General features: G+C 71.4%; 109 protein-coding genes and 4 pseudogenes (2 of these 113 only partly in view). 63 read left to right on the top strand and 50 right to left on the bottom strand.

All coding sequences use genetic code 11. The features are described 5' to 3' along the window. The 5 genes from sigJ to N5I75_RS36485 all read left to right on the top strand — a co-directional run. On the top strand, nucleotides 1-349 hold the 3' end of the coding sequence (gene sigJ, locus N5I75_RS36465) for an RNA polymerase sigma factor SigJ (RefSeq protein WP_476684459.1). Its footprint begins 566 nt before the window's first position; only the last 349 of its 915 coding nucleotides appear in the window; its start codon lies beyond the left edge, outside the window; the stop codon is at nucleotides 347-349. A gap of 118 nt (nucleotides 350-467) precedes the next feature. After that, nucleotides 468-905, top strand: a complete 438-nt coding sequence (locus N5I75_RS36470) for a hypothetical protein (RefSeq protein ID WP_476684460.1) — start codon at nucleotides 468-470, stop codon at nucleotides 903-905. 637 nt (nucleotides 906-1,542) lie between these two features. After that, nucleotides 1,543-2,922 carry an MBL fold metallo-hydrolase gene (locus N5I75_RS36475; RefSeq protein ID WP_476684461.1) on the top strand — a complete coding sequence of 460 codons (1,380 nt, stop codon included), beginning with the start codon at nucleotides 1,543-1,545 and terminating at the stop codon, nucleotides 2,920-2,922. A gap of 40 nt (nucleotides 2,923-2,962) precedes the next feature. Next, nucleotides 2,963-3,325 (top strand): rhodanese-like domain-containing protein, encoded by a 363-nt coding sequence (locus tag N5I75_RS36480; RefSeq protein ID WP_476684462.1) that lies wholly within the window; start codon nucleotides 2,963-2,965, stop codon nucleotides 3,323-3,325. Continuing rightward, on the top strand, nucleotides 3,322-4,074 hold the full coding sequence (locus tag N5I75_RS36485; RefSeq protein WP_476684463.1) for a sulfite exporter TauE/SafE family protein: 753 nt from the start codon (nucleotides 3,322-3,324) through the stop codon (nucleotides 4,072-4,074). Before N5I75_RS36480 ends, N5I75_RS36485 begins: the two co-directional genes overlap by 4 nt. Before the next feature lie 61 nt (nucleotides 4,075-4,135). On the opposite strand, the gene N5I75_RS36490 is transcribed toward N5I75_RS36485, so the two are convergent. Further along, nucleotides 4,136-4,417 (bottom strand): metal-sensitive transcriptional regulator, encoded by a 282-nt coding sequence (locus N5I75_RS36490; protein WP_018845516.1) that lies wholly within the window; start codon nucleotides 4,415-4,417, stop codon nucleotides 4,136-4,138. Between the two features lie 73 nt (nucleotides 4,418-4,490). On the opposite strand from N5I75_RS36490, the pseudogene N5I75_RS36495 reads away from it, so the two are divergent. The 21 genes and pseudogenes from N5I75_RS36495 (at nucleotide 4,491) to N5I75_RS36595 (ending at nucleotide 35,037) form a co-directional block, all read left to right on the top strand. Beyond that, nucleotides 4,491-5,071 (top strand): annotated as a pseudogene (locus tag N5I75_RS36495) (rhodanese-like domain-containing protein). A 353-nt stretch (nucleotides 5,072-5,424) separates the two neighbouring features. Continuing rightward, entirely contained in the window at nucleotides 5,425-7,281 is a 1,857-nt protein-coding gene (locus N5I75_RS36500) for a phage tail sheath C-terminal domain-containing protein (RefSeq protein ID WP_476684464.1), read from the top strand. A gap of 83 nt (nucleotides 7,282-7,364) precedes the next feature. After that, entirely contained in the window at nucleotides 7,365-7,889 is a 525-nt protein-coding gene (locus N5I75_RS36505; RefSeq protein ID WP_476684465.1) for a phage tail protein, read from the top strand. Between the two features lie 19 nt (nucleotides 7,890-7,908). Continuing rightward, nucleotides 7,909-8,679: a T4 family baseplate hub assembly chaperone gene (locus N5I75_RS36510; protein WP_476684466.1), complete on the top strand. Its 771-nt coding sequence runs from the start codon at nucleotides 7,909-7,911 to the stop codon at nucleotides 8,677-8,679. A 403-nt stretch (nucleotides 8,680-9,082) separates the two neighbouring features. Continuing rightward, a complete protein-coding gene (locus N5I75_RS36515; protein WP_476684467.1) occupies nucleotides 9,083-9,454 on the top strand; it encodes a hypothetical protein in 372 nt (123 codons plus the stop codon). Beyond that, the gene (locus N5I75_RS36520) at nucleotides 9,451-10,728 is read left to right on the top strand and encodes a Pvc16 family protein (protein WP_476684469.1); all 1,278 of its coding nucleotides are present in this window, start codon (nucleotides 9,451-9,453) and stop codon (nucleotides 10,726-10,728) included. The genes N5I75_RS36515 and N5I75_RS36520 overlap by 4 nt, the downstream gene beginning before the upstream one ends. 25 nt (nucleotides 10,729-10,753) lie before the next feature. Next, nucleotides 10,754-12,805, top strand: coding sequence for an ATP-binding protein (locus N5I75_RS36525; protein WP_476684470.1), 2,052 nt, complete (start codon nucleotides 10,754-10,756; stop codon nucleotides 12,803-12,805). Next, complete coding sequence (locus tag N5I75_RS36530) at nucleotides 12,796-13,128, top strand: hypothetical protein (RefSeq protein WP_476684471.1); 333 nt, start codon at nucleotides 12,796-12,798, stop codon at nucleotides 13,126-13,128. The genes N5I75_RS36525 and N5I75_RS36530 overlap by 10 nt, the downstream gene beginning before the upstream one ends. Continuing rightward, nucleotides 13,125-19,328, top strand: coding sequence for an eCIS core domain-containing protein (locus N5I75_RS36535; RefSeq protein ID WP_476684472.1), 6,204 nt, complete (start codon nucleotides 13,125-13,127; stop codon nucleotides 19,326-19,328). Before N5I75_RS36530 ends, N5I75_RS36535 begins: the two co-directional genes overlap by 4 nt. A 71-nt stretch (nucleotides 19,329-19,399) precedes the next feature. Next, nucleotides 19,400-19,942 carry a hypothetical protein gene (locus N5I75_RS36540; protein ID WP_476684473.1) on the top strand — a complete coding sequence of 181 codons (543 nt, stop codon included), beginning with the start codon at nucleotides 19,400-19,402 and terminating at the stop codon, nucleotides 19,940-19,942. Beyond that, the gene (locus tag N5I75_RS36545; RefSeq protein WP_476684474.1) at nucleotides 19,939-20,589 is read left to right on the top strand and encodes a hypothetical protein; all 651 of its coding nucleotides are present in this window, start codon (nucleotides 19,939-19,941) and stop codon (nucleotides 20,587-20,589) included. The genes N5I75_RS36540 and N5I75_RS36545 overlap by 4 nt, the downstream gene beginning before the upstream one ends. Further along, nucleotides 20,589-20,993, top strand: a complete 405-nt coding sequence (locus tag N5I75_RS36550; protein ID WP_476684475.1) for a hypothetical protein — start codon at nucleotides 20,589-20,591, stop codon at nucleotides 20,991-20,993. Before N5I75_RS36545 ends, N5I75_RS36550 begins: the two co-directional genes overlap by 1 nt. Beyond that, the gene (locus N5I75_RS36555; protein WP_476684476.1) at nucleotides 20,986-22,122 is read left to right on the top strand and encodes a hypothetical protein; all 1,137 of its coding nucleotides are present in this window, start codon (nucleotides 20,986-20,988) and stop codon (nucleotides 22,120-22,122) included. Before N5I75_RS36550 ends, N5I75_RS36555 begins: the two co-directional genes overlap by 8 nt. 40 nt (nucleotides 22,123-22,162) lie before the next feature. After that, the gene (locus N5I75_RS36560; protein ID WP_476684477.1) at nucleotides 22,163-22,678 is read left to right on the top strand and encodes a phage baseplate assembly protein V; all 516 of its coding nucleotides are present in this window, start codon (nucleotides 22,163-22,165) and stop codon (nucleotides 22,676-22,678) included. Between the two features lie 14 nt (nucleotides 22,679-22,692). Continuing rightward, nucleotides 22,693-23,025 (top strand): hypothetical protein, encoded by a 333-nt coding sequence (locus N5I75_RS36565; protein ID WP_476684478.1) that lies wholly within the window; start codon nucleotides 22,693-22,695, stop codon nucleotides 23,023-23,025. Then, a complete protein-coding gene (locus N5I75_RS36570; protein ID WP_476684479.1) occupies nucleotides 23,022-23,426 on the top strand; it encodes a GPW/gp25 family protein in 405 nt (134 codons plus the stop codon). The genes N5I75_RS36565 and N5I75_RS36570 overlap by 4 nt, the downstream gene beginning before the upstream one ends. After that, nucleotides 23,423-26,605: a putative baseplate assembly protein gene (locus N5I75_RS36575; RefSeq protein ID WP_476684480.1), complete on the top strand. Its 3,183-nt coding sequence runs from the start codon at nucleotides 23,423-23,425 to the stop codon at nucleotides 26,603-26,605. The genes N5I75_RS36570 and N5I75_RS36575 overlap by 4 nt, the downstream gene beginning before the upstream one ends. Further along, nucleotides 26,602-30,318, top strand: coding sequence for a putative baseplate assembly protein (locus N5I75_RS36580; protein WP_476684481.1), 3,717 nt, complete (start codon nucleotides 26,602-26,604; stop codon nucleotides 30,316-30,318). Before N5I75_RS36575 ends, N5I75_RS36580 begins: the two co-directional genes overlap by 4 nt. After that, nucleotides 30,315-32,495: a hypothetical protein gene (locus N5I75_RS36585; protein WP_476684482.1), complete on the top strand. Its 2,181-nt coding sequence runs from the start codon at nucleotides 30,315-30,317 to the stop codon at nucleotides 32,493-32,495. The genes N5I75_RS36580 and N5I75_RS36585 overlap by 4 nt, the downstream gene beginning before the upstream one ends. A 64-nt stretch (nucleotides 32,496-32,559) precedes the next feature. Continuing rightward, on the top strand, nucleotides 32,560-33,999 hold the full coding sequence (locus tag N5I75_RS36590) for a DUF6519 domain-containing protein (protein WP_476684483.1): 1,440 nt from the start codon (nucleotides 32,560-32,562) through the stop codon (nucleotides 33,997-33,999). A gap of 96 nt (nucleotides 34,000-34,095) precedes the next feature. Then, nucleotides 34,096-35,037 carry an ADP-ribosylglycohydrolase family protein gene (locus N5I75_RS36595; protein WP_476684484.1) on the top strand — a complete coding sequence of 314 codons (942 nt, stop codon included), beginning with the start codon at nucleotides 34,096-34,098 and terminating at the stop codon, nucleotides 35,035-35,037. 44 nt (nucleotides 35,038-35,081) lie between these two features. On the opposite strand, the gene N5I75_RS36600 is transcribed toward N5I75_RS36595, so the two are convergent. Next, nucleotides 35,082-35,981: a LysR family transcriptional regulator gene (locus tag N5I75_RS36600; RefSeq protein ID WP_476684485.1), complete on the bottom strand. Its 900-nt coding sequence runs from the start codon at nucleotides 35,979-35,981 to the stop codon at nucleotides 35,082-35,084. Between the two features lie 139 nt (nucleotides 35,982-36,120). Between N5I75_RS36600 and N5I75_RS36605 the strand changes: the two genes are divergently transcribed. After that, on the top strand, nucleotides 36,121-36,945 hold the full coding sequence (locus tag N5I75_RS36605) for an inositol monophosphatase family protein (protein WP_476684487.1): 825 nt from the start codon (nucleotides 36,121-36,123) through the stop codon (nucleotides 36,943-36,945). Nucleotides 36,946-37,075: 130 nt separating this feature from the next. Beyond that, entirely contained in the window at nucleotides 37,076-37,672 is a 597-nt protein-coding gene (locus N5I75_RS36610; RefSeq protein ID WP_476684488.1) for an NADPH-dependent F420 reductase, read from the top strand. Between the two features lie 101 nt (nucleotides 37,673-37,773). Here N5I75_RS36610 and N5I75_RS36615 read toward each other — a convergent pair whose 3' ends face one another. Beyond that, nucleotides 37,774-39,432 (bottom strand): penicillin-binding transpeptidase domain-containing protein, encoded by a 1,659-nt coding sequence (locus N5I75_RS36615; RefSeq protein WP_476684489.1) that lies wholly within the window; start codon nucleotides 39,430-39,432, stop codon nucleotides 37,774-37,776. Between the two features lie 115 nt (nucleotides 39,433-39,547). On the opposite strand from N5I75_RS36615, the gene N5I75_RS36620 reads away from it, so the two are divergent. Further along, nucleotides 39,548-40,477 (top strand): LysR family transcriptional regulator, encoded by a 930-nt coding sequence (locus N5I75_RS36620; RefSeq protein WP_476684491.1) that lies wholly within the window; start codon nucleotides 39,548-39,550, stop codon nucleotides 40,475-40,477. Further along, nucleotides 40,474-41,352, top strand: a complete 879-nt coding sequence (locus tag N5I75_RS36625) for a serine hydrolase (RefSeq protein ID WP_476684493.1) — start codon at nucleotides 40,474-40,476, stop codon at nucleotides 41,350-41,352. The genes N5I75_RS36620 and N5I75_RS36625 overlap by 4 nt, the downstream gene beginning before the upstream one ends. A 19-nt stretch (nucleotides 41,353-41,371) precedes the next feature. Here N5I75_RS36625 and N5I75_RS36630 read toward each other — a convergent pair whose 3' ends face one another. Both N5I75_RS36630 and N5I75_RS36635 read right to left on the bottom strand, forming a co-directional pair. Next, nucleotides 41,372-42,673 carry a YncE family protein gene (locus tag N5I75_RS36630; RefSeq protein WP_476684495.1) on the bottom strand — a complete coding sequence of 434 codons (1,302 nt, stop codon included), beginning with the start codon at nucleotides 42,671-42,673 and terminating at the stop codon, nucleotides 41,372-41,374. A gap of 338 nt (nucleotides 42,674-43,011) precedes the next feature. Beyond that, nucleotides 43,012-43,653 (bottom strand): MBL fold metallo-hydrolase, encoded by a 642-nt coding sequence (locus N5I75_RS36635; protein ID WP_476684914.1) that lies wholly within the window; start codon nucleotides 43,651-43,653, stop codon nucleotides 43,012-43,014. An 83-nt stretch (nucleotides 43,654-43,736) separates the two neighbouring features. Here N5I75_RS36635 and N5I75_RS36640 point away from each other — a divergent pair, with 83 nt between their 5' ends. Beyond that, complete coding sequence (locus tag N5I75_RS36640; RefSeq protein WP_476684496.1) at nucleotides 43,737-44,162, top strand: MarR family winged helix-turn-helix transcriptional regulator; 426 nt, start codon at nucleotides 43,737-43,739, stop codon at nucleotides 44,160-44,162. A 50-nt stretch (nucleotides 44,163-44,212) separates the two neighbouring features. Next, on the top strand, nucleotides 44,213-45,016 hold the full coding sequence (locus N5I75_RS36645) for an SMI1/KNR4 family protein (protein WP_476684497.1): 804 nt from the start codon (nucleotides 44,213-44,215) through the stop codon (nucleotides 45,014-45,016). Between the two features lie 25 nt (nucleotides 45,017-45,041). Here N5I75_RS36645 and N5I75_RS36650 read toward each other — a convergent pair whose 3' ends face one another. The 5 genes and pseudogenes from N5I75_RS36650 to N5I75_RS36670 all read right to left on the bottom strand — a co-directional run bounded on the left by N5I75_RS36650 (nucleotide 45,042) and on the right by N5I75_RS36670 (nucleotide 48,810). Further along, nucleotides 45,042-46,109, bottom strand: a complete 1,068-nt coding sequence (locus N5I75_RS36650) for a hypothetical protein (protein ID WP_476684498.1) — start codon at nucleotides 46,107-46,109, stop codon at nucleotides 45,042-45,044. Then, entirely contained in the window at nucleotides 46,109-47,731 is a 1,623-nt protein-coding gene (locus N5I75_RS36655) for a M48 family metallopeptidase (RefSeq protein WP_476684500.1), read from the bottom strand. The genes N5I75_RS36650 and N5I75_RS36655 overlap by 1 nt, the downstream gene beginning before the upstream one ends. Nucleotides 47,732-47,928: 197 nt before the next feature. After that, nucleotides 47,929-48,081: a hypothetical protein gene (locus N5I75_RS36660; RefSeq protein ID WP_476684501.1), complete on the bottom strand. Its 153-nt coding sequence runs from the start codon at nucleotides 48,079-48,081 to the stop codon at nucleotides 47,929-47,931. A gap of 41 nt (nucleotides 48,082-48,122) precedes the next feature. Continuing rightward, nucleotides 48,123-48,179: pseudogene (locus tag N5I75_RS36665) on the bottom strand (winged helix-turn-helix transcriptional regulator); the annotation flags it as partial. 178 nt (nucleotides 48,180-48,357) lie between these two features. Next, nucleotides 48,358-48,810 (bottom strand): hypothetical protein, encoded by a 453-nt coding sequence (locus N5I75_RS36670; RefSeq protein WP_476684503.1) that lies wholly within the window; start codon nucleotides 48,808-48,810, stop codon nucleotides 48,358-48,360. Nucleotides 48,811-49,237: 427 nt separating this feature from the next. Between N5I75_RS36670 and N5I75_RS36675 the strand changes: the two genes are divergently transcribed. After that, the gene (locus N5I75_RS36675; protein WP_476684504.1) at nucleotides 49,238-49,777 is read left to right on the top strand and encodes a hypothetical protein; all 540 of its coding nucleotides are present in this window, start codon (nucleotides 49,238-49,240) and stop codon (nucleotides 49,775-49,777) included. 4 nt (nucleotides 49,778-49,781) lie between these two features. Here N5I75_RS36675 and N5I75_RS36680 read toward each other — a convergent pair whose 3' ends face one another. Beyond that, the gene (locus N5I75_RS36680; protein WP_476684505.1) at nucleotides 49,782-50,180 is read right to left on the bottom strand and encodes a hypothetical protein; all 399 of its coding nucleotides are present in this window, start codon (nucleotides 50,178-50,180) and stop codon (nucleotides 49,782-49,784) included. Nucleotides 50,181-50,274: 94 nt separating this feature from the next. Between N5I75_RS36680 and N5I75_RS36685 the strand changes: the two genes are divergently transcribed. Beyond that, nucleotides 50,275-50,436, top strand: coding sequence for a DUF7677 family protein (locus tag N5I75_RS36685; protein WP_476684506.1), 162 nt, complete (start codon nucleotides 50,275-50,277; stop codon nucleotides 50,434-50,436). A gap of 51 nt (nucleotides 50,437-50,487) precedes the next feature. Here N5I75_RS36685 and N5I75_RS36690 read toward each other — a convergent pair whose 3' ends face one another. Continuing rightward, complete coding sequence (locus N5I75_RS36690) at nucleotides 50,488-51,600, bottom strand: hypothetical protein (protein ID WP_476684507.1); 1,113 nt, start codon at nucleotides 51,598-51,600, stop codon at nucleotides 50,488-50,490. On the opposite strand from N5I75_RS36690, the gene N5I75_RS36695 reads away from it, so the two are divergent. Continuing rightward, nucleotides 51,593-52,114 carry a hypothetical protein gene (locus tag N5I75_RS36695; protein WP_476684508.1) on the top strand — a complete coding sequence of 174 codons (522 nt, stop codon included), beginning with the start codon at nucleotides 51,593-51,595 and terminating at the stop codon, nucleotides 52,112-52,114. The two genes, N5I75_RS36690 and N5I75_RS36695, sit on opposite strands and share 8 nt — an antisense overlap. Before the next feature lie 83 nt (nucleotides 52,115-52,197). Here the strand turns inward: N5I75_RS36695 and N5I75_RS36700 are convergent, their stop codons facing one another. Next, nucleotides 52,198-52,485, bottom strand: a complete 288-nt coding sequence (locus N5I75_RS36700) for a DUF6355 family natural product biosynthesis protein (protein WP_476684509.1) — start codon at nucleotides 52,483-52,485, stop codon at nucleotides 52,198-52,200. Nucleotides 52,486-52,881: 396 nt separating this feature from the next. Between N5I75_RS36700 and N5I75_RS36705 the strand changes: the two genes are divergently transcribed. Both N5I75_RS36705 and N5I75_RS36710 read left to right on the top strand, forming a co-directional pair. Further along, complete coding sequence (locus tag N5I75_RS36705) at nucleotides 52,882-53,610, top strand: DUF4232 domain-containing protein (protein WP_476684510.1); 729 nt, start codon at nucleotides 52,882-52,884, stop codon at nucleotides 53,608-53,610. Nucleotides 53,611-53,773: 163 nt separating this feature from the next. Continuing rightward, the gene (locus tag N5I75_RS36710; protein ID WP_476684512.1) at nucleotides 53,774-54,658 is read left to right on the top strand and encodes a hypothetical protein; all 885 of its coding nucleotides are present in this window, start codon (nucleotides 53,774-53,776) and stop codon (nucleotides 54,656-54,658) included. Here N5I75_RS36710 and N5I75_RS36715 read toward each other — a convergent pair. Next, complete coding sequence (locus N5I75_RS36715; protein ID WP_476684513.1) at nucleotides 54,571-55,002, bottom strand: MarR family winged helix-turn-helix transcriptional regulator; 432 nt, start codon at nucleotides 55,000-55,002, stop codon at nucleotides 54,571-54,573. The two genes, N5I75_RS36710 and N5I75_RS36715, sit on opposite strands and share 88 nt — an antisense overlap. Nucleotides 55,003-55,171: 169 nt before the next feature. Between N5I75_RS36715 and N5I75_RS36720 the strand changes: the two genes are divergently transcribed. Then, nucleotides 55,172-56,059, top strand: a complete 888-nt coding sequence (locus tag N5I75_RS36720) for an MBL fold metallo-hydrolase (protein WP_476684514.1) — start codon at nucleotides 55,172-55,174, stop codon at nucleotides 56,057-56,059. A gap of 114 nt (nucleotides 56,060-56,173) precedes the next feature. Further along, complete coding sequence (locus tag N5I75_RS36725; RefSeq protein WP_476684515.1) at nucleotides 56,174-56,488, top strand: hypothetical protein; 315 nt, start codon at nucleotides 56,174-56,176, stop codon at nucleotides 56,486-56,488. A gap of 609 nt (nucleotides 56,489-57,097) precedes the next feature. On the opposite strand, the gene N5I75_RS36730 is transcribed toward N5I75_RS36725, so the two are convergent. Further along, complete coding sequence (locus N5I75_RS36730) at nucleotides 57,098-57,814, bottom strand: haloacid dehalogenase type II (RefSeq protein ID WP_476684516.1); 717 nt, start codon at nucleotides 57,812-57,814, stop codon at nucleotides 57,098-57,100. Between the two features lie 384 nt (nucleotides 57,815-58,198). Here N5I75_RS36730 and N5I75_RS36735 point away from each other — a divergent pair, with 384 nt between their 5' ends. Together N5I75_RS36735 and N5I75_RS36740 are read left to right on the top strand one after the other, a co-directional pair. Further along, nucleotides 58,199-59,053, top strand: coding sequence for an N-acetyltransferase family protein (locus N5I75_RS36735; protein ID WP_476684517.1), 855 nt, complete (start codon nucleotides 58,199-58,201; stop codon nucleotides 59,051-59,053). 113 nt (nucleotides 59,054-59,166) lie between these two features. After that, nucleotides 59,167-60,108, top strand: coding sequence for a TIGR01777 family oxidoreductase (locus N5I75_RS36740; RefSeq protein ID WP_476684518.1), 942 nt, complete (start codon nucleotides 59,167-59,169; stop codon nucleotides 60,106-60,108). A 76-nt stretch (nucleotides 60,109-60,184) separates the two neighbouring features. On the opposite strand, the gene N5I75_RS36745 is transcribed toward N5I75_RS36740, so the two are convergent. Beyond that, a complete protein-coding gene (locus N5I75_RS36745; RefSeq protein WP_476684519.1) occupies nucleotides 60,185-60,478 on the bottom strand; it encodes a hypothetical protein in 294 nt (97 codons plus the stop codon). Nucleotides 60,479-60,574: 96 nt separating this feature from the next. After that, the gene (locus N5I75_RS36750; RefSeq protein WP_476684520.1) at nucleotides 60,575-60,868 is read right to left on the bottom strand and encodes a hypothetical protein; all 294 of its coding nucleotides are present in this window, start codon (nucleotides 60,866-60,868) and stop codon (nucleotides 60,575-60,577) included. 161 nt (nucleotides 60,869-61,029) lie between these two features. Here N5I75_RS36750 and N5I75_RS36755 point away from each other — a divergent pair, with 161 nt between their 5' ends. Beyond that, nucleotides 61,030-61,218: a hypothetical protein gene (locus tag N5I75_RS36755; protein ID WP_476684521.1), complete on the top strand. Its 189-nt coding sequence runs from the start codon at nucleotides 61,030-61,032 to the stop codon at nucleotides 61,216-61,218. Nucleotides 61,219-61,281: 63 nt separating this feature from the next. On the opposite strand, the gene N5I75_RS36760 is transcribed toward N5I75_RS36755, so the two are convergent. The 5 genes from N5I75_RS36760 to N5I75_RS36780 form a co-directional block, all read right to left on the bottom strand. Further along, a complete protein-coding gene (locus N5I75_RS36760) occupies nucleotides 61,282-62,166 on the bottom strand; it encodes an STM4011 family radical SAM protein (RefSeq protein WP_476684522.1) in 885 nt (294 codons plus the stop codon). 8 nt (nucleotides 62,167-62,174) lie between these two features. Next, nucleotides 62,175-63,584, bottom strand: a complete 1,410-nt coding sequence (locus N5I75_RS36765) for an STM4012 family radical SAM protein (RefSeq protein ID WP_476684523.1) — start codon at nucleotides 63,582-63,584, stop codon at nucleotides 62,175-62,177. Continuing rightward, nucleotides 63,581-64,387 carry an STM4013/SEN3800 family hydrolase gene (locus N5I75_RS36770; RefSeq protein WP_476684916.1) on the bottom strand — a complete coding sequence of 269 codons (807 nt, stop codon included), beginning with the start codon at nucleotides 64,385-64,387 and terminating at the stop codon, nucleotides 63,581-63,583. Before N5I75_RS36770 ends, N5I75_RS36765 begins: the two co-directional genes overlap by 4 nt. A gap of 115 nt (nucleotides 64,388-64,502) precedes the next feature. Next, entirely contained in the window at nucleotides 64,503-65,750 is a 1,248-nt protein-coding gene (locus N5I75_RS36775; RefSeq protein WP_476684918.1) for an STM4014 family protein, read from the bottom strand. Nucleotides 65,751-65,752: 2 nt separating this feature from the next. Next, nucleotides 65,753-66,712: an STM4015 family protein gene (locus N5I75_RS36780; protein ID WP_476684524.1), complete on the bottom strand. Its 960-nt coding sequence runs from the start codon at nucleotides 66,710-66,712 to the stop codon at nucleotides 65,753-65,755. Between the two features lie 172 nt (nucleotides 66,713-66,884). Between N5I75_RS36780 and N5I75_RS36785 the strand changes: the two genes are divergently transcribed. Then, nucleotides 66,885-67,211, top strand: a complete 327-nt coding sequence (locus N5I75_RS36785; RefSeq protein WP_476684525.1) for a hypothetical protein — start codon at nucleotides 66,885-66,887, stop codon at nucleotides 67,209-67,211. 71 nt (nucleotides 67,212-67,282) lie between these two features. Next, nucleotides 67,283-68,464, top strand: a complete 1,182-nt coding sequence (locus N5I75_RS36790; RefSeq protein WP_476684526.1) for a DUF6745 domain-containing protein — start codon at nucleotides 67,283-67,285, stop codon at nucleotides 68,462-68,464. A gap of 115 nt (nucleotides 68,465-68,579) precedes the next feature. Here the strand turns inward: N5I75_RS36790 and N5I75_RS36795 are convergent, their stop codons facing one another. From N5I75_RS36795 to N5I75_RS36810, 4 genes are all read right to left on the bottom strand, one after another. Further along, on the bottom strand, nucleotides 68,580-69,590 hold the full coding sequence (locus N5I75_RS36795) for a phage baseplate protein (protein WP_476684527.1): 1,011 nt from the start codon (nucleotides 69,588-69,590) through the stop codon (nucleotides 68,580-68,582). A gap of 197 nt (nucleotides 69,591-69,787) precedes the next feature. Then, nucleotides 69,788-70,297, bottom strand: coding sequence for a hypothetical protein (locus tag N5I75_RS36800; protein ID WP_476684529.1), 510 nt, complete (start codon nucleotides 70,295-70,297; stop codon nucleotides 69,788-69,790). A gap of 26 nt (nucleotides 70,298-70,323) precedes the next feature. After that, entirely contained in the window at nucleotides 70,324-70,557 is a 234-nt protein-coding gene (locus tag N5I75_RS36805) for a hypothetical protein (RefSeq protein WP_476684530.1), read from the bottom strand. 119 nt (nucleotides 70,558-70,676) lie between these two features. After that, on the bottom strand, nucleotides 70,677-71,900 hold the full coding sequence (locus tag N5I75_RS36810; protein ID WP_476684531.1) for an RNA-guided endonuclease InsQ/TnpB family protein: 1,224 nt from the start codon (nucleotides 71,898-71,900) through the stop codon (nucleotides 70,677-70,679). 25 nt (nucleotides 71,901-71,925) lie between these two features. Between N5I75_RS36810 and tnpA the strand changes: the two genes are divergently transcribed. Further along, nucleotides 71,926-72,342: an IS200/IS605 family transposase gene (gene tnpA, locus N5I75_RS36815; protein WP_476684532.1), complete on the top strand. Its 417-nt coding sequence runs from the start codon at nucleotides 71,926-71,928 to the stop codon at nucleotides 72,340-72,342. Between the two features lie 11 nt (nucleotides 72,343-72,353). Here tnpA and N5I75_RS36820 read toward each other — a convergent pair whose 3' ends face one another. The 4 genes and pseudogenes from N5I75_RS36820 to N5I75_RS36835 form a co-directional block, all read right to left on the bottom strand. Then, the gene (locus tag N5I75_RS36820) at nucleotides 72,354-73,289 is read right to left on the bottom strand and encodes a DNA polymerase III subunit beta family protein (RefSeq protein WP_476684533.1); all 936 of its coding nucleotides are present in this window, start codon (nucleotides 73,287-73,289) and stop codon (nucleotides 72,354-72,356) included. A 33-nt stretch (nucleotides 73,290-73,322) separates the two neighbouring features. After that, nucleotides 73,323-75,071: a LuxR C-terminal-related transcriptional regulator gene (locus N5I75_RS36825; RefSeq protein WP_476684920.1), complete on the bottom strand. Its 1,749-nt coding sequence runs from the start codon at nucleotides 75,069-75,071 to the stop codon at nucleotides 73,323-73,325. A gap of 684 nt (nucleotides 75,072-75,755) precedes the next feature. Then, nucleotides 75,756-75,911, bottom strand: a pseudogene (locus N5I75_RS36830) (AAA family ATPase); the annotation flags it as partial. 34 nt (nucleotides 75,912-75,945) lie between these two features. After that, nucleotides 75,946-76,260 (bottom strand): annotated as a pseudogene (locus N5I75_RS36835) (AAA family ATPase); the annotation flags it as partial. A gap of 148 nt (nucleotides 76,261-76,408) precedes the next feature. Here N5I75_RS36835 and N5I75_RS36840 point away from each other — a divergent pair. Beyond that, nucleotides 76,409-77,647 carry a GNAT family N-acetyltransferase gene (locus tag N5I75_RS36840; protein ID WP_476684534.1) on the top strand — a complete coding sequence of 413 codons (1,239 nt, stop codon included), beginning with the start codon at nucleotides 76,409-76,411 and terminating at the stop codon, nucleotides 77,645-77,647. Between the two features lie 676 nt (nucleotides 77,648-78,323). Here N5I75_RS36840 and N5I75_RS36845 read toward each other — a convergent pair. Beyond that, nucleotides 78,324-78,896 carry a helix-turn-helix domain-containing protein gene (locus N5I75_RS36845; protein WP_476684535.1) on the bottom strand — a complete coding sequence of 191 codons (573 nt, stop codon included), beginning with the start codon at nucleotides 78,894-78,896 and terminating at the stop codon, nucleotides 78,324-78,326. Between the two features lie 59 nt (nucleotides 78,897-78,955). On the opposite strand from N5I75_RS36845, the gene N5I75_RS36850 reads away from it, so the two are divergent. Together N5I75_RS36850 and N5I75_RS36855 are read left to right on the top strand one after the other, a co-directional pair. Further along, complete coding sequence (locus N5I75_RS36850) at nucleotides 78,956-79,936, top strand: alpha/beta hydrolase family protein (protein ID WP_476684536.1); 981 nt, start codon at nucleotides 78,956-78,958, stop codon at nucleotides 79,934-79,936. A 52-nt stretch (nucleotides 79,937-79,988) separates the two neighbouring features. Then, nucleotides 79,989-80,768, top strand: coding sequence for a phosphotransferase (locus tag N5I75_RS36855; protein WP_476684537.1), 780 nt, complete (start codon nucleotides 79,989-79,991; stop codon nucleotides 80,766-80,768). A 92-nt stretch (nucleotides 80,769-80,860) separates the two neighbouring features. On the opposite strand, the gene N5I75_RS36860 is transcribed toward N5I75_RS36855, so the two are convergent. Together N5I75_RS36860 and N5I75_RS36865 are read right to left on the bottom strand one after the other, a co-directional pair. Next, nucleotides 80,861-81,055 carry a hypothetical protein gene (locus N5I75_RS36860; protein WP_476684539.1) on the bottom strand — a complete coding sequence of 65 codons (195 nt, stop codon included), beginning with the start codon at nucleotides 81,053-81,055 and terminating at the stop codon, nucleotides 80,861-80,863. Nucleotides 81,056-81,356: 301 nt separating this feature from the next. After that, nucleotides 81,357-81,863: an SMI1/KNR4 family protein gene (locus N5I75_RS36865; RefSeq protein ID WP_476684540.1), complete on the bottom strand. Its 507-nt coding sequence runs from the start codon at nucleotides 81,861-81,863 to the stop codon at nucleotides 81,357-81,359. A 314-nt stretch (nucleotides 81,864-82,177) separates the two neighbouring features. Here N5I75_RS36865 and N5I75_RS36870 point away from each other — a divergent pair, with 314 nt between their 5' ends. After that, nucleotides 82,178-82,408, top strand: a complete 231-nt coding sequence (locus N5I75_RS36870; RefSeq protein ID WP_476684541.1) for a hypothetical protein — start codon at nucleotides 82,178-82,180, stop codon at nucleotides 82,406-82,408. 108 nt (nucleotides 82,409-82,516) lie between these two features. Next, nucleotides 82,517-82,954 carry an MmpS family transport accessory protein gene (locus tag N5I75_RS36875; RefSeq protein WP_476684542.1) on the top strand — a complete coding sequence of 146 codons (438 nt, stop codon included), beginning with the start codon at nucleotides 82,517-82,519 and terminating at the stop codon, nucleotides 82,952-82,954. Between the two features lie 106 nt (nucleotides 82,955-83,060). Here N5I75_RS36875 and N5I75_RS36880 read toward each other — a convergent pair whose 3' ends face one another. Beyond that, the gene (locus N5I75_RS36880; RefSeq protein WP_476684543.1) at nucleotides 83,061-83,588 is read right to left on the bottom strand and encodes a DUF6584 family protein; all 528 of its coding nucleotides are present in this window, start codon (nucleotides 83,586-83,588) and stop codon (nucleotides 83,061-83,063) included. Nucleotides 83,589-83,594: 6 nt separating this feature from the next. Between N5I75_RS36880 and N5I75_RS36885 the strand changes: the two genes are divergently transcribed. After that, nucleotides 83,595-84,521, top strand: coding sequence for a DUF998 domain-containing protein (locus N5I75_RS36885; RefSeq protein ID WP_476684544.1), 927 nt, complete (start codon nucleotides 83,595-83,597; stop codon nucleotides 84,519-84,521). Here N5I75_RS36885 and N5I75_RS36890 read toward each other — a convergent pair. After that, nucleotides 84,478-85,044 carry an NADPH-dependent FMN reductase gene (locus N5I75_RS36890; protein WP_476684545.1) on the bottom strand — a complete coding sequence of 189 codons (567 nt, stop codon included), beginning with the start codon at nucleotides 85,042-85,044 and terminating at the stop codon, nucleotides 84,478-84,480. The two genes, N5I75_RS36885 and N5I75_RS36890, sit on opposite strands and share 44 nt — an antisense overlap. 205 nt (nucleotides 85,045-85,249) lie before the next feature. Next, nucleotides 85,250-85,906, bottom strand: a complete 657-nt coding sequence (locus N5I75_RS36895; protein ID WP_476684547.1) for a CatB-related O-acetyltransferase — start codon at nucleotides 85,904-85,906, stop codon at nucleotides 85,250-85,252. A 209-nt stretch (nucleotides 85,907-86,115) separates the two neighbouring features. On the opposite strand from N5I75_RS36895, the gene N5I75_RS36900 reads away from it, so the two are divergent. Continuing rightward, nucleotides 86,116-86,727: a TetR/AcrR family transcriptional regulator gene (locus N5I75_RS36900; protein WP_476684549.1), complete on the top strand. Its 612-nt coding sequence runs from the start codon at nucleotides 86,116-86,118 to the stop codon at nucleotides 86,725-86,727. A 66-nt stretch (nucleotides 86,728-86,793) separates the two neighbouring features. Here N5I75_RS36900 and N5I75_RS36905 read toward each other — a convergent pair whose 3' ends face one another. Beyond that, complete coding sequence (locus tag N5I75_RS36905; protein WP_476684551.1) at nucleotides 86,794-87,684, bottom strand: helix-turn-helix transcriptional regulator; 891 nt, start codon at nucleotides 87,682-87,684, stop codon at nucleotides 86,794-86,796. A gap of 161 nt (nucleotides 87,685-87,845) precedes the next feature. On the opposite strand from N5I75_RS36905, the gene N5I75_RS36910 reads away from it, so the two are divergent. Next, nucleotides 87,846-88,625 carry an NAD(P)H-dependent oxidoreductase gene (locus tag N5I75_RS36910; protein WP_476684552.1) on the top strand — a complete coding sequence of 260 codons (780 nt, stop codon included), beginning with the start codon at nucleotides 87,846-87,848 and terminating at the stop codon, nucleotides 88,623-88,625. Nucleotides 88,626-88,723: 98 nt separating this feature from the next. Here N5I75_RS36910 and N5I75_RS36915 read toward each other — a convergent pair whose 3' ends face one another. Further along, nucleotides 88,724-89,281 carry a cupin domain-containing protein gene (locus N5I75_RS36915; protein WP_476684922.1) on the bottom strand — a complete coding sequence of 186 codons (558 nt, stop codon included), beginning with the start codon at nucleotides 89,279-89,281 and terminating at the stop codon, nucleotides 88,724-88,726. 349 nt (nucleotides 89,282-89,630) lie between these two features. On the opposite strand from N5I75_RS36915, the gene N5I75_RS36920 reads away from it, so the two are divergent. Further along, on the top strand, nucleotides 89,631-90,131 hold the full coding sequence (locus N5I75_RS36920) for a MarR family winged helix-turn-helix transcriptional regulator (protein WP_476684553.1): 501 nt from the start codon (nucleotides 89,631-89,633) through the stop codon (nucleotides 90,129-90,131). A 68-nt stretch (nucleotides 90,132-90,199) separates the two neighbouring features. Here N5I75_RS36920 and N5I75_RS36925 read toward each other — a convergent pair whose 3' ends face one another. The 3 genes from N5I75_RS36925 to N5I75_RS36935 form a co-directional block, all read right to left on the bottom strand. Continuing rightward, entirely contained in the window at nucleotides 90,200-91,801 is a 1,602-nt protein-coding gene (locus N5I75_RS36925; RefSeq protein ID WP_476684554.1) for a Na+/H+ antiporter, read from the bottom strand. Between the two features lie 100 nt (nucleotides 91,802-91,901). Next, on the bottom strand, nucleotides 91,902-92,681 hold the full coding sequence (locus N5I75_RS36930) for an SDR family NAD(P)-dependent oxidoreductase (protein WP_476684556.1): 780 nt from the start codon (nucleotides 92,679-92,681) through the stop codon (nucleotides 91,902-91,904). Nucleotides 92,682-92,712: 31 nt separating this feature from the next. Next, nucleotides 92,713-92,952, bottom strand: coding sequence for a hypothetical protein (locus tag N5I75_RS36935; RefSeq protein ID WP_476684558.1), 240 nt, complete (start codon nucleotides 92,950-92,952; stop codon nucleotides 92,713-92,715). Nucleotides 92,953-93,205: 253 nt separating this feature from the next. Between N5I75_RS36935 and N5I75_RS36940 the strand changes: the two genes are divergently transcribed. Then, nucleotides 93,206-93,523, top strand: coding sequence for a hypothetical protein (locus N5I75_RS36940; protein ID WP_476684560.1), 318 nt, complete (start codon nucleotides 93,206-93,208; stop codon nucleotides 93,521-93,523). Nucleotides 93,524-93,544: 21 nt separating this feature from the next. Here N5I75_RS36940 and N5I75_RS36945 read toward each other — a convergent pair whose 3' ends face one another. The 4 genes from N5I75_RS36945 to N5I75_RS36960 all read right to left on the bottom strand — a co-directional run bounded on the left by N5I75_RS36945 (nucleotide 93,545) and on the right by N5I75_RS36960 (nucleotide 97,010). Further along, entirely contained in the window at nucleotides 93,545-94,294 is a 750-nt protein-coding gene (locus tag N5I75_RS36945) for a glucose 1-dehydrogenase (protein ID WP_476684561.1), read from the bottom strand. A 197-nt stretch (nucleotides 94,295-94,491) separates the two neighbouring features. After that, on the bottom strand, nucleotides 94,492-95,514 hold the full coding sequence (locus N5I75_RS36950; RefSeq protein WP_476684563.1) for an LLM class flavin-dependent oxidoreductase: 1,023 nt from the start codon (nucleotides 95,512-95,514) through the stop codon (nucleotides 94,492-94,494). An 86-nt stretch (nucleotides 95,515-95,600) separates the two neighbouring features. Further along, a complete protein-coding gene (locus N5I75_RS36955; RefSeq protein ID WP_476684564.1) occupies nucleotides 95,601-96,065 on the bottom strand; it encodes a MarR family winged helix-turn-helix transcriptional regulator in 465 nt (154 codons plus the stop codon). A 9-nt stretch (nucleotides 96,066-96,074) separates the two neighbouring features. Next, nucleotides 96,075-97,010, bottom strand: a complete 936-nt coding sequence (locus N5I75_RS36960) for a TIGR03620 family F420-dependent LLM class oxidoreductase (RefSeq protein ID WP_476684565.1) — start codon at nucleotides 97,008-97,010, stop codon at nucleotides 96,075-96,077. Nucleotides 97,011-97,351: 341 nt separating this feature from the next. Between N5I75_RS36960 and N5I75_RS36965 the strand changes: the two genes are divergently transcribed. Continuing rightward, on the top strand, nucleotides 97,352-98,326 hold the full coding sequence (locus N5I75_RS36965; RefSeq protein WP_476684567.1) for an aldo/keto reductase: 975 nt from the start codon (nucleotides 97,352-97,354) through the stop codon (nucleotides 98,324-98,326). A gap of 98 nt (nucleotides 98,327-98,424) precedes the next feature. On the opposite strand, the gene N5I75_RS36970 is transcribed toward N5I75_RS36965, so the two are convergent. After that, on the bottom strand, nucleotides 98,425-99,123 hold the full coding sequence (locus N5I75_RS36970) for a L,D-transpeptidase family protein (protein WP_476684569.1): 699 nt from the start codon (nucleotides 99,121-99,123) through the stop codon (nucleotides 98,425-98,427). A gap of 239 nt (nucleotides 99,124-99,362) precedes the next feature. Between N5I75_RS36970 and N5I75_RS36975 the strand changes: the two genes are divergently transcribed. From N5I75_RS36975 to N5I75_RS36990, 4 genes are all read left to right on the top strand, one after another. Further along, entirely contained in the window at nucleotides 99,363-101,087 is a 1,725-nt protein-coding gene (locus tag N5I75_RS36975) for a PucR family transcriptional regulator (protein WP_476684571.1), read from the top strand. Nucleotides 101,088-101,284: 197 nt separating this feature from the next. After that, entirely contained in the window at nucleotides 101,285-102,622 is a 1,338-nt protein-coding gene (locus N5I75_RS36980; RefSeq protein ID WP_476684924.1) for a type III PLP-dependent enzyme domain-containing protein, read from the top strand. Between the two features lie 97 nt (nucleotides 102,623-102,719). Next, the gene (locus N5I75_RS36985; RefSeq protein WP_476684572.1) at nucleotides 102,720-104,189 is read left to right on the top strand and encodes a Na+/H+ antiporter NhaC family protein; all 1,470 of its coding nucleotides are present in this window, start codon (nucleotides 102,720-102,722) and stop codon (nucleotides 104,187-104,189) included. An 81-nt stretch (nucleotides 104,190-104,270) separates the two neighbouring features. Continuing rightward, nucleotides 104,271-105,878, top strand: coding sequence for an N-acyl-D-amino-acid deacylase family protein (locus tag N5I75_RS36990; RefSeq protein ID WP_476684573.1), 1,608 nt, complete (start codon nucleotides 104,271-104,273; stop codon nucleotides 105,876-105,878). 57 nt (nucleotides 105,879-105,935) lie between these two features. On the opposite strand, the gene N5I75_RS36995 is transcribed toward N5I75_RS36990, so the two are convergent. The 4 genes from N5I75_RS36995 to N5I75_RS37010 form a co-directional block, all read right to left on the bottom strand. Continuing rightward, nucleotides 105,936-106,199, bottom strand: coding sequence for an HU family DNA-binding protein (locus N5I75_RS36995; RefSeq protein ID WP_476684574.1), 264 nt, complete (start codon nucleotides 106,197-106,199; stop codon nucleotides 105,936-105,938). An 87-nt stretch (nucleotides 106,200-106,286) separates the two neighbouring features. Further along, entirely contained in the window at nucleotides 106,287-107,474 is a 1,188-nt protein-coding gene (locus N5I75_RS37000) for an acetate/propionate family kinase (protein ID WP_476684575.1), read from the bottom strand. Nucleotides 107,475-107,537: 63 nt separating this feature from the next. Next, the gene (locus N5I75_RS37005; protein ID WP_476684577.1) at nucleotides 107,538-107,969 is read right to left on the bottom strand and encodes a DUF2267 domain-containing protein; all 432 of its coding nucleotides are present in this window, start codon (nucleotides 107,967-107,969) and stop codon (nucleotides 107,538-107,540) included. A gap of 64 nt (nucleotides 107,970-108,033) precedes the next feature. Next, entirely contained in the window at nucleotides 108,034-108,234 is a 201-nt protein-coding gene (locus N5I75_RS37010; protein WP_476684578.1) for a hypothetical protein, read from the bottom strand. Nucleotides 108,235-108,416: 182 nt separating this feature from the next. Here N5I75_RS37010 and N5I75_RS37015 point away from each other — a divergent pair, with 182 nt between their 5' ends. The 3 genes from N5I75_RS37015 to N5I75_RS37025 form a co-directional block, all read left to right on the top strand. After that, nucleotides 108,417-109,622, top strand: coding sequence for a damage-control phosphatase ARMT1 family protein (locus tag N5I75_RS37015; protein ID WP_476684579.1), 1,206 nt, complete (start codon nucleotides 108,417-108,419; stop codon nucleotides 109,620-109,622). A 70-nt stretch (nucleotides 109,623-109,692) separates the two neighbouring features. Continuing rightward, nucleotides 109,693-110,490, top strand: a complete 798-nt coding sequence (locus N5I75_RS37020; protein ID WP_476684580.1) for an alpha/beta fold hydrolase — start codon at nucleotides 109,693-109,695, stop codon at nucleotides 110,488-110,490. Nucleotides 110,491-110,575: 85 nt separating this feature from the next. After that, a protein-coding gene (locus N5I75_RS37025; protein ID WP_476684581.1) for a dihydrofolate reductase family protein crosses the window boundary here: on the top strand, nucleotides 110,576-111,066 show its 5' portion. It continues 130 nt past the right edge of the window; 491 of the gene's 621 nt are visible here — the first part of the coding sequence; its start codon is at nucleotides 110,576-110,578; the stop codon falls past the right edge of the window.

Raw genomic sequence — 111,066 nt, forward strand, 5'->3', positions numbered from 1 at the left:
CCGACGGGTCGTGACCGCCTTCCGTGAGGCGTGCGAGACGGGTGACCTCGGCGCGCTCGTCGATCTGCTCGACCCCGGTGTCGCGTCCCGCAGCGACGGCGGCGGCAAGGTGCGGGCGGCGCTGCGTCCCGTACTCGGACAGGACAAGGTGGCCCGCCTGGTCCTCGGACTTTTGCGCCAGGAACCGGAGGTCGAGCTCGTCGAGGACGATGTCAACGGCGCCCCGGGCCTGGCCGTCCGCATCGCCGGCGTGACCGTCGCCGTCCTGTCCATGGGCATCCGCGAAGGTCTGATCACCGACCTGTGGCTGGTGGTCAACCCGGACAAGCTGCGTGCGTGGACCGGCTAGCGGTTCGGACACACCGTACAACTCTGCCCTTCTTCCGTACTCGCGCGCGACCAACGAGGGAATCCCGTGGTTGCACCGCACTCGCGCACTCGCGCATCCGAAGGAAGAAGGGAAGACGATGTCGCACATTGTCAAGATCAGCGCGCAGGTCACCACGGGAGACGACCCCAACGCCGGGACCTACGGCAGGGTCTACCTCGGTATCGCCGGACGTGAGTTCGTCCTCGCCCGCCCCGACATCGACGACACGCAACCGCGCTCGGACGACACCTACATCCTGGGCGACGGGGCCAACGTCGAAGACGCGGAGTACAACGACCCGCACAAGCCGCAACTGCACACGGAGAACCTCGCCGCCCATCCGACGTACATCCGCCTCGAACCGGAGGGCCAGTACCCCGGCTGGCAGGTGGAGCGCGTCACGGTCGTGGTCAATCCGGACGGGCCCGACCGCGTCACCTTCGACAACATGGATCTGCTCGGCAGCCCGAAGATCTGGCTCGGCCAGCCGTACGGGAAGACGCTGTATCTGAGGCGGCAGAGCAGCGAAAGCTGACCTCGCCTCGCACGCGCGGCCGTCCCCCGCCCGCGCCCAGCGCCCTCATGGCATGGACCTGGCGGCGCTTCGGCCTATGTGGGCCCGTCCACGGATGGCGCCGAGGCGTAGCGACGTTCTGCAAGTCAGGTCCGCGCCGCCCGGCCCTGCTGGCAGGTCAGGTATGTCCCGGGCGAACAGCTGCGCGGCCGCGAGGAGCGGGATCGGATCCTCGTCCGCGATACCGGGCACCGCCCGCACCCGCCGCTCCAGGCGCCGGAGCGTCTCGCGATCCGCGTCACTCGGCCCACGCTCGGGGTCGCGGGCCCATGCCGCGTTCAGGACGCGCCGCGCCTCACGCAGCTCCGGCAGCCGGCGTCCCGCGTTCTTGCGGTGCGCACTCGTGCTGACCGGCCACGGCTCGTCCGCGGGCCACCAGAGGGGGCAGCCCCCCGAACTCTCCGCCGGGTCGGGAGTCTTCCAGAAGTGGGTCTCCGCGGTGCTTCAGGGGGAGGGGGGCGGGGCTGTGTCGGGTTCGGTGTGTGTTGTGCGGTGTTGGATTGCGGTCTCGGAATACCCCCTGGGGTATCCCTGTTAGGGTGGGAAACAGATACCCCCCGGGGTACATCGTCACACCGTTGGAAAGGAGTCGTACGTCGTGTTCTTCGTCGACACCCTGGAACTCGAAGGTCTGGGCAACCGCAGCTACCTGGCGGGCGGGACCGGTGCCGCGGTGGTCATCGATCCGCCGCGCGACATCGACCGGGTCATCGCCGCCGCGGCCCGCCGCGGAGTCTGCATCGCATACGTGGCCGAGACCCACGTGCACAACGACTACGTCACCGGCGGCCTGGAGCTGGCCCGTGTCACCGGCGCCGCGTACCTGGTTCCGGCCGGGGCGCACGTGTCGTTCGCCCATACCCCCGTCGCCGACGGCGACACGGTGACGGTCGACGAAGGGCTCGTGCTGCGCGCCGTCGCCACCCCCGGGCACACCCCGCACCACACCTCGTACGCCCTGACCGAGGAAGGACGCGGCGTGGCGGCGTTCACCGGCGGCTGGCTCCTCATCGGCACCGTCGGCCGTCCGGACCTCGTCGAACCGCGGCTGACCGAGCAGCTGGCCCGGGCCCAGCACGCCTCCGCGCACCGTCTCGCCGACGAGCTGGACGACGAGGTGCCGGTGCTGCCCACCCACGGGTTCGGCAGCTTCTGCTCCTCCTCGCAGGCCGACGGGGACGCGACGACCATCGGCAAGGAGCGCAGGACCAACGACGCGCTGACCCTCGACGTGGACACCTTCGTCGAGCGGCTGCTCGCCGGCCTCGACGACGTACCCGCCTACTACGCGCACATGGGTCCGGCCAACGCCGCGGGCCCCGCACCGGTCGACCTCACCCCGCCCGAGCGTGCGGACGCGGAGGAGATCGCCTCCCGGCTGGCCGCGGGGGAGTGGGTGGTGGACCTGCGCAGTCGGATGGCCTTCGCCGACGGACACGTGGCCGGGTCGTTCAACTTCGAGGGCGACGGCAAGCTCGCCACCTACCTGGCCTGGCTGAGCCCGTGGGGCAAGCCCGTCACCTTGCTGGCCGACACCCCGGAGCAGATCGCCGACGCGCAGCGGGAGCTGGCGCGGGTGGGCATCGACCGGCCGGCCGCCGCCTCCACCGGTGACCCGGTCACCTGGGTCCGCGCGGGCGAGGAGCCGGCCTCCTTCCCGCGTGCCCGCTTCGCCGACCTCGCCGCCGCGCGCGGGCGCGGCGAGCAGATGGTGGTGCTTGACGTGCGCCGGAACTCCGAGCGCGCGGGCGGCTTCATCGACGGCTCGGTCCACATACCCGTGCATGAGGTGCACGGCCGCATCGGCGAGGTGCCGGACGGGACCGTGTGGGTGCACTGCGCGGGCGGTATGCGCGCCGCGATCGCCGCCTCCCTGCTCGACGCCGCGGGGCGTGACGTGGTCGCCGTCGACGACGGCTTCGACGCGGCCGGTGAGGCGGGGCTGGCCCTCGCCCGGCCCGCACCGGGCACCGACTGACACACCCTCTCCCGCGTCCTCTGCACGAAAGCTCTTGAACATGTGTGCGCTTCTTCGCCGCGGCCCCGGCCGTCTCACCCCTGAGCAGGCCCAGCGGCAGGTCACCGACGGCGCCGCCGTCCTCCTTGACGTCCGCGAGACACCCGAGTGGGACGCCGGGCACGCGCCCGGCGCGCTGCACCTTCCACTCTCCCGGCTGAGGGCCGGGGCGCCGCTCCCCGCAGCCGCGCAGGACCGGCCGGTGGTCGCGATCTGCCGCTCCGGTCACCGCTCCCAGCAGGCAGCGAAGCTGCTGGCCGGACGCGGCGTCCAGACCACGGACGTGACCGGTGGCATGACCGCATGGGCAGGCGCGGGGCTGCCGGTCATCGGGCCGGGCGGCGGCGACGGTGTCATAGCGTGAGTGCGCTGATCCTCGCCCTGGCAGCGGGGGCCGTGGTCGGACTCGCGCTCGGCGCGCTGGGCGGGGGCGGCAGCGTCCTGGCGGTGCCCGCGCTGATCTACCTGCTCGGGTTCACCCCGGCCGCCGCCACCACCGCGAGCCTGATCATCGTGACCGCCACCTCACTCACCGCCTTGTACGCCCACGCCCGTACCGGCAATGTCCGCTGGAAGGCGGGAGCCCTGTTCGCCGCGGCCGGGCTCGTGCCCGCCGCCTTGGCGGGAGCCGCCGCGTCCCGCGTGCCGCAGCCTGTGCTGACCGCCGCGTTCTCGGTCGTCGCCGCGCTCGCCGCCGTCAGGATGCTCCGCCCCGGCCGCGCCGACTCCGGTCCTGCGGTCGGAGGGGCGGGGCCGGTGAAGGCGGTCGGCACGGGTGCCGGGCTGGGCGCGCTGACCGGGCTGCTCGGCGTCGGTGGGGGGTTCCTCGCCGTCCCCGCGCTGGTCACCGTGCTGGCGTTCGAGATGCGGGCCGCGGTCGGTACCAGCCTCCTGGCTATCTCGGCGAACTCGCTCGCCTCCCTGGCAACCCGCGGCGCCACCACCGCGGGTGTCGACTGGGCGGTGATCGGGCCCTTCACCGGGGCGGCGATCCTCGGCGCGTGGGACGGCCGACGCCTGGCCGCCAAGGTCACCGGCGGGCTGTTGCAGCGGACCTTCGCGGTCGTGCTGCTTGCGGTGTCGGCGTTCATGCTGGTCGACGCCATTGTCTGACGTGGCGGGCGAGTGGGCCCCGGCGCGGATCGGGGGTCGCGCCAAGGCCGACTCCCCAGCGTCAGGCCAAGGACAGGAACAGCTTCTCCAACCGGGCGCGCATCTGCTCCCGGTCACCGGAAGCGGCCATGTCCGCGTCGGTCAGGCAGTGCTGCAGACCCGTCGCGATGATCGCGAAACCCGCCTTGTCCAGAGCGCGGGACGCCGCCGCGAGTTGCGTGACGACGTCCTCGCAGTCCCGCCCCTCCTCGATCATCTTGATCACACCGGCGATCTGGCCCTGCGCCCGGCGCAACCGGTTGACCACCGTCTTCAGTTCCTCAGCCGCCATCGCCAGTTCCACGACCCACACACTCCTTCGCTATACCCCAGCGGGTATCTTACCGAAGGGGGCAACTCTGATTGAGCAAGGAAAAATCCCTGTGACACCCAGCACCGCCACCAGCACGCTCACCGCCGAGCAGGCCCACGCCCGCCTGCACGAACTGACCGTCGTCGACGTGCGCACTCCTGGCGAGTACGCCTCCGGCCACCTCCCCGGCGCCCACAACATCCCCTTGACCACCTCGACACCGCCCTCCCGGCGCTGCGGACCGCCGCGGACCGAGGCGACCTCCTCGTCGTGTGCGCCTCCGGGGCCCGCTCCGCGACCGCCTGCCGGCGCCTGGCCGAGCAGGGCATCGCCGCGGCCACCCTTACCGGCGGAACCACGGCCTGGACGCAACTGGGCCACGCCACCGATCGCCCCGCCGACACCTCGGCCCCCTGGGCCATGGACCGACAGGTCCGCCTCGCCGCCGGCTCCCTCGTCCTGACCGGCCTCATCGCCGGCCGACGCCGGGCCGCGGCCCGCTGGCTCTCCGCAGGCGTCGCGGGCGGCCTGGTCCTCTCGGCCCTCACCAATACCTGCGCGATGGCCAACGCCCTGGCCAAGCTCCCCCACAACCGCCCCAAGCCCACCGACCTGGACGCCACCCTCGCCGCCCTGAACGGCTGACAGCGAAGTGCCGCCCGGTCACCGCCGCCGTGGCCGGGCGCACCGCTCTCGCGACGAATGGGATTTTCGCATTTATGCGAGTGGGTCCATTCCGCTGAAGTCGTTCCGGAATGAAGGATCGATTCCGCTATTGCCCGCTGATGCGCGTGATTTGAGTCAAGTGTCAGCTGAGGCGCAGGTGGCCACGTATTGATCCAGCCATCTTGTGTTTCGCTGGAGCATGATTCACTCATTCCGGAGAATATGTCTGTGGCTTTGTGTGCCTGATGTTCCAGGAGATCAAAAAGCCGCAGGCGCATGATGCCGTGCGGCCCATGGCATGTCTCCTGCCGTTGATCGGGAATGGAGGGGGAATGCCGACGCTTCCGACTTATCCGGGCGTGTACGTCGAAGAGCTTCCCAGCAGTGTCCGTACCATCACCGCCGTCACGACCTCGGTGTGCGCCTTCGTCGGCAGGACCCGGCGCGGCCCGCTGAACAGCGCCGTCACGATCACGAGCTTCGCCGACTACGAGCGCCGCTTCGGCGGGCTCGACCCCGACAGCGCTGTCGGCCACGCTGTGCAGCAGTTCTTCCTCAACGGGGGCTCCGTCGCCGTCGTCGTACGGGTCGACTCGGGCAGCGGGAAGGCGGCCGCGGCGACGCTGTCCTCGGCCGAGATCACTCCCGCGGGCGACGTACTGGAGATCACCGCGAAGGAGCCCGGCGCCTGGGCCTCGGGGTTGCGTGTCGCCGTCGACCACGACACCCCCGCGCCCGGAAACACGTACAACCTACAAGTGTTCGACGCCACCGGAAGTGTCCGCGAGACATTCAACGGAATCGGTACAGGTCAGGGCCGGCCCGACTCCGCGGATTCCAAGGTCAATTCCGGCTCCGCGGTGATCCGGGTGAAAGTGCTGAACGGTGACGGGCGGCCCGATCCGGTGGGCACGGTCTCCAAGAAGTTCGACAGCGTGCCGACCGCCGAAGTCCTTTCGAAAGCCGTCGATGTGAAGATCGGCGAAAAGGCGCACACATTCAAGATCTACGACGCGGAAAAGGACGGGGCGACTCCGCCGCCCACCATGACCGCGCTGGCGCTGCTCCTGGAACGCAAGCTGAGGTCCCTGCCCGACCTGCCGGGCAAGCGGGTCTTCGCCGGTGCCCGGGCCACCTCCTTCGACCAGCGGCTGCAAGTCGTCGCGGGCTCCGAGGACCCGGCCGACACCGTCCGCTTCACCGGGGAGAACGCCAACGACCTCGGGCTCGAAGGGTCGGTGAACCCGCCCGTCTTCCTGCTCGGCGGCGGCGTCGACGGCGGCGCTCCCGGCCCCTCCGACCTCATCGGCAGCGAGGCGGGCAAGACCGGCATCCACGCACTGCGCGCGGTCCAGGACGTCAACCTCCTCTCCCTGCCCGAACTCGCCGCGCACGACAACCTCGACGACACGCTCGCCGTGATCTCGGCCGCCGAGGCGCTGTGCCGCGAGAAGCGCATGTTCCTGCTCGTCGACGCCCCCGCCTCCTGGACGGACATCGACTCCGCCCGCGCGGGCCGCGCCGCCTTCGACGTCGTCCGCAGCGACCACGCGGCCTTGTACTTCCCGCAGTTGGAGGCGGTCGACCCGCTCACCGGACGGCTGCGCGGCTTCCCGCCCTCCGGCGCGATCGCCGGAATCATGGCGCGCACCGACAGCGAGCGCGGCGTGTGGAAGGCACCGGCCGGCACCGAGGCGCTCCTGAACGGGGTGCGTGCCCTCACCGTCCCGATGACCGACCGGGAGAACGGCCTGCTCAACCCTGTCGCCGTCAACTGCCTGCGGACGTTCCCCGTGGTGGGGCCGGTCGTCTGGGGTGCCCGCACCCTGGACGGCGCCGACGCGCTGGGTTCGCAGTGGAAGTACGTCCCCGTGCGCCGGCTCGCGCTGATGCTGGAGGAGAGCCTGTACCGGGGCACCCAGTGGGTGGTCTTCGAGCCCAACGACGAGCGGCTGTGGGCGCAGATCCGGCTGAACGTCGGCGCGTTCCTGCACACGCTGTTCCGGCAGGGCGCCTTCCAGGGCACCTCCGCCCGGGAGGCGTACTTCGTCAAGGCGGACAAGGACACCACCACCCAGGACGACATCAACCGGGGCGTGGTCAACATCGTGGTCGGCTTCGCGCCGCTCAAGCCCGCGGAGTTCGTGATCGTGAAGATCGAGCAGATGGCCGGACAGATCCAGACCTAGACCGAGCCCGGCACAGACGGAGACCGAGCCCGGCACCCTCCAGTGGTTCCCCGGCGCACAGGCACGAGAGGCATAGGAGCTCCATGGCCGAGTTCACGGTCAACGCGCAGCGGTTCGACCCGTACAAGAACTTCAAGTTCCTCGTCCTGTGGGACGGGCGCGTCGTCGCGGGCGTCAGCAAGATCAGCCCGCTCAAGCGCACCACCGAGGTCGTCAAGCACCGGCACGGCGGCGACCCCAGCTCGCCGCGCAAGTCGCCCGGCCGCACCGAGTTCGAGGCGGTCACGCTGGAGCGCGGGGTCACCCACGACCCCGAGTTCGACCGCTGGGCCAACAAGGTGTGGCAGGTCGGCGCGGGGATCGGCGCCGAGGTGTCCCTGCGCGACTTCCGCAAGGACATCGTCGTGCAGGTCCTGAACGAGGCGGGCCAGGTCGCCGTGGCGCACAAGCTGTACCGGGCCTGGCCGAGCGAGTACCAGGTCCTCGGCGAACTGGACGCGAACGCCAACGCGGTCGCCATCCAGAGCCTGAAGCTGGAGTGCGAGGGCTGGGAACGGGACTACGAGGTGCCGGAACCGGAAGAGCCCGTCTTCACCCAGCCGGCGTGAGGAACACGGGGCAGCCGGCATGGAGCGCACGGGACCAGCGGCCCTTCTCGCCGCGTGGGAGGAGGGCCTCACGGCCGGGCACGGCGGCCGGGCCCTGCTGCTGCACGGCGTCGCACGGCCCGGCTCGGGCACCGAGGAACTGCTCTCGGCGCCGGTGGGGCAGCGCGACGCCGACCTGTTCGCCCTGCGCAGGTCCCTCTTCGGCGACCGCCTCGCGGTACGTGTCGAGTGCGGGGAGTGCGCGGAGGAGATGGAGTTCGACTTCGACCCCGCCACCCTCACCGGACCGGCCCCACACCCATGGGAGTCGGCGGGTCGGGAAGGACAGCTGCGCATAGAGCAGGACGGCTGGGCCGTCACCTTCCGGCTGCCCACCGCAGGTGACCTCGCCGCGGTGGAGGCCGCGAACCCGCACCACCCCGACCACGCCCGCTCCCTCCTGATCGCCCGGTGCGTCCTCACCGCCGAACGGGACGGAGCGCCGGTCACGGCCGACGACCTGCCCGCACTGCTGCCCGAACAAGTCCGGCACCGCGTGGCCGAGGCTGCCGCACAGGCCGACCCCGGCGCCGACGTGCTGCTCAACGTCGCCTGCCCCGAATGCGGCCGCACCACTAGGGCCCAGCTGGACATCGCCTCCTACCTGTGGACCGAACTGGACGCCTGGGCCCGCGACACCCTCCTCGACGTCCATCTGCTCGCCACCGCGTACGGCTGGAGCGAGCCGGAGATCCTGGCGCTTAGCCCGCTGCGGCGCCGCTACTACCTGGAGCTGTGCGCTGATGGCTGACTACTTCGACCGGCTCCTCGCACGCGGCGGCCCGCCGCCCCGCGCCACCGGTGACGGCGCGCCGGACGTGGTGCGGGTGCGCCCCCGCCTGCCCGGACCCTTCGAACGCATCGAGTCATTGGGGTCCCGAGCGCCCCTTCCCTCCGACGACGACACCGCTTTGGAGCCGCGTCCACGGGTCCCGGCCGCCCCCGACTCGCCGGAGCGACACCGGCCGCAGGACCCGACGCCCGTACGGTCTTCGGCTCGTCCGGCGACCGGGACGCCGGTCCGCGCGGTACCGCCGGACACCCGTGCCGCCCCGCCGGCCGCCCAGGCGCCTCTGCTCGTGCCGCCGCCCTTGCCGCCCGTGGCATCCGCACGCCCCGCCCGGCCGGAACCCGCCCGCCTGCGCGGACCGGCCGTGAGCCGTCGAACGAACCCGGGGCGGGAGCCGTCCCGCGAGCGCGGTGAGGGCGGCGCCGTGGATCCGCGCCCGATGGTGGCGCAGGCCCGGCCCGCCACCCCGCAAGCCCGCCCCACCCCCCTCACCGTCGCGGGCGGCGGACGTGCCGCGCGACGCTCCGCGCAGGAAAGCCGGCCCCCGGAGCGGACCGTGCACGTCACCATCGGCCGCCTGGAGGTCAGAGCCGCCGGGCGGGCTCCGCGCGACTCCGGGCGCGACCGCGCGACCGGACGCGGACCGACCTCGCGGCCCACGCCCGTCATGAGCCTCGACACCTACCTGTCCCGGTCGGACGGGCCGTCGAACGGCCGCGCAGGGGAGGGACGTTGAGCAACTTCCTGGCCGTGGCGACGGTGACCAGGGCGCTGTGCCTGCTCGTCGGCGAGTCGCTGACCCCCGACATCGAGTTCGCCGTCCAGATCGAACCCCGCAAACCCCTGACCGAGCCGCCCGCCGCCCCCACCATCACCGTCTTCCTCTACCAGGTCACCCCCGACCCGGCGCTGCGCAACCTCGACGCACCCACCCGCGGCCCGGACGGCACCCTGCTCACGAAGCCCGCCGCCGCGCTCGACCTGCACTACCTCATCAGCTTCTACGGGGAGGAGCAGGAGCTCGTCGCCCAGCGCCTGCTCGGCTGCGTCGTACGCCAGCTGCACGAGACCCCGGTCCTGCCCAGGGAGCTGATCCAACAGGCCGCCGCGCTGCCGCACTTGGCCGGCACCGACCTGGCGGCCTCACCGCAGCGGGTCCGGTTCACACCGACGCAGATGGACGTCGACGACATGTCCAAACTGTGGTCGACGATGTTCCAGACGCCCTACGCGCTCTCCGTCGTCTACCAGGCCGCGGCCGTCTTCGTCGAGAGCAGCCGGGACCCCGCCGCCGGAAAGCCGGTCCTGCGCCGCACGGTGCGCGCCGTCCCCTCCCGCGGGCCCCTCATCGACCAGGTGCTGTCCCGCCCGGCGGGCTCGGACGAACAGACCCCGCCCGCGGAAGGGCCCGTGCCCGGCGGCCACGAACTGGTCGTCACCGGCACCGGATTGCGCGCCGACCGGGTGACCGCCCGCTTCGGCCGCCACGACACACCCGTCCCCGCCGACCGGGTCCGCGCGGACCGGGTGGTCCTGACCGTCCCCGCGGACCTGGAGCCCGGCGTCCACCCCCTCCAGCTCCTGCACGGCCTCGACCTCGGCGATCCGGCGACCCCGCACCACGGCATCGAGTCCAACGTACGGACGTTCGCCCGCAGACCGGGCCTCACCGCACCCGTCGACGTGACGGAACGCACCGACGACGACGGAGTGGTCGCCGCCCGGCTCGCGCTCGCCCTCGACATGCCGGTCCGCGACGACCAGCGGGTCCTGATCCTCCTCGACGAGATGACGCCACCGGCGGACCGCACCGGGCACAGCTACCAGTTCCGGGCGCCGTTCCCGCCGGACGACCGGCCCGACCCCCGCACCGTCCACGTACGGATCAAGGGGGTACGCCCGGCCGCCTACCTGGTCCGCGTGCAGGTCGACGGCGTGCCGAGCGCGTTGGAGCAGTCCCCGCAAGGAACGTTCACGGGTCCCGTGGTGGACCTCACGGCGGCGGACTGACGGGGCGGGGAGAGGGGGAACGACCATGGGGGCACGGGCCGACGCGCACGACGCGGACCACCGGGCGCTGTCCGCCGCGGTGACGGCCGTACTGGCACGCCTCGACACGCATGCGTCGGGCGGCGGTCCGGACGTGCCCGCGCGGTCGGATGGCGGCCCGGCCGCTCCCGCGCGGTCGGACGGCGGTCCGGGCCCTTCCGCGCCGTCGGCGGATGCTGCGGCGGACAGCCCGAGCGCGCTCGACACCCTCTGCTCCTGCTTCGCTCTCACCCCGTTCGAACGCGACGTCCTCGTGCTCGCCGCGGCCGCCGAGGTCGACCCCAGCACCGCCGCCCGCTGCGCGGCGGCCTGCGGCGATCCCGCCCGCCCCTACCCGACCTTCTCCCTGGCGCTCGCCGCGCTCGACGCCCCGCACTGGAGCGCGCTCACCCCGGTGAGCCCCCTGCGCCGCTGGCAGCTGGTCGAACCCGCCGACGACGCCTCGCTCACCACCGCGCGCCTACGGATCGACGAACGCATCCTGCACTTCCTCGTCGGCGTCCCCTACCTGGACACCCGGCTGCACGGACTGCTCGGCCGTCGCGTCCCGGCGCCGGACGAGGGCGGGCTCGTACAACTGCCCGTCGCGCATCGCATGGCCGCCGAGTCGGTGGCCCGGACGTGGTCGCGGGCCGCGTTCGACGGGCTTCCGCACGTCGAACTGGTCGGCGCCGACCGGGTGACACGCCGCGAGGTCGCCGCACGCGCGGCCCGCGACTGCGGGCTCGCCCTCTACGCGGCGACCGCCGAGGACCTGCCAGCCGAACCCGCGGAACGGGACCGGCTCGCCCGGCTCTGGCAGCGCGAGGCCATCCTCCTCCCGGCCGGACTCCTCGTGGAGAGCGGCGGCGAGCGCGCGGGCGGCCAGGAACGCACGACCGCCACCGCCGAGGCGTTCTTCGCCGAACTGGCCGTACCGCTCGCGATCTCCAGCACCGAACCGCAGCCCGCGCACGTGGCGGCGGCCGGCCGTGACCGCGTCACCGTCGAACCCCTCGGCCCGGAGGAGCAGTTACGGCTCTGGTCCGACGCGCTCGACGGAGTGGCGGACCTGGGCGAGCGGGACCTGCGTGATCTGGTCGCCCAGTTCTCGCTGCCCGCCCACGTCATCCGGGGCGCGGGTCTCTCCGTACGCCGGGCCGTCGAGAACAACGAGGAGTCCGGCACCGGCGGGGGCGGCGCCGCCCGGCTGGCGTGGCTGGCCGGGCTCACCGAGGCCCGTATCGCCCTCGACGAACTCGGCCGCCGGATCGAACCCCGTGCCGACTGGACGGACCTGGTCCTGGCCGAGCGGCAGCGCGAGACCTTGCGGGAGGTCGTCGCCCACGTACGGCAGCGCGCCACCGTCTACCAGGAGTGGGGCTTCGAGTCGCTGCTGCGGCGCGGACTCGGGGTGACCGCCCTGTTCGCGGGCGGCTCCGGGACGGGCAAGACGCTCGCCGCCGAGGTGATCGCGAACGAACTGGGCGTCGACCTGTTCGTCATCGACCTCTCCCAGGTGGTCAGCAAGTACATCGGCGAGACCGAGAAGAACCTGCGCCGGGTTTTCGACGCGGCCGAACGGGGCGGCGCCCTCCTGCTGTTCGACGAGGCCGACGCGCTGTTCGGCAAACGCAGCGAGATCAAGGACAGCCACGACCGCTACGCCAACCTCGAGGTCAGCTACCTGCTGATGCGGATGGAGGCCTACCGGGGGCTCGCCGTACTCACGACGAACATGAAGAAGGCGCTGGACACGGCTTTCCTGCGGCGCATCCGCTTCGTGGTCGACTTCCCGTTCCCCGCCGTGCCCGAACGTGCCGAGATCTGGCGCCGCGTCCTTCCCGAACGCACCCCGCGCAAGGGCATCGACGTCGACCGGCTCGCCCAGCTCACCGTCACCGGCGGCTCCATCCGCAACATCGCGCTCGCCGGGGCGTTCCTCGCCGCCGACGAGGGCTGCCCGCTGCAGATGCGGCACATGCTGGCCGCCACGCGCACCGAGTACCTCAAGCTGGAGCGCTCGCTGACTCCGTCGGAGGTCAGCGGATGGATCTGACGAACCCGACGAACGCGCGGGCTGGACGCATCGACGTGGAGATCGGCGAGCTGGTCCTCGACGGTTTCGCGCACGTCGACCGCGACCGGATGGCGGAGGCGTTCCGGCGGGAGCTGTCGCGACTCGTCCAGGAGCACGGCGTGCCCGTCGCCGAGGCCGTCGGCCACGACGAGGATGCCGCGCTCGCCCTCGACGTGGTGTCCGGGCTGCCTCCGCTGCCCTCCACGGTCTCCCCGGCACGCCTGGGCGTCGCGCTCGCCCGCTCGGTGCACGCCGGACTCACGACGGGACGCGGCCGGCGTCCGGAGCCGGGGCGCCCATGAGCGGCACCCACACCCACGCCCCGGACTCCGCCGCGCGCGACGCCGGACAGCGCCGACAGGCCAAGTCCCGTACGAGCAGGGCGCGCAGCCGCGTTCCGGAGCCGAAAGAGATCATCACGGCGGCGGGTCATCCACTGGACCCCGGGGTGCGCAGGGAGCTCGAAGCGCGCCTGGGCCATGACTTCAGCCAGGTCCGTGTCCACACCGACCGGGACTCCGCCGCCCTCGCCGAACTGGTGGGCGCGGACGCGGTGACGGTCGGGCAGGACATCTTCTTCGCACCCGGCATGTTCCGTCCCGGAACGGAGGACGGGCGGCGCCTCCTCTCCCACGAACTCCTCCACACCGTGCAGTCCCCGCACCAGCCGGGTGCCCTGCGGGCGGGACGGGACCTGGGCGCCGTCAGTTCGCCCCGCGACGCCGCCGAACAGGAGGCGGAGCGCGGGGCCCGCTCCGACGAACCGCACCCCGAGGTGACCCGGGACGCCACCCCCGGCTGGCTGCGCTACGCGACGGTCAGGGCCGACCGGTTCCGCACCGAGCAGCTCGACCCGGCCACGCTCGTCGACCGGCTGACGGCCGGCATCCTGCGCTCGCTGCGCGGCGACCCCGCCGACGCCGCGGGACGGGTGCAGCTGCAACTGTCCAGCTTGGCCGACGAGTTGCGCGACGCGGTGGTCGACCGTCTCGAGCGTCGGCTGCCGTCCGCCGACTATCACCGGGTGCTCGCGCTTGTCGAGGAGAGAGAGTACGGGCCGGCCGGGACGGACACCGGGCGTACTCCGGAGCCTGTGCCGGATCCGGACCCGGAACCGGGCCCGGATGCCGATGCGGGTGCGCGTACGCATACGGAGGAGCCGGGGCCTGCGGAGACGGAGGGCGAGAAGGGGAAGCCCGGGGATGGGGAGAGGCCGGCGCCGGGCGAGGGGCAGAAGGAGGACGGCGAGGGGCAGAAGGAGGACGGCCAGGAGCAGAAGGAGGACGGCCAGGAGCAGAAGGGCGGCGACAGAGAGGACCGCAAGGACGGGGATCCGGCGCGGCCGGGCGAGGAGAAGGGCGCTGACGAGCGGGAGAAGCCCAGGCCGTCCGCCCAGCAGGCACCCACAGGGAAAGGCGCGCAGGGCGTGGCCGGACCCACCGGGACGCCGGCCCCCGCCGCGGGACCCGTCGCCGAGTCGCTGTTGCCCGCCCCGCAGCATCAACCGGCACAGGGCGCCAAGCCGCAGGAACCCGACCGGCGCCGGGACGCCGAACCGGGCCCCGCGCGGCCGGAGCAGGTGGACCGGCTCGCGGAGGCCGAGGACAGCCCTCTCAAACGGCACGGCCTCCTCGACGACGACAAAGCCGACCCCCGCGAGGAGGAACAGCCGCTCGACCTCGAACCCGGCGCGGGCGACGAGGTCGAGCCGCTGAAGGACGACGAGGAGGCCGCTCCCGAACCCCCCGCGCAGCCGGAGCTGAAGCCGGAGGACTTCCTGCCCGGCAGCGATCCGGACGTCTCCGCGGTCCCCACGGCCGACCGCCTCCGGCTCCCGTCCAGCGGAGCGCCCCCCGCTCCCGAGGAGGCGCCGAGCTTCACCGAGCCGCCGCCGACGAAGGCGGAGCAGGTCGAGGAGGAGCGCAGAGACGCACCCCAGGACGAGACGCAGGACGAGACGAAGGACGAGACGAAGGACGAGACGGACGAGGCCGCGCCGCAACCCCCGGCGCCGCGCTCCGAACCGCCCGCCGCGCGGACGGGCGCCGAGGCCGGGCCCCGTACGCCCACCCCTTCGGAACGGGCGCCGGGCCCGACGCCCGTACGGACGACGACCGACGCGGAAGCGGACGACCGGACCGCGCGGGACCTGCAGCCGCAGCCGCCCGTCGAGGACGAGGCGAGTCCGGACCGGGACACGGCGGCGGGCCGCCAGGAACGCGGAGCCGACGCGGGTGACGCGTCCGGGGAGGGTACGGAGCGGCCCGCGGCCCGCACCACCGCTCCGTTAACGGGCGGTCCCGGGCCGCTGGAGCCTGGAACTGACGAGGACCGGGCGGCGGGTGGCTCACCTGCGGCCCTGGACGCCCCAGGGGCGCAACCTCCGCAGCCCGGCGCCTCGTTGGAGCCCGGCGGTGGTGGCTGTGCCGGACAGCAGCAGCCGACCACCGAGGGCGAGAAGGCGGAGGGTGGCGGGGGCGGCTGCGCGGCGGGCCAGGGCGGCGGCGAGACCAAGCAGGAGGAGAAGCCCGCGCCGCCGGACGTCTCGGGCCAGGATCCGCAGAGCGCGCTCGCCACGGCCGGGACGCTGCCGCCCGACCAGATGCGGTCGACGCTGGACGGTGTCGACGGCGCCGTGGACCGTTCGGTGGGGGAGCGGCACGCCGAGCTCGAGGCCGACGCTCCCTCCGCGCAGCGGCCCTCGGGCGCCCCGCGGACCCTTTCCGGTACGCCGCAGGAGGCCGCGCCCGCCGAACAGGTCCGGGAGCGGGTGGAGCGCGAGGGCGCCGAGGGCGGCAAGGAACAGCAGAAGGCGGAGGGCGAGAAGGCCAGGGGGCAGAACCCGGCCGCCGACGTCAGCCGCCCGAACGTGGCGGACGACGCCGCCAACAAGGTCACCGCCGACGACGTACGGAACATGCAGAACGCGGTCGGCGAGGTACCGACGGCCGATCCCGCCCTGAATGCCAGGGTCGAGGCGCCCAAGGTGGAGCTCTCCGGCGAGAGCGATCCGCAGCGGACCGACAAGCAGGCCGACAACCTGCGGAAGACGTCGGGCCGGATCCTCGCGGTCGGCCGCGAGGACACCGCCAAGCCGATGGGCGAGGACCAGATCTACCCGGACGTCCCCGCGGAGACGCTGACCGGGAACGTGCCCGGCCGAGGCGGTGCCGGGGGCCGTCGACGCGGCCGTTCCGGTCCGGCCGGGGGCGGTGCCGACGCCGGTGTCGCGATCGTGGCGCAGCAGGAGCGCGGCCCGCAGATCCAGGCGTCGGTCGGCCAGGCGCAGGGCCGGATGGCCGGCGAGGAGACGGATCAGCGGCAGGCCGAGGCCGAGGAGCGCCGGCGGAGCCAGGAGGAGCAGGACAAGGCCGTCGCCGAGAACGCCGAGGCGCAGAGCGGTGAACGCGGCGAGGCGGCCAGGCAGGTCCGGGCGGAGCGGACCCGGTGGCGTACCGAGCAGGACGAGACGTCGCAACGAGCGGACACCGACGCCGCCCGCGAACACACGGACAAGAACAAGGAGATCGACACCAAGCGCACCGACACCGACAAGGAGGTCGGCAAGCGCCAGGACGACGACAACAAGCAGATCCAGGACAAGCGGCGGGAGGCCGAGGAGAAGGCCCGCAAGGAGAAGGAGAACAAGGAGAAGGAGTCCGACAGCTGGTGGGGCTGGGTAAAGTCGAAGGTCAAGGCGGCGTTCGACGCGCTGCTCAGCGTGATCACCGGGATCTTCGACTTCTTCCGCGGGATCATCAACGGGATCATCGACAAGTTCCGTGAGTTCGCGAACTGGGCCATCGACCAGGCCAGGAAGTTCGCCGTCGAGCTGATCAAGAAGCTGGCGGACGCGCTCATCGCGATCGGTGACGTACTGCTCGCGGCGTTCCCGGAGTTGCGGGACAAGTTCCGCAAGAAGATCCAGCAGTGGCGTGACAAGGCGATCGCCAAGGTCAACGAGTGGGCGGACAGGCTCAAGGCGGCGGTCAACAAGCTCCTCGACCTGCTCGCGGCCGGGCTCAACAAGCTGCTCGACATGTTGGAGGCGGGGCTCAAGGCCGCCGTCAATGTGGTGCGGGACGCGGTCGTCGCGGCGATCGACTTCGCGCAGAAGGCGATCGCGGCGCTCGGGCAGTTCGCGGCGCTGGTCGCGGACATCGCGCCCGATCCGGGCGGGTGGCTGCAGAAGCTGGGCGGTTCGGCGAAGGAAGGCGTCCAGAACCATCTCTGGAGCGCCGTCAAGGTCGCGGTCAAGCAGTGGTTCAACGAGAAGGTCGAGTCCGTGCTCGGGCTCGGGCGGATGGTGCTCGACGTCCTGGTCAAGGGCTGTGTCTCGATGGCGCAGATCGGGCGGATGGCGTGGCAGGCGCTGGTGCAGTCCCTGCCGATGATCATCATCTCGATCGTCGTCGAGAAGGTCATCTCGATGATCGTTCCGGCGGCCGGGGCGATTCTGACGATCATTCAGGGCCTGATGGCGGTCTGGGGGACCATCAGCAAGATCATCGCGGCGTTCGGCAAGTTCTTCACCTACCTCAAGGCGGTGAAGGCGGGACCGGCGGCGTGTCTCTTCGCGGAGGCTGTGGCGGCGGGTGTGGTCGCCCTCCTGGAGTACATCACCAACTTCCTGCTTTCCCGGCTGAAGATGGCGGCCAAGGGGGTCGGCGGCCGGCTCAAGGCGATGGCCCAGAAGATCATGGCGGGTCTGAGGAAGGCGTCGAAGGGGCCGCGGGCGGCGGCGGGCGCGGCGGTCAACAGAGCCCGCGACGCCCTCCGCCGGGCCCGCGACGCCTTCACCTCCCCTCGCCGCCGCACCCCGCGCCCCGCGCCCGGCCCACGCCGCGCCTCGCCGCCCCGCCGCACCGGTCAGCCTCGCCGCCCCGCCGCCAAGCGCCCCGCCTCCGCGGCGGGCCGCGCCCTCGACTCCACTCGGAACGCCGCGAAGAACGCCCTGAAAAAGGTCCGCGACGCAACCGGCCGCCTGGGCCGAAAGCTGAGGAACAGCAAGGTCGGCCGCGCCTTGACCAACAGCGCGCGCAAGGTCCGCGACGCGGTCAAGAGGCAGCGGGACCGGCTGAAGGAGCGGTGGAACAGGCGCAAGCAGCGGCGGGACGAGCGGCGCAAGCGGGAGAACTCGCCGGAGGCGAAGGAGAAGCGCCTGGCCCTGATCGTGGCGCGGCTGCGCCCCCGGGTGCAGCGGCTCCTTGCCAAGGGAGCCGGGCATCGCGTCCATGCCGCGGTGCTGCGGGCCCTCCGTCTCTGGTACCGGCTCACCGGTCTCGACGTCAGGGGCAAAGCCGCCTTTGCCGACGTCGCCTCGCTCAACCCCGAGAAGCTCGTCATCAACGGGGCGGAGCTGGCGCCCGAGGAGGTTCTGAGGTTCATCAGGGACGTCGAGCAGGACATCAGGAAGCAGGCCGAGGCCCAGAACAAGACAGCGGGGCCCACGCCCGCCGACGAGAACGAACTCCCCGTCGCCGAGGACGAGCCCGTGCTGGCATCGGCGCAGCGCCGCTCGGCCCGCTTCAGCAAGGGATACCAGCCCTCGGTGGTGAACTATCAAGGGGCCGGTGGAGGGCAGGTCACCGTCACCCTTATGAGCCCTTATCCGAGGAACGCCGCCATGCTGTGGGCGCAGAAGATGAACACCGGCGAGATAGCCAAGGAGGAGCGCGGACGGTACAGCGACTCCGAGAAGCGGATCTTCGGGTCCAGGAAGTTCGGTGAAATCTCGAGAGCGCTCGCTGCCTTCCAGCGGTCCCGCGCCGTCGACTTCGGCGCGGACCCAGGAGAAGTCGCCCTGCTCGGCACCTTGGCACACGACATCGAGCCGCGCCGCAACCCCGGTACGGCCGTCTTCTCCATCCTGCACTCGGACTTCTATGAGAGAGCCGGACAGGATCCCACGGCGGGCGGCCAGGCCAAGCGTTTCATCCGAGCCTTCCATAAACAGACCATGACTCCCGAAGGGTCGGCAGGCGGAGCCACGGAACTCAGGAAGTATCTCAACAAGAAGCCGGACGCTCTCGATGACGCGATCGGGAGAAGGGTCGCCAAGTTGCGGGCCGGTGGCGTACCGGACGAACTTCTGAACGGAAATCTCAGGGACCTGCCGCAGTGGCAGCGCCAAGTGGAACTGGTGCGGCGCAGCGAGAAGGCAGTGGCTGCCGCCCAAACCGCCGTGAACAAGGCCGAAGCAGCCGGTGATCCGGCCGGATTGAAGGACGCGAAGAACAGGATGGCCGACGCCCGGCAGAAGCTGGGTGCGCGGAACACCCCGCAGTACAGGTCGTTGCAGAGGCTGCAGAAGCAGCAGGACGCACTCGCTCTGGCCAACCGTGAAATCGCTTTGATCAGGAGCTGGTTCAATTCCATGGGTGCGATCGACCTCGATTCCCGCGGCAATGCGGACAAGACCAGGCAGCTGCTCTATCGGCGTATAATCAGCCGCCTTCAAGCCGAATTCACGTGGTGGGTTCCGAGCAAGGGGCTGATGTAGTGAGGGCTGTGAAAAGGGCGGGCGGGTACCGGTCCCGGCGCTATGTATTTCGGGAGTTCGATGCTCTCGAAATGGTCGATGCGCTGCTTTCGGGCAACGCATGGCAGAAGATCGCGCAGCGTCCGGCCGACCCGCGACAGGGAATTCCCCGGCTGGTCAAGTGGGAGCTGCTGCCCGGCCTGCGGGCGTCGTACTACGAGGAGGAGGCGCTGAGAGCGTCCTACGTCATCCTCACCAGCACGCTGGGCGCGCCCTCGGTGCACAGCGCCGCTGCCGGTTTCGAGGTGCACCCGCAGGTGTACGACTTCGCAGACCTGATCGCGGAGCTCGACACCGCCTCCACGGCCGAGCGGCGAGCCGTCACGGTGGCGAGGGCGGGACTCGGGGCCCCGCTCGCCCGTGACGATGTCTTCTTCGAGCGCATCTCAGAATGCGCGGCCGATGCCGAGGCCCGAGTGCGGCACGGGGCGTTGTGGGCCGTCTCCCTCACCGAATGGCCCGAATTCCGTGATCTTCTGCGGTCCGTCGCACGCGCGGACTCGGACCCGGAGCTGCGTGAACTGGCCCAGGAGACGCTCACCGACTTCGAAGAGCTGGACCGGGAGGACCGGTGACCCGCTACCCCGACCTCCCCAAACCCATCCGCTCCGGACTCGTCCTCATCGACCCCCTCCGCGGCACCCCCCAGCGCGTCATCGTCCTGCAGTTCAACCCCGACTCCCTGGAGCGGTCGCTCGCTCCGCAGGGGGCCGGGGGTGAGGGGGCCGGGGATCGGACCGAGGCGTTGCGGATCAAGGGGCCCGCGGTCGAGTCCTGGAAGTTCACCGCGGAGATCGACGCGACCGACCAGATGGAGGTCGCCGCCCCCGACGGCATCCAGCCGGAGCTATCAGCCCTGGAGATGCTGGTGCATCCGCCGAGCGCGCAGGTCCGGCAGAACCAGGCCCTCGCCGCCCTCGGCACGCTGGAGATCACGCCGATCGAGAGCCCGCTGACCTTGTTCACCTGGGGCAGCAAACGCGTCCTGCCCGTACGCCTGACCGAACTCACCGTCACAGAGGAGGCGTTCGACGTGCAGCTGAACCCCTTGCGCGCGACCGTCGGCATCGGACTGCGGGTGCTCAACGTCAACGACCTGCCGACCGGACACCGCGGCGCCGAGCTGTACCTCGCGCACCTCGCGCAGAAAGAGCGGCTGGCCGGACGCGCGGCACCGGGGCGCACCACCGCCCTGGGACTCGGAAACGGAGGAGCGTTCTGATGAGTGTTCCTATCGCCGGTACCGCGAACGGCGAACCCCGCGACCCGTCGGCCGCCCTGGCCGTCGCCGCCACCACTACCTACCCCCGCACCAGCCGTTACTACCAAGCCCCCGTCGCCGTGCACACCGAGCCCGACGGCCGCGAGATCCCGTACCTGCGACGCCGGTTGCTGCCCGACCCCGCCACCCTCGGCACCCTCGCCGAGCACACCGTCAGCACCGGCGACCGGCTCGACCTCCTCGCGCACCGCTACCTCGGCAGCGCCGACCAGTGGTGGCAGATCGCGGACGCCAACCCGGCCCTCGACCCCGCCGAGCTGACCGCCACCCCCGGCCGGCGCATCCGGATCGCCCTCCCCGCCGGTGTGCCAGGGGCGGCCGGGGACGGGGGCCTCCATGGTTGACGTCAGCACCGGGCCCATCCGGCTCACCCTCCTCATGGGGCCGCAGATCCCGGTCCCGGTCCCCGCACCCGTCACCGACGCGCTGCTCTCCGCCCAGGTCACCGTGGCCTCGGGCCAGCGCAGCGGCTTCCAGCTCTCTTTCGACCTGTCGAAGAACGGGCTGATCAACACCACCCTGCTGCCCGCCGGGTTCTTCGACCCCAAGATCAGGGTGGTCCTCGCCGTGACCGTCCAGGGGGCCGTGACCGTCCTCATGGACGGGGTGCTGATCCGCCAGGAGGTCGGCGTCAGCAACCAGCCCGGCCAGTCCACCCTCACCGTCACCGGCGAGGACCTGACCGTCCTGATGGACCTGGAGGAGCGGGCCGCGGTGCCGTACCCCGCGATGGGGCCCGCCGCCCGCGTCGCCGCGATCATCTCCCAGTACGCGCAGTACGGCATCACCCCGCTCGTCGTCCCCGAACTGGTGCCCCAGACCCCGCTGCCCACCCAGCGCATCGACTTCCAGAAGGGCACCGACCTGGCGTACGTCACCGACCTCGCCAAGGCCAACGGCTACGTCTTCTACCTCGCCCCCGGGCCCCTGCCCGGCATGAGCCGCGCCTACTGGGGGCCCGAGGTGCGGCTCGGCGTCCCGCAGCACGCGCTCAACGTCAACATGGACGCGCTCTCCAACGTCGACCAGCTCACCTTCGCCTTCGACGGCACCGCCCGCGAGGAGCCCCAGGCCCGCGTCCAGATCCCCGCCACCCGGGTCTCCGCCATCCTGCCCGTCCCCGAAGTGAGCGTGCTGCGCCCGCCGTTGGCCCTCAAGCCGGCGCCCGCGCTGAAGAAGAAGGTCATCGCCGACACCGCCAAGAAGGACGCCGCGCAGGCGCTCGCGGAGACGCTCGCCAAGGCCGCCGAGTCGGCCGACGCCGTCACCGGATCGGGCCAGCTCGACGTCGTCCGCTACGGACATGTGCTCAGGCCCCGCGAACTCGTCGGCGTGCGCGGGGCGGGGATCACGTACGACGGCCTGTACTTCGTCAAGAGCGTCACCCACAACCTGCAACGCGGCGCCTACACCCAGAACTTCACCCTCGCCCGCGAGGGACTCATCCCGCTCACCCCCGCCGTCGTCCCCTGACATCACCGCCCCTCGATACGACCGTCCAGGAGCCTCCCGTATGGCCGCTGAACCAGCCCGTCGCTACCTCGGCAAGTACCGGGGCACTGTCGAGAGCACCGCCGACCCCCAGGGCATCGGCCGCATCACGGCGAAGGTGCCCGACATCCTCGGCGACGAACCGTCGACCTGGGCCATGCCCAGCTTCCCGGTGGCGGGACCCGGCATGGGCCACTACGCCGTACCGCCGTCCGGCGCCGGGGTCTGGATCGAGTTCGAGCAGGGCGACATCAACTACCCGGTGTGGACCGGCTGTTGGTTCGGCACCGCCGCCGAGGTCCCGCAAGCCGCCGACGCGGGCGCGACCGGCCGCCGCAACGCCGTCCTGCAGACCGGCCTCCAGTGCCGGATCGTGCTCTCCGACGACCCCGAGACCGGGCTGACGCTCAAGGCTCCCAACGGGGCCTCGATCGTCGTCAACGACTCCGGGATCCACATCGACAACGGCAACGGGGCGAAGGTCTCGCTGTCCGGCAACACCGTGACCATCAACGACGACGCGTTCAGCGTCACCTGACGGGGGACCGAACCATGCCCGGAAACGTGCTGCACGCGAACGCGACCGTCACCTGTCCGCACGGCGCGCCCGCCACCGTCCAGCCCGCGCAGTCCCGCGTCGTGGTGGACGGCCGCTTCGCCTCCACCGCCGCCGACCTGTACACGGTCACGGGGTGCCCCTTCACCGTCGGCAACAAGCCGCAGCCGTGCACCACGATCCGCTGGCAGGGCCCGTCGTCCCGGGTCCGCGCGGGCGGCTCGCCGGTCCTGCTCCAGTCCTCCACCGGGACCGGGCACAGCGCGGAGCAGGCGCCGCAGGGCGACGCGACGGTCTCCGTGGTGCAGCAGCGGGCGGTGGGCCGGTGAACCTCTCGCGCGCGCGGCGCACCGACATCGCCTTCCCGTTACGGATCGACCGCAGAGGACGTACCGCCGAGGCGGGCTACGACGACCACGTCCGCGACATGATCGAGCAGCTCCTCTTCACCAGCCCCGGCGAGCGGGTGATGCGCCCCGACTTCGGCTGCGGCCTGCTCGACCTGGTCTTCGCGCCCAACAGCCCCGAACTCGCCGCCACCCTCCACCTCTCCGTGCAGGCCGCGCTCCAGCGCTGGCTCGGCGACGTGATCACGGTCGAGTCCCTCGACGTGGAGAGCGAGGACAACGTGGTGCGGGTGCGCCTCGTCTACGAGGTCCTGCGGACCGGCACCCGCCGCGACGACGACTTCGTGGGGCCCGAGGGGCCTGAGAGGAGGGGAGCCGCGTGAACCAGGCGGAGAACGGCCCCGGCGGCGCGACCGAGTGCCGGGGCACACAGCGGCGCAGGGCGGACGTCTGCGCCGCCCGGCTGAACGGCCTCGACGGCGTCGAGGTCAGCGACGACGGGCGCACCCTCACCGTCACCTTCCTCGGCAGGGCGCCGCGCCACGTCGGCCCGGAGAACGTCCGTATCGACGGCGGGCGCCGGGTCACCGGCATCCGCGCCGTCGACGTGAGCGTGGAGCGCGCGGAGGACCCGGAGTACGACGACCTGATGCACGTCGGACTCGACCGGGCGGGCGACACGTCCACGTACCGGCTGAGCGTCGTGGAGAGCGACGCCTACGGACGGCCCGGGACCCGGCCTTACCACGGCTTCGATCCCCGCTACGGCAGCGCCGACTTCCGGTTCGGGCCGTCCTGCCCGACCGCCCTCGACTGCTTGCCCGCGCCCCGCGACTGTCCGCCCGCGCACGCCGACCGACCGGTCATCGACTACACCGCCCGCGACTACGACAGCCTGCGCCGCCTGCTGCTCGACCGCATGAGCCTGACCACGCCCGGTTGGACCGAACGGCACGTCCCCGATCTGGGCGTCACCCTCGTCGAACTGCTCGCCCACACCGCCGACCGGCTCGGCTACCAGCAGGACGCGGTGGCCACCGAGGCGTACCTCGACACGGCCAGGCGCCGGGTGTCGGTACGACGCCACGTGCGGCTCGTCGACTACGCGATGCACGACGGGTGCAACGCCCGCGCGTTCGTGACCCTGGAGACCGAGCGCGAGGTCGAACTGCGCGCGGGCACCTACCGGTTCGCCGCCGTGGACGTCAGCGGACTCGACCCCAGGGAGCGGCCCGACCTCGGCACGGTCGTCGCCGACGAGGACCTGGACGCGCTCGCGGCCCGCGCCGACGTCCTGGAGGTCTTCGAGCCGCTGGACAGGCGCGACCTCACCGTACGGCCGCAGCACAACGCGATCCGGTTCTGGGCGTGGGGCGACGAGGAGTGCTCCCTGCCCGCCGGCGCGACCTCGGCGACCCTGCGCGACGCCTGGACGGACGAGGACTCCCACAAAGGCGCCGAGCGTTCGAGGCAGTTGGACCTCGATCCCGGTGACCTGCTGCTCATCGAGGAAGTCCTCGGGCCGCGTACCGGCGCGCCCGCCGACGCCGACCCCGCGCACCGGCAGGCCGTCCGCCTCACCTCCGTCACCCCCCTCGTCGACGAGCTGTACGACCAGCCGGTCGTCGAGGTCGCCTGGGACACCGCCGACGCGCTGACCTTCCCCGTGTGTCTGTCCGCGCGCGGCGGCCCCGACTGCCGGCTGATCGACGACATCAGTCTCGTACGGGGAAACGTGGTGCCGGCCGATCACGGCCGCTCCCTGACGTTCTGCGCCGCCGCCCCCGAACGCTTCCGGGTGCCGCCCGAGCCGGTGACCCGGCCGCCGTGCGGGCCGCCGGACTCGGGCTGCGGCGACCGGGACGGGGGCAGCGCCACCGCCCAGGACCTGCACCGGCTCCTCGCCCTCGCCGAGGCGGGGCACCAGCTGACGCCCGACCGGGTCAGGGAACTGCACGGCCTGGTCGGCGAGGAGGCGGTCACCCGGGCCGGGATCGAGACGCATCTGCACCTCGCCGCGGGGTCCGACCCCGAGGAGCGGGTCGCACCGCCCACTGCGGACGCGCAGGCCGACGCCCTTCGGACGCTGCTCGCCCAGGTGACGTATCCGGGCGTGCCGGTCCGGTTCCGGCCGGTGCTGCGCGGAACGCCGGTCACCCAGGCGGTGCCGTACCCCGATCCCCGGCTGATCGCGGCGGCGCAGGCGCGACTCCTCGTCCTGATCCCCGAGCGGGTCCGGGCGCGTCTTGAGGAGCTGTGGCGCCGGGCGCGCGAGCACCATGAGCCGTCGCGCGCCGAGATCGCCGAACTCACCGTCCTGTTCGGTGCCCGGGTCCTGGACGAGGTGCGGCTGACCGACCATCCCGTCCGCGCCCTGCGCGACCTGCTCTCCCGCAGCGACCGGCTGCTCGCGGGCAAGCTCCGGCGGCTCGCCGTACTCGTCGCCCGCGCCGGGGCAGGCACCGTCCTCGACGCCAGGACGGTCTGGGAGATCCGCCACAGCTGGGGCCGCCTCTACGCCCACGGCCTAGACCCGGCCGGGCGCTCACTGACCGGGCCCGCCGCCGCTCTGACCGCGCCCGACCCCCGTACGGCACTCCCGGCCGTGACCGCGGCCGTCGGGGACGAGGTGTGGACCCCGCGCCGCGACCTGCTGTCCGCCGGGCGGCGGGAGCGGCACTTCGTGGGTGAGCTGGAGGACGACGGCCGGCTCGCCCTGCGCTTCGGCGACGGCCGCCACGGGGCGCCGCCCCCGCCCGGTGCGGACCTCGACGTCTCCTACCGGGTCGGCAACGGCCCCGACGGCAACGTCGGCGCGGAATCCATCAACCACCTCGTCTTCTGCGCGGGGCACTGCGAGCGCCCCGAAGGGCTGGTCCGGGTCCGCAACCCGCTGCCCGCCGTCGGCGGCACGGCCCCCGAATCCCTGGCGGACGTGCGGCAGTTCGCCCCGCTCGCGCTGCGCCGCACCCGGCTGCGCGCGGTGACCGCCGACGACTACGCGGAGCTGGCCACGGCGGTGCCGGGGGTGCAACGGGCCGCCGCCGACCTGCGCTGGACCGGCAGCGCCGTGGAGGTCCACGTCGCCGTCGACCCGCTCGGCGACGCGGACCCACGCCTTCTGGACGCCGTCGCCGACACCCTGGAGCGCTACCGGCGCATCGGGCACGACGTGGTCGTCCACCCGGCCCGCACGGTCCCGCTCGACATCGAGCTGACGGTGTGCGTCGCCCCGGGACGGCAGCGCGGCCACGTCCTCGCCGCACTGCGCCGCGACCTCGGCACCGCCCGTCTCGCCGACGGCCGGACCGGCCTCTTCCACCCGGACGCCCTGACCTTCGGCGACCCCGTGCGCGTCAGCCGTCTGGTGGCCGCCGCCGCGGCGGTGCCCGGCGTGCTCAGCGCCCAGGTGACGCGGCTGCGCCGGCTGTTCCGCGACGACGACGGAGAACTGGAGGCCGGGGTGCTGCCCCTCGGCCCCCTGGAGATCGCCCAGTGCGACAACGACCCCGACCGGCCGGAGAACGGCCGGCTCGCCCTCGTGATCGGAGGCGGCCGATGACCGGCACCTGCCACTGCGGCTGCACGGACGGCCGGACCGGCCCGGAGACGGGCCCGCCGCCCGGCGCAGACACCCTGGCCCTGCGGACCGCCACCCACGCCGACTTCCTGTCCGCCATGCTCGCCCGCCTCTCCGGCCCGGCCTACCCGGCGCTGCGCGGACTCACCGCCCGGACACCCGACGACCCGGCCGTCGCGCTCCTCGACGCCTGGGCCGTCCTCGGCGACCTGCTGACCTTCTACTCCGAGCGGATCGCCGACGAGGGGTACCTGCGCACCGCCACCGAGGAACACTCCCTGGCCCTGCTCGGCAGGCTCGTCGGCCACAAGCCCCGCCCCGGCGTCGCGGCTGACACCTATCTGGCGTACGGCCTCGACCGCGATCCCCGCCCGGGCGAGGACCCGACGGTGACGATCGCGCGCGGCGCGCGCAGCCAGAGCGTCCCCGGGCCGGGGGAGGAGGCGCAGCCCTTCGAGACGTCGGAGCCGCTCGCCGCCCGCTGGTCGTGGAACGAGCTGCGGGTCCTGCGGCGCCGCCCCTACCGGATCACGGCGCGCTCCCTCCAGGAGCGGCAGCAGCTGATCGTCGCGGGGACCGCCACCAACCTGAAGGCCGGTGACCAGCTTCTCCTGGTGTTCAGCGCGGAGAAGAGCGCGGACCGCTCGCAGCGCACCCTGCTCACGGTGTCCGACGCCCGGATCGACCGCGACGACGCCGTGACGGTCGTCGGCCTGCCGGGACCCGCCCTGCCGTCCCTGGCGGATCTGGTCGCCGAGGCGCGGGAGTGGGTCACCGACGCGGAGAGCGGACCCAACAGCCCCTGGCCCGCCGGGAGCCGGCTCGTCGTGGACTTCGACGACCAGGTGCTCACCCCGCTCCGCGCAGACCTGGACGAGCTGACGACACCGACCGCGTTCGCCGCACGCCTGGACACCACCGTCGAACGCGCCCACGAAGCCGAGCAGTTGGCCGCGGACCACCGGGAGGTGGCCGACTGGTTCGCGCGCCTGGCGGAAGGGCTCGACCGGCTGAGCGGACAGGCGCGGGCCCTCGAACCGCCGCAGCCCGACGAGACCCCGGGTGCCCCCGCCCCGGCCCACCCCGCGCTCGCGGCCCTCGGCGCGCTGCTGCCCGCCCTGCGCACCGCCCCCGTACGGCCGCCGCTCACCGCACGTCATCTGGCCCGCGACCCCGCGCAGATCTTCGCGCCCGGCGCCGACCTCACCCCCCACCTCCTCGCCGGGCTCGACCCGCGACTGCGCGAGGGCCTCTTCGACGCCTGGCGGCGGACCGACGCGACGGCGCCCTCGGCGCTGCGCGAGCTGCGGGCGATGCGGGTGACCGCGACCCCGTTCGGCGCGACCGCGCCCCTGAAACCCGTCTACCAGGGCAATCAGGTCGTCCGCTACGAGGACTGGCCGCTGACCGGGTCGAAGTTCATCGGCATGAAGGTCGGCTTCGACGAGGAAAGGGGCGCGGTGCCGGACCGCGTCGACTTCACCTATGTGGAGGGCGGCGGTTCCGTGCAGGCGGGGTACGCGCTGCCGTTCACCGGCACGGTCGACTTCGGACCCGGCAGGATCAGGCTGACGACGACACGGTCGGAGCCGGAGCCCGGTCCCGGGGCCGCCGAGCCTGCCGAACCCGGTGTCAAGGCGGAGCTCCAGGCCGAGTTGCCCGTACGCACTCTCTTCGTCTCCGAGAAAGAGGGCATGGAGCAGGACTTCGTCCATGTCACCATCGGGAACGGCACCACCCTGGACCACCGGCTCGCCCCCGGGGAGCAGGCGCCGCCCGAGGACCACGGCGGCCTGCGGGTGACCGTGGGCCGGTCCGCACCGGGGCCCGACCCGGCCGTGGAGATCACCCTCACCTCCCAGCTCGCACAGACCTCCCGCAACGTCATCGCGCTGGACGCCGTGTACGAGGGCATCGCCCCCGGCGGCTGGGTGGCGATCCACCGGCCCCGCAAGGGCGCCGCGGGGCAGATCCCCGGGGACCCGAAGCTCTCGCTCGTCATCACCCGGGTCACCGGTGTGCGGGTGCTGTCGCGCGCGGACTTCGGCATCACCGGCAAGGTCACCGAACTCACCCTGGAGGACCGCTGGCTGGACGAGCACGACGTCCTGCTCTCGCACATCAGGGACACCACCGTGTACGCGCGCGGCGAGCCCCTCACCGTCGCCGACGAAGAGGTCACCGACGACGTGCGCGGCAACCGGATCGAGCTGGCCGACCTGTACGACGGGCTCGACCTCGGCCGCTGGATCGTCGTCACCGGCGAACGCACCGACATCCCCGACACCAGCGGGGTCCAGGGCACGGAGCTGACGATGATCGCCGGGGTGGAGCAGTCCGTGGACCCGCAGCTCCCCGGCGACACCGTGCACACCACGCTCACCCTGAGCGCCGCCCTGGCCCACAGCTACCGGCGCGACACCGTCAAGATCCTCGGCAACGTCGTGCACGCCACCCACGGCGCCACCCGCGACGAACCGATCGGCAGCGGCGACGCCTCGCGCACGGGCCAGACCTTCGCCCTGTGGCAGTCCCCGCTCACCTGGCTCGCCGCCGACACCCCGCTCGGGGCGAGCAGCACCCTGGAGGTGCGGGTCGACGGCGTGCTCTGGCACGAGACCGACAGCCTCGCGGGCCGCGCCCCGGACGAGCGGGTGTACGTCACCGGTGCCACCGAGGACGGCCGGACCACCGTCACCTTCGGCGACGGCGTGCACGGCGCGCGGCTGCCCACCGGGCACGAGAACGTCCGGGCCCGCTACCGGGTCGGCGTCGGCCGCGCCGCCAACGTCAAGGCGGGCCGCATCACCCAGCTCACCACCCGCCCGCTCGGCGTCAGTTCGGTCGTCAACCCGCTGCCCGCGACCGGCGGCGCCGACCCGGACGGCCCGGGAGCGGCCCGCCGCACCATCCCCCTCGCCGTCACCGCCCTGGACCGGCTCGTCTCGGTGCCCGACTTCGAGGACTTCGCCCGCGCCCGCGCCGGGATCGGCCGCGCGAGCGCGCGCCAACTCTCCGACGGCGCACGGCAGATCGTGCACGTGACGGTGGCGGGCGTCGACGACATCCCGCTCGCCGAGGACTCCGACGTCGTCCGCACCCTGCACTCCTCGCTCACCGCCCTGGGCGACCCGGCGCTGCCGGTCGTCGTCGCCGTCCGGGAACCGGTCCTCCTTGTCGTCGTCGCCGGGATCAAGGTCCACCCCGACCACCGGTGGGATCTGGTGGAGCCGCAGGTGCGGCGCGCACTGCTCGCCCGCCTCGGCCACGCCGGACGCGAGCTCGGCCAGAGCGCCCATCTGTCCGAGGTCCTTGCCGCCGCCCAGGCCGTACCGGGCGTCGACCACGTGGACGTGGACGCGTTCACCGGCGTGCCCGGCAGCATCACCCCGGCCGGACTGGAAGCGCTCAGCGAGCGGCTGACCGCGCCCCAGGCCGTGGTGGAGGCCCGCCTCGCCCGCTACGAGGAGGAACTCCACCGGGTGGCGCAGGACGGGGAGACCCTCACCCACGTCGCCGCCCGGCACGGCATCTCCGTCGCCGAACTGCTGCGGCTCAACCCCGACATCACCGACACCGCGCCGCTCGCGAAGGGCCGCTCGGTGTTCGTCTTCCGCGGAGTCCGACCGGCGCAGCTCGCGCTGCTGTCCCCGGACGTACCGGACACGCTGATCCTCAAGGAGGTCCGCGCATGACCAGGGAGCCCGACGGGCTGTACGGGCTGCTGCCGCAGTGGCACCGGCTGCGCGACACCGAGACCGGCGAGACGCTGCGGGCCCTGCTCGCCGTCATCACCGAACAGGCCGATCTGGTCCGCGCCGGCATCGAGGCCACGTACGAGGACTGGTTCATCGAGACCTGCGCCGACTGGGCCGTGCCCTACCTCGGCGACCTCGTCGGCTTCAAGCTCCCGCCCGGCTACGAGGAAGCGCTCGCCCTGCGGCCCGGCGGCCCGCTCGCCGAACGCCTCGCCCCGCGCCGCGATGTGGCCGCCACCGTCGCCAACCGCCGCCGCAAGGGCACCCTCGCGCTGCTGGAGGAGCTGTCCGCGTCGGTCGCCGACTGGCCCGCCCGCGCCGTGGAGTTCTCCCGCCTCCTCTCCTCCGCCCAGCCGGTCCGCCTGTACGGGGCGGGCGAGGAGGCGGCCGACGCGCGCAGGCTGACCCGCGGCCGCCTCGCCGACGTGCGCGACGGCGCCGGGCTCGACCTGCTCGGCGGCCCCTTCGACCCGGCCGCGCACACCGTCGACGTACGCCGCGCCGGATCGGCGCGACGCCAGGGCGGCTACACGCCCGCCGGCGTCGGGTTGTTCGTATGGCGGCTCAAGCCGTACTCGGTCACCCGGGCGCCCGCCTACTGCATTGACCGCGCCAGGAACCTGTACACCTTCTCCCTCCTCGGCAACGACACCCCGCTGGTGGCCCGCCCGGAGCCCGAACCCTCGCCGTCCCACCTCGCCGGAGCCGACCACGTCCCCGGCTACCTGCGGCGCCGGGCGCTCGCCGACGGGCTCACCGACCACTACGGTCCCGGCAAAAGCTTCACCATCTGGCGCGACGGACACGAGGAGCCCGTCGCCCCCGCCGACATCGTCGTGGCCGACCTGACCGGCTGGACCTACCGGCCCAAGCGGGGCCAGGTCGCGGTGGACCCGGTGCTCGGCCGGATCGCGTTCGGCGCCCGCTCCGCCCCGCGCCGCGGCGTCTGGGTCACCTACCACTACGCGTTCGCCGACGACACCGGGGGAGGGGAGTACCCGCGCGAACGGACCACGCCGCGCGGCGCCCCCGTCTACCGGGTCGGCCCCGGCCAGCCCGACGAGCGGATCACCGACGCCTACGAGCGCTGGCGCGGGGACGGCGGCGCCGAAGCCGTCATCGAGATCACCCACAGCGGCACCTACCAGGAACAGCTCGACTTCGACCTGCGCCCCGGCGACCGCCTGGAGCTGCGCGCGGCCGAGGGCACCAGGCCCGTCATCCGCCTCCTGGACTGGTACAGCAACCGCCCCGACGCCCTCAACATCCGCGGCAACGAAGGAGACGGACCCCCGCCGCGCATGACCCTCGACGGACTCCTGATCACCGGGCGCGGCGTCAACGTCACCGGGCCCGTCGGCACTGTCGTCATCCGGCACTGCACCCTGGTCCCCGGCTGGTCGCTCGAGCCCCACTGCGAGCCGCACTCCCCGCAGGAGCCCAGCCTCGTCCTGGAGTGCACCACCGCCTGCGTCCAGATCGAACGGTCCATCCTCGGCACGATCCTGGTCTCCGGCGACGAGGTCGGTACGGACCCGGTCCACATCCACCTCGCCGACAGCGTCCTGGACGCCACGGGCCCGGACCGCGAGGCGCTGTCCGCGCCCGAATGCCGGCACGCGCACGCGGTGCTGCACGCCCACCGCACGACCGTCCTCGGCGAAGTGCACGTCCACGCCGTCGAGAGCGCCGAGGACAGCATCTTCACCGGCCGTCTGCACGTGGCCCGCCGCGGCCTCGGCTGCCTGCGCTTCTGCTACGTCCCGCCCGGCTCCCGCACCCCGCGCCGCTACCACTGCCAGCCCGACGAGGTCCGCGCCGCCGAGCGCGAGCGCGCCGAACGCGACGGCGGCGACCCCGCAGACCTCCCCGGCCGCCAGGACGCCGAGGCCCAGCGCGTACGGCCACTGTTCACCAGCGAGCGGTACGGCACGCCCGACTACGCCCGGCTCGCCGCGCGCTGCGCGCCGGAGATCACCCGAGGCGCCGAGGACGGCAGCGAACTCGGCGTCTGGCACGACCTGTTCCAGCCCCAGCGCGAGGACGGTCTGCGCGCGCGGCTCGACGAGTTCACACCGGCGGGCACCGACGCCGGAATCATCCACGTCACCTGAGCGCCCCGCTCCGGCACCCGACTCCCTTTACTTCTCGCGCGACCTCCCAGGGGGGACCAGATCCATGCACGCAGACCTCTCCCGCGTCACCTTCCGGCCGGGCAAGCACTACTCGGCGGTCCTGGCGCAGCAGGGCCGCGTCCAGCTCGACGCCGACGTCAACGAACAGACGGCGATCGCCCTGTACCGCGAACGCACCGCCGTCGCCGACCTGGTCGGGCCGCACGGCGGCCCGGCCGCCGCCCTCGGCTTCGCCATCGCCTACAAGGCGGGCAACCGGGTGCCGGACGACCTGACCATCGGCGCCGGACGCTACTACGTGGACGGCATCCTGCTGGACGCCACCCGCCCGCAGCCCGGGGTCCCCGCCGAGAGCGGGGAAGGGGAGCAGGGCGAGCAGGCACCGGGCGCGGACGACGACACGCTCTGGCACTACTGGACCCAGCCCGACGGCTACCGCGACCCCGAACGCGAGACGGACCGGCTGCCCGACAAGTTCCCCTACCTGGTCTACCTCAAGGTGTGGGAACGGTCCGTCACGGCGGTGGAGGACCCCGAGATCCGCGAGGTCGCCCTCGGCGCGGCCATGCCCGACACCGCCGCCCGCCGCAAGGTGGTCTGGCAGGTCCTCGCGGTGCCCGCGGCGGAGCTCGACATCCCCGCGCGCAAGGGGACGGCGGCCGAGGCCCGCGAGGCGTTCGACACGTGGGCGCGAGCGCGCGGTACTTCGGGCGCCCGGCTGGCCGCCCGCTCCGAGCGCCCCGCCCGCGCCGACGAGGACCCCTGCGTCACCCACCCCGAGGCCCGCTACCGGGGCCCGGAGAACCAGCTGTACCGGGTCGAGATCCACCAGGGCGGCGCCGCCGAGCGGGCCACCTTCAAATGGTCCCGCGAGAACGGCTCCGTCACCCTGCCGGTGGCATCCCTCGACGGCGCCTGGGCCACCCTCGCGACCCTCGGCGCCGACGACAAGCTCGACCTCGGCGCGGGCGACTGGGTCGAGGTGTCCGACGCCGCCCACGAGAGCCGCGACGAACGGACACCGCTGCTCCGCGTGGAGGAGGTCGACCTGCCGGGGCGCCGGGTGCGCCTGTCCGGTGAACCCGCGCCCGGCACCGGCCGGGTCGCCGCCCGGCGGCCGTTCCTGCGCCGCTGGGACCACCGCGGCTCCACCGGCCGCGGCGCCCCGCGCCTCACCGACGGCGCCCTCGCCCTCAAGGGCCGCGAGGGCACCTGGATCGACGTGGAGGACGGCGTCCAGGTCTACTTCGCGGCCGACGGCACCTACCGCCCCGGCGACCACTGGCTCGTCCCCGCGCGCACGGCGACCGGAACCGTGGAGTGGCCGCGCGACACCGCCCGGCGGCCCCTGCTGCAACCGCCCGCCGGGATCGAGGTGCACTACGCCCCGCTCGCCCTGGTCCGCGGCAAGGCCCAGGACGGGGTGACCGACCTCCGCCACGTCTTCGGCCCCCTGGCCGCCCCGGTCGAGTCGAGGACGTAGCGGTGCTGGCTGGCGTTCTCGTCGGGATCGGGACCCTCGGCCGCACCGTATGCGATGGGGCCGCACTCGCCGGTGGCTCGCGGATAGCCTGCACCGATGGAGCAGCAGCAGCGGGTCGCCGGCGCGGTCGTCGGCTCAGCGGTCGGTGACGCTTTGGGCGCCCCCTTCGAGTTCGGTCCGCAAGGGGTGTTCTCCGCGCGGTTTCCCGCGCCCGGTGCGGGCGGCGAGATGTGCGGAGGCGGTGGCTGGGAGCCGGGCGAGGCCACGGACGACACGCAGATGGCCGTGCTGGTCGCCCAGTCCCTGCTGGAGCGGCGCGGACTGGATCTGCCGGACATCTTCGCCCGCTTCCAGCGCTGGGCGGCGTCCGAACCGAAGGACATCGGCCTGCAGACCGAGGACGTCCTGACCAATGGCATGCCCTGGGATCTCGCCGCCGCGATCCACTTCCAGGTCAACCAACGCGCGGCGGGCAACGGCTCGTTGATGCGGGCCACGACCTCCGCGCTCTACTTCGCCGCCGCGGGCCGCGAGGCCACGACGGACGCGGCCCGCCGCATCGCCGCTCTCACCCACGGCGACCGGGCGGCTTGGGAAGGCACCGCGCTCTTCCACGAACTGATCCGCGTCACGCTCGACGGCACCGACCCGCTTTCGGCGCTCCCGGACATCCTGACGCTCGTCCATCCAGACCACCGCGCCCGCTACGCCACCGTCCTCGCCCCCGACTGGCACCCCGACCGGGCGACCGAGTTCAACGGCGCCGTCTGGCCCTGCCTCGGCTCCGCCGTCTGGGCCCTGCGCACCACGACCGGCTTCGAGGACGCGCTGCGCGCGGCGATCGACTGCGGCGGCGACACGGACACCGTCGCCGCGGTCACCGGAGGCCTCGCCGGGGCCTGGTACGGGCTGGACGCCGTCCCCGACCGCTGGACCCAGCCACTGCACGTCCCCCTCCCGGGGTTCGACGGGCAGGTGCTGCACCTGGCCGACCTGCTCGACCTCGCACACCGCCTCCGGGAGGAGGGAAGCCGATGAGGCGGGCACGGCGCCCCGGGTCGGCCGGCGCCCAGTCGGCACGGTCACTCCGGCGGTGCCAACGCGGTCCGCGCCAGATCGCGCAGCCACATGTGCGCAGGGTCGGTGTCATAACGCTGATGCCATGACAGATAGACAGCTGCCGCCGGCACTTCGAAGGGCAGGGGAAGCAGGGCCAGACCGAGGGCGTCGGCCGTCGCACGCGTCGTCGACTCGGGCGCTGTGACGAGCAGGTCGGAGCCGCGCACGAACGCGAACGCGGTCGCTTCGGTGGGCACCGTCGCCACCACCCGCCGCGTCAGACCGAGCCGCCCGAGAGCGTCGTCGAGGGCGTTCGTGAGCCTCCCGCGCCGCGAGACGGTGAGGTGCTCGGCCGCGGCGTACCGCGCGGCGGTGACGGCCTCGCCCCGGGTGAGCGGGTGCCCTTCCCGTACGACGATGACGTGCCGGGTCTCGGCGACCCGTTCGGCGCGGATGTCGGGCGCGGAAGGGGGGTTCGCGTTCGCCTCCAGGTCGACCTCGCCGCGCCGCAGACCGGGGGTGTCGACGCTCGACTCCGCGACGAACCGCAGCCGCACACCCGGCGCCTGTTCGCGGACGGCAGCGAGAAGCGCGGGGCCGCCGAGAGCGACCAGCGCGTCGTGCCAGCGGAGTGTGAAGGTGCGCTCCAGCGTCGTGAGGTCGAGCGCGCGGCTCGGCGCCAGGACGCCCTGCACCTGCCGCAGCAGTTCGTGCACCTGCTCCCGGACGGCGACCGCGTACGGCGTCGGGGTCATCGTGCGTCCGGTGCGCACCAGGATCTGATCCCCGGTCGTGCGCCGGATCCGGCCGAGGCTCCGGCTCATCGCGGGGGCGGTGACGTGCAGACGTGCGGCGGCTCCGGCGACGCTGCCTTCCTCCAGGAGCGCGTCGAGTGCGGCGAGGAGGTTCAGATCCAGTTGCATGGGAGTCATGTTAGGCGTGCTTTACATGCACTTGTGGTTAATCCGGGGCCCTTCTACCTTCGAGATGCGGGCACGACGCAGACACGGTCCTCGTCGCCCCGTCCGCCTCATCACCCTTTCTCTGACACGGGAGTTCGCCATGCCCACCTCCACATCGACGCAGCCCACCGCCGCCCCCGCGTCCGACGCCGACCTGCTGGCGCGGACCACGACCGCCGTACGCGCGGCGGCCTCGGTGCTGCGGGACCGGTTCGGCGACATCGTCCGCTACGAGACCCGCGAAGAACTGATGCGCGCGCTCGCCGCCAACGACGACGCGGCGCTCGACGTCCTGCGCCCCCGCCTCGCCCACCTGCGCCCACAAGCCTGCTTCGTGGAGGACGAACTCGCGGGCGGTGCCCTGCCTCCCGGCGAATGGTGGGTCCTGGATCCGGCGGAGGGCAACGTCAACCACCTGCACGCCCTGCCGGAGTGGGCGGTCACCGCCACCCTCGTACGGGACAACGAGCCGGTGTTCACCGCGGTTCACCTGCCGCTGACCGGCGAGACCTACACCGCTCACGCCGGTCACGGCGCCCACCTCGACGACCGCCCGCTGCACGTGTCCGGGACCACGGACCTCGGCCTGAGCCTCGTCGCCACGAGCCAGGCCAGGCCGGACGAGGACGAGGCGGTCGTGCGGCGCGTCGGCTCCTCGATCACCGCGATGCTCCTCGACGCGCTCGTCGTGCGGACCTCCGTGCCCGCCACCCTGCACCTGCTGCACGTGGCCGTCGGCCGCCTCGACGCCTTCTGGCAGTTCGCCGGGGCCCGCGCGGACCTGCTCCCCGGGGCCCTGCTCGTCACCGAGGCCGGCGGCCGAATCTCCGACGCCGAGGGGCGCCCCTGGACCCCGAAGAGCGACAGCTTCCTGGCCGCCGCACCCGGCGTGCACGCCCAGGCCGTCACCACGCTCACCCGCTGACCCCGGTCCACCGCCGCACACGTACCACCCGCGCACACGTACCACCCGTGCACACACACCACCCCCGCACACATAACACCCGTGCACCGACACCCCCCCCGCGAACACGCAACCAAAGGACTCACGCACCATGACCCAGATCGCCGTGCTCGGAAACGGCCGCGTCGGCGGCAGCCTCGCCCAAGCCCTCACCCGCGCCGGACACGAGGTGACCGTGGCGGACCGCTCACCGGGCTCCGCCTCCGCCGCCGCCCGGACAGCGCAGGTCGTCGTCAACGCCACTCCGGGCGCCGGATCGCTGGAGCGGCTCACCGCACTGCGCCAGGAGCTGCGGGGCAAGATCCTCGTGGACGTCTCCAACGCCACCGTCGACGGACCGGACGGACTCCCGGCCGACCTGCTCCACCCCGGCTCGAGCCTCGCGGAGCAACTGCAGGAAGCGCTCCCCGACACTCACCTCGTCAAGACACTCAACACGATGCTCTACACGGTGATGACCGATCCCGCCGCGCTCACCCAGCCTCCGACAGCCTTCCTCTCCGGCGCGGACCCGGAGGCGAAACAGGTCGTACGAGGGTTGCTCGCCGACCTGGGCTGGCAGCAGGAGTGGATCACGGACCTCGGCGGCATCGAGACCGCGCGGGCCACCGAGGCGGCCATCCTGTTCGTGCCCCACGTGATCCGGTCCAGCGGATTCGCCCCCTTCGCGCTCTCGATCGCCCGCTGAACGGGGTAGCGGTTCGCCGGTGGAGTCAGGACGGACCGGTGGTGTGGGGACGGGCCGTCGGTGTCAGGACGGGCCGTCGGTGTCGGGGCGGGTCGTCGGTGTCAGGACGGATCGTCGGGCACGGCGGACAGGAGCCGGTGCAGGATCGGGCCGGCCGAACCGCCGCCCGTGACGCCCTGTTCGACCACACAGGCCACGGCGATGTTCCCGCGCCGCGCCACTAGCCAGCCGTTGTTCGGCTCGCCCTCGGCGACCTCCGCGGTGCCGGTCTTCGCCCCGATCCCGCCGGGCAGGTCAGCCAGGACGTGCGCCGTCCCGTCGGTGACCGTGGCCCTCATCATCGTACGGAGCCGGCTGACGACCGAGGCGGGGAGCGGCGTGGTGGAGGTGGTGTCCTCGGTGCCCGGGACGATCGTCGGCTGGTGGAAGGTGCCGGACGCCGCCGTGGCGGTGACGGATGCCATGATCAGCGGGTTGGCCTGGATGCGGCCCTGGCCGATCATGGCGGCGGCCTTCTCCGTCGCGTCCTTCGGCACCGGCACCGAGCCGTCGTAGGAGGGGATGCCGACGTGCCACTCCTGGCCGACACCGAAGTACTCGCGTGCCACGTCACCGGTCTCGGCGTCGCCGAGCTTGCCGCGCAGGCTGATGAACGCGGTGTTGCAGGACTCCGTGAAGTCCTTCTGGAAGGTGGCGCCGGGGTGTTCGGAGGTCTCCACGTTGTGGAACTCCTTGCCCACCGTGAGGTACTTGGGGCAGTCCACGACGGTGTCGGGGGTGACGGCGTTCTTCAGGAGCAGCGCGCTGCTGGTGACGATCTTCCAGGTGGAGCCGGGCGCGTACGTGCCGGAGACGGCCCGGTTGAAGCCGGTGGCGGGGGAGTTCGCCATCGCGAGGATCTCGCCGTTGTCGACGCGCAGTGCGACCAGTGAGGCGTTCTTGCCGTCGGCCTCGGCCGCGAGGGCCCGGTCGGCGGCCGACTGCCAGGCGGCGTCCAGTGTGGTCCGCACCGGGGCGTCGCCCGTCTCCGCGCCCTTGCCGTTGTCCTGCCCCTTGTCCGCCGGTTGCGGTTGCCCGAAGGTGGTCTCCGTGCCTTCGACTTCTCCGGTGACGCGGTCGATGAGCCGGACCGCGCCGCGCGGCTTGCCGTCGCCGCCCGCGAACTGGGCGAGGAGCGGCTGAAGCGAGGGGAAGGCGCCACCGGCGAGTGCTTTGCCGTGCCGGTCCTCGACCTCCGGCAGGCTGGTGTCCTCGCGCTCCAGACGGAACTTCGCCTTCTCGCTCAGGTGCGGATGGACGAGGCCGAGCGACCAGTCGACCTTCCAGGCACCGTCCCCCTGCTCCTTCAGCGGGATGTGGGAGGTGTACGTCCACGTGCCGAGCCCGGTGACGGGCATCTTCGCCGTGAACGGCACGCGCACCGTGTCGTCGTCGGCGCGCTCGGCGGCGGACGCGGTCAGGCGCGGCTTCTCGATGTCGAGTCCGGCGGTGAAGTTGTGCAGCACTTCTTCGGCCCGGGCCGGGTCCGTGGTGCGGCGGGCGGCTCCGTCGTAGCGGCCGCCGGACCAGTCGGCGAGGAAGGCCCGCGCCTGTGCGGCGGCGGCCGGGTCGGGCGCGTCGGAGCCCCGGTCGAAGGGGCCGAACCCGGTGGCGTACGCGCCGCCCGCGACGACGGCGCAGACCACGGCGGCGGTGACGGCCTTGGCCGCGGAGCGCTGGGGGCGGGTGGCTCTGCGACGGGCAGGGGAGAGGTGTGTCATGCCGGGAGGACAGCAAACGAGGCCGTCCCATGTCCAAGTCCGATATGGATCAGTCATCGATCAAAATTCGATATGATCGCTGGTCGTGGACCTGATCCGGCATCTCGAATGCTTCGTGGCTGTTGCAGAAGAGTCACACTTCGGCCGTGCGGCGGCCGTCCTCGGCATGGCCCAGCCACCCCTGTCCCAGCGCATCCAGCGCCTGGAACGCGAGCTGGAGGTGCGGCTCTTCGACCGCACCAGCCGCCAGGTCACCCTCACCAAAGCCGGGACGCTGCTGCTGCCCGAGGCGCGTGAACTGCTCGCCCGCGCAGCGACACTGCGGGCCGCCGCGCGCCGCATCCGCGACGGGGAGAGCGGCCTGCTGCGCGCCGCGCTGCCGCCCGACATCGCGGGCGCCACCGTCGCCGCCCTGCTCACGGAGTTCGGCCGGCGGTGCTCCGAGGCGGACCTCGAGTTGCACGAACTGTCGACCGCCGAGCAGCTCGACCGGCTCGGAGCACGCGAACTCGACGTCGGCCTCGTGCACCACCCCTGCGACGTGACCGGCCTCGAACTCGGCCCGGTGCTCCGCCGCGACCTGGGCGTCCTGCTGCCGCCCGGCGCACCCGCCGCCGAGTACGGCGAAGTGCCCCTCGCCGCGCTCACCGGCCACGACCTGGTCCTCTTCCCCCGGGACGGAGCCCCCGCGCTCTACGACGACCTGCTGACCACCTGCGCCCGCGGCGGCTACACCCCGCCCGCGATCCGGCACGGCCGGGGAGCCAGCTTCGTCCGCGGCCTCGTCCAGTCCGCGGCGGCCGTCGCGTTCGCTCCGCGCGACACCCAGGGCGACAGCACGGGACCCGAACCCGTCTGGCGCCCCCTCGCCGGGGCGCCGCTGGCCTGGCGGCACTCCGTGGCCTGGCCGCGCGGCCACGGCGACGCCACCGTCCGCGCCTTCGCCGACGCGGCCGAGCACGCGCTGCGCACCACGGCCCATGCCCGCCCCGACACCCCCACACGCCCGACGCATCTGCGCCCCGCAGCGGAGTACTGGCTATGACCGACACGACCACCGCCCTCCGCACCGCCTTCGCCGACGCCGGGGTCACCGGGTGGCTGCACGCCCTCGACATCGACTCCGGTGCCGAACTCGACTATCACGGCGACCAGTTGCTGCCTACCGCGAGCGTCCACAAGCTGCCCCTGCTGGTCGCGCTGCACGAACGCGCCGCCGCCGGCGACCTCGACCTGACCGAGCAGATCGACTGCCCGCCCGCCGGGCGCTCCGCGGGACCCACCGGCCTGGCGGCCATGCTGGATGCCGCCCGGCTTTCGCTGCGCGACCTCGCCTACCTCATGATGGCCGTCAGCGACAACGCCGCCGCCGACCTCCTCCTGGCCCGCGTCGGCCTGGACGCCGTCAACCGTACGACGGCCCGCCTCGGCCTCACCCACACCCTCGCCGTGCACACCTTCGGCACGGCGATGACCAGGGTCAAGGAGGACGCGGGCCCCGGCGGCGCCCAGGCACTGGCCGACCCGCACGTCATCGCCCGGCTCCGCGCGCTCGACCCCGCGCAGTCCAACCGCAGCACCCCGCGCGACCTGACCCGGCTCCTCGCCGCCATCTGGCACGACACCGCCTGCACACCCGAACACGGCGCCGCCATCCGCCGTGTGATGGGCCTTCAGATCTGGCCGCACCGGCTCGCCTCCGGTTTCCCCTTCGACGACGTGCACGTGGCGGGCAAGACCGGGTCGCTGCCGACCCTGCGCGGTGAGATCGGCGTCGTCGAGTACCCCGACGGCGGCCGCTACGCCGTGGCCGTCTTCACCCGCACCGTACGCACCGCGGCGATCCTCCCCGCCGCCGACGCGGTCATCGGCACAGCCGCCCGGATCGCGGTCGACACACTGCGCGCGGGCAGGGTGTGAGCCGCGCGCAGTGCCGGAGTCAGTCGGCGACCGACGGGCTGGTCCAGTCGGCGGGGACATGGGCGAGCCGCACCCGCTGGGGATGGTCGCCGACCGGTACGGAGGCGACCTTGCGGCCGGTCGCGAAGTCGATGGCGCTGACCTGGTCGGCGCCGCTCTCGGAGATCACGCAGTCGCGGCCGTCACCGCTGACGGTCGCCCAGTAGGGCTTGGACGCGGTGACGAGCGGACCTTCCTGGAGGGTGGCGCGGTCCACGACGGTCGCGTAGTCGTCCATGGTTCCGGCGACGCACACCTTGCCGCCGTCCGGACTCAGCGACAGGCCGTGGTGGCGCGAGTCGTTGACGAAGGTGGTGCGGTCGTCGCTGGTGGCGGGGTTCTTCGGCAGAGTCTTGACGCGGGTGATCCTGTCGGCGGCGACGTCGTACTCCAGGAAGCCGTTGAAGTAGGAGACCTGGAAGTACATCTTCGAGAAGTCGGGACTGAACACGGCCGGCCGGACGGCGCTGGACAGGTCCTTGCGGCCCGCGGCGTCCAGGCGCGCCCGCATGTCGATCGTCCTGACCACCTTGTACGTGCTCGCGTCGACGACGGTGATGTGCCGGTCGCCCTTGGTCCAGTCGAGGGCGGGGGAGTCGAGGTCGGTCTCCACGTTGCCGATGGACATGTTCCAGATGTACGTGCCGCTGTCGGTGAAGACGTTCTCGTGCGGCTTGTCGCCGGTGGCGAACTTGCCGAGCTGCGCTCCGGTGTTGATGTCCAGGACGTGCACTGTCTTGCCGAGTGACGCCGACACGGCGACCTTGGTCCCGTCCGGGGAGACGGCCATGTGGTCCGAGCGGTACCCCGAGACCGCGAACCGCCACTTGACCTTCCCGGTTCGCAGGTCGATGGAGACCACATCGCCGAAGCTCGGACGGGAGGCGACCAGGGCGCTGCCGTCGGGGGTGGAGTACAGGTCGTCGACGAGCTGGTCGTGGCCCTCGCCCGCGGTCGCCCGGATACCGAGGTAGACGGCCAGGTTCACGGGGTTGAGGTAGATGGCGGCGAGCCGCTGCGCCTTGTCGGGGACGACATTGATCCGGCCCAGCTTGGCGTAGTCACCGCCGGAGTCGATGACGTCGGCGGTGCCGTCCCAGTTGTTGCCGACGAACATCACCTCGCGCAACGCGGGCGCGGCCTCGGCGGAGTGCATCGAGAGGGGCACGACGAGCCCGGCGGCCAGGACGGCGGCCCCGGCGATGTTCCGCAGGCGGCCGCGTCCGGAGCCGGTTCTGTCTCGTACGACGGCTGTTCGGGCGGAGGTGCGCGCAGCGTGCATGCTTGCTTCTCCCAACGGTGAGTGCCCATGGAAGGGCAGGGACGCGAAGGTGCTGAGCAGAGGCCGTGCAAGGTGTGAGCAGGGCGGAGTCTGAACAGGACGAAGTCTGGTGACGGCGATGTCCGGACTTTGGCTACTGGATGGTAGGGAGAGGCGGTGCACAGCGCAAGGCCGGTACGGAGTCGGTGTTCCTGGACGTGGTCCTGGAGATGTCCGGCGCCGTCCACGGCTACTGGGGCGCGAGGATCGCGGACCTGTGCGGCGCAGCAAGCCTGTCGAGCCGTCATTACCACGCGAGTCCCGCATGTCCACTGGGCTGTCAAGGGTGAGGCGGTTCCTCAGCCGATCACCATGGACGCGCCCGTGGCGAGGCGGTGATAAGGGGCGCCGGTGCCGGGGCCGTTGTCGCCCAGGAAGCTCCCGATCATCGCGATGCCGATGTCGTTGAGGGCGCCGTCGTGGACGGCGCAGGCCCGCCGCGGGCCCACCTCCCGCACGTAGTCGACGAGCTGCCCGGTCGTGGACCACGGGCCGTGCACGGGCAGCAGAAGGGTGTCGACGGCGGCGTCCGGGACGGTGAGGGCGTCTCCGGGATGGAACAGGGCGTCGTCGACGAGGAAGCCGACGTTCCCGACGCGGGGGATGTCGGGGTGAAGGGGCGCGTGCCACGTCCCGTGGACCTTCACATCAAAGCTGGCCGCGGTGAAGGCGTCCCCGTCGCCCACGGCGGTGACCCGGGTGCCGAGCCCCTCCAGGAGCCCGGCGACCGACTTGTTGGTCCAGATCCGCAACGCGGGGTTGTTCCGAGCCGCCTCGCGGAGCGTCGCCTCGGAGAAGTGGTCGAAGTGTTCGTGGGTGACAAGGACGGCGTCGGCCCCCTCCAACGCGTCCGGGTCCGTCAGCCCGCCGGGGTCGATGACCAGGCGGCGACCGTCCTGTTCCAGGCGGACGCAGGCGTGACCGAACTTGGTGAGCCGCATGGGCATGTCCTCGACTCCTCGTCGTCGGAATATGTGTAACCTAGTTGTACACCCAAGTTACACACTTCGCCTAGACTGGGCTCATGGACGATGACGCGCTGGCCGAAGACCTGCGGCAGACGATCGGCGAACTGGTCCGCGCCGTGCGGGCAGCCGACACCATGCCCGCCGGGGAGGCCGCCCTGCTCGGTCACCTCGCCCGCGGCGGCCCCCGGACCACGGCCGACCTGGCCCACCTGCGAGGCGTCAGCCACCAGGCGGCCGCCAAGACCGCGAAGGAGCTTCTCGGCGCAGGCCTGGTGCGCGCCGAACCGCACCCGACGGACGGCCGCAAGCAGCTGCTGCACATCACGGACGCCGGACGCGCCCGCCTCCAACAGGAACGCGGAAGGCGCGCGGACTGGCTCGACACCGCCATCCGCGGCGCCCTGGACTCCGACGAGCAGCGACAACTCCGCGAGACGATCCCGCTGTTGGCGCGCCTGACGGCTCACATCAGCGGGCGGTGACGGTCGGCCGCGGCAGGCCGATGTCAGTGCGGTGCGCTTCACTGTCCGTCATGGAGCTGACGCAAACAACCGTCACCGAACTGCTGGCCCGACTCGGACCGGCTGACGGTTATCTGTACCTGCCCGGCGACGCGGACCCGCAGGCGCTGACCGACCTGCTCAGTGGCAGGTACGGGGCCCCGCGCACCCTCGTCCTCGACGGCTTCGCCGATCCGACGGTGGACGAGTCCAGGGGCGCGGCCCTCCTCGTCCCCTTCGAGGACCGGGCCATGACGCTACGAGCATGGGCGTACGGGGATCAGTGGGTCGGCGCGGGGACCGCGCGGGACGCGGAGGGAGCCGAGAGGGCGGTGCTGGTGCGAGCGCGCAGGACGGTGCCCGCATCGCTGGCGGTGGCTCCGGGCGAGGACGTCGACTGGGTCCGGCGGCTCATACACATCACCGGGTGGACGCAGCCCGTCGCCCACCCGGAGACGCAGACGGACTGGGCACAGGTCGAGGGGCGGCTGGGGACCGCGGTGCCGGACGACTACAAGCGCATGGTCGACACGTTCGGCGCGGGCGCCTTCGACGGCTTCCTGGACCTGAACCAGGAGCCGTGGACGCACCTCAGGGAGGACGGGCTGCTGATCTGGGCGGGGACGGAGCACGAGGAGCTGTACTGCTGGCGGGCCGACGGCCCCGACCCGGACCGCTGGCACGTCGTCGTGCGGTCCTTCGACGGTGAGGACCTCGCGTTCGACTGCGGCGCCGCCGAGTTCGTCAGCCGCGTCCTCGTGGACCCGCACCACCCGTACACTCTGACCCGCTATTTCGACACGCACTGGTTCATGAGCTATCGGGCAGGCGACTGACTCCGGCGGCGGCGCCCCGGTCACCTCACCGCGCGGCGGCGCTCCGGTGCGCGACCTGTGCCGCGCAGTAGTCCCGCACCCGCGCGTACCGCCGCGCCGGATCCCCGTAGTACGACCACGGGGTCGTGCCCGCGTACCCGTCCACCGCGCGGAACTGCTCGAGCGCCTCCTCGTACCGGTTCTGCCAGTACAGGAAGTGGCCGAGCATGTGACGGGCCGGCGGGACACCCCGGTCGTGCGGGTTCTTGGCGTGCGCCGCCGCCACGTCCGTGAGCGCCGCGTCCGTCGCCGCGACGATGTGCGGCTGCTGGTAGTACGTGCCCGGGTTCAGCGTCTCGTCGGTGATCTCGTACTCGAAGTAGGCGTCCAGGACGATCGTGGTCAGAAGCTGCCCCGGAGAACCCTTCGCCGCGGCCGCCTTCCCGAACTCCTCCGCCGCCTCGTGCGAACCCCGCCACTTCGCGCACCAGTACTGCAGCGCCGAGTGGTGCGCGCCCACGTGGTACGGGTCCCGCCGCTCCACCTCGGCCCAGATCGCCCCGAACGCCTCGTGGTCGTAGCCGAGCCCCATCGCCAGCGGCAGCTCCGCGACGAACGGGCACGGGTCGTCGCCCGCCGGCGCCTGCGCCGCGGCGAACGCCTCACGCGCCTGCTTGAGGACCTGGTGGAACCCGGCGAACTGCTCCCGGGTCGTGGCCCCCGCGAGGCCGCCGCCGCGGACCTCCCACGCAAGGTCGATCAGCGAGCGGGCGTTCACGAGCGCCGCCCCAGGGTCGTCGCGCCGCGCGGTGCGCCAGGCGAGCAGCCAGCCGTCGTCCTCGACGGCCTCCGCGGCGAGGACGTTGGAGCGGCGGGTGCGCTCCGCCCAGTCACGCCCGGCGTCCTCCAGGTAGGCGGCCCCGGCCTCCCAGTTCCCCGCTCGGACGGCCGTCTTGACCTGCTCGGAGCGCGGGTCGGGCGCCATCGCCAGGTCGCCGACGATCTCCTCGGCCGGCACGAGGCCGAACTGCTCCGCCGCCGACGCGAGTTGCTTGTCGCTGAAGGAGCCGACACGGTTCGGGTGCGTGCCGCGCCGGTTGCGGAAGAGGCCCATCAGATCGACTCCCGTTCCCGCGCGCCGTCGGCCGCACCGGCCAGGGTCGGATGCAGCAACTGCCGCAGCCCGGAGGTGTCCGGCACGTCCGCCACCGCCGCGTCCAGGGCGCGGGCCAGCTGTTCCTCGGAGGCGTCGTGCAGCCGCAGCAGCGCCGAGTCCGTCCAGGACAGCTCGAAGTGCGCCCCGCCGCGGGCGATCAGCTCGGAGACGGTCAGGTCGCGCAGCAGGTCGTGCAGGCGCGGGCGGACGAACTCCCGGGCCGCCCTGCCCTTCGCTGCCGCCGCCTGCGCGGACTTGGGCAGCCGGTCCGCGATCTGCCACAGCGCGCCGCCGTCGATCGCCGCGAGCACCGAGTCGAACGAGCCGTCCGCTCCGGTCGCCTCACGCACCGCCTTGCGCAGTGGCTGCGCGGCCCCACCGGCGTACGTCGTCATCGACTCGTGCACGAGCTGGCCCCAGTCGGCGGTGCGCCGCATCTTGAGCGCCTCCGGCGTGAGCGCCACCTGCTCGATGGCGGCGAACGCGGCGGCGGGGTGGACGAGCAGGCCGAGCGCGGACCCGGCCCCGTCCGCCGCGCGGCCGTCGTCGGGCAGCTCCTCGATGCGGGCCACCCGGTCGGCGATCGGCGGATGCGTGTCGTACGCGGAACGCTCCTCGCGCGGCAACCCGCGCCGCAGCTCGTCCAGTTCGCCCGAGCGCGCCTCGAGAAGGCGGTGCAGGCCGCCGTAGACCTCGCCCTGCGGCGGCAGCAGGCCCGCGTTCGCGCCGAGGCTCGCGTACGACTGCATGTAGAAGTCGAAAGCGGCGTCAAGGACCGGGATCTCGCGCAGTGCGGACGCCGTCGCGGCGCGGCCCGCGATGCGCGCGGCGGCCAGGTCGGCGGCGTACTCCTGGCGGCGCATCGTGCCCCGCATGGAGCGCACGTAGAACTTGCCGTACCAGATGAAGGGCTTGGCGGCGAGGCGGTAACTCAGCCCTGCGGAACCGGTGCTGACCTGCCGTGCCGCCTTGCCCTTGGCGACGCGGCGCGCCTCCTTCTCCTCTCCCTTCGCCCGCTCGTCCTCCACCCTGGCCGCGGAGCGCCGCATCAGTGTGGAGACGGTGCGGGACATCTGCTCGAACCCGCGCCGGTTGATGGCGCCGAGCCGGGTGTCGGAGTTGGAGTAGTGGCCGAACTCATGGGCCAGTACGGAGGTGAGCTGAGCCTCGTCGAGACCGCTCAGCAGCGGCAGGCCGACCAGCAGCACGCGTCGCCCCCGGAGCAGGCCGAGGAGCCGCGACTGCTCGTAGACGGCGGCGTTCACGGCGGGCACCACGTAGATCTCGTCCGGCGCGCGCGTGCCCGTCTGCTCGGCGAGCCGGCGCACGGCCGCCCACAGGCGCGGCTCCTGCCGCTCGTCGACCCGCAGCCCGTCGGCCGGCGGTTCGAACCGCGGGCCGCGCAACGCGAACATGCCCTGCAGAATCGGGATGCCGACGATCAGGCTGAGGAAGAGGAACTTGAGCCCGGCGATGCCGTGCATCCCGTCCTCGATCAGCCACCAGTCCACCAGGCCCAGGGCGCCGAGCAGCACGAGCCCGACCACGTAGAAGCCGAGCAGCAGCACGAGAGCGCGCACGGCGCGCAGAGTAGAGCCCATCGGGCGGTTCCCCCCACGGGAAAAGAGCTGGCTTCACGAAGCGAGCCGCGTTCGGGCAGGCCTCGGGAAGGCAGGAGACAGCACAGATAGATGTGGGGGGAACGGAAGTATGACACAGGGTCAGTGGTACGGCGAGCGGCTTTTTGTAAAGGGGGAGCCGGGTGGGGGCCTCGGCGTCAGTCGCCGCGGGCGCCCTCGCCGGTATGGGTGGCGACGGTGGCGCCGGTGAGGGGGTAGCGGGCACGCATGGCGGGACTGGCGGCGGGACCGGCGGGAAACGCATAGGCATGGCTGTCGTCGAAGCGGCGGCCCGTCCGGGCGTCGACCAAGCCGCCAGCGTGACGATCAAGGGGTGCAGGAAGCGGCCGAGATCGGTCAGGACGTACTCGTGCCGGGCCGGGTTGGTCTGATAGGGCTGACGCTCCAACTGGCTGCCACGACCGGCGCCTTCGGTCGGGTGCGAGGCGCGTTCAGGTGCATTCCATTGCCCGCCGTACCGGCTTCGGGAAGCCGCCGACCTCGTCGTCCTCCTCCATCATCCTGAGGCCCTGCCGCACCGCCCGGGCTTACGTGGACGGGCCGACCCGGGAAACGAAGATCGTCGATCAGTGGAACCAGACGACAAGGCGTACGTTTTCGGCACCGTGGACCTCGCTGAGCAGGCCCATCACACGCCAGACCCGGCCCCAGTCGGTACCGACCCCCGCGACCGAGGCACGGGTCCGTGTGCCGCGGCCGTCTGTCTCCTGCCAGTCGACGGACTCCAGCTCGTCCCACGTCAGCCAGGTGGTGCCGTGCACGTCGTCCGGGCCACCGAAGGCCAGGAAGACGCTGCGCAGGCCGTCCGACGCGTCGTCCGGAAAGCCGCGGTCCTCGGCGAGCGGCCGGAAGTCGAAGGAGTTGCGTATGCCGAAGAGACAGGCCAGCCCGTCGTAGGCGTTTCCGACGTTGAGCGGGAGAAGATCCATCCCGACTTCCCACACGGTGTCCTCGTCCTCCGGACCCCACAGCCGGGCCCCCGGCCGACACTCGATCATCCCGCTGACATCAGTCGACATAGTCACGATGCTGCCCGCTCCTGGCGGCCGCCGCATGTGAATTCGGCTCGGTACGTATTGCGTCGTCTTGAGGGAAGAAGAGCCACAGTTCGGCATGGGGCCGGCCGGCCCAGCAGGGGCCATGGACGACGTTGAGGGAGGGCGGCGACGCATGGAACGAGAAGGCACATCGATCGACGGCATGCTGAAGAGACTTCTGGCCTTTTCGGTGGTGGCCATAGTGGGAGGCATTGTCGCGTGTGCTGCGGGAGCCGTCACTGGGGACACGGTGCCGATCGTGCTCGGAGCGGTTGCGGTAGCGAGCGGAGCAGTCCTGGCGGTCCTCACCTTCCTCGGCCATCGCAGGACGCGAGTCCGCGGCGGCGCCTCCGTGGTGGCGCGGTGATACTCGATGGAGTCGAGGGCGCGGGTGCCGCACGATGGGCGTATGCGTGACCAAGCATTTGCCCACCGGGTGGAGTTCGTACGCCATCCCCACCCCGACTTTCCGCACCTGCTGCTGTGGGGCATCCGCATCGACGGAACGGACCTGCGCGTCCTGGTCGCGCACGCAACGCGCGCACTGTGGAGCCGGGAACTCCATGAGGACGACGACACCCCACAAGAGCGTGAGCAGTTCCTGGTACGACAACACGCCCCCCTGTACCTGGGGGAAGACGCCGAGGCCGTCCAAGCTCGCGCACACTTCCTGGGTGAGGCCGCACCTGAGCTCCGCGACCGCGACACCGGTGCCGTGTGCTTCCTGGGATGTCCGTGCGGGATCCCGGCTTGCTGGCCGCTGCTCGCCACCATGCGGGTCACGGACACGGAGGTGGAGTGGTCCGACTTCCACCAGCCTGAACGGCCGAAATGGGGCAAGCTGCCCCTTGGCCCTTACGTCTTCTCGCGCCCGGCCTACGACATGGCCCTGTCCGCACCGGCCTTGCTCAGCGAGGACCCGCTCGCGTCGCTGCTGGGTGACGAATAGCCGCTCAGAAGGCCCTTGCCTCACGGTCAGGACTGGCCGACGCTCGCCGGTTGACCTGGACAAAGGCGCCGGCCGTGAAGACGACCGTGCTGACGAACGACACTGCGAGCGCGGGGTTGACCCAGGACGGAACGACCTGACTGGCGAACACACGCCCGTCAGTCGTTCGGCACATGACCTGCAGCGGCACATACTGCACCTCGTGCTGCAACACGACTGTCCCGTCTGGCTTGTGTGACGTGTAGCGGCACTGATTCATGGGCGTGGAATCCGCACCGCTCCCGACCTCGCTGACGGCGAGACCGACGAGCAGGAGCCCGAACAGATAGACCGCGACCGTGACAACGGCGGAGAAGATCGCCATGCCTCGTACGAAGGTGGATTCACTGTCGGGCTGCGTCATGACGCCTACCGTAGCTGCGCATGACATGCGAGGAGGCGGCTCCCGAACGGCACCAAGAGAAAGCCCGTCGCAACGATCGTCGCTACCGGGCAGAATGTGGACATGGGACAACTTCCGGTCGACGTGCGGGAGTCACGGCCAGGTACTCAACCACGGGGACGCGCAGTACCGTGCCGCTCAGTGGATCCGCCGCTGTCTTGACCCGAGCTACGAGGTCGAGCCGCCGTTCGAGGCGTGGGAGACCGAGCTGCACTGACCGGTCCGACAGTACGCGCGCGGAGCAGCGACGTGTGGCCCTGGCCGCCGGTCAGAAGATACCGGCGAGGGTGTGGTGTCCGAGGGCGTCGAAAATCTCGCGAAGCCACGGCCTGCGAACAGTCGGCAGCCTGACCAGAGTGTCCCGGAACACGCCCGAGTCGGCCCAGAACAGCCGGTTGGGGTGCGGCGCGGGCGCGTCGAAGTCGTCACGGAGGGCTTGGGCGGCCAGGACACCCGACGCGGGGACGGGAGGGTCCGGCCTGGGAAAGGCCAGCCACAGCCACACCCCGAGCGGCATGGGGACCAGGTACGGACCCGGGTCGGGTGGCGTCCAGCTCTTCCCCGTCTGAGGGTGGGACGGCACCAGCAGGATGGGGACGTCCTTGCTGGGGACCGGAAGTCCCGGCCCGGCCAGGACGGCACGCCGGGCCTCCGGTACCGCGGGCAGCAGGGCGTCGAGAGCCCGTTGGAAGATCTGCCCGGTCAAGCCGTCAGGCACGGTCACCGGTCGGCCCCCGGAGGCCGCGAGGAGGTGGGCAAGCGCCTGTCCGCCCGCCGCTTCCCAACGCGGACTCCAGTTCCACGAGTAGTTCCTCCAGTCAACCGCCGCTCTCCAGGATGTGAGCGGCTCGAACGGGGGTGTGGCCTCGGCTCGCATCAACAGCTCGGACCAGGAAAGCGGGGCGACGGCGGTGCCGTCGACGGGGAGGCGGCGAACGGCGCCCGGAGCGAGCCAAGTCGCCTGCCAGAGTGAGCAGTCGTCGATACGGGTCGCCACGGGCAGCGAACACTTCGCGCAGGCCACGTTGGGGCCGTCCGCACTGTCGAGACCGCAGCAATAACCGCCGGTGCGGTGTCCCGGGATCATCACGGTGCCGTCGGCGTCGCCCGGGGCGATGACGACAGCGCCGGGCGCACCGTCGGACAGGGCGTGCACCGGCGCGTACACACCGCGGGCGACGGCCTCGTCCGGACGGATCTCCTCCCACCTCCGCCAAGGTGGCCCCCAGGGCTCGGGGTTCACGGCGAACGTCCCCGTCTCCATGAGTACCGGTAGCTGAACGCCGTTTCCATACTTCTGATGAGCGTGGACCGGCAGCGCAACCTGAGACAGCGGGTCAGTCAGCCGGGCCCCGCAGCCCGCACACACGAAGATGACCAAGCAACCCCCAAACGCCAGGATCATCGTCACACCGCAACGCCGAACCGACCAACCCGTTTTCCGTCCGAGGAAGGGAAGGTCCTTCGACCCCGATGCCGACCTGCAGCCGGCTCATTTCACCGACGCGCAACGAAGCGAGTGGGAGCGGATCTCGGCACGAGTCTTGAGGGAGGTCGGTCCTGTCGAGTTTGAGGAGTACCCGTACAGCCTCACTCTCGAGACCGTCGGCCCGCCAGGACGCGTGCAGCTCGACTACTGCGGAGACACAGCCCACATCGAGATCGCCTACCGCCACTCGGGTCCGGCAGCGTTGAGCGTGATGGAGCGGGCCTATCGAATAGCTCGCATCGTCGAGGACGAGAGCGGCCTGGTCGGTCACGACTTCGAGGTGGATCAGCCCACGCGAACCGGTGACCCTGTCGTGGCCGCCGCCCGACTGAGTGGTGTCTCCGGCTGGGCACAGCAACACTTGGGCCAGCGGCAGATGCGGACGATCGCGAGCGGGCTCCCCTAGACCGCGTCGGCTACGTGCACGAGTTCGGGGAGCGGCCGGCGTGACCGCTCCCCGAACGAGCTACGGGTGCTGATGCCCCCAGGTCAGCAGGTGCGGCCGGTGTACCAGGCGCCGTCCACCCCGGAAGCGGAGCCGATCCAGGTCACGCCCGGCCCGACGCAGCTCTCGCTGTTGGGCCCCCAGTCGTCGATCTCGATGACGATGTGGGAGCCGTCCGAGGTGCAGTGGTTGTAGTAGGCGTCGGAGTGGGTCTCGTAGAAGCCGCAGGGGTTCGCCGCGGCCGGACCGGCGCTGACGGTGACGGCTCCGGCGGAGGCGAGAACGAGGGCGACGGAGCTGAGAGCACCGGTCGCGAGACGACGAAGACGCAAGACGAACTCCAAACCGTAGAGGACAGTCCGAACCGCTGGTGTGTGCCGGTCCGTTGACGACGACTGAGATTCGCAGTTCGGGGCGCTGCCTCCGGTTCCGCGGGACAGCGTTCACCTGACGGATCGATTCACCTGTGCGCCAATCGGATGATCCTCGCCGGTTTCCGAGACCGGGGGGGACGGGCGAGACATTCGTGCGGAGTGCGGAGTGCGGAGTGCGGAGTGCGGAGTGCGGAGTGCGGAGTGCGGGGTGCGGAGTGTGCAGTTACGAAGACCGGTTCGCCTGTGACTGAACGAAGACCTCGCTATCGGCCGCCTGTGACTCGGTGCGGGGTACAAAGATTGCAGACCGCACGCACTACGTGACCACGCACCACACTGTTCCTGGGGGACATCGTGAAGCACACTCGCACCGCCGCCTTCGCTGCCATCGGCGTCGCCGCCGCGCTCTCGCTCACGGCCTGCGGAAGCGACGACTCGGCGAAGACCTCTTCCGCGAAGGGCTCCTCGTCCTCGTCCTCGTCCTCGTCCGCATCATCGGATTCCTCGTCCTCTTCGGCCGCGACCGATGACGCGAAGTCGTCGCAGAGTGGCAACTCGAGTTCCGGTGAAGCGAAGAACGGCAACGACGTGAAGGCGGACTCCGGAAAGGGCGCCGACAACCAGGGCGCCGACAAGCAAGGCACCGCGAACGGTGCGACGACCGGCACGTCGTCCAAGGTCACCTTCTGCAAGACCAAGGACCTGGCCATCGACGCCGTGAACGCCGCGCCCGACGAGACCGAGGGCCGGATCGACATCACCATGGTCAACCGGGGCTCCACCACCTGCTCGGCGACCGGCTTCGCGGGCGTCGACATCACGGACGTCGACCACACCACGAGCCCGATCGAGCGCGGCCCCGCCCAGCCGCGTGTCACGGTCCTGAAGCCCGGCGAGTCCGCGATCTTCAACCTCGCCTACACCATCGACAACAGCGGCAACAGCCTCGCGTCCCCGACCGAGATCCTGGTGACGCCCCCGAACGAGACCCACACCGTGACCCTGAAGTGGCCCGCCGACGCGGGTGACATCAAGGGTGCCTACACCGACGTACGGGTCTACCCGACCCACACCACCAAGTAGCCGCGACGCAGGTCGGCCCCGCTCGGCGGGGCCCCGGGGTCTGCGCGGACGGCGCGCCTCTCAGGGGGCGCCGCTGCCGGCCGGTCCGGAAGGTCCGGACGGTCGTCGGCAGACGATGTTCTCCCCGTACCACCTGAGTCGGCCACTCGGTTACGTTCGCTTCATGATCCGCACGCTCGACACCGCTGAAGGTGCTTCCAGCCTCGCCGCGTCATTGCTGGCCCCGGCGGGGAAGCGGTGGCCGCGCACGCAAGCCGTGGCTGCACGGGCCTGGGAGCTGACGTGCACGGTCGCTCCACCGGACCGGGAGCTGCTCGTCGCGGCGGCTTGGCTGCAAGGACTCGGCGAAGCACCCGAGTTGCGGTGCACCGATGCCCTCCCCGGCGACCTTGCACGCCACCTGCAAGACCATGGCGCTTCGGACCGGCTGGTCCGACTGCTCGCCCATCACCGCAACGCCCTCGACGCAGTGCGACAGCCCGACCAGACCTTCGTACCGGAGTCATGTGACGGCGAGGACGCACCGCTCCTGGACGCGCTGATCTTCGCGGATGTGGTGACCGGCCCCGCAGGTCAGGCCGTCGACTTCACGCCCGTCGACGTCATGCCCGTCAAGGCACATACGACACCCGTCGCGCCGCACCACCCGGCCAGCGGGCACCTGAACCGGCTGATGGACCGGGTATGGCGACGGTACGCCGTGTCCGCCTCGCTCCGTCCCAGCCAGCGGACGATGATCGACGCAAGCGGCTGGTGGCCACCGACACTCTTCGCGGCGGAACACCTCGACGCGGACCTGATGGCGCACTTGCTCGACGCCGGGGCGGACCCTAACGAGGGGATTGCGGCGACATTGCTGACGCACGCCATCGAGTCCGAGGGCGACGCGACCCTGCAGAGCGGCGACCCTCTCAGTGTGACCACCACCGCGGTGCTGCTCGCCTACGGAGCCGACCTCAGTCATGGGCTTCGGAGTACGGCTCGCTCCAACAGGGCTTGTAGAGCGCGCTGTTGTTCGGGATCCAGTTGCGCCAGCGGTGACTCCTGAGCGAGAAGCTCGAGGAGCTGTTCACGGAGGGCCGCACCCTGCGTGGTGAGGACGAGGTGCTTCGCGCGGCGGTCGGTGGGGTGGGCGTGGCGCTCGACCAGGCCGAGCTTTTCGAGCTTGTCGATGACGAACGTGGCGTTGGAGGGCTCGCAGCTCATGCGCTCAGCGAGCTCGCGCATGGTCATGGGCCCGGTCATCTCCCGCAGCGCCGTCGCCTGAGCAGGGGTGAGGTCGAGCGCGACGGCACGGACGCGTACGTGGTCGGCGATCTGCCGGGCCAGTGCGTCCACCAGTCCACAGATCTCCCGCTCGGCCACGGCTTGCGGTTCTGAGGGCGTCGTCATGCGCCAACCCTAGCAAGTTCATCAAGTGAGAATAATTAGAGCTTGAATGATTTGAGCTTGATGCATACGGTGGTCTCACCACAACGGCCCCCGGCGGCAGTTGGCCCTGCGTCTAACGCATGCCCGCATGTCCGCAAGTCTGCATACCTGCACCAGAGAGGTGAAAGCGATGAGAAGCGCTGTACTCAATGACTCCGACCGTTTACGCAGGACGGCAGAGATCCGTTCACTGCAACTGGGCGACACGAAGGTCACCTACGTCCCGGACGGCGATGTACGGCTGCGGCCGCGTGCCCTTTTCCCGGACACCACCGATGAAGTGTGGGCCGCCCACCCCGAACTTCTCGACACCTCGGGCCACCTCGTCGGAAGCATCGGTGCTCTGCTGGTGCAGCACGGCGACCGGGCCCTGCTGATCGACGCGGGCTTCGGACCGCAGAGACTTCCCGCTGCCCCGGACGGCCCGCGGGGCGTCATACACGGGGGCAGGTTGCTGGAGAGCCTGGCGCAACTCGACTGCCGGCCGGAGTCGATCGAGGCCATCGCCTTCACACACCTCCACCCCGACCATGTGGGCTGGGCGGTCCACCCCGCACCGGACGGCCACCAGCTCGCCTTCACCCATGCCGACTACCTTGTCTCCGCGCCGGAATGGGCCCACCGCAGCGTCCTGGAGGACCAGGGCATGGCCGCGGAAGTCGCGGCGCTGGCGCCGATGGTGCGCACCGTGACGGACGGGCAGGAAATCTTTCCGGGCGTGCGTGCGCGGATATCCGCAGGCCATACGGCCGGACACACCGAGTACGTCATCACGGGGGGCGGACAGCGCCTGATCGCCTTCGGTGACTCCTTGCACTCACCGATCCAGGTCGACCACCCCGAATGGTCTTCGGCCTTCGACCACGACCCCACCGGTGCCGCCGACCACCGCCACCGCCTCATCGCCGAACTGCAAGAACCCGGCACCTACGGCTACGGCGGCCACTTCGCCGACGCGGTCTTCGGCCAGGTCCGCCAGGACGGCAGCGCCAGGGCCTGGCACCCCTTGGACGATTGACGGCCGGTGACCGTACCGAACACCTGACACTTGCTGACCGAGTGGCGCAAGGACGTGCAGGGCCACTGCCGAGGCGTCGGACACGGCGGGCGGAGCGCTGTGTATAACTGCCGTATGCCTACTCACCTGCGATTCTTCTTCTCGCCCGGTGTCGTCGGCACCGGGCTGTGGCCCGACGATGTCGACAACCCCTGCGGCTACCCCTGCGAACTGGATCGACTGCCCGTCAGCCAGGCCACCCGCGACACCCTCACCGAACTGAGCGAGCGCTACCAGAGCGCAATGGACTGGGACTACCCACCTGGCCCGTCCCTCTGGAGCCGACGGCAGAGAAGGGAGTTCACCGAGGAGGCCGACGCCGTGCTGCGGGCGCTACGCCTCGAACTCGGCGACGAGTGGACCGTGGAGGACCAGCGGCACGCCTTCTGACGAGCCACCAATCTGGCGTGGCGGCCATGCCGGCCGGCCGGACCGAGGTGCGTCCGCTGATCGACGGCGCAGATGTTCTGAAGGAGGTCCTCCACCCGGAAGGGATGGCTCTGAGTTGTCGGCATTGGAGCGGCTCGGCCGAGAGCTGGCCGTTAGCGGTTACCAATAAGCCGCGCAGGGTTATGATCGCCGACCCGGAGCTGCACCGCCGCTTGTTGCGGCGCCCTGTACGTCACCATGCATCGTGAGGGCGACCGGGTGATCTGGGACGACTGGGAGAACACCAGCAGCATAGACGTCTTTGCCCCGGCGCAAGGAGCGCGACGTCCCAGAGGAGTTCAGCAGCCCGGAGGGGGGCGACGTCGAGTTTCAGCACGCCGAGGCCCCGGGAGAGCAGCCATGCTCTTCCGCATGCGAATTGCTCGTCGTACGCGATCAGCCGGAGGATCGCTGAGTTTCGAGATCACTGACGACGATGCGCAGGGCGGCGGACTCGCGGCCCCGCTCCGCCGAGAGGCCGCCATACGACCTTGGCCAGCCCTGGCTGCCGCAGGCCCAGTCCTGACGGGCGCCGCCTGCCCTCATCACCACCATGCGCCACCCGTCCCATCACCACGATGCGCCGGCCGAGTCCTCGGCGATGGGAGCGAGTTGCTCGGCCAGAGAGACCAATCCGTCGACATGCAGGTCGAACTCGTCGGAGGAGGTGGGTGGGTCGCCGACGGGGCGGGCGACGTAGGCGGTGCGTAGGCCGACCTCTCGTGCTCCGCGCAGGTCCCATGCATGGGCGGCGACCATCAGGAGCCGCTCCGGCGGCAGTCCGGAGGCGGTGACGGCCAGCTGGTAGACGGCCGGGTCCGGCTTGTAGGTCCGGGCGTCCTCGGCCGACAGGACTTGGTGCCAGCGCAGACCGGCGTGGGCGTTGATACTCAGCAGCGTCGTCCGGCTCGCGTTGGAGAGTCCGATCAGCGGGAACCGCTCGGCGAGCTGAGCGAGCCCTACCACGGTGTCGGGCCAGGGCGGCAGCCTGCGACCTGAGAGGGCCAGCGCCGCTACGGCGGCCGGGTCGTCGACTCCGGCGGCATCGGCGACGAGCCGGGCGGCCTCCAGGTCGAGAACATCGCTGGTGACGTAGGTCCGGACGCCGTCGAGGATGCGACGCTGTTCGCGGTCGATGTGCCGCTGCCACAGCGACAAAAGCCGCTCGGCCCGCGGGTCGTCGAGCGTCGGGTCGAGGTCACGGATGCCTGCGCGGATACCGGAAGGCTCGTCCACGAGAGTGCCAAGTATGTCGAACACGACGGCGTCGATCTCTGGGGCAACCACGTGAGGTCTCCTCGACGAGAGGTGGCGTAAGAACGGCAGTTGATGTAACGGGGTGGAAAGCCCTCCGGATTCCCGGCACATACAACGGACCTGCGCTGAACAAGGCAGCAGTGGATGCAGCGATGGTATGGCTGGCCCCAGCTGCGAAGACGCTGAATAACGGCTGTGCGGCAGCGGCGCGGAGCACAGGGAGCAGCTTCAACCGTCCAAGAACGGATGCTCAGCCGCACGGCGCCCGCCCGTAACGAGGACGCGTACACGGCCGAGGCGCCGCGTCAGGCGAAGTCCGCGCTCTTGTGAGGCTGCGCGGCACGCGGATACCGTCCGTCGGTGTCCCCCCTCGTGCCTTCCCTGCCGCCCGGTTACCGTTGCAGGCCCTCGACCGTGGCAGACGTCCCGGCGATCCACGCGCTGATCCTGGAGTGCGAACGGAAAACGTACGGGCAAGGTCAGAGCGACGCCGGAGCCGTCGCTGCCGTGTTCGCGCGGCCAGGGCTGGTGCCGGAGTTGGACACCGTCCTCGTGCTGGACCCGCGAGACCGCGCCGTCGCCCGTGCTTGGGCGGATCGGTTCTCCGAGGTGGATGTCCATCCGGAGCACCGGGGCAGGGGCCTGGGCGCGGCGCTGCTCGGCTGGACGTTGGCGCGGGCCCGGCAGGCCCGTACCGCCCGCATCGTGCAGACCGTGCCGGACGCGGACACCGGTGCCGTGACGCTGCTGCGCACCCAGGGGTATCAGCCGCTGGTGACGGCCTGGCTGCTGGAGTTCGTCATGCCGGTCGAGCCGGAGGTGCCCGCCCCTCCGGCAGGTGTCACGGTGCGGCCCTTCCGGACCGGCGACGGACCCGCGGTGCACGCCCTCGTACAGGACGCGTTCGACGAGTGGCAGGAGCGGCGTCAGGCGTACGAGGAGTGGGCCGCCCACACTGCCGAGCGGCCCGCGTTCGCCCCTCGGCAGTCGGCCCTGGCGTTCGACGGGGACACTCTGGTCGGCGCAGCCGTGGCGCTGAACAGGCCGGGCACGGACGAAGGGCACGTCGAACAGATCGCCGTTCGCCGTGATCACCGAGGCCGCGGCATCGCCCGGCACCTCCTGCGCCACACGTTCCGCGCCTTCCATCGCGCGGGGCTTCGGAGCTGCACCCTGTGGACTCACTCCGACACCGGCGCCCTCGACCTGTACCTCCGGGTCGGGATGACGGTCCGGCACAGTTCGACGGTCTACCGAAAGGACCTCTGATCGGAGTGCCATCGGGGCGCCATAGGGGTGCCATCGGAGTGCTGCAATTGAACGTGTTCAAATATTGCGGCTAGGGTGGTACCGGACACCGTCGAACCGTCGAGGGGAACCCCATGAAGGTCGTGCTGCCCGGTGGAACCGGACAGGTAGGCATGCTCCTCGAACGCGCCCTGACGGCGGCCGGACACGAGGTGACCGTCCTCACCAGGAGCCCCGCCCAGCAGCATCACCTGCCCTGGGACGGCAAGACGCTCGGCCGGTGGGCCGAGTCCATCGACGGCTGCGATGTCGTCATCAACCTGGCCGGCCGCAGCGTCTCCTGCCGCTACACGCCCGCGAACCTGCGAGCCATGATGGAATCCCGGGTCGATTCCGCACGGGTGATCGGCGAAGCCATAGCCGCCGCCGCGCGACCGCCGCGCCTGTGGCTGCAGATGAGCACAGCCACGATCTACGCCCACAGCTTCGACAAAGCTCACGACGAGACCACCGGAGTGCTCGGCGGCCACGAGACGGGCGTGCCGGACTACTGGGCGTACAGCGTGGAGATCGCCAAGCGGTGGGAGCAGGCACAGACCGACGCGCCGACGCCCGCCACACGCAAGGTGGCGCTGCGCTCGGCGATGGTCATGAGCGCGGATCGCGGCGGGGTCTTCGACGTCTTGTCCCGGCTCGCGCGCTACGGCCTGGGCGGGCCGGTCGCGGGCGGCGCGCAGTACGTCTCCTGGATCCACGGGGACGACTTCGTACGCGCCGTCGACTTCCTCATCGCCCGCCAGGACATGACCGGCCCGGTCAACCTGTCCGCTCCCAACCCCCTCCCGCACCGCGACTTCATGCGCATCCTGCGCAAGGCCCGGAACATGCCACTGGGCCTGCCGGCGACCCGCGGGATGGCCGAACTGGGAGCGTTCGTCCTGCGCACGGACACGGAGCTCCTCCTCAAGAGCCGACGCGTCGTCCCGGGCAGACTCCACACGGCCGGCTTCACCTTCACCCACCCCGACTGGGAATGCGCGGCACGTTCCCTCGTCGTACCGTCGAGGACACCCTGAAGGCCGTTCCACCGGTGCGCATGTTGGCCATGTCGGCCCCGCCCGACAGCGAGCAAGGTTGAGCGCAGATCGTCCCCTATCTGTGACGGCGTACGCGCCGTGTCATGACCAGGCCGGGAACGCCGAGCGCCAGCAGCACCGGGACGGCCGCGGCGAGGGCGGCCCAGAGGACGACGGCGAGGTAGCCGAGGGCCTGCTTGTCCCGGTCCGCGTCAGCCAGGGTCAGGAGTACGAAGCTGGCGACGAAGGCCACTGCCATGAGGCCCGCGAGACCGATCGCCAGCCAGAGCAGAATCGCGGCCCACCGCCGGTAGCCGACGCTGATCTCCCCGACGTGCGGCGGCGCGAACCCCACGGGCGGGCGGGCCATGGGCGCCGGGTGTTGGGATGGCCACCGGTGATCGGACATGCTGCCCAGTTCTACTGACCCCGGTCGCGAAACACCACCTCAACAACCCCTGCCCGTCTACTTCTTCGCGGAATCCCACGCTCCGAAATTGAAGCTGCGCAGCAGGGCGATCAGCGCGGCCGCGAGCCGCCAGTCCACACCTGGGGTGTGCACGTGCAGCGCTTCGCCCTTGGACCGGAACTCCAGCGGGACCTGTCCGTTCGCGCGCCACCTGATGCGACGGGGAGGGCGTGCGGCACCGACTTCGTTGCCCGGGACACTGTCGAAGAGGGTGACCATGTTCCCCACCTTCGCGGGCGAGCGGTCCTCGGCTCTCTGCGGGCCGCCATACATGGTCAGTACGTTGCTCATCCGGGGGCTCCTCGGGTGTGGCCGAGTGAGGCTGAAGTCTCACGCACCGGCATGTACGAGGTACAGGTGGCGCGGCGGGACGGTGCCGCTCCGACGCACTGTTCCCCGGTTTCCGGGATACGGTGCGGGCCGGAGTTGGGCGACGAGCGGGAGGAGAAGGCGTGGCCAAGCGGCGATATGTTGCTCGCGGGGTGCCCGGCGGGTATCGGATATGGGACAACAGGGGGCGCCGCTGGTGGGGCGACCTTTATGAGCTGTGCCCCGACGACCTGACCGCTGAACTGAACGGCGGAGCCGATCCGGTGCGGATCACGTCGCTCATGAAGCGGTATCGAGCCCAGAAGCGATAGAGCGATAGAGCAATAGAGCGGTAGAGCGATGGAGCGATAGTCAGGATCCGCGAACCATCACCATCAGGGCGCACCCGGGGTCGGCCGCGTCCCGATCAAGTGCACCGGCGCCGCCGGTATCCGCTCCAGCACCCCGCCCGCGAAGACGTCGTACAGCGGCAGCGTCTCCAGATGGACGTAGCCGATGTGGCAGTCGCAGACCGCCAGCGGACAGGCCCGGGGCGTCAGCGCCGCGCGCCAGGAACCGTCGTACAGGTTGCCGAGTTCGGCCCGGACGAAGTGGCAGCGGCGCACCGTGCCCTCGCCGTCGACCGAGACGACGGAGGAGCCGGTCCGGCAGGGGAGGCCGGCCGAGCGGTGCGGGTGTCTGCTGTACGGGAAGAGGGGGTCGACGGCCGTCCAGGCGGCGGCCTCCTCGTCCGTGTAGGTGCGGCCCTCCGCCGCGTTCACCCACAGGTACACCTCGGACGGCAGCGCCTTGCGCAGGGTGCGGGCCTGCGCCAGATGTTCCGGGAAGCCGACCACGCCGACGCTGAACCGCACACCCTGCCGCGCCAGTTCCCGCGTCTTGGCGAGGAACCGCTCGTAGGGTGTCTGTCCCGGGTGGAACGTGCACCACAGGGCCAGCGTGTCCAGGTCGGCGTCGGCGAGCCACCCGGTGCGGCAGCTCAGATTGGTCTGGATGGCTACGCGCGCGACGTGCTCGTGGTGCGAGAGCTTGACCATCGCTTCGCGGTACCAGGAGCGTGTCAGTCCCTCGCCCCACGGGGTGAACAGGACGGACAGCCGGTCCTCGTGCTGAGCGGCCGCCCAGCCGGTGAAGCGGTCCAGCGCCGCACGGTCCGCCCGTAGTTGAGCGGGGGAGTCGCGGCGCTTGGCGAACGGGCAGTACGGGCAGTCGTAGTCGCACGAGGCGAGCGGGCCCCGGTACAGCAGCGTCAGGTCCATGGAGCCGTTCACCTCGGTTCGTACGCGGCCATCGCGGCACGTACCTCGGGGGAGAACAGCTCAGGACCGAGGGCGTCCGAGTGCGCCAGGCCCTCGGGCGTCAGCCGCAGCCGCACACCGTCGTCGTACGGCTCCAGCCATCCGCGTGCGGTGAACGCGGCGAGTTCGGCGGGGAAGTCGTCGAGCGGGCTCGCGCCGAACCGCGTCCGGTAGTCGTCCAGCGGCGCGCCTTCGGCCTGCAGCAGTGACTGCAGAAGGTGACGGCGGCGTGCCTCTTGTCCGTCGACGCGGCGCCCGTGGCGCGCCCGCGCCAACTCCTCGGACGTGGTGGCCGTGTAGTCGTCGATGATCGCGCGTATCTCCCGCATGTCGACGGCGTACTCGAAGGAGTAGTGCAGCGTGGAGGTGTACGAGCGGGCGCCGCAGCCGAGGCCGATCATGCCGTCGGTCTGGCAGGCGTAGTCGTCCGGGCCCTGCGCGGGGGCGTCCACGCGCCGGAACATGCGCATCGACACCTGCTCGTAGCCGTGCTCGAGGAGGTGGTCGCGGCCCTGGCGGTACAGGCGCAGGCGCTGCTCGTCCCAGGCCTCGTCGGTGAGAGGAGCGGTGCCGCGCCCCAGGCCGGTCAGCGGTCGGACGTAGAGCGGGTAGAGGTACAGCTCCTCAGGGCGCCAGGCGAGTGCCGCGTCGAGGGAGGTGCGCCAGCTCGCCGGGGTCTGGCCGTCGATGCCGTAGATCAGGTCGATGTTCAGTACCGGGATGTCCGTGTCGCGGATACGGGCGAGTGCGGCCTCCACGTCCGCGCGGCGCTGCGGGCGGACCGCGGCGCGGGCCTCCGCGTCGACGAAGCTCTGCACGCCGATGCTGAGGCGGGTCGTACCGCGCTCGGCGAGTACCGCGAGCCGGTCGGCGGTGGCCGTCGTGGGCGAGGTCTCCACGGACAGCGGCACCGCTCTGAGGTCGGCGCCGGTCCGCAGCTCCGCGATGTCGCACAGCCGGGCCAGTTCGTCGGCGTCGAGGAAGGTGGGGGTGCCGCCGCCGAACGCCGCGTTGGCGAAGCGCACGTCCGGACCGTCGCCGAGCGCCTCACGCACCGCCAGTGCCTGCCGCTCCAGAGCGTCCAGATAGCGTTTCGTCAGCTCGTCCGGGGCGCCGATGCGTGTGAACAGGTTGCAGAAGCCGCAGCGGACCTCGCAGAACGGTATGTGGAGGTAGAGGGAGAGCGCGCCCTTGGGCTCGTCGCGCCACAGGTCGCGCAGCGCGGGACGCTCGGGCAGCGGCCGGTAGGCGGTCTTGTGCGGATAGGCGTAGACGTAACTCTGGTACGGGCTCTGGTACGCGCTCTGGTACGTGCGCGGGGCGGTGGAGTGCACGGTTTCCGCGGGTCCGGCCGCTTCGGCGGCGGTGGTGATGGTCATGCGGTCGGCTCCAGGAAGAAGTGGGCGTAGGGCACGGTCCAGACCGCTTCGTGGCCGAGGCGGTGGCCGGTGTAGCCGTCGTCCCCGTAGGTCGTGCCGTGGTCGGAGCAGACGATGGCGAAGCAGCGGCGGCGCGCGCTCATCGCCGCGAACAGCCGCCCGACGTGCCGGTCGATGTACTCCAGAGCGGCGGCGTGGGTCCGGCGGGTGTCACCCGACGCGCGCGTGGCACCCGGCAGGTGGAACCAGTTGGGCTGGTGCAGAGCTGCCGCGTTGACGAACAGGAACAGCCGCTGCTCGTCCGGGAGTTCGGCGACGATCCGCTCCACGCGCGCGACCTGGTCCTCGAACGACGTGGGTGAGGCGACCCCGAACTCCGGCTCCCAGTGACTCTCCTGGAACAAGCCCGGCAGGACATTGCCCAGGGAGCCCTGCCGGTTGAAGAAGCCGACGCCGCCGACGCACACGGTCCGGTACCCGGCCGAGGCCAGGCCCGACACCAGGTCCGGGGTGTCGAAGACATAGGTGCGGCCCGCCGTGGTCTCGCTGCCCGCGAACTGTGCCGCGAACAGCCGCGGATGCGGGCCGGGTGACGCTGGGGTCGGGAGGAAACCGGCGAACATCGCCTGGTGGGAGGCGTAGGTGAAGCTGCCCGGCGCGTGCCGCTTCTCCCAGGCGCCGTCCGGCAGATGACGTGCCAGGTGCGGGATACGGCCCGCTTCGGCCAGCTCGACCGCCACGTCGTAGCGCAGTGTGTCGAGGGTGAGCAGCAGGAGGTCGTCGCGGCCCACCACCTCGTTCATGTCGGGTATCTCATGCACTTCGGGCATCTCAAGCTGATTGAGCGTGTGTGGCATGTCGGCGTTGGCCGTCGATGGGCTCGTGGCGGCCTGGGCTGCCGTCGGTGGCGCGATGGTGTCAGGTCGTACGGGCATCGAGGGTCCTTGCGAGCGGGTGTGCGGCGGCGGGAGCCGTCCGGTGCGGGGCGCCGAAAACGGCCGGGGCCCGGGCGGGGTACGCGGCGTCGGGGAAGTGGCGGAGCGCGGCGGCGACCTGGGCCGCGTAGGTGTCCTGGCCCTCGGCGCCGCTGCCGGGCAGCCCGGTCAGGCGCGGCAGCAGATCACCGAAGGCGTTGACCTCGCCGACGGTGAAGCGCCGCCAGCCCACGGAGGGCAGCAGGTCGACGCCGACGCACAGGGTGCGGGGGAAACAGGCGGCGGCGCGCTCGCACAGGTCGAGGGCGTGTGCCCAGGACGCGCCCGCGGCTTCCCGCGCGGCACTCCATTCGCCGCGCAGGCCGCCGAGATGGAGGTTGGTGAGAGGGGTCCGGCTGGTGCGCACGACGGCGTGCGTGGCGCGCCCCGCGACCACGACCACGCGCAGGTCGGCGGCGCGCCCGTGCAGCGACGCCTTCGGCAGCCAGCGCTCGATGTGCAGCCCGTCCGGGGCCAGCGCGTCCACGATCGCCGCGATGTCGCCCTCACGCGTGTAGCGCCGAACGCGCAGGGAGTTGTGCAGGGCGCCGTCCGCCAGCTCCACGGACGTCGTGGCGCGGATCCGGCCGGGTCCGGCCGTCTCCAGGGCGACTACGCCGGAGGCCGACGAGCCGTGGGCCGGTTTGACGAAGACCCGGGGCATCCCGTGCTCCGCCATCAACGCCCGTACGTCGTCCCAGCCGCGCACCTCGGCCGCGTCGCCGGACGTGGGGGAGGGCGGGACGGCCACCCCCGCACCGGCGAGGATGCGATGGCAGCGGCGCTTGTCGAAGAGCACGGCGATGTCACCGGGATCGTCGAGCCGGACCCCGCCGTCGAGGGAGCGCACGGCAGCCAGAAACCGCCGGTACCACCGGGCTCCGCCCTCGACGCGCGTCGGATCGGACACGCCGCGCAGGACACGCTCGGCCTCCTCGTCCTCGCCCGCCGAGTCGATCCGCACGATCTCGTCGTCGGCGAACGAGGCCCCGCCGTCGCGCAGCACGTCGCGCCACGCGACCACGCGCGGCGCGGGCAGCCCGGCGCCCCGCACGGCCGCCGCGAACAGATCCACCCGGCGGTTGCCGGGGTTGCCGACGACCGCGAGACGCAGCAGGGCGGGCCGGGGTGCGGCGGGCGCGAGCGCCGTGTCCCGGGTGCCGCCCGGCCCCGCCGGGGTGACGCCGCCCATGGTCATTCGCCGACCGAGACGTACCGCCACACGGTGTCCCCGTCCTCGTCCTCGTCCGCGTCATCGGCGTCGAGATCGACCTCGACGCCCGCGGGCACCAGGGTGTCCAGGAAACGCTGACGCAGTTCGTCGCTCAGGTAGTTGTGATGCAGGTCCAGCTTGGTCAGGTGCGTGAGCGGCTGGCCCGTGAGGAGCGCGGTGGCGCCGTCGTCGGTGAGGACGCCCATCGACAGGTCGAGCGTCTCCAGCCGGGCCACCACAGGGGCGGCCGCCACAGCCGCCGCGATCTCGTCCTGTATCTCGCTGTTGCACAGGGCCAGGTGCTTCAGCGCCGGCAGCCGGCCACCCGTCAGGACGGGCTCGACGTCGGCGACGGTGGAGTCACCGCCGTAGTCCGAGGTGCCCAGCCACAGGGTGAGGCGGGTCAGGGCGGGCAGATCGCTCGCCGCGATGCCGCGCACCACCTCGGCGGGCAGACCGCCCGCCTCCACGGTGAGGGAACGCAGCCGCTCATGACGCACCGCCGGGAACGACAGGCTGGTGCCGCCGCGCACCGCGAACTCCGTCAGCTCCGGAAAGCCGGTCAGCAGCGGCGTCACGTCGCCCTGCGTGATCCAGGAGATCTCGCACTCCTCGAAGACGATGTCTCCCAGGAACAGCGCGCGCAGCGCCGTCAGCCGGTCCCGCGCCGCGAGCAGCGCCGCGATGACCGGCTCCGGCCCGTTCTCGTACGGGTCGCTCCACGAGCCGACCACCAGCGCCTTGACGCGGCCGAGGTCCACGGCCTCGGCGAACCGCGCGAACGCCTCCGGCCACGCCTCCTCGCTGTCGTACGACTCGACGGAGATCCGCCACGCCACGGAGTCGGCGGCGGGCAGCGCCGTCACCTGTTCCGCGTCCGCCGCGGGAAAGTCGAAGGCGGGCAGGCCGTAGAGCTCCTGCAAGTGGTTCCCGATGGTCATGTCCGCCCCGTTCCCGATCCGTTCGCGCCGTCCGCGATCTCCGCTGGACTGAAGTTGTACCAACCGCCACTGACAACGGCTGCCCCGGGGCGCCCGACCGCCGTTGTCAGACCCAGCCCCTACCGTCGGCAACGACGCGGCCGCACTCGGCGGGCCGTGGGACGGGAGAGTCATGTACCGGCAGGGAGACGTGCTGATCGTGCCGCTCGCGGAGGGCGCGGTGCCCCCGCATGTCGCGGACGCCCCGGACGAGCCGCGGGACGCCCGCGGACGCCTCGTGCTCGCGCTGGGTGAGGTCACCGGCCATGCCCACGCGGTGGTCGGCCCCGGCCGACTGGTGCGCGAGCCGGGCCCGTTCGGACCGCTGCTCCTGCACCTGCCCGACGGCGGGCGAGTGGTGCACGAGGAGCACGCGGCGATACCGCTGCCCAAGGGCTGGTTCCGGGTGATCCGGCAGCGCGAGTACGTACCGGGATCGGTGCGGATCGTGGCGGACTGAGCGGTTGGGGCGCGGCCGAGGGAGACAAGGACGGGGATGCGGGCGATGACGACACGATGGGGGAACAGCGGATGACGTCGGTGACGGAGATGGGCGTACCGGGCGGGACGACAGCAGTTGAAGCGGGCGTACCGGGCGGGACGACAGCAGTTGAAGCGGGCGTACCTGGCGGGGCTGTGGCCCAGGCGGACTCAAGCAGCACCGCAGCGGACCTGGCGCATTGGCGTGCGGTCGCCGCCGCCACCGGTCCTGCCGATCGGGAAGCGGCCGAGGCCGGTGTGCGGCGCGCGTACCGGGCGGCCGGGCTGGCCGAGCCCACCCGCATCCTGTGGGCGGACTCGCCGCGCGCTGCCGTGCTGCTGCTCGTAAGGCTGGCCGAGGAAGGGGAACGAGGCGCCTCCGTACGGGATGCGGTGCGCAACGGGCCGTGGGCCCAGGCCCGTGAGCGGCTGTACGCGAGGCTCGGCCCGGGCGGCTGGGGCGCGCACTGGAACGCCACGGGAGGTCGCCTGTGGGACACCACCCGGATACTGGTCGACCGCGTCAGAACGGGCATCGTCGAGGAACTGGCCGCGCCGTCCCGCACAGTCGCGGGCGCACGCGACCGGAGGAGCGAGACGGCGATCCGGCTGCTGCTCCTGGACGCGGTGCTCGGCCAGCACGAGGCCGCCTGGCTGAGCGCTTTCGGCTCGCCCGGCGCACAACCGGATCCCCGGCTGGAAGGGCTGGCGCAGGTCGCCCGGTCGGCCGGCTGGTGGTGGCCGTACGAGCGAGTGGCCGTGGTGAGCGAACGGCCCACGGAGCTGCACCGCGACGAGGCCGGCCGCCTCGACAGCGCCACCGGGCCCGCCCTTGCCTTCCCCGACGGATTCGCGCTGCACGCCTGGCGCGGCATGCCGGTGCCCGCCGACTTCCTGGCCGGGCTCGCCGGGCTGACCCCGCAGCGCATCCGCGACGAGGAGAACGCGGAACTGCGCCGCGTGATGCTGGAGCACTTCGGATACGACCGCTATCTGACGGAGTCCGGGGCGGAGCCGGTGCACCGGGACTCCACCGGCATCCTGTGGCGGGTTCAGCTCCCCGGCGACGAGGACGTGGTGATGGTCGAGGTCGTCAACTCCACCCCCGAGCCCGACGGCACGCACCGCACCTACTGGCTGCGCGTGCCGCCGCGCACGAGAACCGCGCGCGAGGGCGTCGCCTGGACGTTCGGACTGCAGGCGGACACCTACGAGCCGCAGCGCGAGACGTGAGCGGTGACTGAGCGGACCGGTGACTCTGCGGCTGGTCAGAGTCACCGGTCACTGATGTCCGGCGAGCGGGCGAGCGGGCGGGCGGTTGGTCGGCTACCGCGTCTGCGGGAGCCGGTCAGCGCGTCGCTTTTGAGTAGAGGGAGAAGCGTCTGTTGCCCGGCGCCCCCTGGGTGAAGCCGTAGTAGAGCCGCCGGTCGCTGGGGCGCACGGCGAGTCCTTCCGGTTCGCGTGGGCGGAGGTGCGTGGCCGTGTGCTCGGGGAAGTCCGTGTGTGACGTTCCGGTGCGCCAGTTGATGCGGCTGAGGTAGGTGTTGCCGCCGGACTCCGGCGGGTTGTTGGGGCCGTAGCCGCTGCCCATGAGCTGGTACAGCGTGTTGCCCTTGAGCGCCATGCCCTGGAACGGCAGCCCGAGATGGGCGTCGGGCTGGGGGAAGTCGGCGAGGGGGTGGTAGTCCCGGGCGACGAAGCGGGCGAGGTCGTACACCGCGAAACGCGGATAGCCGTTGATCTTGTAGCGCAGCAGAAGTCGGCGGTGGCTCTGGTCGACGGTGACGCTGTTGCTGCTGGAGTGCGGTACGGGGTGGTACCTGGTCAGGCCGGCGCTGGAGCGGGAGAGAGTGCGCCGGTTGGCGAACCGGAACCAGCAGACGCCGCGGCCGTATCCGGAGGCGGGATGGGCGTCCCACTCCATCCACAGCCTGCTGACTCCGCCGTGTCGCTCGACACCCATGGCTCCGCCGTGACCGAAGCCCTTGAGATACATGAAGCCGGTGAGCGCGCCGCGCAGGTTGAGCCGGTTGAGACAGAGGTCGCCGCGGCGCGCCCGCTCGTCGTGCGTGTACGGACGCTTCTCGCCCCGCAGTCGGATGCCGCCCCGCATGACCTGAAGGGCGTACAGGCAGTGGTGTGCCTCGTCGAAGGTGAAGGACTGCATCACGGTGCCGTGGCGCAGCCGGAGACCGGTGTGCCACGGCTTTCCCGGTGCGGCGAGCCCGGAGGGACCGGACCGGCTCTCATCTGTGTCGGCCTGCGCCGCCGTGTCGGGCAGCAAGAGGCTCAGGGACGTAAGGGCTGCGAGTCCGAGGACGTTCCTGCGGGTGGGTGAGTGGGGGATGGGCCGGGCCATGGAGGCCACCTCTCGGCTTGTTGACGTGTAACCCTCCGACCGGTCGTCCACGCGGTGACGTGGACGTTCGTCTGCTTGTCGGAACGAAGCCGAGGTGGCGTAGTTACGGATATATGCAGCATCTGCGGCATACGGCCGCGTCGGGTACGGCTGTTCGGGTTGGCAGGGGGACGGGCTCGGCGCGTCGCAGCGCCGCCTTACGCCGGGGGACCGGGTGCGGAGGGACGTCTGCTGGTGTCCCGCCGGGAGATCGTCTCCGCCACCTCGTCGAGGGCGGTGCGCAGGGAGGCACCGTAGGCGTCCGACGGCAGGTCGGGGGCGTGTTCCCTGGCCGCGTGGAGGTGTTCGGTGGCGGCGTCGAAGGAGCCGAGCCGGCGGTAGTTGTCGGCCAGGTTGAGGTGGAGAGAGGGGTAGAAGCCGGCGATGCGGAGACCGGCGTGGTGCTCCTGGACCCGCTCGTCGGTCATGGCGTCGGCGGCGTCCAGAGCCCGGATGTCCCAGGCGAGGGCCTGGGCGGGGTCCTCGTAGAGGTCCGCCAGGTAGTGGGCGAGCGAGCAGCGGTGCAACGGGTCGCCGGTGACGCCGATCGTCGACCACAGGTGCAGGAGGTTGTGGCGGGCGGCAAGGACGTCGCCCGTTCGGCCTTCGATGACGGCTCGGCCGATGGCTTCCATGGTCGGGTCGGGGGCGGTGGACGGGGTGGACATGCGCTTCCTCGTCGTCGTTCCCGGGCTCAGTGGTCGAGCTTGATGGGCATGGCCAGGGTGGTGAGCGTGCCGCGGTCGGCCGAGCGGATCGTGACGGGCTGGTCGTGTCCGCGCAGGTCGAGCATCACCTCGGGGCCGATCGCCGAGCTCACGGCGGGATAGAGCGTGGTCATCTCGAAGCGGACGAGGAGGTCGTCGCCGGTCGTGGTGGCGGGGAGCGGATTCGCGAGCTGCTCGTCGTGCGGGGACCGTACGGTCACGCCGTGCTCTGCGGTGATGTGCAGCGCGACGTGTTCGCCGGGGTGTTCTTCCAGGGCACTTGACTTGCTCCTCGGGCTGAAGCCCGAGGATTCTGGCCTTCTCGTCCGTTGCTGTGCCGCTACGCGGCACGGGGTTCGGGGGAGAATCCGTGGCTTCCTGCTTCGTCGCGCTGTGCCAGAACGAGTCCTGGTCCTACCTGCGCTCGACAGGCTGCGACCGCCAGTCCGGCGGCCGTTTTCACGTTCTTCGCGGCATTGTGGTCCCGGTCATGGACCGTGCCGCACGCGGGGCAGGTCCACTCTCTGATGTGGAGAGGTTTGGGGCCGTCCTTGACGCCGCAGGCCGAACAGGTCTGGGAGGTCGGCTCGAACCTGCCGATCTTCACCAGGGTGCGCCCGTACCTGACCGCCTTGTATTCCAGCATGGCCACGAACTGTGCCCAGCCCGCATCATGCACGCTCTTGGCCAGCCTGGTGCGCCCCAGTCCCCTGACCGCCAGGCCCTCCACACCGATCGCTTGGTTCTCGCGGATCAGTTTCGTGGAGAGCTGGTGGTGGAACTCGCGGCGCGCGTCGGCCACTTGTGCGTGGGCGCGGGCGACCTTCAGGCGGGCCTTCTCGCGGTTCTTGGAGCCTTTCTGTTTGCGGGACAGCTCCCGCTGAGCCTTCTTCAGCTTCTTCTCCGCGCGGCGCAGAAACCGCGGAGAGTTGATCACGCGGCCGTCCGAGAAGACGGCGAAATGCGTCAGGCCCAGGTCGATGCCGACCATCTGGTCGCTGTCGGGCATCGCGGTGGCGTCGGCGGCCGGGTCCGTGTCGATGACAAAGGACGCGAAATAGCGTCCGGCCGCGTCTTTGATCACGGTGACGGAGGAGGGGGAGGCGGGCAGGGTCCGGGACCACTTCACCTTCACCGCACCGACCTTCGGCAGGTTCAGCCGCCCACTACCGGTGATCGACCAGCGGGCATTGGCCGTGAACCGGATCGACTGACGGCTGTCCTTGCGGGACTTGAACCGGGGCGCACCGCTCTTGGCTCCCTTCCGCTCGCCCTTGAGCGAGGCGAAGAAGTTCCGGTACGCGGACTCCGCATCGCGCAGGGACTGCTGGAGTACCACAGCGGAGACCTCGCCCAGCCAGGACCGCCCCACCGTCCGCTTTGCCTCGGTGATCAGCTTCCTGGACAGCTCACCGGCCGTCGGGAAGGCTGCGCCCGCTTTCCGGGCTTCCTCGCGGGCGCGCACCGCGTCGTTGAACACGACGCGGGCGGACCCGAACGCTCGGGCCAGCGCGGTGCGTTGGCCGGTGTCCGGGTACAGGCGGAAGCTGTACCGAAGCTGCATGACGGCCACGATACATACTTGGGTTATGGGTGAGATGCAGGAAATCAGAACTGGTCGGCACTGCGCTTTCGTGATGCATGTGCACTTGGTCTTCGTGACCAAGTTTCGGCACGAAGTGTTCACGGACGCTCACCTGACGCGTATGGAGGAGATCATGCGCTCGGTGTGCGCGGACTTCGAGTGCGAACTGGTGGAGTTCAACGGCGAGAACAACCACGTCCACCTCCTGGTGAACTTCCCGCCCAAGGTCGCCGTCACCAAGCTCGTCAACTCCCTCAAGGGTGTCTCCTCCCGCCGCCTGCGCCAGGAGTTCCCCGAGCTGGTACAGCACTACTGGCGGGCCAACAAGCTCTGGTCCGGTTCCTACTTCGCAGGAACCGTCGGCGGCGCCCCGCTCTCCGTGGTCAAGCAGTACATCGAGCAACAGAACCGACCGGTGTGAGCATCGCCCGGCTACGCCGGGACCAGCCATCGCGGCGCTCCGCGCCACGGGTGAACACGCGGCACCCGGCTCCGCCGGCCAGGAATCCGCGGCGCTCCGCGTCGCCACGACAAGATTCGCTTCACCACCGGGCTGAAGCCCGATGCACTGCGAATGAATCCCGGTAGCAGCAGGTCCTTCGAGACCGTGGCCCGGGTGGTGACCTCGCCCAGAGACGCGAGCATCAGCCGGTGGTCGGGGTACGCCTCGGCCAGCGTCCGACAGTGCCGGTCCTCGCGCCGGGGCATGCGCAGCCGGATGCCGTGCGGCACCGCCTCGATGCCGACCTGCGCGCTGCGCCGCACGTCGGAGATCGCGGCCCGGAGGTCGTCGCCGTCGACCGTGCCGGTCCAGGGGTGTTCCTGTTCCGCAGGTCGCGTCGGCACCAGAGTGCGGGTGGAGAGCCGGTAGCGGTCGGTCGCCGTGAGGGCGATGCCCTCGTCGCTCGCTTCGATGTGGAGACCGGCGAGCACCGCCATGCCCGGTTCATGCGCGGTCGCGGTCAGAACCTGCTCGACCGCGTCCGCCAGCACGGGACCCTTCAGCGTGGCGATCAGCGCACCGGGCGCTTCACCGCCGAGCGCGGACTTGATGGCCGCGGCTGTTCGCCGTGCCGCTGCCGCGTCCCCCTCGACCTTGGCGACATGCTCGTCGAGCAGCCGAGCCGTGTCGTCGGGCCCGGCATCGAGGACCGCCTCGACCGTGGCGAGCGGCATGGCGATCTCGCGGAGCCGGCGCAGTGTGGTCGCCCGCGTCAGCTGGTCGGCGTCGTAGTAGCGGTAGCCCGTGACCGGGTCCACTTCGGCAGGGGGCAGCAGCCCGGAGTCGGCGTAGAAGCGCAACGCGCTGGAGGTCAGGCCACTGCGCTGGGCGAAGACCCCGATCGGCATCAGCTCGGAATTCGGCACCCGGCCATCATCGGGTCTCAACCAACTCGAAGGTCAACACGGAGCTGCCGCGTCCGTGCCGGGCAGCGGGCCCGGCGGCACCGGGCGGACTCCGGCCAGCCCTTCGCGGAAGGCGATGGCCGCGGCCTCGGTGCGGGTCGCCGCGCCCAGCTTCGTCAGGATGTGGGAGACGTGCACGCCGGCTGTGCTCGGCGAGATGTGCAGTCGGTCGGCGATCTGCCGGTTGCTCAGCCCTTCGGCGATCAGCCGCAGCACTTCGTGTTCGCGATCCGTGAGCCCGTCCTTGGAGGGGCGCGGCCGCAGGAGCAGGCCGATCTGCCGGGCGAGCGGCGTGGCACGCAGGTCTGCGGCCAGGCGAGCGGCTTCGTCGAGGCGGGCCGTCGCAGCGGCCCGGTCACCTGCGGCGAGCGCCGTGCTTACGCGGTCACCTGCGGCGGGCGCCGTGCTTACGCGGGCGCCCGCGGCGAGCGCCGTGCTTACGCGGTCGCCCGCGGCGAGCGCCGTGCGTGCGCTGTGGAAGAGGCACAGGGCCAGCTCGTACGGTTGCCGCAGCCGGCGCCAGGAGTCCACCGCGTGATCCCAGCCTTCGTCCGCGATGAGTGCCCGGAGCATGGTCTGCCAGGCGCGGTCGAGCCGTCCGTCGGTGCCGAGGGCGGCGTCGACGGCGGCGAGTTGGGCCTGCCGGGCCCGGACCCGCTCCCGTAGACCCGGGTCCGTGCTGTCCGTGCTGTCTGTGCTGGCTGTGTTCGAGGCCAGCCGGGCCTGTTGCGTCAGGGCGCCGGCGACCAGGACCGGCCGGGCGTCGCTGGTGTGGACGCGGGTGAGTTCGGGGTCGGCCAGGGCCCGGTCCAGCAGGAGGTCGGCCCGCTCCGGCGCGCCCTGGGCGACCGCGAGCAGACACAACAGTTGATGGCGGGCGATCAGGCTCCCGCTGCTGGAATGCTCGACGGCTGCAGCGGCCTCGGCCGCTGCCGTCAGGTCACCGCGCAGCAACGACAGCTGGCCGAGCAGGATGCGCAGGCCGAGCCGCGACTGCGGTGGTGCGTCCGCCGCTAGGCTCTCCTTCAGCACGGCCGTCGCCTCGTCCCACCGTCCGGCCATGATCAGGGAACGCCCCGCGTAGCGGGCGAGTTCGGCTCCGCGGCTGCGGCCCAGACCGTAGCGGTGGGCGAGGCGGACACCGTCGCGGGCGACCTCGATGGCGCGCTGATGGTCGCCCGCTCTGGTGTGCAACGTGGCCTCGTACATCGGGACGGTCAGCAGCAGGTCGTTGCTGTCGAGCCGTTCGGCGAGCGTGCGGGCCTCGGTCAGCATGGCGAGGTCGCCGGTCATCGATCCGACGCCGAGCAGCCCGCGGACGGTGACCGTGGCATCGCCCGTGTCCCGGCCGATGGCGAGCGCCTCCTCGAACGGCGCGCGGGCCCGGTCCACCTCGGGCAGCAGCCCCATCGCCAGGACGCCGAGCAACCGCCCCCGCTGCGCACTGCCGGGAGGCAGCAACGTCAGGGCGTGTTCCCAGTCGCCGACACCGGTGGCGTCGAGCCGGTGGCGCAGCCTTCCCCGGTGCTCCAGGAGCAGGGCGGCCCGCTCCGGTTCGCGCACCTCGTCCACCACGGCCAGCGCGGCGTCGGCGTGCTCGATGCCGCGGGCGTAGTCGCCGCTGAGCATGCATGCCTCGGCGGCGGCGGTCAGGACGTCGATACGGTCTGCGCCGATGTCGGCGCCCGGGTCCCACCCGTTGCCGCGATCCGGGTCCCACAGGTCGAGTGTCATGCCGAGCATGCGGGCCTGCTCGGCGTAGGCGTACGACCTTCGGGCCTGGTCAGCGGCCCGGTGAGCGGCCGCCAGCGCGAGACGGCGGTCACCGGCGGCGTGGGCGTGCGCGGCCAGCTCCGCAGGGGGACCGCCGTCGCGCAGTGCCTCGGCGTAGCGGGCGTGCAGGCGGGCGCGTTCGCCGGGCAGCAGGTCCTCGTACACCGCGTCCCGGATCAGGGCGTGGCGGAACGCGTAACCGTCGTCGGAGGTGAGGAGCAGACTCCGGTCGATCAACTCGCGCAGTAGAACGTCTAGTTGGTGCTCGTCCCGACCGGCTACCTGGGCCAGCAGGCGGTGGCCGACCCGCCCGCCCGCAACGGAGGCGAGACGCAACAGATCGAGGGCCGGGCGCGGCAGTGACCGCGGGATGTCGAGGAGCAGGTCGCGTGTGTCGTGCGGGGTGTGGTCGTGCGGGGTGTGCTCGTCGGCGCGCGCGAGTGCCTCGACGAACAAGGGGTTCCCGTCGCTGCGTTCATGAACGCGGTTCACAGTGGCCGGATCCGGGGCGGTGCCGAGGATGGCGGTCAGTTGGCGGCCCACGGCCCCCGCGTCGAGGCGGCCGAGCCGCAGCCGGGTGGTGTCCGGCCGGCGGGCGAGTTCCGACAGCAGCGGTCCGGCTCCGGGTGGCCTGTGGGTGAGTACGAGGAGGGTGCCGGGCCGGGTCAGGTTCCTGGCCAGGAAGCCGAGGAGTTCGCAGGTGGCGGCGTCCGCCCAGTGCAGGTCCTCGATCGCTATGACGAGCGGCCGGTCGGCGGCCACCCGCTCGATCAACGTCAGCACCTCCTCGTACAGCCGGTGCCTGCCCCCCCTCGGTGACGTCGTCCGGCTCGCCCAACTCTGGAAACCAGCGAGCCAGTTGCCGGTACGGGCCGGGCGTTACACCCTCGACCCGGATCAGAGTGCGCAGGACCGTCACGAGCGGCGCGTACGCCAGCGCGTCGCGGCCCAGTTCCGCGCAGGATCCGCTGACCACCCGTATGCCCGGATCAAGCGCGCGCGTGAACTCGACGAGGAGCCGTGACTTGCCGATCCCCGCCTCCCCGGCGACCAGCGCCACCGTCGGCCCCTGCTCGACCGCGGTGTCCAAGGCCGCCGCCAGCTTCGCCAACTCCTCGTCCCGGCCGACGAACACCGGACTGATTACGCGCTGCGCCATCACCACGCCAGCATATAAATCGCGCGGGTGAATCGTGCGGGTGAAGCGAGCAGGTGAACCGAGCAGGTCAATCGAGCAAGCTAATGGCGCACGTAAATAGGGAGATCACCCGATGCGCCCTTGCTGTTTACTCGACCAGGCTCACAGCATGACAACGACAACGACCTACCCCCTGCGGACCATCACCGCACACGACATCGACGCCTGGGCCCGCATGGTCACCACGACCTATGGCCAGGACTGGGAGAGGGGCGGGGAGGGCGGTCTGCGCAACGCCGCCGTCTCGCTCGACCCCGACCGCACGCTCGCGGCCTACGACGGCGGGGAGATCGTCGCAGGCGCGTCGATCTACGGACGCGTCCTGACGGTTCCCGGCGGGGTCACACCCGTCGCCGGGATCACCTTGGTCGCGGTCCTCCCCACCCACCGGCGCCGCGGGCTCCTCACCGCGATGATGCGCAAGCAACTCACCGACCTGCACGAGTCGCGCGGCGAGCCGGTCGCCGCGCTCAACGCCGCACAGGCCACCATCTACGGCCGCTTCGGCTACGGCCTGGCCAGTCACGTGGCCGAGATACGGGCGGACAAGAGGTTCATGACGATGCGCCCCGGCACGGACTTCGGCGACGGGACGATCCGTCTGCTCGACCGCGACGAGGCCCGCCCGCTCCTCGAAAAGGTCTACGAAAGCGTACGCGGCACCGCCGTCGGATGGGTCGACCGTACGGAGAAGTACTGGGAGGCGCGCCTCGCCGACGGTCCGCGCGCCCGCGACGGAGGAACGGCGTTGCGCTTCGCAGTCCACCTGGAGCGCGGGGGAGAGGCCACCGGCTATGCCCTGTACCGCTCGAAGCCGGGGCTCGTGCAGGTCATCGAGGTCGCCGCCGCCTCCCGGCAGACCTACGCCGCATTGTGGCGCTTCCTCATCGACCTCGACGCCCATGCCCACCTCGCCTACGACGGTGCCGTCGACGAACCGCTGAAGCATCTGCTGACCGACCCGCGCGCGGCCCGCGCCACCGTGACCGACAACCTCTGGGTCCGCCTGGTGGACGTGGACCGGGCGCTGACAGCACGCCGCTACTCGGCCCCGCTCGATCTCGTCCTCGAGGTCCAGGACACGTTCTGCCCGTGGAACGCCGGACGCTACCGCCTCTCGGCACACGACGACCACGTCACCTGCGCGCCGACCCGGGCCGCGGCCGACCTGCGCCTGGCCGCCGCGGAACTGGGAGCGGCGTATCTGGGCGGCACCACTTTGTCGTCGCTCGCCGAGGCGGGGCGGGTCGAGGAACTGCGCCCGGGCGCGGTCGTCGAGGCCTCGCATGCCTTTCGCGGGGCGCGGGAACCGTTTCATCCGTCGGGCTGGGCGTTTCCCGCGTTCTGAGGCCCGGTCGCTCATTCACCACCCAACGAGCGAAGGAGCACGATTCCATGGAGACGCGCCACCTCGGACGAATCGATGTCCAGGTGACCCGGCTAGGGTTCGGCGGCGGCCCGCTGGGCGGCCTGTTCGAACCGCTGGACGATGCCACCGCGGCCCAGGCCCTGGACATGCCTGGGAGTCGGGCATCCGCTACTTCGCGGAGGAGCACTTCGAGGATGCGCTGCGCAGCGGTTACCCGGCCCTCGCCGAACTGCGTGACGAGGGCGTGGTCAGGGCGATCGGCGCGGGCATGTACGACACTGGCAAACTCACCCGCCAGGTGTGTGAGGCCGACCCCGACGAGGTCATGCTTTCCCGGCCGCCACACCCTCCTCGCCCACAGTGCCCTGGACGAGTTGCTGCCCGCCTGCACCGAGCGCGGGGTGTCGATGGTGGCCGCCTCTGACTTCAACTCGGGCCTGCTGGCCACCCACCCCCCCCGGTCGTGGCCGTCGCGGTCGGCATGCGTACCGCGCGGGAGGTGCGTCGGAACGTAGCCGCGTTCGCCGCGCCCGTCCCGGCGGATCTGTGGGCGGAGCTGTGCGGTGAGGGGCTGCTGGATGAGCGTGGTGTTGTGTCTGCGGCGGCGTGAAGTCCTTCATCGGGGCTATGGGGCTATGGGGCTATGGGCTACGGGCTATGGGGCTGACTGGGGCGGTGCGGGCGGCGTCGGCGATGCCGGCGGCGCTTCGACGGGGAACAGGATCGGGCTGATCAGGTACTGCGTGCGGTCGGGTGACGGCTCGTTGGCCAGGTGCGGGGCGATCGCCTCACGCATCCCGCCGATCATCCCGCGCAGCTCATCGGCACTGAGCCAGACGGCGTGCTGCCGGTAGCCGACCAGATCGGCCACCGGGTCGGCGTTGTCGCGGTCGAGGTACGCGGTGAACTCGGCGGTGAGGGCCGCCAGAGCGGAGACGAAGGCGCTGCGGTGGTCGTCGCGGGAGAGCGATGCGGCCGTGTCCGTATCGATTCCCGCGCGGTCACGCCGCAGCCGGTAGCGGCGCTCGACCGCACCGCGCACACGCTGCTCGGAGGCGACTTCCAGAACCCCGCCGGCGGCGAGCAGGTCGACGTGCCGGTAGACCGTGGCCTTCGAGACGTCCCCGATACGGGCGCACAGCTCGGCGGTCGTCAACTCCCGCCCGCCGCGCATCGCGTGGACCACTCGCAACCGCACGGGATGTGCCAGAAGTTCGAAAGCATCCATCCCTTGACGATCTCACACCGTGCTACCTTTCGCATTCACTGAGAAAGGTTGTGATGAGGATGCCCGACCACGCCGATACGCGGTCCACGACCGACTCAGCTCCCGCCTGGATGCCACCGCCCTATGTCGACCTCAGCCGCTTCAGCGAGCAGGAGGTCACTGTCGGCACCGGCCCACTCGCTGTGCCGGGCACGGTGAGCGTTCCCCGGGGAGGAACCCGCACCCCCGGTGTGGTGCTGCTCGCCGGCGGTGGACCGTTCGACCGCGACGAGACCAGCGGCCCGAACAAGCCACTCAAGGACCTGGCCTGGGGACTCGCCAGCCATGGGACGACGGTGTTGCGCTTCGACAAGGCGACACACGTCCACCACGCGGTAGCTGCCGGACCGGACCTGACCATGTCGCAGGAGTACGTACCGCACGCCGTCGACGCGGTCGGTCTGCTCCGGCGCCACCCGTCGGTGGACCCCGAGCGGGTCTTTGTCCTGGGCCACAGCATGGGCGGCAAAATCGCACCGGCGGTAGCAGCCGCGGAGCCGGCGGTCGCGGGCCTGGTGATCATGGCCGGCGACGCGCAGCCGATGCACCACGCCGCCGTCCGCGTCATCAGCCACCTCGCCGCCGTGATTCCGGACCAGGTCCCGCCCGCTGCCATCGAGACCTTCCGGCGACAGGCCGCACTCGTCGACAGCGCAGAGCTGACGCCCTCGACTCCGGCGGCTGACCTGCCGTTCGGACTGCCCGCGTCGTACTGGCTCGAACTGCGCGACTACGATCCGGTCCCGATCGCGGCCGGACTCGGCAAGCCGATGCTCATCCTGCAAGGAGGACGCGACTACCAGGTCACGGTCGCCGACGACCTGGCCTGTTGGCGAGCGGGCCTGGCCGGTCACTCGGAGGCCGACATCCGCGTCTACGCCGCCGACAACCACCTGTTCTTCCCCGGCACCGGGCCATCCGCCCCGGCCGAGTACGGAATCCCGCAACATGTCGATCCGGCCGTCGTTGCGGACGTCGCTGACTGGTTGAGGCGGTGCTGAGCAACGTAAAACACTTGGCGCTCGGGGTACGGCTGTTGGCTACGCTGGCCATGTGATTGAGGACGGTTTCACTGACCGCGGCAGCGTCACCACCGTACGACGGGTCGGCGCGACGATCCGAAGGCCGACTGGCGCATGGACTCCTGCCGTGCACGCCCTCCTGAAGCATCTTGAAGCGGCGGGCTTCAGCCGGGCTCCCCGCGCGTTGGGCACCGACGGCACCGACGAGATGCTGTCGATGCTCTTCGGCGAGCCCGCGTTCACCCCTTGGCCGGAAGCTCTGCGCTCATCCCATGGAATTGCCGAGCTGGGCCGCTGGTTGCGGGCATACCACGATGCTGTCCGCACCTTCAGACCGCCGGCCGATGCCCAATGGCAGGGCCAGGAAGAAGCGTGGCAGCCGGGCATGGTGATCCGGCACGGAGACCTCGGACCGTGGAACTCGATCTGGGACGGTGGCCGGCTCATAGGTTTCATCGACTGGGACTTCGCGGCACCCGGTCACGCCATCGACGACTTGGCTCAACTGGCTTGGTACGCCGTCCCGCTGCGGCCCGTGGAACAGCAGCGACGAGCATTGGTCACTGGCGCCGAGACCCTGAGCGGCCGCCTTCACGTGCTCTGCACCGCGTACGGGGAACAGCCCGCAGCCGTGATCGAGGCGCTGGACGCCCTGCAGTCCCGCGAGGCCGCGCGCATAGAACGCCTCGGAGGACAAGGAACCGAGCCATGGGCGACCTTCCTCACCCGCGGTGATGCGGCTGACATGCTGGCCGAGCAGCGCTGGATGCGCTCGGAGAGCCAGGCACTCTTGGGTCCTGGGTGCAGGTGAGGAGCGTCCCGTGATGCGTAACCGGCGCGCCGCCTCGTCGTTGCTGAAATTGGCAGCCCGGCACGTCGCCGAGCAGTTGGCCCACTGGGGCTTCAGCGCTGGTGGCGGCGGTCACCTGGGCAACGTTCATTGGCGGCCTCGGGGGTGTCCGGGTGGTCGCCATCCGGAATGAAAGTGGGCGCCGCCACCTCCGCCGACACCCCGATGACGATGGGCTTGCCGCCGTTCACCTGCACACGGGTGAACGAGACTCCGCCCTCGGCAGTCCTGGCCGGTGCCACGGCCATGCCCGGCCCATGGGGACAGCCGCCGGCCACGACAGCTCTCCAGGCCTTTTCCCCACCTGATCCCCGTTCTCTGTACGGAAAGACGCCGGAGGGTTCTCCTTCGGCGCCTTTCAGACAGCCAAGATGAGCGCGGTGTGGTGCGTGCATGGTTGAAGATCGGGCATCGGGCGGTGCCTTCGGCGGCGGAGAGCTGAGCAGGGTCCGTCGGAGGGTGAGTGACGCATCGGAGAACCGAACGGGTGGTGGCGGTAGATCGTACGTATGCCTCAGGGCTTGCTGCTTCGTTCGGCAGTGCCCCGAGTCAGCGCGCGGGGCAGTCCCTGGCCGCCTTCTCGCGGTGCGGATAAGGTCCGTCCGGCATGGTGCCGTCCAGCCAGGCCATGAGCCACTCAGCCAGTGATTGCCCGAGTGGGGCCAAGGCGTGATCCAAGCAACAGAGGTTGGGGTCCCAGTCCCATACCTGCCCGTCGACCGTCCTGAAGTCGATGAGTGCCCACATCGCACAACCCCGGTCCATCAGCGGAACGATCCCTGCCGGTACGGGACCTCCAGGGGAGGCGAAGTCTTTGTACGCCTCCGCCATATCGGCGCAGTCACTGAACCAGTCACCGGTATCCGTCACGGACAGGGCATCCCATGGCCCGAAGCCCCCGTCGGCCACTTCGAGATAGAGACGCCGTAGAAGCGTGGGCATCGGGCGCCCCATCATGTGCTCCACCGCCCGTACGTCGTCCTCGGTGGCAGGTTCCGGCAGCTTCCGGTGAGCCACCTGCTCACGCACGGCCAGGATGAGTTCGTCGTCGGTCACCAGCAGATCTTCGGCCACATCGGGCCGCATGTCGATGGGTGACGTCCTGTTCGGTGCCTCGCCGATGGGGGGTAGAAATGCAGATAATGCAGACGTAAGGTATGGGCAAGCCTGGACTACAGGCTCGGAGAAGTAGTACAGCGAACGGTGGCTGCCTGAACGCAGCCGGGGGAAACGAACGCTTCTTCACAAGGGCTGTGCATCATGAGGCACCCAACAAACACCCCCGAGCAATGGGGCCACCGTCACCGGCGCCGGAGTTTGCGGCGCCGCCCGGGGAAACCGTCACGGGGCACCGACGCCCACGCTGGTTCATGTGGTTCTTCCTCGCGTTACAGGTGCTCTTCCTGGTCTGGATCGTCCTTGCCGCGCGCACCGGCGCGGGAACCCCGGATGACTGCGGGACTCTGGACGCCCAGACATGCAACAGCGTCTCCGACGCGGGGACGACGATCGGTGTCGGGCTCATCATCCTCTTCTGGGTCATCGTGGACGTCATCCTCGGTGTCACCTATGCCGTCGTGCGGCTGGCACGCCGCCCGTAGACGCGGAAGGCGGAGCGTCGAGCGGCAGCAGGCGAGGTGCCCCGACAAGGATCGAACACGTATGAGGGTCGTGTGTCGCGGCCTGGAAACCGGAACGCGGTGATGGACATGTTTGCACGCAAGGTGCTCGCTATCGCCGTCAGCAGCAGCGCTGCGGCACTGCTGATGACATCGTGTGCGACGGAGAGCGTAGAACCCACGAAAAGCTCACCGTCAGCAACCAACTCGGCGGCCACGTCGGATACGCAGAAGCAATCAGACAGCGATACGGCTGTCTTCAAGGTGACGGGCACGGCTCCCTCAGGTGTGGACATCACCTATGGGAGCGACGGTACGAACCTGAGCGGCGGCTCGTTGCCGTGGACGAAGACGCTCAAGGTCGACGAAGGTGCCCTGTACTACCAGGTCACAGCGCAACTGCAAGGCGGTGGCGACATCACCTGCTCCGTCACGATCGGCGACCACACGGAGAGCGGGAAAGCTCAGGGCGGTTACAACATCTGCAGCGCCCAGCTGAACAGCGGCCTGTCCGGAGGCTTCGACTGAGCGTTGTCCCGTAGATGATCGACGGCATGCTGGCTGACTGATCGGGGCCACCCAGTCCCGAGACCCGCAGGACAGCTCAGGTTGCCAAGAGTCCTGGTGGTTCGGGTCAGTCGAACAGGGCGATCAGGCCGATCACCCAGATCGCGAGGAAGCCGAGGGCCGCTGCCAGGCAGCCTATGCCCGCCAGGACACCGCCGACCGTCCACCGCTCGGAGTGTGCACCGTCCTGCCCGTTGAGGTCGTCGCTGTAGGACGCGGGGTCGGTCCAGTCGACTTGGTGGCCCAGCTCCTTGGCGCAGGCGGTGCGTAGCGCGGCCAGTTGGTCCTTCGCGAAGACGGTGGTGGCCTCGGCCTCGGGGTCCCGCCAGGCCAGGGCTTCCATCCGCAGCCCGAGAGATCCGTACCGCGCCTCGAAGGCGGCGGTCTCGTCGGCGTTACGGTCCTCTTCGAGGTACATCCAGCGTCCAGCCTCGGCGGCGTCGCCGTAGAGGCGGTACACCTCGGCCAGGCGACGGCGGAGTGTCAGGTCGTGCGGGTAGGACGAAACGAGGCCGCGCAGGCGCTGGCGCGCCACGGGGATCCGGCCGGCGGCCAGGTCTGCGTCGACTCGGGTGAGGGTGTCTCTCAGAGGCATGATCGCATGATCGGGTACGGCACTTACCTGCGTCGACCTGGTTTCGGCGCCGCTCAGGACTCGCTCGCGCGTACCTCGCGCGTACCGCGTGCGAACCGTCGCGTCGGGGTTCGGATCAGGGGGATCTCGGGGATCGACCTGATGGTGTGGTGTCCTGCGGCGGTGGACGATCAGGGCATGGTCAATCACCGACGCCGCATCCACAACAGCCGGCTCCCTCGTCTGCTCGGCCCCGCGCTGTGGGCGGCCGTCGCTCTGGCGGCGGGGGCGGCGGTGGGTGCGCCGATAGACACCGATCCGGGGTTGAGCCCGTTCGCGCTGACCGTCAGTGACTTCGCCGCACTCGATCGCGGTGGCCTGATCGAGACCAGCATGGCGGTCCTGGGAGTGATGTCCCTCTTGCTGCTGGCAGTGGCGAGGAGATGGCTGTCGGCAGCGCGAGGTCTGCCGTCCGTGCTGCTGGCGGCGTGGGGCCTCGGCCTGGTCGTCGCCGCCGTGGTGCCTACCGATCCACTGACCACACATCTGAGCGGATCGGCGTACGTGCATCGCTACGCCTCCATCACGGCCTTCCTGGCGTTGCCGCTGGCCGGACTGATCCTGGCCCGGCGGCTCAACGGCGCCCCCGACGCGCCTCGTACCGTCCGCCGGCTCCGCCTGCTGTCCGGGGTCGCGCTCGCCGGGGCCGTGGTGATGGCCCTTTCCGCGGGCCCTGGCGACCGGGAACTGATCGGGCTGGTGGAGCGCGTGCTCCTGGGCAGTGAGGTGGTTCTTCTCGGTGTCTTCGGCCATTACGTGCACCATCACGTGCAGACGAGGATGCCATTGCTCGAAGATGCCATCGCTCGCGGAGGGGCGGAGCGTAGCTCGCGTCAGGGGCTAGGACCGGTCAAGGCGTGCGGCGCAGTGGTGCGAGTGCCGAAGTCAGGGTGACGACCTCGGTGAGCATCTGCTGGAGCGCGGCCTCGTGGCGTTCGGCCGGCGCGAACGTCGTGTACTGCTCGAAGTCGTTCTGCAGCGACAGGTGGACCTGGGTGTGGACAGCGGTCAGCTGCACCGCCCCGGCGATGTGGCGCAGGTGGTCGAGTGCGCGGGCGCCGCTCACGTTGCTGCCGTAGCCGACGAACCCGGCCGCTTTGTGGTTCCACTCGTTGTAGACGAAGTCGATGGCGTTTTTCAGCGCGGCGGGGATCGAGCGGTTGTACTCGGGCGTGACGAACACGAAGCCGTCGAGCGCGTCGATCTTCGCGGCCCAGGCACGGGTGTGCTCGTGCTCGTAGTCGCCCATGCGCGGTGAGCGGGGCTCGTCGAACAACGGCAGGTGGTAGTCGGCGATGTCGACGAGTTCGAAGACGGCGTCGTCGCGCGATCCGGCCGCCTTCTCGACCCATTGCGCGATCTGCGGGCCGAGACGGCCGGGGCGGGTGCTGCCGACAATGATGCCTATCGAGGGCATGAGGTCTCCACATGCGGTGAGGTGAGGTGAGGTGAGCGAGCGGTGGGCGGTGGCCGTGGCAGTGGCAGTGGTCGGAGCAGGTGGTGGGCGCGGGGCGGTCAGGTCCGGCGGCGCGCGGAGTGCCGCACGGCTCCGGCAACAGCCCCTGCGGCGCGGCGATCACGGGCACGCCAGGTGTGCGGTCTGCGCTCCGGCGGGGAAGGCTTCAGTGCCGTCCGTCGATCAGCGCGGCAGCCGCCTCCAGTTCGTCGACGGAGCCCGCCATGATGGTCCGTACGTGCTCGGTGATGTGCTCGGCGGGCCAGTCCCACCAGGCGACGGCGAGCAGCCGGGCGACGGTCTTCTCGTCGAAGCGGGTGCGCAGGAGGCGGGCCGGGTTGCCGCCGACGATGCCGTAGTCGGGTACGTCGGAGGTGACGACGGCGCCGGTGGCGATGATCGCGCCGTGGCCGATGCGGACGCCCGGCATGACGGTGGCGCCGTGCCCGAACCAGACGTCGTTGCCTACGACGGTGTCGCCGCGGCCGGGCAGTCCGGTGATGAGGTCGAAGTGGTCGGCCCACGAGCCGCCCATGGTCGGAAAGGGGAACGTGGACGGTCCGTCCATGCGGTGGTTGGCGCCGTTCATGATGAACCGGGTCCCGGTGCCGAGGGCGCAGAACTTGCCGATGACGAGCTTCTCGGGCCCGTAGTGGTAGAGCACGTTGCGGGTCTCGAACGCGGTCGGGTCGTCCGGGTCGTCGTAGTACGAGTACGCGCCGACCTCGATGAGCGGGGACTTCACCAGCGGCTTGAGCAGGACGACGCGCGGCTGTCCTGGCATGGGGTGGAGCACGGTGGGGTCGGCGGGAACGGGCGGCATCGTGGTGGCGGGTCCTCTCGGCGGGGCGGGCGGCGGACGGCGGACGGCTGACCTCGGACGGCTGACCTCGGACGGCTGACCTCGGACGGTTGAGCCGGGACGCGGCCCTTCATCAGGCGAGTGACTATGACTGGCCGCTAGTGCGACAACTGTTGCGTTAGGATGCTGGCACAGCCGACCCTGTCGATCAACCGGATACGGGAATCCCGATGACAGACGCGACCACCACGACGCCGGACCGCCGCCCGGGCGGCCGAACTGCCCGCATCCGCAGGCAAGTTCTCGACGCGGTGCGCGCCGAACTCACCGAGAACGGTCATGAGGGGCTCACGGTGGAGGGCGTCGCGACCCGCGCGGGCGTGCACCGCACCACGGTCTACCGGCGCTGGCGCGACGTGGGCGGCCTCCTCGTCGACGTCATCGACGCGGCCGGCGAGATCGACTGGCAGCCGCCGGACACCGGTTCCCTGCGCGGCGACCTGACCGCCCTCAACGAGGAGATCCAGGAGTCCCTGCTCGTACGGCCGTCCTTCGCGCTCGCCCTCATGGCCGCCTCGTTCCACTCCGAGCAGGCCGCGCGAGCGCAGACGCGGTTGTGGGACGACCGGTACGCCCAGTGCGAGGTCCTCGTCGAGCGAGCCGTCGAGCGTGGCGAACTCCCCTCCAGGCGCACGGATGCGCGGAGTCTGCTGGTGGCCGCCACGGCGCCCGTCTACCACCACCTGGTCCTGCAGCGCGCCGAACCCGACCCGCGACTCCCGGAACGGTCCGCCGTGGCGGCGGTGCTGGCGGCCACCGCAGGTGCGTTCTCAGCCGACTGAAGCCAGCTGAAGCCGACTGAAGCCTGCTGAAGCCGGTGGAAGTCGAACCCGAAGCCGACCGAGCCGTCAGGGCCGATGCGTCCCGGGCGACGGATGGGCATCGTCGAGCTGCTCGCGGACCTGCGGATGTACGGCCGGACGCGTGTCACCGTCGCCCGCGCCCAGACCCGCGAGCAGGCGCAGCCCGTCCTCGGCCGGGCTTCCGGGGGCCGCGGACAGCACCACCAGCTCCATGCCCGACTCGTTCGGCAGGACGAAGTTCTCCTGGTGCATTTCCAGCAGTCCGACCAGGGGGTGCCGGTATGTCTTACGTCCATGGGTGCGGGCACGTACGTCCGCGCGCGCCCATAGACGGCGGAAGCGCTCGCTGCCCATCGCCAGCTCGCCGATGAGTGAGGCGAGGCGCCGGTCGTCCGGGTACTTACCGGCGGCCAGGCGCAGGTGCCCGACCGCGTCGAGGGTGCAGGTCTCCCAGTCCGCGTACAGGCCGCGCTCGGTTTCCTCCAGGAAGAGGTGCCGTGCGGTGTTCAGGCCCGGCACGGGCCGGCCGTAGAGGAGGCCGGCGAGGCGGTTCCCGGCGAGCACGTCCAGGCGGTGGTTCATGATGAGCGCGGGTCCGTCGGCGACCAGGTCGAGGACGCGCAGCAGCTCGGGGCGGACGCGCCCGCCCGGTGCCTGCGCGCGGCGGCGGCGCTGCCGGGCGAGCCGGTGGAGGTGCTCGCGTTCGGTCTCGTCGAGGCCGAGGACACGGGCGAGGGCGTCGAGGACCTGTTCGGAGGGCTGGGTGGCGCGGCCCTGCTCCAGGCGCACGTAGTAGTCGACGCTGACGCCGGACAGGTGCGCGACCTCCTCGCGGCGCAGCCCTTCGACCCGGCGACGGCTGTCGGTGGGGATGCCGACGGCCGCCGGGTCGACCCGGGAGCGCCGGGTCCGCAGGAAACCCGCGAGATCGTCCATGCCCCCAGTATGGGTGCGGCGGTGCGCGTGAGGGTGGTCCTGCCGTTACCAGGAAGTCCCGTCCGACGGAACGGAGGCCCCTGAACGCCGGGCGCCGAGGCGTCCAGGATCGACGGCATCCGATCCGTCGATCCGAAGCAATTCGCCATTCAGGAGTTCCCATGAAGACACTGATCGTCTACGCGCACCCGGAGCCGGAGTCGCTCAACGGCTCGCTGAAGGACCTCACGGTGTCCACGCTGGAGAGCGCGGGGCACGAGGTGCAGGTGAGCGATCTGTACGCGATGAAATGGAAGCCGGTCGTGGACGCCGCGGACTACGGCGCCCACGCATCGAGTCCGCTGAAGGTCGCCCAGGACTCGGGCCGGGCCTTCGACGCCGGGGCGCTCACCCCGGACGTCCTCGCCGAGCAGCGGAAGCTTCTCTGGGCCGACACGGTCGTCTTCCACTTCCCGCTGTGGTGGTACTCGATGCCCGCGATCCTCAAGGGCTGGGTGGACCGGGTGTTCACCTACCACTTCGCGTACGGCGTCGGAGAGCACAGCGACACCAGGTACGGCGAGCGTTTCGGCGAAGGCACCCTCGCGGGCAGGAGGGCGCTGCTCGCGGTGACCGTCGGCGGCCGGGAGCCGCACTATGCCGCGCGCGGGATCAACGGCCCCATCGATGACCTGCTGTTCCCGATCCAGCACGGCATCCTCTACTACCCGGGCATCGAGGTGCTGCCACCGTTCGTGCTGTACGGCACCGATCGGCTGACCAGCGAGAGCTATCCGGACGTCGCCAAGGCGTGGAGGCAGCGCCTGCTCACCCTGGAGTCGACCGAACCGATCGCGTTCCGGCGGCAGAACTTCGGCGATTACGAGATTCCCTCGCTGCGACTGAAGGAGGGACTGGAGTCGCCGGGCCGTACGGGTTTCGGGCTGCACGTTCGCGGCTGACCGGCCGGGCCCGGACCGGAAGGAGCCAGATCCGCGCCGGCTGACCGCGTGCGGTCGCTCGGTCAGTCGGAGCGTTAGGAGGCGGCGGCGTCGGAGCGTTAGCGGGCGGCAGCGTCGGAGGGTTCGGAGGCGGCGGCGGAGCCTTCGAGCGCGGCACGCCAGGCAGGGCTGTCGACGTAGTGGTTGTCGAAGCGCTGCGACGACTCGGCGATCTTCTTCGGGTCCGCCTCGCCCCGCATCACCCGGCCGAGCAGGCGCAGGTAGTCGAATCTGCCCATGCCCGGGGTGAAGACGAACAGGACGTCCGCTTCACAGCCAGGGGCGGCGGCGAAGGCGTGCGGGGTGTGAGGCGGCACCGCGAGGAAGTCGCCCTCCGTCAGAACGGTGACTTCCTCGCCCACCAGTACCCGGAGGGAACCGCTGATCACGAAGAACAGTTCCGTCGCGCGGGTGTGGAAGTGGGCCGGCGCCCCCACCGCGCCCTTGGCGAAGGTGGACCGGTAGCTGGTGAAGCCACCCTCGGTGCCGTCCGAGTCCGCGAGGAGGGTCATCACGCTGCTGGGGTCGGAACAGGTCTCGGCGTCCGCGTGGCGGGTGAGCACGGCCGCCGACGGCGAGGGGCTGGTCGTGGACGAGGTGGGTGTGTGCGCGTTCATGGTCATGCTTCATGCTCCTTGGATGGGGGAGGGCGGTGACGTGCAGGCCGGGGGCGGTCGGATGTTGTGCGGCGGGAGCGGCCTCGGTGCCGGACACGATCGGGACCGTGCTCGACCGGAGCGGCCAGCAACACCGTCCAGTAGGCCGGGACTTCACGCGAGGCCGCCTGAACCGCGTCGACGAGCGAGATCTGTGCGCCGGGGCGGCGAGTGAGCTCGGACATCGACGGTGCTCCAATCGCTCAGCCTTGACAATCTCAACGTTGAGATAAAAGCACTGCATTCGTCTCAACGTCAAGTGTCTTAACATTGAGAGGAAAGCCGTCGTCAGGTGAGAGGGGCAGCACAGATGAGTGACGTCGTGGACGCGATCATCGGGCAGTGGGCCGAGGAGCGCCCCGACATGGTGGACGGCCTGTGGCCGGTGGAGCTTCTCGCGCGGATCCAGCGGCTGGCCCGGCTGATCGACAAGTCCGCCAAGGCGACCGCCGCCGCGCACGGTGTGGAGCACGGCGAGTTCGACGTTCTCACCACCCTCCAGCGCTCCGGGCCGCCCTACACCCTCACCGCCGGGGCCATCCTCAAGGCGTCCATGGTGACCTCCGGCGCCATCACCAACCGCATCGACAGGATGGAGGCCAAGGGCCTGGTCGAGCGGGTACGCGAAGGCGACGACCGACGCACCGTCAAGATCCGCCTCACCGGGCACGGACACGAGGTCACCCGCGCCGCCTTCGCCGACCACCTGGCCGGCTATGCCGCACTGCTCACCGACGTGGACCGCGCCCTGGTCGGCGAGATCGCCGGGGGCTTGAGGCAGGTGCTGGAGGCGATGGGCGACACCGCGTAGAACTGGCCCTCCTCGCCCTGCCCGGGGCGCCGGACTTTCCGGACTGGACCGGACCGGACCGGCTCAGCTCACTCCACCGGCACATGCCGCAGCAGATGAAGCTCCTCGGAGTCCAGACGGCCCTGGAGGCGGCGCAGCACCGTGTCGTCGATGTCGCCCTCGTCGCGCAGGCGGATCACGACGGCCCGGCGCTCCGCGAGCAGGGCGAGGCGCAGGGCAGTGGCGTCGTCGGTGAGGCGCTGGGGGTGGAACTCCAGGTCCGCGGGCGTGACCTGGCAGCGCAGCGCGAGGGCGTCCGCCTCGACCTGCCAGGCGACCCGGACGGCCTCGGCGACCTCGGGCGCGGTCTCGAGGCGCCGCGCCAGGCCGGGCAGCGCGGCGAGCGCTTCGTTCAGCGCCCCGGAGTCCGCGCGCCATTCCTCCTGGGCCACGGAACGGTCCTTCGGGATGCGCGCCCACCGCACCACCCACGGCAGGATCACGGTCTGGGCCATCGTCACCACGATGACGACGCCGGTGACGAACACGATCAGCTCCCTGTCCGGGAAGGACGCGCCGTCGTGCACGGTCGCCGGGATGCCGAGCGCGGCCGCGAGCGAGATCGCGCCCCGGAAGCCGGACAGGGCGCTGACGGTCAGCCGTCGCGCCGAGTACGTGGTGCCGGAGGCGCGCGCCGTCCCCCTGCGCGCGATGCGGAAGAACCCGGCGACCGTGAAGTAGTACGCGAACCGCACCGCGATCAGCGTTCCCGCGACGGCGAACGCCGTGCCCAGCGCATGGGGGAGCTGCCCGCCCCGCAAGTGCAGCACGGAGTGGACGAGCTCGACACCGATGAGGACGAACAGCGAGCCGTTGAGCAGGTAGGTGGCCACGGTCCAGAAGTTCTGCGCCTGCACGCGGACCTCCGCCCGCACGGTCCGCGGCGCGCTCTGGCTGAGGAGCAGCCCGCACACCACGACCGCGACGACGCCGGACGCCTCGACGTACTCGGCGACGAGATACGCGCTGAATGGGGTCAGGAGCAGCAGTACCTGTCCGCGGAGCGCCTCTCCTTCCGTGGTCCGCGCCCATATCCGGCGGACGAGGGCTCCGGTCACGTATCCGATGAGCGCGCCGCCGCCGTAGCCGAGGAGGAACAGCCAGCTCACATGTGCCACGGTGACGTGTTCCGTGCCGACGGTGACGCCGACCGCGATCCCGTAGACGACGAGCGCCGTGCCGTCGTTGAGCAGGCTCTCCGCCCGCAGCAGGGTGATGTCGCGGCGCGGCAGGAGCCGGGCGACGACGCCGACGGCCGTGGCGTCCGTGGGGGCCACCGCCGCACCGAGCGCCCAGGCGGGTCCCCAGCCGATGCCCATCGCGTGGGCGACGCACGCGACGGCGCCCGCCGAGGCGAGCACCAGCAGGGTCGCGGCTAGCGTGACGTCGGTGAGGTGGCGGCGGATCTCACGCAACGAGGTGCTCAGGCTCTCCCAGAACAACAGCGCGGGCAGGAACAGCAACAGAACAACCTCGGACGGCAGTTCCACCGCGCGCAGCGACGGGACGACCCCGATCAGCACCCCCAGGACCAGCAACACGACCTGCGGCGCCACCCGCAGCCGCTCACCCCACGCCGATCCGCTCAGCACGGCGATCCCCAGCAGTACAACCAGTACAAGGCCGAGCACGTGTCCTCCTGATACTCGCTGACGTCCGGAAACGGTACGACGCCCGGACAGCCTTCATCCGGCCCGCGAGCCCGGCTTGTCGGAGGATCCGGCCAGCCGGTCACTCCGGGAACGGTCCGCGCACGGACACCCCTCCGTCGAGCACGAGTTGTTGCCCGGTGACGTAGCGTGCCGCGTCCGAGGCGAGGTAGACGGCCGCCGCGGCCATCTCCTCCGACGTTCCGTAGCGTCCGGCCGGAATCTCGGGGACCCAGTCGCCGTCGCCCTCGGCCGGGTTGACGGCGGTGCTGATGGCACCGCCGGCGACGACGTTCATGCGGATGCCGTCGGCCGCGTACTCGGCGGCGACGGTGCGTGCCAGGCTGAGGAGGCCGGCTTTCGCGGCGCCGTATCCGGCCTGCTTGGGCGCGGCCATGAAGCCGGTGACGGAGCCGATGCTGACGATGTTCCCGCCTGTTCCCTGCTCCAGGAACAGGCGGAGCACGCGGCGCACGGCGCGGACGACATAGCGCAGGTTGAGGTCGTAGACGGTCTCCCAGTCCTCGTCCTCCATCTCGTGGAGCTTGACCGCGGGCACGAACGCCACCTGCCCGCCGACCACCGTGACCAGGGTGTCGAGGCCGCCGAGGCGTTCGGCGGCGCCGACGACCATCTCGTCGAGCTGTTCCCGCGAGCGGACGTCGCCGCTGACGGCGTGGGCTGTGTGTCCGGCCGCCCGCGACTCCTCCGCCGCCTCGGTCGCCCGTACGGCGTCCACGTCGGCCACCACCACTCGCGCCCCGGCGGCGGCGCAGGCACGGACGATGGCGCGCCCGATGCCGTGTCCGCCGCCGCCGAGTATCAGAACCCTTCTGCCGTCGAGCCTGGCTGCCTCGGTCATGTGCCCTCCCCTTGTGTCGAGTTGACCAAGACTAAGCGCGGCACACCCGCGGAGCGGTGGCGTCCAGGCCGAGGAGGTCGAAGTAGCTCTCGCCCAGTGCGATGTCGCGGAAGGCCTCGTCGTCGAGGTACTTGTTGATGCGGCTGGCGACCTCCAGTTCCTTCTTGTAGGTCTGGAAGTTCTTGTCGCGGGAGGCGACGAAGTCCGTGCCGGGCAGGATGCGCCCCGCGAACTGATTGAGGCGCTTCCCGCTTGGAGAAGTATCGGTCATAGAGCACGCGCCAGCAGATGTCGAGGCCCATGTTGTCGTGGCGCCGCATGAGCCGCCGCAGGATGTCCACGTGCCGTCAGGGGGATGTTCCGCTCGCGCAGCTTGTGCATGAACGGTGCCCAGCCCGCGATGTCCTCGGAGTCCCGGGTTCGTGGGCGTTGTTGAGCAGCGCCTGTTTGACGAGGTTGACCTCGCCCATCCACCGGAACCGCCCGGGGTACTCGTCCTCCAGCAGTTGCATACGCCGCAGCACATGACCGTCTACTCCGAGCAGGGCTTCGACGCCCGGCCAGCGCTGCGCGCCGCGGTCGTCGGGAACGTCCTGGTGACCGCGGTGACGAAGCCGGGCGAGAACACTCCCAGCGCCGTGTCCGGCTACTCGCTCGACGGCAGGGGACGGTTGTGGCGCACCGGGACCGACGGGGCGGTCTCCTCGTCAACCCGCGCGGGACCGGCGCCATGCCGCCCCTCGTCGGGGTCGGCGACTGACCCCCGCACATGGGCGGGGCCGCGGCTGTGGTGGCCGCGGCCCGTGCCGCTGATGGGGATGGTGGGTGGTTCGGTGGGGTGAGGGGGTGGGCCGCCCGTGCCGTCAGACCTGGTTGGCGCCGCCGTCGACGTACATCTCGGTGCCGGTGACGAAGCTGGCCTGGTCGGTGGCGAGGAAGAGGACGAGGTTGGCGACCTCTTCGGGGCGGCCCATGCGGCCGAGCGGGACACCGGCGGCGAGGTTGTCGCGCAGTTGCGCGGCCTGTTCGGCGTCGGGGGCGAGGCCGTCGATGCCGGGGGTCCGGATGGGGCCGGGGGAGACGGTGTTGACGCGGATGTTGCGGCCGCGCAGTTCGTTGGCCCAGGTGCGGGCGAGCGAGCGGACGGCGGCCTTGGAGGCGCCGTAGACACCGAAGGCCTCGTTGCCGACGGTGGCGGCGGTGGAACCGGTGAGGATGACGGAGGCGCCGTCGTTCAGCAGGGGCAGCGCCTTCTGGACGGTGAACACGGTGCCCTTGACGTTGGTGCCGAAGGTGGCGTCGAAGTGCTGTTCGGTGACCTGTTCCAGGGTGGCGAACTCGCCGCCGCCCGCGTTGGCGAAGAGCACGTCGATACGGTGTCCGGCGTCGGCGACGGTGGCGTAGAGCCGGTCGAGGTCGGCAAGGTCCGCGCTGTCGGCCTGGACGGCGGTGACCTTCCCGCCGATCTCCTTCACCGCCAGGTCCAGCGTTTCCTCGCGGCGTCCGGTGATATAGACGTGCGCGCCCTCGGCGGCGAACCGCTGCGCGGTGGCCAGTCCGATGCCGCTCGTGCCGCCGGTGACCACGGCCGTCTTGCCGTTCAGCTGTCCCATGACTCGCTCCTGGGGTTGAGGGGGGATGCGGCGTGAGGGCCGCACCCCCTGTTCGGTTCAACGTTCAATGAATGTAGTTCGAGAAAGATGACGTGTCAACCATCTAGATGACACGTCATCTATGTGCATGGGTGTGTGCGGGTGTGGGGGGGCGGACAGGTGGGCCTGGAGGTCGTGCGGTCGGCCGGGGCGGTGTGTCAGCGCCAGCCGAGCCCCGGAGCGACGTGCGTCAGGATGCTCTCGATCACATGCGCGTTGTACTCGACGCCGAGCTGGTTGGGCACCGTGAGCAGCAGGGTGTCGGCGGCGGCGACCGCCTCGTCCGCGGCGAGCTGCTTCACGAGCACGTCGGGCTCGGCCGCGTAGGACCGGCCGAAGATGCTGCGCGTGTTGGCGTCGATGTAGCCGATCTGGTCCTCGGAGTTCCCGTCCCGGCCGAAGTACGCGCGGTCACGGTCGTCCACGAGCGCGAAGACGCTGCGGCTGACCGACACCCTCGGCTCCCGGGTGTGCCCCGCGGCCCGCCACGCCTCGCGGTAGGCCTCGATCTGCTTGCGCTGCTGCACGTGGAGCGGCTCGCCGCTCTCGTCGTCTTTCAGCGTCGAACTCTGCAGGTTCATCCCGAGTCCGGCCGCCCAGACCGCGGTGGCGTTGGAGCCGGAGCCCCACCAGATGCGCTCGCGCAGACCCTCGGAGTGCGGCTCGATCCGGAGGAGTCCCGGAGGATTGGCGAACATCGGCCTGGGGTCGGGCTCGGCGAAGCCCTCGCCGGTCAGTACCTCCAGCAGCCTCTCGGTGTGCGCACGGGCCATGTCGGCATCCGTCCCGTCCTGCGGAGGCGTGTGACCGAAGTGCCGCCAGCCGTCGACCACCTGCTCCGGGGAGCCCCGGCTGAGGCCGAGCTGGAGCCGGCCGCCGGAGATGAGGTCGGCCGCGCCCGCGTCCTCCGCCATGTACAGCGGGTTCTCATAGCGCATGTCGATCACGCCCGTGCCGATCTCGATCCGCCGCGTGCGCGCGCCGATGGCCGCGAGCAGGGGGAACGGTGAGGCGGCCTGTCGGGCGAAGTGGTGCACGCGGAAGTAGGCGCCGTCCGCGCCCAGCTCCTCGGCGGCGACCGCCAGGTCGATCGACTGGAGCAGGGAGTCCGCCGCGGAACGCGTCTGCGAGTGCGGGGAGGGCGTCCAGTGTCCGAAGGACAGAAACCCGATCTTCTTCATGCAGCCTTCAACACCGTGCGGGCCGATTCATTCCGGCGTCAGGCGTCACGCGTCAGGCGTCAGGCCGGCGGTGGGCGGCGGATGCGTCACTGACCGGTGTCGATCTCCCGGAGGACCGTGTCCGTGATCTCCGCGAGCAGCGTGATCTGCCCGAGGGTGAGGTGGTCGAGGAAGAGGCGCCGGACGTCCTCGACGTGCCGCGGCGCGGCGGCCTCCATGGCGGCGCGGCCCGCGGGCGTGACCACGACGACCGACCCGCGCCCATCGTCCGCGCACTCCTCGCGGGCGATGAGGCCGCGCTTGGCCATCCGCGCGAGGTGGTGGGACACCCTGCTCTTCTCCCAGCCGAGGACCTTCGCGATCTCCAGGATGCGCAGCCGGTCGTCGGGCGTGCGGGTCAGCTCCGCGAGCACCGAGTAGTCGGTGGCGGACAGTCCGAACTCGCTCTGCAGTGTCCGGCCGGCCTGGTTGACCAGCAGGTCGTGCATCCGCAGCATGCCGCGCCACGCCTGTTCCTCGACCGGGGTGAGCCAGCGGGGTGCTTCAGTCATGGGCCCACCCTATGAGAAGGCTGACGCTTCCCCGGGCAACGGGTCTGCCCGCTTCGCTCCTCCGGTGTGCCCTGTCTCAGCGGGCCAGCGGGCCAGCGGGGCAAGGGCCCGCCACTCCTTGAGGGGCAATCCCCTGTCCGCGCTGATGGCGTGCAGGGCGACATGTGTGGCACCGGCGTCCAGGTGCGAGCGCACACGTTTGTCGATGGCGTCCAGGTCTCCCCAGGCGACGACCGCGTCGATGAGCCGGTCGCTTCCTCCGTTCGCCAGGTCGTCCTCGGTGAAGCCCTGCCGCAGCAGGCTCTTGGCGTAGTGGCCCATGCCGATGAACGGGGCGAGGAAGCCGCGCGCCGTGGCGCGGGCACGAACCGGGTCCTCGTCGACGACGACCGCCTGGTACGGGGCGAGGAGCGGGCCCGGGCCCAGGATGTCCCGCGCGGTGGCGGTGAAGTCGGGTGTGACGAGGAAAGGATGGGTGCCCGCGCTGCGCCGGCCTGCCAGTTCGGTGAGCTTGGGACCCATGGCGGCGACGAGGCGCTCGTCCGCGGGGACGGGCTCGGCGTGGGCGTCGAGGGTGTCGAGGTAGCCGTTCAGGGCGGCCAGGGGGCGGTAGGTCCCGCCGGCGCGCTCGGCGGAGGCCGCGTCGCTGACGCCGAGGCCCAGGAGGAGCCGGTGCCCGTACGTGCGGCGCAGTCGCGCGTGACCGTCCGCCATGTCGTCGGCGGTGTGCCGCCAGATGCTCAGGACGCCGGTGACGACCGCGGCGTTCTCCGTGGCGCGCAGGAGCCGCTCGGCGTCGCCGAGGATGTCCCCGCCGCCGAGGCCGGGAATCCACAGCGCGCCCCAGCCTGCCTGGTCCAGCTCGGCAGCGGCCTCGTGGATCTCGACGGGGCCGGGGTGCAGGCGTAGTTCTGGACTCCAGATGCCGGTCGTGCCGATGTTCATGGTCGGCCCCTTTCTCGCGGTCCGCGTGCGGGCCGGCTTTACGTGGCGTGCCTAAACCATAGGAGGCAGGTTGGTGACACGTCAACTATATGCGGGATGTGCACCCGCGCTCACCGGGAGGTGGACGAGCCGCCTGCCGGAACGGTGGAACGGCGGAACGGCCCACCCGCCCCGCCCCGCACGAGCGGCAACAGGGTGGGCGGTGATCACCGGCTGGCCGACGTCCTGCCCGCGGCCCATCGCGGCGCGGCCCGACGTAAGTTGTGGTGCGTACGCTCCATTGATGTGCGCCCGCACGGTCGACTGCGTGGCGCTCTACGCGGCGGAGGAGAGAGGAAGTCATGAAGCACATCAAGCTCGGTGACTTGGAGGTGGCCCGGATCGGGCTGGGCGCGATGGGTATGTCCCACGCCTACACCGGCGCGGGCAGCGATGACGCCGAGTCCGTCCGCACCCTGCACCGCGCCCTGGAACTGGGCGTCACCCTGATCGACACCGCCGAGGTCTACGGCCCGTACACCAACGAGGAGCTGGTGGGGCGGGCGCTGAAGGGCCGTCGCGACGAGGTGGTGCTTGCCACCAAGTTCGGCCTGATCTCCCACACCGGCCGCGAAGGCGGCACCGACAGCAGCCCCGCCAACATCCGCAGCGCCGTCGAAGGCTCTCTGACGCGGCTCGGCACCGACCACATCGACCTCTACTACCAGCACCGCGTCGACCCCGGCACGCCCATCGAGGATGTCGTGGGGACCCTGGCCGAGCTGGTCGCGGAAGGCAAGATCCGCCACATCGGCCTGTCCGAGGCCGGGCCGGAGACCATCCGCCGCGCCCACGCCGTCCACCCGGTGGCCGCCGTGCAGTCCGAGTACTCCCTGTTCACCCGTGACCCCGAGGCACATGTGCTGCCGGTGCTGCGCGAACTGGGCATCGGTCTCGTCCCGTTCTCCCCGCTCGGCCGCGGTTTCCTGACCGGGACGATCCGCTCGACCGAGCAGTTCGCCGCCGACGACTTCCGCGCCGACAACCCCCGTTTCACCGCGGAGAACTTCGAGCACAACCTGCGGCTGGCCGATCAGGTCGCGGAGATCGCCGCCGAGATCGGCGTCACCCCGGCGCAGGTCGCGCTGGCCTGGCTCCTCGCCCAGGGCGAGGACGTCGCGCCCATCCCCGGCACCCGGCGCGTCGCGCGCGTCGAGGAGAACGCCGGTGCCGACGCGGTGCGGCTGTCCGCCGAGCAGCTCGACCGGCTCACCGGCCTCCCGCCGGCCGCGGGCGACACCCACAACGAGGCCCAGATGCGCTTGATGGAGCGCTGAGAGCGACGCGGGTCCGGTCGACCGGTGCGGGCCCGGCCGGGATGTCGGCCGGCCGGGCCCTCGGCGCCGTGGGCGGACGGTAGGCGCCGCCGCGCGGATCAGGTGCCGGGCTTGCGGCCGTAGACGAAGACGTCGTCACCGTTGCGCAGCAGGGACCAGTACTTCTTCGCGGCGGTCTTCGTCATGTTGACGCAGCCGTGCGAGCCGGGCGGGTTCCACATGCTGACGCCGACGGAGTGGAACGCCTGGCCGCCGTCGAAGAACTGGCTGTAGGGCATGGGGACGTTGTAGATGGTCGACACGTGGTTGATGTGCCGCCAGTAGACCTTCTTCAGGCCGGTGCGGGTCTCGTAGCCGTTGCGGCCGGTGCGGACGGGGACGGGCCCGTAGACGAGGTTCCTGCCGTCCTGGATCCAGCTGATCTGGAGCGTCAGGTCGACGCAGGCTATGCGTCCCTTGTTCACGGGGCACTTGCCGCTCTTGTTCGGCTTGTTGCCGACGGCCTTCTGCTTGTTCATGAGGTTCATGACGCCCCAGGTGACCGGGCCGGCGTAGCCGATGGTCGGGGTGACGCCGTGTTTGCTCTGGAAGGCCCTGATGGCCCTGCAGTCGGCGGCGGACTGCTTGCCGTCGACCGGGCGGCCGAGGAACTTCTCCACCTGCTTCTGATACGGGCCGCGCTGTGTGGTGCAGCTGCTCGCGGCCTGCGCCGGCGATGCTCCGAGCGTCAGTGTCAGCGGTGCGACGAGCCCGGTGATCCCGAGGGCGGCGGTGCCCCATCTGCGGAAGTCCCCCATGACAGCCTTTCCTTTCCCTGTGCCGCGTCTGTCCTGCGACCGGACGCGCGTACGTGACCTGCGATCGGCCGTGGTCCCGCACAGACAGACCCGGGGAAGCCCCGACTGGTTGTACCGCCGCGAAGCCTGGGACGAAATGGTGACAACGGCATCGCGGACCACACTCGTCGCGCCCGAGCAGTCGGAGCCGCGCGGAAGCCGTCGCGGAGGGTGACGGCGCACCTTCGTATCCTTGCCGCATGATCACTGGTTCCGCGCCGGAGGACGTCACCCTGCGTCGACTCCTTGCCTACGACGAGGACGGCATCCTGCGCCTGATGCTGGCGCCCGCGGGTCAGGACGTCGTCGTGCGCGGCCTGGTCATCGGTGACGAGAGCGCCGGGCGACCGCACGACGGGCGTGTCGTCCTGGTGGCGGGGCCGGGCACGGACGCCGGGGCGACGGCGTCCGCCGTACGACAGGCCGCCCGGCGGGGCGCCGCCGCGGTCGTCGTCAGAGGCCGTGGCGACGCGCCGCTGCCCGAGGAGGTCGTGGCGGCGGGGCGGGAGACCGGCATCGCCGTCCTTGAGCGCGCCGAGTGGGCTGACTGGGCCGAGACCGCCGAACTCCTGCGCTCCGCCCTGGCGTTCGCGGCCGCGGGCACCGGCGAGCGGCTCGCCGGCGACATCGCGGGCGGCGGTCTCGCCGTGCTGGCGCAAGAGGTCGCCCGGTACTGCCGGGCCTCCATCACCGTCGAGGACACCCAGTTCCGCCTCCTCGCGCACTCCGCGACCAGCTCCGCCGCCGACCCGGAGCGCACGTCGACGATCCTCGGCGGGAAGGTGCCCGAGGGCCGCGTCGCGCGCCTGCGCAGCAGCGGGCTGCTGCGTGCCCTGTGGACCTCCAGGGACGTCATCCACCGCCCGGCCGACGGCGACGACCCCGAGCGCCTGATCGTCGCCATCCGCAGCGGCGCCGAGATGCTCGGCTCCATCTGGGCCGCGGCCGACGGGAGCAGGTTCTCCCCGGACGCCGAGGAGGCGCTGCGGCGCGCCGCCGAGGTCGCCGTGCCCCATCTGCTCCAGCACCGTCTGCGGACGGCCGTCAACCGGCGGCGGGAGGAGCACGCGCTGCGCGGTCTGCTGTGTGGAGAGGGGGACGTCGACTCGCACCTGTGGTCGCTGGGGCTGGCCCCCGAGACGCCCTGCGCGGTGGTGGTCGCGGAACGGGACCACCCGTCGGGTGATGCCACCGAACGCAGCCTCCAGGCCCTGTGGTTGCAGGCGACGGCCCACCGTCCCGATGTCCGCGTGCTACGGGAGAGCGACCGGATCACCGTGCTGCTGCCGCTGCCGGACGGGGCCGAGCGGGACGCGCCGGCGCTTGCCCGCGAACTCGACTCCCTGGCCACCGCTCTGCCCGACGCGCCGGCCGTCTGGATCGGGGCCGGGCATGTGGTCTCGACTCCGCTGGAAGCCGCGGACTCCTGCGAGCGGGCCCGGCTGGTGGTCCGCGCGGTACGGGCGCGGGCGGCGCGTACTCCTGATTCCGCCGCTCCTCCCGTGCGGTACGCGGGGCACGCCGATGTGGCGCACACGGTGACCGTGCTGCGGGTGCTCGATGCGGTCCGGCCGGTGTGGCGGCGGCACGGCGGGCCCGTCCATGACCTGTTCGTGGCCGACCTCGCCGCCGGAGGAGAACTCGTCCGCTCGCTCTCCGCCTACCTTGACGCGGGCGGAGACGTGCCGCGCGCCGCGCAACGGCTCGTGCTGCACCCCAACACACTGCGCTACCGGTTGAAGAGGGCGCGCGAGCGCTTCGGGATCGACCTGGACGACCCCGACACACGGCTCGTCGTCACCTTGGCGGTGCGCCTGGCCGACACCGTCAGCGACAGCGACACCGACAGCGACATCCGCACCGATGGGCACGGCCACGGCCTCGGCCCCGGCCACGGCCCCGCCGACGACGGCCGCGCGCCGTAAGCCACTCGACTCATGTGACCGTTTTATGCCGGTGTTCGTTCGGGAGGGCAGAAATCCGCCGCACCTTTGTCCGGGCGCACGAAGACGTGGAGCTCACCGACGCAGGAGGCTCGTGCCACTTCCCCCGTACCCACGACGAAAGTCGGCACGTGAACGCGAACCTTGACGTCGTCTCGCCCGCGACAGCGCACACGAGTGTGCTCGCCCCGTCCGCCGAGCGGGCCTCCCGGGTCCTGCGGCACGCGCTCGACCGCGAACTGCTCGACGCGCAGCAACCGGTCGCCGGGTTCCTCGACACCGACGGCATCAAAGACACCGTCCAAGCCCTGCACGCGGCCTTCGAGGCAGTCCCCGACGTTCTGCACACCTTCGCGGTCAAGGCGTCCTCGCTCGTTCCGGTGCTGCGGCTCCTCGCCGAGCAGGGCATGGGCTGTGAGGTGGCGAGCCCCGGTGAACTGCGACTCGCCCTCGACGCCGGGTGCGCCCCGTCGCGCATCGTCCTGGACTCACCGGCGAAAACACATGCGGAGATCGGCGAGGCGCTCGCCCTGGGCGTCGCCCTCAACGCCGACAACCTCGACGAACTCGACCGCATCGACGCGCTGCGGCCCGCCGACTGCGCCTCGGTGATCGGGTTGCGGGTCAACCCCCAGGTCGGCGGCGGCTCCATCGGCGCGATGAGCACGGCGACGCCGACCAGCAAGTTCGGTGTGGCGCTGCGCGACGAGGGGGCCCGCGACCGCGTGCACCAGGCGTTCGCCGAGCGGCCCTGGCTGACCCGTCTGCACGCCCACGTCGGCTCGCAGGGCTGCCCGCTGGAGCTGATCGCCGAAGGCATCGCCGAGACGTACCGGCTCGCCGAGGAGATCAACGACCGCCTCGGACGCCGGCAGATCACCAGCCTCGACATCGGCGGCGGTCTCCCGGTGAACTTCGCCGACGACAGCGTGCGCCCCACCTACGAGGACTACGTCACCGCGCTGCGCGCCGCCGTCCCCGGCCTGTTCGACGGGCGCTACGGCCTGGTCACCGAGTTCGGCCGGTCGCTGCTGGCCAAGAACGGGTTCATCGCGGCCCGCGTCGAGTACGCCAAGGAGGCGGGCGGCCGGCGGATCGCCGTGACGCACGCGGGCGCGCAGACCGCGACCAGGACGGTCCTCATGCCGGGCGCCTGGCCGCTGCGCGTGGGTGCCTTCGGCGCGGACGGGCAGCCGAAGAGCGGGCCCGCCGTGGCCCAGGACGTGGCGGGGCCCTGCTGCTTCGCCGGGGACATCGTCGCCGAGGCGTGCGAACTGCCCGCCCTGGAGGAAGGCGACTTCGTCGTCCTGTACGACACGGGTGCCTACTACTTCTCGACGACGTGGGCGTACAACAGCCTGCCCCGCCCGGCCGTGCACGGATACGTCATCGACGGCGCGACAGTGCGGTGCGCGCCCGTGCGCGACGCGCAGACGCTCGACGAGATCGCCGCGGAGAGCGGCGTACGGCACGCAGACCAACTGCTCGCGCTGAGCGGCGCGCAGCGTCTCGCCTGACCGGACGAGACGCTCGCCCCGCGCGGGACGCGGCCCCTCTCCTGACCTGCCCGTACACGTCTCTGCGTCGCCCCTACTCGCGTTCCGAGGACCAGCCATGACCGTGTCCGCCGCCAACGGCACCCACACCGACACCCCGCCACGCCGCCCGGACCCGCGCCGCCGCACCGTCACCCTGGTGGCCGCGACCGCAGCCCTCGCAGCCGCCCTCGTCGTGGGACTGTGCACCCAAGGGCCCACCGCGTGGGGCCTGTTGCCGATCGCGTTGTACGCCGTGCTCGCCCTGACCGGCACGGACCTCGTCGTCGTCACCGCTCTCGCGCTGGTCAGCTCCGTCCTCGTCGCGCTGCCCGCGCCCGGCGAGGCGGGCCGCGTCCTCGCCACCTCGGTGACCGACCCGGTCACGGTCATCGGCGTGATCATCGTGTTCGGGGCGGCCACCGGCGAGGTGCTGCGCGTCACGGGCGTCGCCGACGCGCTCGTACGCGGCATCATGCGGATCGCCGACGGCCACGGCAGAACAGCGCTCATGTACGGCATGACGCTCGCCTGCCTCGTCCTCGTCGCCGCGCTCGGCACCCTCGCCGGAGCCCTCGCGATCGCGGCGCCGCTGCTCGTACCGGTCGCCGCCCGCGCCGGGTTCACCCGGTCGGCGACGGCCGCGACCATGTTCCTCGGCGGCTGCGCGGGCCTCGCCCTCGCACCCTTCGCCGGTTCGAACATCGCCATCATGAACACCGCGGACGTCGGCTACCTCACGTACGTCACTGTCGGCGCGGGCCCCCTCGCGCTGCTCTCCCTCGCGCTCGCGGCCGTCGTCGTGCCGTGGGTGCAGCGCAGCAGTGCCGCCCGCGACGACTTCTACCGGGCCGACGAGGTCACCGAGCCGGGTGAGGGCGGCAGCGGGGACAACGACGGAGACGTGGACACCGGCGAGACCTCCGCGGCCCGGACCCGGCGCGCGACCTGGGCGTTCGGGCTGACGCTCGCCGTCACCGTCGTCTATGCCACCGTGGCCAAGGCGGGTACCACCTTCCCGTTGATCGCGCTGCCCCTGATGGCGCTGGTGACGGTGGCGGCGGCAGGGCTCTCTCCGCGGCGCGCGGGGGCCGCGCTGCTCACGGGGGCGCGCCGCATGCTGCCCATGCTGGCGCTGTTCTGGATGCTGGCCGCCCTGTTCGGCTTCATCGATCTGCTCAAGCCCTACGACGTCGTCCTCGACACCTTCGGACCGCAGCTGTCCCACATGGCGGCCTTGCCGTTCGCGCTCGCTGTCGCGGCCCTCGGATGGGTCGGCGTGCCCGGCGCCACCGCCGCCCAGGTCATCCTCATCGGTGAGGTGTTCGGGCCGCTGGGCACCGAGCTGGGTATCGGCCCCGCCGCATGGGTGATCGTTCTGCTGTGGGCCTCCAAGGCGGACACCTACGGCCCGCTGCCCAACGCCAACATGGTCGGCGCCATGGGCCTGGCCCGCGCCGACCGGCTGCCCTATCTCCTCGGCACCGGCTGGGCGCTGCTCATACCGGCGTGTGCGATGTACACGGTGCTGCTGACGCTGATGCTGTGACGTACTCATCGACACGCCGCAGTTCCCTTGGGCCTTCCCCACCTACAACCCCTCCCGGACGCCCCCGAAAGTGAGCCACTCATGCCCGAGCAGTCCACCCCGTACGACGTCCTGATCACCGGCGGCACGGTGCTCGACGGTACGGGCGCGGCCCCGCGCCGCGCGGACATCGCCGTACGCGGGGACCGCATCGTCCACGTGGGGGAGCCCGGCACGGCGGCGTCCGCCGCGACGGTGCTCGACGCGACCGGCCTCACGGTCACCCCGGGCTTCATCGACCTGCACTCCCACGCCGACTTCTCCGTCCTTGCCATGCCCGACGCCGAGGCGTGCCTGCGGCAGGGCGTGACGACCGTCGTCACCGGAAACTGCGGACTGTCCCCGTTCCCGGCGGCCGTCGCCGAGGAGCCGGCCTCCGCGGGCCCCGGCACGCTCGCGGGCGCCCCGTGGCGCGACCTCGACGCCTTCGCGGCCGCCGTGGACAAGGCCCGCCCCGCGCTCAACGTCGCTCCGCTCATCGGCCACGGCGCCCTGCGCACCGCCGTCATGGGTACCGAGCGCGCGCCCGCGACACCGGCCGAACTCGACGCCATGCGCGCCCTGCTGACGACCGCGGCCGCGCAAGGGGCGTTCGGCATGTCCACCGGCCTGATCTACGCCCCCGGCTCCTTCGCGAGCACCGACGAGATCCTGGCGCTGGCCCGTGAGGCCCGCGGCCACGACCTGCTCTACGCCACCCACATGCGCGACGAGGGGGACCACCTGATCGAGGCCGTGCGGGAAGCGCTCGACGTGGCGGCCGCGTCCGGCGTCCGCCTGCAGATCTCCCACCTCAAGGCGATGGGCCCGGCCAACCACGGCAAGGTGGAGACGGCCCTGGAGATGATCGACACGGCGACCCGCGACGGACTGGACGTCGCCTGCGACGTCTATCCGTACACCGCGTCCTCGACCCGCCTGACCTCCCGGCTGCCCGACTGGGCCATGGACGGCGGCCCCGCCGCGCTCCTGGAACGCCTCGCCGACCCGGAGACCCGCGAGCGGGTCCTCGCCGACCTCCGTCCGGCCGTGGGGCGCACCTTCCTGCCCGAAGGGGTCGTCCTCGCCATGCTGGGCCCGGGCCGCTACAGCGACCGGATCGGCGACAGCATCGCCGACATCGCCAGGGACGAGAACACCGAACCGGCCGCCGCCGTCCTGGACGTCCTGGCCGCGCACCAGGGCGAGGTGATGATCGTCAACCACGCCATGGCGGAAGCCGACGTCGACACGGTCCTGCGCCACCCCTCCAGCGCTGTCGCCAGCGACGGCTGGGTCCTGCACGCACCCGGGGACGGCCACCCCCACCCCCGCAACTTCGGCACGTTCGCGCGCGTCATCGCCCGCTACGTCCGCGAGGCCCGGGTCCTCGAACTCGCCGACGCCGTCCGCAAGATGACGGCACTGCCCGCGTCCCGCCTCCCGCTGCCGGACCGCGGCACCCTGGCCCCGGGTCAGGCAGCGGATCTCGTCGTGCTCGACCCGGCCGCCGTGACGGACCGCGCGACGTTCGCCGACCCGTGGCAGTACGCGACCGGCGTGCGCGACGTACTGGTGGCGGGGGAGTGCGTACTGCGGGGCGGAGAGCTGACGGGGGCACGCCCGGGACGCACCCTGCGCCGGACCGCCGACCCCGCCACCTCACTGTGACCGCCCCCTTGCCGGGGTGGCGGCCGGCCCTCACCTTTTCGGGGTGGCGGCCGGCCCTCAGCCGGTCTTGTGCTGCAGGTACTGGGAGAGCGCCGTGCCCGGGCGGAAGGCGGCTGTTTCACCGTCCATGTGGAAACTGCCGAAGCTGCCCACGGTGACGGTCTCGTGCCTGCTCAGCGCCTCGGCGATCGAGCCCGGGTGCTCGACGGTGCCGAAGAGGGAGTCGAGGACCTGCTCGACGTCGTCGGAGGTGAGCCGGCCGTCCTTCGTCCCGTTCGCCGCCGCGTCGGTGGTCGTCTCGACGAGCTGCTTCTTGTCCATGCGTCCTGCCTGACAGTTGAAGACGTGGTTGTTAGGCCACTATGGGTGCGCCCGGCGGTCGGCGCACTTCCTGACCGGCACACGCACTCAGGCCCCGTCCCGCCGTGCAGGCCGCGCTCGCCGTGCCTGTCGCACGAGGGTCCGCGTCTCGCGGTCGACCTGCTGGGCCTCGCCGGTGCGTACGACGATCACGGGGACGGCGGCCTCCGGGCCGCTGACCATGACGGCCGGGCCGTCTGTGGTCGCGTCGTCGGCGGTCGCGTCGTCGGGGACGCGCAGGCCGCCGGTCACACCGAGCGCGGTGAGCCGCGCACACACCTCCTCGCGTACCTCCGGCTGGTCCTCGCCGATCTCGCCGGTGAGGACCAGGGCGTCGAGCCGGTCGAGGGAGGCGGCTGTGCCGGCGATCCCGCGGCGGCAGTGGTGGGTGAAGACGTCCAGCGCGAAAGCGGCGCGCTCGTCGCCGTCGGCACGGGCCCGTACGAGGTCGCGGGTGTCGTCCGACGTGCCGGACAGCGCGAGCAGACCGCCCTCGTGGTTGAGCGCGTCGTCGATGTCCTCGGCGGACAGGTGATGCCTGGTCTGCAGCCAGGTCAGGGCGCCGGGGTCCACGCTGCCGCTGCGGTGGCTCATCACGAGCCCCTCCAGTGGGGTGAACCCCATGGTGGTGTCGACGCTGCGACCGTCGCGCACCGCGCAGGCGGAGCAGCCACCGCCGAGGTGCGCGAGCACCACGTGCAACTGGTCGGGACGCCGGCCGAGGAGCTCCGCCGCCCGGTCGAGCGCCCAGGCGTAGGACAGGCCGTGGAAGCCGTAGCGGCGCACCCCGTACTCCTCGCGCCAGCGGGCGGGCACCGCGTACTCCCGGGCGGCGGCGGGCAGGCCGGCGTGGAAGGCGGTGTCCAGGCAGGCGGCGTGCGGGACGTCCGGGAGCAGATCCCTGGCGGCGTCGAGCACGGTCAGCGCGGGCGGGACGTGGAGCGGTGCCAGGTCGGCCGCACCGTCCAAGGCCTCGCGCACGCGGTCGTCCACCAGCACGTGGTCCCGCAGGCCGGGGCCGCCGTGGACGAAACGGTGCCCGACCGCCACGGGCGCCGGGGCATCGCGCAGCAACTGCCGCAGAAGGCGGGGAGCGTCGTCGCCGGGCGCGGAGGAACTGTCGCGTTCGGCCAGGACGCCCAGGTCGTCGTCGAAGACGGTCAGGTGCAGGCTCGACGAACCGGCATCGACCACGAGGATGGGACCAAGAGGTTCGGACGCAGTTTCTTCAGACACGGTCCACCTGTACCCAGTGATGTCGCGTCATGCCGCATGATCCCGCGCGATGCCGACGGCTGTTCAGTTAGTGTCCGCGTCGTCCGTGGCGCGGCCGGAGGGGAGAAGCGCGCCGATGTCGGCGGGCAGCGCCGCGGTCAGCTTCTCCATCAGCTCCGGGGTGAGGGCGGCGTCGAGCACCTCCAGGACAGCCGCGGTCTGCCGCAGCGCGGTCTCCTCGTCCGTCGCCCCGCGACCGGCGACACGGCCTGCGAACACGGTGAGGTCGAACCGCTTGCCCGACGTTTCGGCGTCCCCGTCGGCGGAGGCCTCCGTCTGCGGCCGCAGGACGGTGGCCAGGGTCGGTGGCAGCTGGGCGGCGATGTGCTGGGCGAGGCCGGACGGCAGCCGTTCGGCCAGCGTCTCCAGGACGGCCCGCGTCGCCTGCTCGGCCGTTCCCCGGTCCGGCAGCTGCGCGAGCGCCTGTACTTTGCCGATGATCTCGTCGTGGTGCATGAGGTCGATGTCCTTCCTCGCAGGCGTACGGCGCAACAGGTGAGACCGGTGCCTGCCGGCGCGGTCAGGGGAGGAACTTGTCCAGGGCGGCCCGTCCCTCGGTGGCCAGCTTGTGCTCGGCCCAGGCGAGGTTCGCCGGGGTGACGTCACGTCCGGCGGCCAGCACCAGGTCCTCGGCCGAGACCTCACCCTCGGTCCCGGTGTGCGTGACCGCGTCAGGGGTGGTGAGGTCGGGCTGAGGGGTCGAGTCGGAGCGCTCGTTCACGGAAGTCCTCCTGTGTTGCTCGGCGGGGGTGGGGTCACCCGGTGGAGTGCGGGTTCGTCGTATGCTCGCGGCCTCGGCGCGGGCACCGGCGGGAACGGTGAGCTCCCTTCACCCCACACGGCGCCACGGTGCGCCGCAACCCGGGCGCGACGAGCGGAAGGCGGACGAAGGACGTGGAAGCCATGCACCCCGATGACGTCGAGGCCCCTGTCATCCGAAGCGCCGAACCCGGGTCCTTCGCCAGGAGCGTCCTTGCCGAGCGGCACCCGGCCCTCATCCAGAAGGTCCGCGACGCCTTCCCCTACGGGCCGGAGCAGCACAGGGCACTGGACGCACTCCTCGAGCAGGCGACGCACGGCGTGATCGAACCCCTCCCACCCGGCGCACATGACGCGTCGCCATGGCAGGCCTGGGGACGCGACCACTTCGGCACGTCCTGGTTCGACGCGCCGTTCCTGTGGGCGGAGAGCTACTTCTACCGACAGCTCCTCGAGGCGGTGGGCTACTTCCGTCCGGGGCCCTGGCAGGGCATCGACCCCTTCCGGCCGTTCAAACAGGCGGAGCTGCACACCGAGGAGGCCGACGCGGAACTCGCCGCTCTCGACCGGCTCGCCCCGCTGTCCCCGGACGACCAGGCACAGGCGCTGCTCCTCAGTTCCCTGTGGGGCAACCGCGCCGACCTCGGCTTCCGCATCTCCGAGGGGGGTGCGGGCGATGCGGGCGGCGCGGGCGATGCGGGCGCGGCAGAGGCCGGCTCCCGGCTCGTCGCGGACGACTCCGCGCTGCTGTGGTCCCTGCTGACGGCCGGGACCCCGGCCACCGTGTGCCTGGTCGCGGACAACGCGGGCCGCGAACTCCTGCCCGACCTGATCCTCGTCGACCATCTGCTCCGGCACCGGCTCGCCGAACGAGTGATCATGCACGTCAAGCCGTACCCGTACTACGTGTCCGATGCCATGACCAGCGACGTCATCGACTGCCTCCGCCGCCTGCGGTCGGCCGGCGGTGAGGCGTCGCAGGTGGGCGAACGGCTGTGGACCGCGATGAGCACCGACCGGCTCGTCGTCCGCACCCACGCCTTCTCCTGCGCCCCGCTCCCGTACGCGGACATGCCCGACGACCTGCGCGCCGACTTCGCCGGAGCCGCGCTGACGGTGTTCAAGGGCGACCTGAACTACCGGCGCTTGGTCGGGGACCGGCTGTGGCCGCCGACCGCGTCCTTCGCCGGGCGCACCGCCTACTTCCCCGGCCCGGTGGCCGCACTGCGCACGCTCAAGTCCGATGTCGTCGTCGGCCTCGACGCGTCCACGGAGGTGGCGCTCGTGGCCGGGTTTGGGCAGAAGTGGCGTACGAGCGGCACGCACGCGGTCGTCCAGGTCCGGCGTTGAGCCTCGCGGTGCCCCCGGCTCGACTACAGTGCGGCGGCAATACGGGCCGGTAGGAGGGGCAGGTACGACGATGGCGGTGTTCCGCACGGACGACGGCATACAGATCGCGTACGAGGTGTACGAGGGCGGGTCGCGCGGGCCGGGCCTGCCGCTGGTCCTGCTGCACCACGGCTTCATCGCCTCGGGGCGGACCAACTGGGAGATGCCGGGCATCATCGACGCGCTGACGACGACGGGCCGACGCGTCGCCACCGTCGACGCACGCGGCCACGGCGCATCGGACAAGCCGCACGATCCCGCCCTCTACGGCGAGGCCAGGATGGCGCGGGACGTGACAGCCCTGATCGACCTGCTCGACGAGCCCTCCTACGACCTCGTCGGCTACTCCATGGGCGCGATCGTCTCCCTGCTCACCGCGGTCCGCGACCGGCGGGTGCGACGCCTGGTCGTGGGCGGCGTCGGTGCCGGTGTGGTGGAGTGCGGCGGCGTCGACACCCGGGTGATCGGTGGACAGGCGCTCCAGGACGCCCTGCGCACGGACGACCCCGGGTCGGTCACCGATCCGAGGGCTGCCGAGTTCCGCGCGTTCGTCGACGCCATCGGCGGCGATCGGCTCGCCCTCGCCGCGCAGGCCGCCGCGGCCCATGCCGAGCCCATCCCACTGGAGGCGATCTCCGCACCCGCGCTGGTCGTCGCCGGCCGCGAAGATCCCCTCGCCGTCCGCCCGGAAGCACTGGCTACGGCGCTCCCGCGTGCGACCCTGCGGACGGTCGACGGCGATCACCTCGGGGCGCTGCGTGCCCCGGAGTTCACCGGCGCTCTCGTCGAGTTCCTGAACAAGGATTCGGTGCTGTCGGCGACTGCCTGAGAATCTTTGCCGCAGGGCCGCGATGAGTTCGGCGCGGCACGCCGGTCTACCCGCTGACACCACTCGAAGCGGAGGAACCACTGCCATGGCGAAGCTCATCTCCACACTGTTCACCTCGGCCGACGGCGTGGCCGAGATCGACCCGGACTGGCACTTCCCGTACTTCGACGAGAACATGGGCCGCGCCGTCTCCGAGGACTACGACACGTCCGACGTGCTGCTCATCGGCCGCGAGACCTACGACAGCTTTGCCGGGGCCTGGCCCGGGCGTGAGGCCGCGGGCGGGGACGACGCCCCGTTCGCGAAGCAACTGGGGGACGTGCGCAAGGTCGTCGTCTCGCGGCGGCCGCAGGAGTTCACCTGGCGCAACTCCGAGCTGATCGAGGGCGACCTCGTCGAAGCCGTCACCGCGCTCAAGGCCGACCCCGGCGTCCGGGGCATTCTCGTCCCGGGTTCGCTCTCGGTCGTGCAGCAGTTGCTCGCCGCCGGACTGATCGACGAACTGCGCCTGCTGGTGCACCCGGTGGCGGCACGCAAGGGCCGCGGCCTGTTCGACGAGGGCGATGCGCCGTACCA

The organism is Streptomyces sp. R818 (genome assembly GCF_056172735.1).

Excerpts from the sequence above, each read along its gene's own strand:
- N5I75_RS36470 (WP_476684460.1), top strand. The coding sequence starts at position 468 with ATGTCGCACATTGTCAAGATCAGCGCGCAGGTCACCACGGGAGACGAC.
- N5I75_RS36480 (WP_476684462.1), top strand. The coding sequence starts at position 2,963 with ATGTGTGCGCTTCTTCGCCGCGGCCCCGGCCGTCTCACCCCTGAGCAG.
- N5I75_RS36500 (WP_476684464.1), top strand. The coding sequence starts at position 5,425 with ATGCCGACGCTTCCGACTTATCCGGGCGTGTACGTCGAAGAGCTTCCC.
- N5I75_RS36505 (WP_476684465.1), top strand. The coding sequence starts at position 7,365 with ATGGCCGAGTTCACGGTCAACGCGCAGCGGTTCGACCCGTACAAGAAC.
- N5I75_RS36510 (WP_476684466.1), top strand. The coding sequence starts at position 7,909 with ATGGAGCGCACGGGACCAGCGGCCCTTCTCGCCGCGTGGGAGGAGGGC.
- N5I75_RS36525 (WP_476684470.1), top strand. The coding sequence starts at position 10,754 with ATGGGGGCACGGGCCGACGCGCACGACGCGGACCACCGGGCGCTGTCC.
- N5I75_RS36530 (WP_476684471.1), top strand. The coding sequence starts at position 12,796 with ATGGATCTGACGAACCCGACGAACGCGCGGGCTGGACGCATCGACGTG.
- N5I75_RS36535 (WP_476684472.1), top strand. The coding sequence starts at position 13,125 with ATGAGCGGCACCCACACCCACGCCCCGGACTCCGCCGCGCGCGACGCC.
- N5I75_RS36540 (WP_476684473.1), top strand. The coding sequence starts at position 19,400 with ATGGTCGATGCGCTGCTTTCGGGCAACGCATGGCAGAAGATCGCGCAG.
- N5I75_RS36550 (WP_476684475.1), top strand. The coding sequence starts at position 20,589 with ATGAGTGTTCCTATCGCCGGTACCGCGAACGGCGAACCCCGCGACCCG.
- N5I75_RS36555 (WP_476684476.1), top strand. The coding sequence starts at position 20,986 with ATGGTTGACGTCAGCACCGGGCCCATCCGGCTCACCCTCCTCATGGGG.
- N5I75_RS36560 (WP_476684477.1), top strand. The coding sequence starts at position 22,163 with ATGGCCGCTGAACCAGCCCGTCGCTACCTCGGCAAGTACCGGGGCACT.
- N5I75_RS36565 (WP_476684478.1), top strand. The coding sequence starts at position 22,693 with ATGCCCGGAAACGTGCTGCACGCGAACGCGACCGTCACCTGTCCGCAC.
- N5I75_RS36580 (WP_476684481.1), top strand. The coding sequence starts at position 26,602 with ATGACCGGCACCTGCCACTGCGGCTGCACGGACGGCCGGACCGGCCCG.
- N5I75_RS36585 (WP_476684482.1), top strand. The coding sequence starts at position 30,315 with ATGACCAGGGAGCCCGACGGGCTGTACGGGCTGCTGCCGCAGTGGCAC.
- N5I75_RS36590 (WP_476684483.1), top strand. The coding sequence starts at position 32,560 with ATGCACGCAGACCTCTCCCGCGTCACCTTCCGGCCGGGCAAGCACTAC.
- N5I75_RS36595 (WP_476684484.1), top strand. The coding sequence starts at position 34,096 with ATGGAGCAGCAGCAGCGGGTCGCCGGCGCGGTCGTCGGCTCAGCGGTC.
- N5I75_RS36600 (WP_476684485.1), bottom strand. The coding sequence starts at position 35,981 with ATGCAACTGGATCTGAACCTCCTCGCCGCACTCGACGCGCTCCTGGAG.
- N5I75_RS36605 (WP_476684487.1), top strand. The coding sequence starts at position 36,121 with ATGCCCACCTCCACATCGACGCAGCCCACCGCCGCCCCCGCGTCCGAC.
- N5I75_RS36610 (WP_476684488.1), top strand. The coding sequence starts at position 37,076 with ATGACCCAGATCGCCGTGCTCGGAAACGGCCGCGTCGGCGGCAGCCTC.
- N5I75_RS36615 (WP_476684489.1), bottom strand. The coding sequence starts at position 39,432 with ATGACACACCTCTCCCCTGCCCGTCGCAGAGCCACCCGCCCCCAGCGC.
- N5I75_RS36625 (WP_476684493.1), top strand. The coding sequence starts at position 40,474 with ATGACCGACACGACCACCGCCCTCCGCACCGCCTTCGCCGACGCCGGG.
- N5I75_RS36630 (WP_476684495.1), bottom strand. The coding sequence starts at position 42,673 with ATGCACGCTGCGCGCACCTCCGCCCGAACAGCCGTCGTACGAGACAGA.
- N5I75_RS36635 (WP_476684914.1), bottom strand. The coding sequence starts at position 43,653 with ATGCGGCTCACCAAGTTCGGTCACGCCTGCGTCCGCCTGGAACAGGAC.
- N5I75_RS36640 (WP_476684496.1), top strand. The coding sequence starts at position 43,737 with ATGGACGATGACGCGCTGGCCGAAGACCTGCGGCAGACGATCGGCGAA.
- N5I75_RS36645 (WP_476684497.1), top strand. The coding sequence starts at position 44,213 with ATGGAGCTGACGCAAACAACCGTCACCGAACTGCTGGCCCGACTCGGA.
- N5I75_RS36650 (WP_476684498.1), bottom strand. The coding sequence starts at position 46,109 with ATGGGCCTCTTCCGCAACCGGCGCGGCACGCACCCGAACCGTGTCGGC.
- N5I75_RS36670 (WP_476684503.1), bottom strand. The coding sequence starts at position 48,810 with ATGTCGACTGATGTCAGCGGGATGATCGAGTGTCGGCCGGGGGCCCGG.
- N5I75_RS36675 (WP_476684504.1), top strand. The coding sequence starts at position 49,238 with ATGCGTGACCAAGCATTTGCCCACCGGGTGGAGTTCGTACGCCATCCC.
- N5I75_RS36680 (WP_476684505.1), bottom strand. The coding sequence starts at position 50,180 with ATGACGCAGCCCGACAGTGAATCCACCTTCGTACGAGGCATGGCGATC.
- N5I75_RS36685 (WP_476684506.1), top strand. The coding sequence starts at position 50,275 with ATGTGGACATGGGACAACTTCCGGTCGACGTGCGGGAGTCACGGCCAG.
- N5I75_RS36695 (WP_476684508.1), top strand. The coding sequence starts at position 51,593 with ATGACCAAGCAACCCCCAAACGCCAGGATCATCGTCACACCGCAACGC.
- N5I75_RS36710 (WP_476684512.1), top strand. The coding sequence starts at position 53,774 with ATGATCCGCACGCTCGACACCGCTGAAGGTGCTTCCAGCCTCGCCGCG.
- N5I75_RS36715 (WP_476684513.1), bottom strand. The coding sequence starts at position 55,002 with ATGACGACGCCCTCAGAACCGCAAGCCGTGGCCGAGCGGGAGATCTGT.
- N5I75_RS36720 (WP_476684514.1), top strand. The coding sequence starts at position 55,172 with ATGAGAAGCGCTGTACTCAATGACTCCGACCGTTTACGCAGGACGGCA.
- N5I75_RS36725 (WP_476684515.1), top strand. The coding sequence starts at position 56,174 with ATGCCTACTCACCTGCGATTCTTCTTCTCGCCCGGTGTCGTCGGCACC.
- N5I75_RS36740 (WP_476684518.1), top strand. The coding sequence starts at position 59,167 with ATGAAGGTCGTGCTGCCCGGTGGAACCGGACAGGTAGGCATGCTCCTC.
- N5I75_RS36745 (WP_476684519.1), bottom strand. The coding sequence starts at position 60,478 with ATGGCCCGCCCGCCCGTGGGGTTCGCGCCGCCGCACGTCGGGGAGATC.
- N5I75_RS36750 (WP_476684520.1), bottom strand. The coding sequence starts at position 60,868 with ATGAGCAACGTACTGACCATGTATGGCGGCCCGCAGAGAGCCGAGGAC.
- N5I75_RS36760 (WP_476684522.1), bottom strand. The coding sequence starts at position 62,166 with ATGGACCTGACGCTGCTGTACCGGGGCCCGCTCGCCTCGTGCGACTAC.
- N5I75_RS36765 (WP_476684523.1), bottom strand. The coding sequence starts at position 63,584 with ATGACCATCACCACCGCCGCCGAAGCGGCCGGACCCGCGGAAACCGTG.
- N5I75_RS36770 (WP_476684916.1), bottom strand. The coding sequence starts at position 64,387 with ATGAACGAGGTGGTGGGCCGCGACGACCTCCTGCTGCTCACCCTCGAC.
- N5I75_RS36775 (WP_476684918.1), bottom strand. The coding sequence starts at position 65,750 with ATGGGCGGCGTCACCCCGGCGGGGCCGGGCGGCACCCGGGACACGGCG.
- N5I75_RS36780 (WP_476684524.1), bottom strand. The coding sequence starts at position 66,712 with ATGACCATCGGGAACCACTTGCAGGAGCTCTACGGCCTGCCCGCCTTC.
- N5I75_RS36785 (WP_476684525.1), top strand. The coding sequence starts at position 66,885 with ATGTACCGGCAGGGAGACGTGCTGATCGTGCCGCTCGCGGAGGGCGCG.
- N5I75_RS36790 (WP_476684526.1), top strand. The coding sequence starts at position 67,283 with ATGACGTCGGTGACGGAGATGGGCGTACCGGGCGGGACGACAGCAGTT.
- N5I75_RS36795 (WP_476684527.1), bottom strand. The coding sequence starts at position 69,590 with ATGGCCCGGCCCATCCCCCACTCACCCACCCGCAGGAACGTCCTCGGA.
- N5I75_RS36800 (WP_476684529.1), bottom strand. The coding sequence starts at position 70,297 with ATGTCCACCCCGTCCACCGCCCCCGACCCGACCATGGAAGCCATCGGC.
- N5I75_RS36810 (WP_476684531.1), bottom strand. The coding sequence starts at position 71,900 with ATGCAGCTTCGGTACAGCTTCCGCCTGTACCCGGACACCGGCCAACGC.
- tnpA (WP_476684532.1), top strand. The coding sequence starts at position 71,926 with ATGGGTGAGATGCAGGAAATCAGAACTGGTCGGCACTGCGCTTTCGTG.
- N5I75_RS36825 (WP_476684920.1), bottom strand. The coding sequence starts at position 75,071 with ATGCTCGGCATGACACTCGACCTGTGGGACCCGGATCGCGGCAACGGG.
- N5I75_RS36840 (WP_476684534.1), top strand. The coding sequence starts at position 76,409 with ATGACAACGACAACGACCTACCCCCTGCGGACCATCACCGCACACGAC.
- N5I75_RS36845 (WP_476684535.1), bottom strand. The coding sequence starts at position 78,896 with ATGGATGCTTTCGAACTTCTGGCACATCCCGTGCGGTTGCGAGTGGTC.
- N5I75_RS36850 (WP_476684536.1), top strand. The coding sequence starts at position 78,956 with ATGCCCGACCACGCCGATACGCGGTCCACGACCGACTCAGCTCCCGCC.
- N5I75_RS36860 (WP_476684539.1), bottom strand. The coding sequence starts at position 81,055 with ATGGCCGTGGCACCGGCCAGGACTGCCGAGGGCGGAGTCTCGTTCACC.
- N5I75_RS36870 (WP_476684541.1), top strand. The coding sequence starts at position 82,178 with ATGTGGTTCTTCCTCGCGTTACAGGTGCTCTTCCTGGTCTGGATCGTC.
- N5I75_RS36875 (WP_476684542.1), top strand. The coding sequence starts at position 82,517 with ATGTTTGCACGCAAGGTGCTCGCTATCGCCGTCAGCAGCAGCGCTGCG.
- N5I75_RS36880 (WP_476684543.1), bottom strand. The coding sequence starts at position 83,588 with ATGCCTCTGAGAGACACCCTCACCCGAGTCGACGCAGACCTGGCCGCC.
- N5I75_RS36885 (WP_476684544.1), top strand. The coding sequence starts at position 83,595 with ATGATCGGGTACGGCACTTACCTGCGTCGACCTGGTTTCGGCGCCGCT.
- N5I75_RS36890 (WP_476684545.1), bottom strand. The coding sequence starts at position 85,044 with ATGCCCTCGATAGGCATCATTGTCGGCAGCACCCGCCCCGGCCGTCTC.
- N5I75_RS36895 (WP_476684547.1), bottom strand. The coding sequence starts at position 85,906 with ATGCCGCCCGTTCCCGCCGACCCCACCGTGCTCCACCCCATGCCAGGA.
- N5I75_RS36900 (WP_476684549.1), top strand. The coding sequence starts at position 86,116 with ATGACAGACGCGACCACCACGACGCCGGACCGCCGCCCGGGCGGCCGA.
- N5I75_RS36905 (WP_476684551.1), bottom strand. The coding sequence starts at position 87,684 with ATGGACGATCTCGCGGGTTTCCTGCGGACCCGGCGCTCCCGGGTCGAC.
- N5I75_RS36910 (WP_476684552.1), top strand. The coding sequence starts at position 87,846 with ATGAAGACACTGATCGTCTACGCGCACCCGGAGCCGGAGTCGCTCAAC.
- N5I75_RS36915 (WP_476684922.1), bottom strand. The coding sequence starts at position 89,281 with ATGAACGCGCACACACCCACCTCGTCCACGACCAGCCCCTCGCCGTCG.
- N5I75_RS36920 (WP_476684553.1), top strand. The coding sequence starts at position 89,631 with ATGAGTGACGTCGTGGACGCGATCATCGGGCAGTGGGCCGAGGAGCGC.
- N5I75_RS36930 (WP_476684556.1), bottom strand. The coding sequence starts at position 92,681 with ATGACCGAGGCAGCCAGGCTCGACGGCAGAAGGGTTCTGATACTCGGC.
- N5I75_RS36935 (WP_476684558.1), bottom strand. The coding sequence starts at position 92,952 with ATGACCGATACTTCTCCAAGCGGGAAGCGCCTCAATCAGTTCGCGGGG.
- N5I75_RS36940 (WP_476684560.1), top strand. The coding sequence starts at position 93,206 with ATGACCGTCTACTCCGAGCAGGGCTTCGACGCCCGGCCAGCGCTGCGC.
- N5I75_RS36945 (WP_476684561.1), bottom strand. The coding sequence starts at position 94,294 with ATGGGACAGCTGAACGGCAAGACGGCCGTGGTCACCGGCGGCACGAGC.
- N5I75_RS36950 (WP_476684563.1), bottom strand. The coding sequence starts at position 95,514 with ATGAAGAAGATCGGGTTTCTGTCCTTCGGACACTGGACGCCCTCCCCG.
- N5I75_RS36955 (WP_476684564.1), bottom strand. The coding sequence starts at position 96,065 with ATGACTGAAGCACCCCGCTGGCTCACCCCGGTCGAGGAACAGGCGTGG.
- N5I75_RS36960 (WP_476684565.1), bottom strand. The coding sequence starts at position 97,010 with ATGAACATCGGCACGACCGGCATCTGGAGTCCAGAACTACGCCTGCAC.
- N5I75_RS36965 (WP_476684567.1), top strand. The coding sequence starts at position 97,352 with ATGAAGCACATCAAGCTCGGTGACTTGGAGGTGGCCCGGATCGGGCTG.
- N5I75_RS36970 (WP_476684569.1), bottom strand. The coding sequence starts at position 99,123 with ATGGGGGACTTCCGCAGATGGGGCACCGCCGCCCTCGGGATCACCGGG.
- N5I75_RS36975 (WP_476684571.1), top strand. The coding sequence starts at position 99,363 with ATGATCACTGGTTCCGCGCCGGAGGACGTCACCCTGCGTCGACTCCTT.
- N5I75_RS36985 (WP_476684572.1), top strand. The coding sequence starts at position 102,720 with ATGACCGTGTCCGCCGCCAACGGCACCCACACCGACACCCCGCCACGC.
- N5I75_RS36990 (WP_476684573.1), top strand. The coding sequence starts at position 104,271 with ATGCCCGAGCAGTCCACCCCGTACGACGTCCTGATCACCGGCGGCACG.
- N5I75_RS36995 (WP_476684574.1), bottom strand. The coding sequence starts at position 106,199 with ATGGACAAGAAGCAGCTCGTCGAGACGACCACCGACGCGGCGGCGAAC.
- N5I75_RS37005 (WP_476684577.1), bottom strand. The coding sequence starts at position 107,969 with ATGCACCACGACGAGATCATCGGCAAAGTACAGGCGCTCGCGCAGCTG.
- N5I75_RS37015 (WP_476684579.1), top strand. The coding sequence starts at position 108,417 with ATGCACCCCGATGACGTCGAGGCCCCTGTCATCCGAAGCGCCGAACCC.
- N5I75_RS37020 (WP_476684580.1), top strand. The coding sequence starts at position 109,693 with ATGGCGGTGTTCCGCACGGACGACGGCATACAGATCGCGTACGAGGTG.